We start from the raw sequence: 95,323 nt of genomic DNA on the forward strand, positions 1-95,323 counted from the left end.
AAGGTAGCTTATAGTATTACTGCGGCACTTCCCGGCACAGTCGCATTTTGTATACCAAAAATTAATGATGATCCCCAATATTTGCAACGCCTCCAAGCGTTAATTAAAGAGCAAGAATGGGTGATTAATCAACAAGTTAATCGAGAAGCGGGATCAGTCGTCATTACCTACAAAACAGGGATGATGTCTGATTTTGAAATGCGCTCAAATTTAGCGAGTCTATTGCAGACTGCTGATACAGTTCAAGTAGAAGAGGTAGAGAAGACAATTAATAGGGATCAGGTAAGAGAAACGGACAGAGACTTTTCTCCCTTGCCCCCTGCCCCCTGCCCCGTTTCCTCTTCCGACTCAGCACTCAGCACTCACACTTCGACTAATTCGGCTGCGCTCAGTACAAGTCCGCTCAGTGTACAGCACTCAAAATTAGCCTATACTATCGTTCACGCCATACCTGGACGAATTAGGTTTCATATACCGCAAATATCCCGCGATCGCCATTATGTGCAACGCTTAGAGAACTTGCTCAAAGCAGATCCAGTGGTGACAAGTGAGCGCATCAATAAAGATGCAGCCTCATTGGTGATTACCTATAACACTGGAAAACTGCGAGACTCTCAAGAGCGAATACACAGTGTGGAAGCAGCAGCCAAAACATATTTAATTTGTTTGATTCAATCTGCCAACGAAGCAACGGCAGGTATCGCCGCCAACCCAACCAGCAGAATTTAACAACATCTCGGCAAATTTTTAGCAGTAACTCACTAGTCTTCAGTGATTGGAGAGAGAAATTCGCTCTCAAATATATCTACCAACTTGGTTGGAATGATTGATAAATCTAGATTCCAATCTCAAATCCCAAATTTGGTATGAGAGCCGACCACCTTATAAATCCAGTCTTTCATCATTTTAGCGAGATCAGGAATGACACCATTGACAGCACAACTAGTATCGCCCGCAGTTCAAAAATCTTCGGAAATTGAAGTTAAAGAAGAGGTACCTTTGGGTACGAAAGCTTACGAAACCGTCAGCCCAGTAATTTTAGCCCAACCGATTCACAAGAATCTAGCTAACTTCAATAGACGCACTCATCAGCCAGTCTCCAAGGTTGTCTATAGCGTTGTCCATGCAGTTCCCGGAAGAATGCGGTTGCGTATCCCACAGTTGCGTGATAACAACGCATACATGCAACGTCTACAAACCTTGTTAGAAGTTGATCCCCTGATTACCAGCGTCAGAATTAAACCTGCGGCGGCCTCGTTAGTTGTGACTTATAAAGCAAGTCAAGTCAACGATGCCAAAATGCGATCGCGTTTGAGTTGTCTGATTATGACAGCTAATGATGCCAATGTTGTGCTGTTGGATCAGAAAAAGCCGATAAATCAGAAATCCCAAGAGGATGGTGAAGAAGTTGCTTGGCCTGGTTTGCAACTGTCGATGGTTGCTACAGGACTAGCAGTCTTAGGTGGGCCATTGGGGCTATCTGTACCGCCAGTTATGGTGGCTGGAACCATTGCTCTCGCCACATTGCCCGTATTTCAACGAGCCATCGTTGGACTAGTAATGCAGCGAAAACTAACAATTGATGTCTTGGACTTCTTGGCAATTGTGATTACCACAGTCCAAGGTCAATTTCTGACACCTGCATTGATGCTGAGTTTAATTGAAATTGGTGAAAATATCCGCGATCGCACTGCCCGTTCTTCTAAAATGCAGACATTAGACTTGCTCAACTCTCTAGGGCAATTTGTCTGGGTAGAACGTGATGGTGAAAAGATACAAATCTCCATCAAAGAAGTCAAGAGTGGTGACACGGTAATTGTCTATCCTGGTGAACAAGTCCCGGTAGATGGCAGTATTCTGCGGGGTAAAGCCTTACTAGATGAGCAAAAACTCACTGGTGAATCAGTCCCAGTCTTAAAAACTCAAGGACAACCTGTATTTGCGTCTACATTGGTGCGGGAAGGCAGCATCTATATCTTGGCAGAACGGGTAGGTAACGATACCCGCGCCGGACAAAGCATCAAACTCATGGAAGAAGCCCCCGTCCATGACACGCGGATGGAAAACTGCGCCATCAAAATTGCGGAAAAAGCAGTCCTACCCACCTTATTATTAGGTGCAGGAGTATTTGCAATTACCCGCAACGCCGCCAGAGCCGCCAGTGTCCTCACCCTGGATTTTGCCACGGGGATCAGAGTCTCGGTGCCAACAACAGTTTTGGCAGCTTTGACTTATGCTGCCCGCCACGGTATTCTCATCCGTAGTGGTCGCGCCTTAGAACAACTGGCAGAAGTTGATACCATCGTTTTTGATAAGACTGGTACTTTAACTAAGGGCGAAGTTGCGGTTATTGGTGTTGATAGTTTCAATCCTGAAGTTGCAAGCGATAGAGTTTTAGCTATAGCCGCCGCCGCCGAGCAACGGTTAACACATCCAGTCGCGGAGGCTGTAATTCGCTATGTCGAAGCCCAAAAAGTTGAGATTCCTAGCCGTAGCAAGTGGAATTACAAACTTGGTTTAGGTGTGGAAGCAGAGATTTACGGCGAGGCTGTGTATGTTGGTAGCGAACGCTTCTTGCGGCAACAAGGCGTAAACATGGAAGCCCTCAACAACGTTAACCGCGTTAATTCTGTAATTTATGTTGCTAGTAATGGGCAACTTCTCGGTAGAATAAGATATAGTGATATTCTGCGTCCAGAAACACGAGAAGTAATTAACCATCTGTTGAGCGTCGAAGGTGTAGAAGTTCACATGCTCACCGGCGACAACCAACGCACAGCTAAAGCTGTAGCGGCAGAACTCGGAATTGCCCCAGCCAATACCCACGCAGAAGCATTCCCCGAACAAAAAGCCGCCGTTGTCCGTGAACTGCACGAACAAGGCAAAACAGTTGCCTTTGTGGGAGATGGAATTAACGACTCCCCAGCTTTAGCATTCGCCGATGTTTCTATATCCTTTGCTCACGGTTCCGAAATTGCCCGTGAGACAGCAGACGTAGTGCTGATGGAAAACGACTTACATGGAATTTTAGAAGCGATCGCCCTAGCACGCAACGCCAAAAAACTCATTCGCCAAAATACTAGTATTGTTGCTATTCCTAATATTGCAGCAATGGCGATCGCGGTGCTATTTGGACTAAACCCACTAGGTGCAACGGTAGTTAACAATGGTTCAACAATCGTTGCAGGCGTTAACGGCTTGCGTCCAATTCTTAAAAATTCCCCAAAGAAAGCTCTACCATCAGCAAGATGAGGTAAGACCTTGGGTAGATTAAGCTAGATAGCTTTCTAACAATTTTTCAATTCAACTGGAGATACTAAACTATGCCGAAAATTACTGATTTTGTTGAAGATGCTGGCGCTCCTGGAATTATAGCTGGTATCGGTGCAGTTCTACTTGCACCCGTCCTAATTCCTGTTGTTGCTGGAATTGGTAAACCCATTGCTAAAAGCATCATCAAAGGCGGAATTGTCGCTTACGAAAAAAGCAAAGGCGCATTTGCCGAACTAGGCGAAACCTGGGAAGACATCGTAGCTGAAGCTAAAGCCGAACTCGCAGAAGACAGAGAAACCCCATTATTTGAAGCTGCGGGTACTCCAGTGGACACTGCATCTGATAATGGTGCATAAGCTAGGCTATGTTTTGGAAAGGATGAAGAATCAAGTTGCAGACTCAATACTTCAAACTTTCCTATTCATTAGATATAGCAGTTATCAATCGTGACTAAATCAAAAGATCCCCGACTTCTTATAGAAGTCGGGGATCTGAGCAACATAATTTATCTATCAAATAGGATTCAAAGTATTACTCAGGAGGGTGGATGTGTTTACAAATAATCATGGTAATGTCACTATGATGCCTAAAGTTGTGGAGGCAAATACCTTGAACACGCCATCCCAGCCTATATCTACAAAAATCATCAGCGATACTCCAGGCAGACTACGCTTAAGAATTGCCCCATCTCATCGCCATACTGGGGAAATAAAACGCATTGTCAAGATGTTGAATGCTCAACCCAACATCAGTCAGGTAAATACTAATATCCAAAATGGCAGTATCGTCATTCACCACGATCGCAATGATGAAAGCTGGCAAAATGTCTTAGCTACACTCAAAGATATTGGCATAATTTTCGCTGATGTAACTACCGGAAGTGAAAGCCACTCCGACGCAGCCGCTACAGTTGCTAATGCGGTTTTTGACTTAAACGAAAAAGTCGAAAAATCCACAAATGGCGTAGTTGATTTACGCTTTATCTTTCCTTTGGCACTGGGATGTTTATCGGTGAGACAGTTGCTAGTTAAAGGTTTGCAACTAGAAATTATCCCTTGGTATGTTTTAGCATGGTACGCCTTTGATAGTTTCATCAAACTGCATGGAGTTAAAAAACCAGAACCTATTACTGTGTCTGAAAAACATTAACAATAAATATACTCATATCCCCGACTTCTTCAAAAAAGTCGGGGGTATTGTCAAATCTTTAAATATCCACTACTAACAGATAAATGTATACAAACTATAGTACGCACTTCAAGGAGCGAGAGTGACTGCCTACGCAGACTATCTGAAAACCCGCGCAGGCGGGTTTAGTTTGTATAGCCCCAGACTGAAGTCTGAGGGCTATTTGCTGAACGTAGATGTGGATATTATCTATTCCTGCGTGCTGCTTGCAGAGCATTAATAGCTAAACTCACACCAGCTTTTTCATTGTTATAAAAATGGTTTTGTGGGTTTTGTAAAATTTGCTGAACTGTTTGCAATTCATCTATGGCATTCAAGTCAGATGCAGTGAAAAAATTCGCCCTGGATTTTTCTTGAAGATTTGTAGTTATTCTCACCACTGCTCTAGCGGCTTTGCTACGCACAGTCCAATCTGGATCTTGCAAACCTTGGATTAAATAAGGCAAAGTTGCACTAGTATCTGTACCAATACTACCAATAGTCTCCAAAGCTAAACCTCGCACTGATGGTTCGCCGTGTTTTAAGGCTTTCCCAAGATTTGGAAGAATGGGAGTAACTTCGGTACTGATGTTATTTAAGTTTTCCGCAGTTACAAGGCGAGTTTGGGGATCATTCGTATTGCTGAGATTGGAAATTAAGCGAGATACGATAAAAGCAGATTTAGTATTTAACTTGACTAAAGATGTCGCTGCGCTAAAACGCACCGAAAAGTCGGAATCTTGCAGTGCATCAACTAGATAACTGGAAAACTTAGCAGCTTCAATCACCGTATTTGCGCCATTGGTATCACCAGTATCTTCAGCAACAATGTTACCAATGGCTCTAGCTGCACTACTACGGACAAACCAATTTGGGTCTTGCAGAGTTTTGACTAAGGTTGGTAGAGCATCTTTAACTAATAAACCACCTTTTTGAGACAACACTAAAGCTGCACCACTGCGTACTCGCCAATCAGGGTTTACCAAAGCCAGCTTGAGTTTATCTAATGTTTCACTACTAAACTCTCTGTCGTTAACATTGCCTAAAGTTGTAACATTATTCAGTTGTTCTAATAAATCTTCGTTGCTCAAACCTTGGATTAACTGATCAACACTCTGTCCACTAGGAGTCTGTGCCAAAGTTTGAGAAGTTATACTACTGATAATTAAAGGTGATACAAAAGTCAACACACTTACGGCTACGCGATGTGCTAACAACCAATTAGGAATTCTAGCCCAGAAGTTGAAGTAAATGTGTTTTGCCATAATGATCTACTTCTGTATACACTAATGCCATTTTGTCTGCTCAGTGTTTTATATTACCATTCAAAATCTTGATTGGTAAATGGGTGTAAGGGTTTAGGGGTGTGAGGGTGTATAGGTGTACAGAATCCAATACACCCTCCTCCAGTCCTCAACATTGATGAAAACTCACCTGTAACCTGTAACCTGCTCTAACCTTTTTATCTAAGCCATAAAATAGTGATGACAACTGCTTTGAGTCATACTACCAGTGAAAGCCCCTACTAGCAATTTGGAACCAACTCAGTCGCGTAAGGCAGATCATATCCGTATCTGTTTGGAAGAAGATGTTCAGTGCCGTGAAATAACCAATGGATTGGAAAGTTATCGTTTTAGCCATTGTTGCTTACCAGAAATCGATCGCAACGATATTGATATCAGCACCAATTTTTTAGGCAAGTACCTAGTAGCACCATTACTCATTTCTTCAATGACTGGCGGAACTGAGGAAGCGGGAATCATTAACCGACGTTTAGCGGAAGTCTGTCAGCACTACAAGTTGGCGATGGGTGTCGGCTCCCAACGGGTAGCTGTAGAAAAACCCCAGGTGGTTGATACTTTTGCGATGCGTAAATATGCACCGGATGTTTTGTTGTTTGCTAATGTGGGTGCTGTGCAACTGAACTACAAGTATGGTTTAGATGAATGTCTGCGAATCATCGATATGCTAGAAGCGGATGCGTTGATTCTGCACATCAATCCTCTGCAAGAGTGCATTCAACCTAGAGGAGATGTGAATTTTCGCGGATTATTTGACAAAATCGCTAATTTATGTAGTAAGTTAAATGTACCGGTGATTGCGAAAGAAGTAGGCAATGGGATTTCCGGTGCAATGGCAGAAAAACTGATAGCGGCTGGGGTGAGGGCAATTGATGTTGCTGGCGCAGGGGGTACTTCTTGGGCAAAAGTTGAGGGTGAACGAGCAGAAAATGACTTGCAACGCAGGTTAGGCAGAACATTTGCAGATTGGGGCATACCAACCGCAGAATGTATTACAAGTATACGCGCGATCGCACCGGATATTCCCTTAATTGCCTCTGGTGGCTTGCGTCATGGCTTAGATGTTGCCAAAGCGATCGCATTAGGTGCAGATATCGCAGGTTTAGCGATGCCTTTTCTGCAAGCGGCGGTAATTTCAGAAACAGCAATTTCAGAGTTAGTAGAAGTTTTAATGGCCGAAATTGTCACAGTGCTATTTTGTACTGGGAATATTAACTTACAACAGTTAAAACATTCTGGCAGTTTACAACGCCTAAAATAAAGTCAGGAGTTAAGAGTTAAAGGTAGGATTTAATACGCAGCCCAATTCCCAAAAGAGTTTAGCTGTTGTAGTCAATCACTCACCATCAGTCACATAATTCCTGAACGCTAAAATTCTCCAGAAAACTCTGGAGAGACAATCTAAAATCTAAAATTGATAGACTAATGACTAATTTTGTTAAACAAACTGCTGCCAGTGTTATTGGTAGTTTACTAGGGTTATTTATTTTCTTTGGGATTGGCACTACAGGATTATTTTTACTCCTATTTGCGATCGCCGCTACTCAAGATGTGAGTCCAGTAGTCAAAAATAAGTCTATGTTAGTGTTTGACTTATCTTTGAATATTACTGATCGAGAACCAACTGCGGGTGAAGAGTTACAAAGAACATTATCAGGGACTCCAGAAGACAGAATCACTATCCGCAAAGTTCTAGATGCGATTAACCAAGCAAAACAAGATCCAAAAATTGTTGGTATATATTTAGATGGCAGCAAGGGTTCAGGTGGAAATTTAGGCTTTGCTTCCCTGAAAGAAATTCGCAAAGCCTTAGAAGAATTTCGCGCCGCCGGGAAAAAAGTAGTTGCCTACGGTCAAGATTGGGGTAAAAAAGAATATTATCTCAGTTCTGTGGCTGATACCGTAGTTCTCAATCCCTTGGGTGCAATAGAAATCAATGGTTTGGGTAGCCAACCAATGTTCTTATCTGGAGCATTGCAAAAGTTTGGTATTGGTGTACAAGTTGTGCGAGTTGGCAAATTTAAAGGCGCTGTTGAACCGTTCATTCTTAACAAACTCAGTCCCGAAAACCGCGAACAAACTCAGAAACTACTGGATGATGTGTGGAGTGAGTGGCGAACCACAGTAGGTACAAGTCGCAAAATTAACCCGCAAAAATTGCAAGCGATCGCCGATAATCAAGCCATAGTTGAAGCACCAGCAGCCAAAACCAATGGTTTAGTTGATCAAGTTGCATACCATGATCAAGTAGTTGCCGACTTGAAAAAACTCACCGATAGCGATCAAAATGAGAAAAATTTCCGGCAAGTTGACATTCTAGAATACTCCCAAGTTATTAATAAATCCCTCAAAGCCGAACAATCATCAAAAAATCAAATTGCTGTAGTCTATGCCGAAGGGGAAATTGTCGATGGTAGCGGTGATAATGAACAAGTAGGTGGCGATCGCTTTGCTAAAATCTTCAACAAAATCCGCCAAGATAAAAATATCAAAGCCGTCGTTTTAAGAATTAATAGTCCTGGTGGTAGCGCCACAGCCGCCGAAATCATGCAACGGGAAATCCGCTTAACCCATGAAGTGAAACCTGTAGTAGTATCTATGGGTGATGTCGCAGCTTCTGGTGGTTATTGGATTGCGAGTGACTCTAGCCGAATTTTTGCCGAACCAAATACCATCACTGGCTCCATTGGTGTATTTGGTATCTTATTCAACGGACAAAAACTAGCAAATGACAACGGTATCACCTGGGATGTAGTCAAAACAGCCCGCTACGCTGATGCTCAAACTGTCGCTCGTCCCAAATCACCTCAAGAAATAGCCCTGTATCAGCGCAGCGTCAACCGAATTTACAGTCTATTCCTCGATAAAGTTGCCAAAGGGCGCAAATTACCAGAACAAAAAGTTGCCGAAATTGCCCAAGGAAGGGTTTGGTCTGGGGTAGCCGCTAAACAAATTGGTTTAGTAGACGAAATTGGTGGACTGAATGCGGCGGTGAAATACGCAGCTGAAAAAGCCAACTTAGGTAACAATTGGCAGTTAAAAGAATATCCCAAAGAAAACAGTTTAAACGAAATTGTATTTGGTAAAGCCGTGGAAGAAGCCAGCACAGCTTTAAAAATACCGGGACAACAACAAGTCAAAGCTACCAACCCCCTCACCGCCGAATTCCAAAAACTGCAACAAGAATTAGAGGTATTTCAAAGTATGAATGATCCTAATGGAATTTATGCTCGTTTACCGTTTAATTTAAAAATCGAGTAATTACTATACTGATAAACCCAGTATCTTTGATGTTAAACTGCCATTGGTTGAAGATTCCAATGTCAACTAACATACAAAGTTTTTCATGTCTAGCCACAAGCCTTTCGGGTGAAATATGTGCGTCACTCTCAGCGAAGCCATACAGAAAGTTTCAGCATTCGCCTGGGGGTGACTCATCCTTTTGCAGCGCGGCTTTACAGCTACGCATCTACCCCAACTATACTCTATGAAAAATCTAGCTTTACTATCTACTACAGTCTTGACTGTTTCGGGATTGGTTTTCGGAACCATGCAAGCTGTCTCTGCTGCCACTTTAAATTGGGAATGGAGTTATTTTGGTTCTGGTATAACAGCAAGCGGTAATTTCATTACTAATGACACTCCTGACAATTCTGGTTTTTACGAGATTTTGGAAATCAGTGGCACACGTAATAATGAAAAAATTACTGGTTTGCAACCTGCAAGAACTCCCATACCTGGCAACGAACCTTTTAACGTGGACAATTTAATTAGTTTGAATAGTCAGCAGTTAACAGGTGACGGTTTTGGTTACTCCACATCATCAGGAAACTATGCTAGTCCGTTTTTTGCTAGTTTTTTGTCCACACCGGGTTATTTAGAGGTTTTTTCAGTACCGCCATTTGTGTTGGGGTCTTTGGGGACAGAAGATAGTGAATCAGCCGTGGTTTTTTCAGCCAGAATTATCTCTATTCCTGAACATACATCCATTTTGAGCTTACTTGCTGTCGGCACTCTTGGTTTAGTATCAACACTTAAACGCCAGCAATTACTACAATTGACTCCACAGAAACGCGTAAAGGCTTCGTAATATCGAAATAGAGACGTTGCCATACCACATCTCTTGAAAGATTGATGCTGATGGAAGCTAGTTCTTGCACCTATGAGGTTAGTAGCAAAATGCCTTGGTTTGTCAAAATAGAGTCAGGTAAAGTCGATAAAACTATCTTTGACCAATATATACCTGCCCACAAAGCCTTTGTACAGGATTTAATTGCCAAAGGACATCAAGCTAAAACAGGCTATTGGGCAAAAATGGGAGGCGGGATGTTGCTGTTTAAAGCAGCTTCTCTGGATGAGGCTCAAGCTATTATTGCCCTAGACCCCTTGGTTAAAAACGGTTGTGTTGACTATCAGCTTTACGAGTGGAAAATTGTGGTTGAGTAAGAAACACTGACGAACTTTTAGTGTTATTATTTTGGTGAGGCTCGGATCTATGCAACTAAAACGCCTAAATCTTGTCAGAACGTGAAAGTAGCAGCAATCAAGGATGCTTGTAGTAGGCGTAGTCTCCGGGCTGACCTGTTTTTAGGTCTGTGTCAGCTACCAACTTGACGAAGAAAAAAATGTGGTTGAGTAGGACACACTTACGAACTTTTAGTGTTATTATTTCATTAGACCTGGATCTATGCGACTGCAACGCCTAAACCTTGTCAGAACCGGAAGGTAGCAGCAATATGGGATGCTTGTAGTAGGCGTAGTCTCCGGGTCGCCCTATTTTTAGGAGCGATCAGCAGCAATGCCCGGTTTTGGAGATATTGTACAAAAAGCTTTTTACCTCGGTGTTGGGTTAGCTTCTTACGCAGGTGAGAAAGCTGGAGGAAAAGTAGCCGAATTGCGATCGCAAGTCCAAAAACTGGCAGATGAAATGGTGGCGCGGGGCGAAATGAACACAGAAGAAGCCCGCCGCTTCGTTGAGGATATGATGAAGCAAGCGCAACAACCACAAACACCTTCTGCTGACACTACTGAAAAAACAACTCCTTCTGAACCTCGTCGCATCGAAATCCTAGAGGAAGATGAAGAGCCAACGGTAAAAGAGACCTCAACTGAAAATGTGGATGACTTGCGTAGCCAAGTGCTAAAACTGCAAGAAGAATTAAAAAGACTGCAACGCGATCAATAAACGGCAGTTTTTACCTTCAGCATCAGCAGCAAATAGTACTACAACTCAAAGTATCACCCAGGAAGTTGACAACATACATTGCCTAGAATGTATTTATATACTTCAATTGGGGTGGTTATTAGCATCCTAATTTTACAGCCAGTAAGAGCGTCAATTTTATGGAAGAGTGGCAAAAAGATTTAATGGGAATCGTAGAAACAGTGGCAGAGGAAGTTGAACGCTTCTTTCAAGGAATGAATGATATGGTTGATAGCTTTTTTGACCTCACAGAAGAATTGACAGAGCAAGTACAAAATAACATTGCCGCCGATGTAGAACAATATTTACAAGAAATATCTGCACCCTTCCTAGAAATTTATTGGGAACTAGAAGATGTAGTTGCAGATGCAGATCCGGGGTTTCCCTATTCAGTGGAAGCCACCCCAGAACAAAATCCGGCTTGTGTAGGTTGTAATAACTATCATGGTCAAGTTTATGGTGGTAACTTGTTAGTTTGTGCTATGCACCCCCACGGTTGGGATGATCAAACCTGTCCTGACTGGGAACAAGAGTAGTACAACAAGGCAAAAGGCAAAAGTCAAAAGGTAAAAGGTAAAAGGGGAAAGTAAACAGGAAAAGGTCAAAGAATTTTTGTCTTAATCAGCTTTTCGCCTATTATTGTTGAGGCGACAGATGACCAAGGACAATTGACCCATGACTCAGGACGCATCAGAAGTAAAGTATGGCGAACGCAACATTGCGGAAGGTAGTTTAATTACCTTTCCCAATCCGCGAGCAGGTAGACGATACGATATCAACATTACTTTGCCGGAATTTACCTGTAAATGTCCGTTCTCTGGCTATCCAGACTTTGCCACAATTTATATTACATACATACCAGATGAACGGGTAGTAGAATTAAAAGCCCTCAAGCTTTACATTAACAGTTACCGCGATCGCTACATCTCCCATGAAGAATCTGCCAATCAAATTTTAGATGACATGGTTACAGCTTGTGATCCGCTAGAAATTACTGTTAAAGCCGATTTTGCCCCTAGAGGTAACGTGCATACAGTTATTGAAGTACGCCATCAAAAAGCATCAGCGAATTAATTCGCTGATGCTTAAATAAAAAATTAGCACTTGCTTACCCAATTAGACGAAAATCGAGGTTTGGGGTAGGGTAAAGAGGTATCATTGTTCAAAATCTCTACACCCTTAAACCCATTCTCTAAAGACAACTTTTATCCTTAAGTTCTGAACTATGAACGACGACGGCGACGCAACTTCAGCATTCCCAATGCGCCTAAGCCCAAAATTGGGAGTGTCGCAGAAGGTTCTGGTACAGCCGAGGATTTGAGATTATTTTTACCAAAGTCAACAACAAAAAGTGTGTCGTTGTAATCTTTATCGCCACCATTGCGTAAGTCTTCAAAACTCATTATCAGATAATTGTCAATCTTCCAACCCATTAAGTGTTGTACTCCATCTGGGTTAAGAGTTGGGTCTGCACCATAAATATCGCCATTTTTTGGTGTTTTGCTATATCCATCAGCTTTGAGTAAGAAATTCAGCTGTGTACCAGCTTTAAAACTACCCAAATCTACAAAATCACCGATATCTAAAACACCATCTTTCTCGCCTCGTTCGCACTTATTTTTAGTGCTGTCGCAAGAGATATTTTCAAATATCATACCTTTATCGTATTTTTCGCCCCGAATGGATTCATAGGCTAATTGGTTTTTATAGGTTGCGCCTTCATTCAGGAACCAAACACGTACATTGTGCTTTTGTGCCAAAAATAATTGAGAAAAGTCTACCTTTTGTGCTTTGACTTGATCTGCGGCGATCGCCACACCGTCTTTTTGTACTAAACTTTGAAACTGGGGCAGTATAGATAAGAAATTTTGGTCTTCTGACTTATCTCTGATAGTGGGTCGCTTCATGGTACTCCAGTCACTAGCCTTTTTGGCAGCTTCTTGTGCGTCTACGGAATACTTAGCTGCATTGTCTGCATCTGATTTAGCTTGATTTCTGGCATCTTGAGCATCTTTAACTGACTTGTCAGCATTTGCAGTGACAGTTTGCAATTTTTGACTAGCTTGATTTCTAGCTTGTTCTGCTGTGGTGCGCTTACTTGTCGCATCATTCAACTTACCAGTTGCAATGTTACGTTTATTTGTTGCATCATTCCAATTAGTAGTTGCAGTACTAAACTGAGTCTTTGCATTATTCCAATTAGTAGTTGCAGTATTAAAGGCTGTAGTAGCGTTATTAACAGTTTGTTGTGCTGCACTTTTTTGAGCTTGAGTTTTAGCAGCTGCGAGGGCGGCTTTTGCATCAGTTAAAGCCTTATTAGCGGCATCATAAACCGCTTTTGTGTCAATTACAGCCTTATTAGCGGCATCATAGACCACTTTTGTGTCAATTACAGTCTTATTAGCCGCATCATACGCTGCTTTGGCTGCAATAAAATCTGCATCTGTTTTTTGAAATGTTAGTTCAGCAGAATTTAAAACATTAATTGCATCTTGTTTAGCTTTTGTTGCGGCTTGTGTGGTTTGTGTCAGTGTAGCTTCAGCTTTGCTGAGGACATCTGCACTGTCTTTAGCCTTTTTGGCAGCTATTGGAGCTTCCTTAATGGCTTCTTGAATGGTAGTTGTTGCACCTGCTGAACCCATACCGGAAAGTGTGTAGGTTAAAGTAGCAGCAGCAATCAGTCCAAAGCGGATTCTGTTCATGTTTGCCATAAATATTGATACGCAATTAACTAAGTTTTGATTTCTTTTAATCAAGTAATGAAGTTTCAATCATTAACTTGTTCACCGTTGGAAAAAACTGGTTGTATGGGAGCTACTTTTTTTCGGGTAACTACTTTGTATCCCATTAAGATTTTTAACGTCTATAGTTAAAAGTTGTTTTTGCCAAGTCTTTATAACGAAATACCACTTGAGCAAACAGATATGGTAATTTGTTGCTGATTTCTATCTAGCAACAAATTCTATTTATCTAAAACTGGTAAGAATACAGATAATATGAAGCGATAGTTTTGAGGAAATTATCTGCATCTCAGTAGTAAAAAATCACTATATTATTTAATTTACTTCACAATAAATAAAACTCTATAAATTTAATGACTCCAATACTGAATTTATAAAGTCAGCTTCAAATTCAGGTGTAAATTAGTTTCTTTAATAACGATTTTGACAGAGAGATTGGAGCTAAACGATAGAATAACTTGGCTGATAATACTAATTACAATAGATTTTGATTATATGAATGTCTGAAAAACACAGCATTATCTAGACTTCTCAGTAATTAATATATTTCCATGTGCGATAAAAAAATATAAAAGCTGAATAATTACAGTGAAGATACAGAGAAAATCACTATATTTATTCAGCCTTCATAATTGATGTACGTGTTGATTTTAGTGGAGAGATAATGAAGAAGGTAAGGAGTTTAAATCTACCCTACTGCTGCTGTTGATTGTGAATTCAGTCCATTCAAAATCTCTAGCACTTCTTTTTCAAAAACAACTTGAGCGCGATTAGTTTTACCACCCACATACAAGCGATCGCCTTTTTGTAATGCCCAAATTTGCGAATGGGAGAAGTAACTCATTACCACACCCGCCATCAAAATGGCAAAACCACCATAAACAATGGGGATACCAGGGTCAGATTTGATTTGTAAGCCAGTACTTCCAATCACTTCTATGATTTTGAGTTTCGTACCGTTGACTTCAGCCGCCATCCCAGACCGCACCGTTGTAATTAACTGACCTTTGCCGTCATAAATTAACATCATGCCTTGCAAGTCTTTGGCAATTAAAGATACGCCCTCACTCAAATCGGGTTTGGTAGGTATCCAAGTTCCCCACATCCTTCCCTGTTGCGGAGTGGTATTTAAAGCCGCCATTGGTAATTGAAACACCGGACTGTTATTGAATTGGAATCGGACACCAGAAATTCCCCAATCGGCTTGATAGAAAGTTACACCACGATAACGCAGAGGTTGGTTGACGAAAATTGTCTTACGGTCAACTTCTTTCCCGTCATCATCTAACACAGACATATCAGAATAAAATTGGTCAATACTGCCAGAGGGCGTATATTCAATCCAAAACCGATTTACCCGTACAGACCAATCTTTTAAGTGTTTGGTATTTGCCCAAGGGCCAGCATTGAGGATGTTTTCTACCTGAAAGCGATCGCCACTGGGAATTTTTTCTTGGGCGGTAAATCCAGTCATTGAACCCCAAATACCACCAACGAGAATCGTCACAATCCCAATGTGTACAATAATCGGCCCGATACGTCCAATTATGCCTTTACGGGCGTAGAGAATATTATCTTTGTCTTGAAAAATTTTATAACGACGGTTTTGCAATAAAGGGGCGAGAGAATTTAAAGAAGCAGTATCTAATTCTGCACTTAAAGCTAATTTTTGGAATTGTCGGGGTTCTTCGTAATATTTCCAACGTTGGGCAGCTTTTAGGGCTGGTAATTGCCGCGTGAAAGTACAAGCCGTTAAACTGCTACCAAACAAGATGAGTAACGCGTTAAACCACCAAGTATGATAAACACGATTTAATCCAACTGTTAATATGACTTTCCAAGTTAGGAAGCCAAACAAAGCTGGATGTTCTGGGTAGTTAGTGCGATAGAAACTGGCTGACTGGTCTTGTTCAATTACAGTACCGCTAACGCTGAATAAGGCAATGATTAATAATAAGGCGATCGCTAATCTTAAGTCTGTCAGTACAGGTAAAATCTCCTGACGCACAAATCGCCAAGGTGCTAACCACCAACTTGATGTTGTGGATGTGGACGCTGAATTATCTAAAGTCATGGGTTACAAACTGCCAAAGGGAATGCGAGAAATCAAAGAAAAAACACCAAATCCTACCAATAGCGCCCCGCTAACTGGGTTAATCCAACCAGACCAACGACGCAACTCCAGCAGTTTTTTGATTGCAGCCGTAAAAGTACCTGCCAAAATTAAAGGTGCTACATAGCCTGCTGTATAAGACAGTAACAAAACAGCGCCTAAAATTAAGTCTTTTGTGCTGGCAACCCAAGTGAGTAAACTGGCTAAAACAGGGGTGCTACAAGGAGAAGCCACTAAACCAAAAGTTAAGCCAATCAAATAAGAACGCACACCCGGCGGTAAATCTTGAGAAATCCAATTTGTCTCGCCCAAAGAAGGAAATTGTAAGGGCAATGCTTCGAGCAAGTTCAGCCCCATAATAATGGCGATGATACTGACAATAATGGGTAAACCCACTCCAATTTGTCCGTAAACTTTGCCGACTAAACCAGCTATGATTCCCATTCCAGCCAGGGTAGTTGCCAGTCCTAATGCAAACCAAGTAGACTGGGCTGCTGCTTGTAGACGACTTTTCGCCTCATAGCCGCCGATATAGCCAATAGTAATCGGTAGCATCGACAACATGCAGGGAGTTAAACTGGTGAGTAAGCCAGCCAGAAAAATAATGCCTACACTCAACAAACTTAAGTGTGTGAGTTGGTTAGCAACTACATTGTTGGCAAATTGTTCGAGTTGATAAATTTGAGTTTGTAAAGTCTCCAGCATAAGAAATTTTTAATGTGGAAATGCTTGATATGCTTGAATTCTAGCTTATTTCCCTAGACGAGAGAGTAAGCAAATAACTGCGGTTCAGAAAATATAGTAGGAGGCAGGAGGTAAAAGTATTACTATGAAACTACAAATCAATACTTCATCATTTCCTGATTTTCCCGAAAAGTTGTAGAGACGTTGTATACAACGTCTCTGCTTAGGTTGGAAGTAGGAATACTATCTTTATTTTCTTTTGTGCCTTTGGGAAAAGAAATATATTTATATAGCAATCCTATTTGAATTGTGAAAAATATCGAACCGCCAAGTCGCCAAGAGCGCCAAGATAAGCGCCCAGAAATTTCACAATGATTTAGGACTGCTATAGCAGTAGCCAAGTTGCTTAGGACATAGTTTTTCACCCTGTCACCTATTACCTGTCCCCTGCTATACTTTGGTGAATTTTTTAACCAACAGCCAGGATTTTCAACTCATTTCTGACCAATTCAGGAATCAGAGAAGGACGGTCAGCAACAGGAACTTCTGCTTCTTTTAAAGCTGTTAATTTACTTTGGGCTGTACCAAAATTAGGGTCACGGCCAATCACTGCGGCTAAAGTGCCAGTTTGTTGCCAATTTTTCACAGGGGATACTTGTCTACCTGCAATGTAGGCAATGACTGGTTTATCAATTGCTTCTGTAATATATCGGGCGGCGGCTTCTTCACTACCACCACCAGGTTGACCCACTAGGACGATCGCTTCTGTATTTTCATCTTCATCGAGAATTTGCAGCCATTGTAAAAAGGATGAACCCACGATCGCATCACTGCCAATACTGACACTAATTGATTGTCCTAAACCAGCTTTGGTTAATTCCCTAGCAACTTCATAAGTTAAAGTACTGCTGCGGCTGACAATTCCCACAGGGCCGGGTGTATAAAATTCACTTGGTTGTGTGCCTAAAAGAATTTTTCCAGGGACAATGATTCCGGGACTGTTCGGCCCGACAATCAAAGTTTCACAAGCTTCGGCTTTGCGGAGTAATTGCACCATATCTAATGGTGGCATTCCCGCCGAGATAATAATAATTTGACGAATGTTAGAGGCGATCGCTTCTAAAGCTGCATCTAATACTTGATAAGGATGAACACAGATAATTGTGGTGTCAATTGTGCCGAACTGTGCCACAACTTCTTCAACTAAATCAAAGACTGGCAAATTATATTGTTTTTGTCCGCCAAAACCAGGATTTACGCCAGCAACTAAATTTGTACCATAAGCTTGCATCTGCACAATATTAGTTTCTGAGATAAATTCACTAAAACCTTGAATGATAACTTTACTATCTGAAGTTAAGTTCATAAGAAGTATGAAGTATGAAAGATAAATTGCCGCAATATACAAATTAAATACTTAACAGAATGATCTCCCTTGCCCCCTTGTCTCCCTTGTCCCCCTTATCTCTTCACTTAACCTTGACACGTTGATAGGTGGCCGGTTTAGCCAGACGAACAGCTTGGGCTACGGCTTCATCTAAATCTTCGACTAATACAAGTTCGCTTTGATTTTCAACGCTGGCTAATAAATCTTGCGCTACATTCAACTCCGAACCAGCTAACCGGACAACCAAGTAGGGAATATGGGACTCCCGACGATTGTGATGATGATGATCTTGAATAAATTTGGCAATGACTTGGGCTGCGGCTTCGGCTTGGGGGATACTACCAAGCAGGTTAATCAGAATTACTTGAATACTTTTGTCAGCTGTGAGGAGATTCAAACCTTTATTTAAGCGATCGCCAAAACTTGTTGGTGAAGTGTCGGTTAACAAACCATGTCGCAAATTCAGAGGATGACTAGGTTTACCGCCAAGACTAGCGACTAAATCAAAGGTAGCCATAATCGAACCCGCGCCATTTCCCAAAATGCCGATTTTACCTACGGTATCGCCACCATTTAACTCTTTTAATTTGCTGTGATTTTTATGATTGCTGTGGCGGTGACTAATTTTTGCAGCTAATTCCGCCAGTTCTGGATGACGACCAATAGCCCGTTCATTAATGCTGACTTTACCATTGAGTGCCATCACTTCATTAGCAGCATTAACAGCTAGGGGATTAATTTCTACTAAGTCTAAATCTTTTTGGATAAATAACTCATACATCTTTTCCACAACGTTGCTGACTGATTGCATCAGCGCACCTTGCAGTCCCATTTTTAAAGCTAGTCGCCGCGCATAAAAGGGCGAAAATTCTTGTTCTACTACGACATACTGTAATTTTTCGCCGGCTGATTCCCAATCAATATTTGCTTCTTTACAACCTAAAAGTACAGGTCGGCAAACAGCCGTGTCTAAAACTACTGCTAAATAAAATTCTTGCTTGCTATCATATTTAGTCTCTGCCAATAAGACCTCTGGTAACTCGCCCCAGATTGGCAAATTAAAAATAGTTTGGGCGGCGGCGATCGCATCAATGGTTGTCTCCACAATTCTCACCCCACCAGCATGAATCCTTTCGCCTGCATATACTTGGGATTTAAGGACAACTGGATAACGAATTTTTAACCGTTTGAGGTCAGTGGGATGATCTATTCTTTGAGAAGGCAAGACAGGAATACCTATGCTCCCAAACCATTCTTTAACTTGATACTCTAATAAATCCATTTTTATGCACCTTGTTTTGCCACTACCAACAGTATTTTTATGGTGCTGTTGTTTCTTTTTTACAGCACTATAATTACAGAATCAAGTCTAGTTCATCTTTATACATTAATTTTTTATGGTTCAATTCTATCGAATTCAGCAAATGCCGCAAATGATTTTCTAACATTAACCTATATATAGAAATCCGGTTCTATTTCTGAATCTACTTGCGTAGACAGGGAGTAGAGAATAGGAAAGAAGGTATACTTCAGTGTAAGAATTTCTTTCATAAATCAGATATAAGTCCTAATATAGCAATCCTAAATTATTTATAAATATTTCTCCCTTCTTCTCCTTGTCTCCTTGGTTCACATATTAAATTAAGACTACTAGATAACTAAATTGCTTTACTGTCATCAATCTTCTCGGTGAAATTGACAGCATATAACAAAATTAGCTGTTGTGTCAAAAATTTTGGCTGAGTAGGTTTCCCAGAATAGAAATATTTTTGTAACGAATGCAACATTTAGACTTGACTCAGTAACTGACTGTAATCGTAGTGCGATCGCTGTTGTCATTTTTCATACTTGAGACTGTTAACAAATCAGTTAAGATTGTGATAAACACAAGCAATATATTGTTTAATTTTGAGGTAAGTCTACAGAAGACCGAAGTCAGGAGTGTTCTCATTTGCATAACTCGTAGTTTGAGACTATGAAAATATTTGTCTCGTAAAATCCTGATTTATTCATCATTCTGAATGCTGACTTCCGAGTCCTAAATTATTTTTCAAATTCAATAGCAAAACTTCAGAGGAATTTGGGAATAATTAGAAAGAGATATCTATAGAGATAAATTATTAAATTAAGATTTGGTGAATTCAAAATATTAACATATCCAAACCAATCACTAATTAATTATGATCATTAAATTATGCCTATTGGACTTTTACAGTCCTCATAGTTAGTAAATTCGCGCAGGAAAAAATTAAAAATTCTAAAAATACGAATAATTACTGATATTAGATTTGGTCATAACAGTCAAAATTTATGTTAGAAAGTTGGTCTATTTTATTTTTGGCTATGGTTGGTTAAATTGTGCATCTGGATTCAAAGAACCCAAGCAATTCATTTACTTCCTTCAACGATAAAAAAACAATTATAGATAATCAGCAAGAACGCTCTATGACAGTGGCAGTCCAGCAGGAAGATTTACAGCTGTTAGCCAGAACTTTGCAAGAACAACTTCTGGCACAAGTTCCATCGGGTAAAGTCTTCCAAATTAGGTGTGCAGTCAACAAAGATGAGTTAATGATTCTGATTCAACATCCAGTTGGTCTTACGGTTGACACCGAACAAGTTTTTGCGGTTATTGAGGATGCACTTCAATCCTTACCAACCTATAAAGAGCAACGGGTACAGTGTTTTATCAGAGTCACCAGTGAAAAGCTTCCCTATGCCAAGCGTGTAATAACTATCAAGCAAAGAGAAGAAAACTTAGGAATTTGGGAAAGTGGGGATGTTAACAGCTTTGGAGATTCGGCTGGATTTCCCGCCAGTGGTTCATTTTCAGAGGCGGTAAATACTGATTCAGCATTTATCGCCGAAACTTTAGAAGATTCAGAACTCGAAACACCTTATGATCCTCTAGCGGATGCACCAGATTTAACTTCTAATCGCCGTAAACCTTTGTTAGTTTTCTCACCACTATTTTTAGGTGTAGGTTTGGTGGTGATTGTGGGTTTAGGAATTGGTGGTTATTTATTAAGTCAGCCTTGTGTGATGTCTGAGTGCAAGGAGTTAGAAGCGGCGATGCAACTCAAAACAGAATCTCGCCAGCTGATGAATCGTGCTAAGTCCGAAAATGAATTAACCAGGGTTAAACAACAACTGGAGACGACCGGCGAGGCGTTGAATGTAATTCCGCAGTGGTCTCCCCGTCATCAACAAGCCCAGGAACTCAAAACTACCTTGGCTACACAGTCTGACAAAATTAATCAGGTGGTTACAGCTTTGCAAGCTGGTGCGACGGCTGAACAAAAAACCCAAACCCCCACCAATAGTTTAGAAGAATTACAAGCCAGACAACATTTATGGCGACAAGCGATCGTTCCTTTAGAAGCAGTTAACCCCAATAGCGAACTTTATAATTTCATCCAGCCAAAATTGCTGAAGTATCGGATTAATTTACAAACTGTTAATAAGCAGTTAGTTGCTCAAGAACAATGGTTGAAGAAATTAACCGCCGCTAAGGGGGTAGCTAGTGTAGCGATGAAGTGGCAAACTTCTGCTAAATCTTTAAAAGACTGGCAAAAGGTACAGTCTACTTGGCAAGTTGCTGTTAACGCTTTGAATGTCATTCCACCAACTAGTCCGGCTTATCCCCAAGCACAAAAGCTGCTAATAGAATATAAACCACAGTTAGCGCGATCGCGCGATCGCGCCACCTTAGAACAACTAGCAGCGAAAAGCTACCTCCAAGCACTGAACATTGCCAAACAAGCCCAAGCCTACGAAAAACTCAATCAATGGCAAGCTGCGGCTGCATACTGGGAACAAGCTTTACAAACGGCTAAAAATATTGCTCAAGATAGCTTGTACTACAACCAAGCCCAAAGTCTCATAGCACCTTATTCTGAAGGACTCAAACAAGCCCAAACCAAAGTCCAACAACTCAATGCTTGGCAAGAAGCCCGCGTTGAATTAGCTCAAACTTGTACCAGGGAAATTCGGATTTGTAACTTTACCTTAAATTACACCGGAATTATTGTCAGACTCACCCCTGAATATGAACAAGCTGTTCAAGGCGAATTGTCACCAGCTAATTCAGAAAATCCCAACCCCACAACTGAAAATAGTCATTGGCAAGCTTTACAAGAAGCACTCACAGTCATTAGTGAAAATTCTAATTTACCAATTGTCGTCTACAATTCTCAAGGACAAGAAATTTATGTCCGAACATCAGGTGGTTAATTAATTTATTTTTGACAATTTTTTAAGTAAGAAAATCCTTCAAGGAAAGCGATTTTGTAAAGTCTGTTAATCTTTTACATACAGGCTTTATAGTAGCCACTGCTGCCTAACTTCCTTGCTCGGTCGTGGCTATCTCAATAGATTTGTATAAGATTCAAATTAATGACCTTTAAACAAATAAATGAATCAAAGATGATAAATGTTGATTTATCAAAATCTTTCCAAACAGGTCAAAGGCTCAATACACGATTTGGCGTTTTTATTCTTAATCCTTATAAAATTGGGGAATTAAACTTAACTTCAGGAAAATTAGTAGCTTGTGATCCCCTAGTTTTTCCTGGTACAGATCCCTTGAGTCCCAATTTTCAACCTGGTTCTTACCCAGTTTTTTTGAGCATTGCACGCAACCTCAATAACGAAGAACCAATGGTTGCTTATGCTATGGTTCAGATTAGCGAAGTAAGTCCAGTACGGTGGGAATTAGCTACTAGAGTTGGCGAAAAATTAAGTGATTTAAAAGAAGGAGAGGGATTTTTTGGCTATGGAGTTGATTCTGGAATAGGGTGCTTTATGGATGCGGATACTGCACAAATTATTATTAATAATACTTGGGAAACAGAAATTTATGAAGACACTTTAGCTTGCAAACTAGATAATTTACTCGAAGAAGAAAATAGACTTGGCGTAATGTTGGCTAATATGTGTGTCAATGAGTCCAATGGAGCAAATGTTATTGCATTTGCAACAGCTTTGGGTGATGGTTTTTATTATAATTACTTTGGATACGATACTAATAATAATGTTGTTAACGTTATTACAGTGAGTTTATCTGGAGATATCCAGTAAGAAGCAAGTATTCTTACTTTCTGATAATTTAGCCCGAAAGTCTAAAATATAGAGTTTTCAGCAGGCGTGATCGCACTTCCAAGCTACGACCGCATAATAGAGATGCACAATGCTGGCTCTCACAACCATTGATTTATCTGAGTGTTACCAGTGTTAGTAAAAAATTCATGGCGGAATTTGTTTACTTTTAGTGTATTGTAATTATCGCTGGACTGGGAGCGATCACACTCATCATATCAATTCCTTCTGAGAATCTCGACAAAGCTGTATATCTTGGTAGCATTGACTCAAGTACCCGTCAGCAATAGAGCGAGAACGATGTACGTCGCCATCACACAACCACTGACTTTTACAGAGTTTCTTGCCTGGGATGATGGTTCAGGCAGAGAATTTGAGCTATGGGATGGAATTCCTGTGCCGTTATCTGAACCAAATGCTAATCATGAAGATTTGATTCAACGACTATGCGCCTATTTAGAAAATCATTGCCAAGAAAATAACCTCCCTTACGTATCTCGACAATCTAAACAGGTGCGGCTGAAGACAGCATCAGGAGAAAAGGAAAAAAGCCGCAAAGCTGATATTGTCATTTTTGCAAAGGAAGAATGGCAACGGATGAAAACTAGTTCTAGTTCTGCGGCTGCATATATTCCACCACCAGGAATCATTGAAGTTGTTAGTAACAATTGGAAGGACGACTATCTCACAAAACTGGCTGAATATGAAGACTTGGGTGTTTTGGAGTACATAATTATAGACTATGCTGCTTTTGGTGGGATTCGGTTTATTGGTTCGCCTAAGCAACCGACGATCACAATATATCAACTAGAAGATGGAGAGTATTTACCCCCAAAGATATTTCGAGGACAGCAACAAATTGATTCGCTATTGTTTCCGCACATTCCGCTAACGGCTGAACAGATTTTTGCTATGAGTCGCTGATTAAAATTAGCATTTATAACAGCAATGGTTCCATTTCATGCTGATACCATTTTTGATCCACCCGTTCTGCTATTAAAGGTCGAACAATAAATTTAGGTGGAAAACCATCTTTAACATCAACTCGCACGCAAGAATAAGGTAAGCGTGTTTGCGAACCATAACCATAGCGACCCACATACAGCAGTGAGTCAGCGACTTTGCGAGTGGGGCTACCAGGAAGTCCGCTAAAAGTCTCTAACAATTCGGTTCCTTCAACGCGCTGGCGGCGGGGACGGCGACCACTACCACCGGAGATAATACAAGGAATATGAGAATCGGCATATCCGGTATCGGCTGTGCGAAGATATTCTAAACAGTGAGCGTGACCGTTAAAGATTAAATCAACTATGGGACGGTTTTGTACTAATGAACCAAGATTTTCTTTGACTTGGTCTAATACCCAACGCAAACGGTGACGCACCGCTAAAGTTTGGGCTTGACTCCACTTGGTGGCTTCGGTGACGTAGGGAGGATGGTGAAAAAAGAGAATCCTACCACGAACTTCTGAGGTATGCCAAGATTCAATGAGTCTGTCACGCAACCATTCTAGTTGTTCAAAATCAATTGTTGCTGACTGCTGAGATGATAGTTGTTTTTCGATGTCAATTTTGATTTCGTTAATTTGGTCTAATTTAGCACTGAGGTCGTCGAGTTGTTCCGCATCGGCTGGGTCATCAGGATTGAGGCGATCGCTCATTGCCAAAATTTGTTCTTCTTCTCTATCGATTTCCTGGCGGCGTTTTTGCAATTCCTGACGATAAATTTCACCTGCTTGAGTTGTTGGTAAAGGCGATGGCATATTAAATGTATTAGAATCCAGCGCGAAAAAATCTATACCACCATACCGAAAACTGTAATAACGATTAGGTACACGGGTAAACTCTCCGGGTATGTAACGCAAACAACGACCAGTTTCAGTTTTGCCTGTATAATACTGGTCTAAATGGTGATTTAATTCTTCGGGAGCAGTAAAACTCGCTAAATAATCCAGAAAAGCGCGTGCATAGGCATCTCCTTGATTAGAACCATGCCAACCAATTTCAAAATCTTTGTAGCGCAGCATTCGCCGTAGTCTGAGTGTGCTACCTGTTAACCAGCGATACACAAAAGGTACATCATAATAATCATGGTTGCCGAGAACTGGTAAAAACGGTAGGTTAAAAATCATGCGATCATAAGCAATATTCTTGGGGTTCTCGCCACCTACCAAAAACTCCCGGTAAGGTTCTATAAAGTTAGCTGGGTAATATTCATGGGAACCCACCACATAAATTACATCGCCGGTATGCAGCACAAAACGGCAATCATCTTGATGAGCCAACATTAATTCTGTTACTTCGCGTTGCGGGTGGTGTCCGTAATGAGATTTTGTCCCGCTATCCCCAATCACCAAAAATGAAAAGTCGGGAGTATCATCTTTGCGATCGTCAATTATCATGCTGGTTTGATCGATGCCGCGTTGGATAATACTGCTATGTCGCCACCTTACCCGCTCCTTCATTTTTTGGATTTTTACCGGAATTGCTGGCTCAGAAATCAATCTCATATTTTCATCATACTTTCCTACCGCATCCCAATTGTAGCGATTTGTTTTAGTAATTCATCGTTGCGAGGTATTCAGAATAATTCAAGATTATGAATAAAAATGAAATACAAATTCTTCTGTAACTATTAATTAAAGGGTGTTGAGATAAATGAGGTACAAGTGTCAAACCAAAAATCATGTAGAGACGTTACATGTAACTTCTCTACAGCATCTCGTGAATATGCAACCAACTGTAAGAATTTTATGCAATAAATAAACAACTTTCATCTGGAGAATTGATGATGCTGCTTGATAGCGTTTTTATCCCTACCTTTAATTGGAAAAAGTAGAATTTTTACTTGGGTTTTAGCTACTTGGTTGGTGAGTTACTGGCAAAGTCAAGCCGGGGTTAAATGCCATCTAGTGACTGATTTTTTTGCCACTTATTCTCATTAGACTGAATATTTTGATGCTGTTGTGTTCTCCTATAAGTCTCTCTAGCAATTCATCTCCAGAATCTCTACCAAAATTGTCAGCATTCTAAGTTCAGAATTCTCAGCTTGCGTTAGTTATCTTTAATTGCCGTGAATGTAAATAAATTCAACTATTAACTTAACAAAAATTTAGGATTAGGACTTTACATATTTGTTACTAATCTTGAGCAGAAAAATATGTACAAGCAAGTTGCAACTAGATTATAGTAGTTTTACGTAAAAACCAATGATAACAATCGGCTAAATAATATTAACCTTTCACCAATATAGTGATTACTGATGAAATCGTAACAGGAGATACTTACTTACCTAATTGTGACAGCCTAGAAGTTTCACAGATAACCCTGGAAATTGTCAACAATAATAGATGAAATTTTGCATAAATATGCGAAATGCAACTGATCTGTGTTGTATGAACATACCGTAAAGCCCAAGAGAAGGGATTGACTATGAAACCGTTTTTCCTGATAAGATGCGTCTGTGTTACCTTAATGCTTGGCTCTCTGTTACCTGTTAGCTTAGATAAAGTAGTAGCCGCGCCTGATAACATTGCTCAAGCTCAGTCAAACTATAACCAATATATGCAGTTGGGTTACAGTGCTACTCGTCAGCGCAATTACTCAGCCGCTTTAAATTATTTTAAACAAGCACTCCAGGAAAGACCAGGCGATCGCTACGCTACCACAGCGATGAATAATATCCAAATTTATGTAGCTCGCGATCGCCGCAATGGTAACAGCAAGCGACAAACTTATGTTACCTACATTCCCCGAAACTTAGGCAAACCAGCACGGCAAATTCAGGGAGGAACTCGCGGTGTCCCACGTTTGAGCGAAAGCGGTGAGGTTTGTATACCAGGGAAAAAACGCTTAATGGCACTCACACCAACCTTGGATGTGATGCAAAGAACTACATCTGCTTATCCGACGTTTTTCTTTTATGTACCGCAAACATCTGCACCAGTTATGGAACTGGTATTGTCAGATGAAGAAGATAATGTTGTGTATCAACAAACCTTGCCAACACCGGGCAAAGCTGGTATTGTCAGCCTGAGTTTACCAGAAAAACCCGATGTGCCGAGTTTAAAAGCTGGTAAAACTTATCACTGGGACTTTTCGGTGGTTTGCGATCGCAGCGATCGGCAGCAAGATTATGTAGTTTCTGGCTCAATTGAACGTATTAACCCTGATGCTGCCCTGATATCAGAAATCAGGCAAGTCAAACCAGAAGAACAAGCGGCAATTTATGCCCTGTCTGGTTTTTGGGAAGATTCTTTAGCAATTCTGAGTGAATTGCGTAAATCTAGCCCTGATGACCAGACAATTAAAAATGATTGGGAAGATTTGTTACGCTCTGGAGGTTTAGAAGAAATTGCTCAAGAACCTCTAGTACCTTGCTGCACAATCAATTAGTCAGCTTAACTGATCACCCCTAGCAACAAACTTTACGGTGGTGAAACAATGATTAAGGAAAACTTTTAATTTCTGACACACAAAACCCTATAACATCATACGTACGTATATTAGGAGTTGTCATAGTAAATAAACTTTACCAAGCACCACTGTCATCAATTTGTATAATTACTACACTGTAAATCAACTTACCAGCAATCAAATATCAATTTGCTTGGGCAGCTAACTTCTTGTGTTCAAATCTGAACATCCAAGATAGGAATAGCTGATAGTTTTTCTATGAACTTGTACTTCGTAGGCTAGGGAATTTTATCCACCATTACTGAGTAGAAATCTAACTTTATAGCAACTGCAAACTAATGATTAGTCAAGTCTCAGAAAAAAAGATGCACATTGTCAGGTGGCTGCTGGCGATCGGCTGGCTGACATTAATCTTTTCTTTATTTTATGATCCCCTTTCAGTTTGGTTAACTGACCCCAGTAATACTGCCAGTCCCTTTCATCTCCATCCGGAGAAATATCTCGATCCTGATGATTGCGTCGCAGTCCAAGGTGTCTGCTTACCAGAACAACCCTATCCTATGGGAGCGCGGATCTTCTGGGCGATGGTACTGCCCATCGGGATCATGATTTTGGTGTTATTTGGGCATGAACTCTGGCGGCGGATTTGTCCTTTATATTTCTTCTCCCAAATTCCTCGCGCCTTGGGGATTCAACGCAAGCGCAAAGTTGTCAATCCCGAAACAGGTAACGTTCGTTATGAACTAGCTGGGGTAGAAAAGGAATCTTGGTTAGGGCGGAACTACCTCTACCTGCAAATGTTCCTCTTTTACCTGGGCTTGAACATCCGTATTTTATTTGTGAATAGCGATCGCACCGCAATGGCTTTGTTTTTGCTATTCACCATCACCTCTTCCATTGGAGTGGGTTATTTATTCAAGGGCAGAAGTTGGTGTCAATACTTCTGCCCAATGGCTCCCGTGCAGATGTTTTATACAGGCCCCAGAGGCTTATTAGGTACTGATGCTCACCTCAAGCCGCCCCAAAGTATCACTCAATCCATGTGTCGGTCGGTAGATACCAGTGGTAACGAAAAAAGTGCCTGTGTTAGCTGTCAATCTCCTTGTATAGATATTGACTCCGAACGCTCTTATTGGGAAGGCATTACCAGACCAGACCAAAAATTAGTGTTCTACACCTATTTTGGCTTGATGTTTGGCTTCTACTTCTACTACTTCTTGTATGCAGGCAACTGGGACTACTACTACTCAGGAGCTTGGACACATGAAGAAGGACAATTAAGCACCCTATTCAACCCTGGTTTTTACATCTTTGGTCACACTATTCCCATCCCCAAAATTATTGCCGCCCCGATTACCATTGGGATCTGTGCTGCACTGAGCTACTTGATTTGTCAAACATTAGAAAATGTTTATCGCGCCTTCCTGAAACGCCAAGGTAGAAACGTTAGCGAAGAAGATATATTACACGTCTGCTTTGTATTGTGTACATTTATCTCCTTCAACGTCTTCTTTTCCTTTGGTGGTCGTCCCAACATCAGCTTGTTTCCCCAATGGGGGATTTTGGTACTGAACGCCTTTATAGTCCTCGTAAGCAGCTTGTGGTTACACAGAAGTTTAGCCCGGAGCAGAGATAATTATTCTCGTGAAAGCTTGGCTAGTAGCTTGCGTCGTCAGTTGAACAAACTCGCCGTAGACTGGAGCAAATTCCTGGAAGGGCGATCGCTCCAAGACCTCCTACCCAACGAAGTCTATGTTCTAGCCAAAGTCCTGCCTGGTTTTAGCCGAGCCGACAGACTGCGTGTCTATAAAGGCGTATTGCAAGAATCTCTCCAAGAAGGTAACGTCCAATCTGCCGACAGCTTAGAAGTTCTCAAAGATGTCCGTAAAGAATTGAACGTCAGCGATGAAGAGCATTACTCCGTCCTCGCTGAACTTGGTGTTGAAGATCCATCACTTCTTGATCCTCAAAAACAACTCAGCCGGGAAAACCAACTGCGGATTGATAGTTATCGCCGCGCCCTCGAAATAGTCATCCAAGAACTCGTAGAAACAGGCACACCCTTAGCAGATGCCTTTGAGCGCAAACAAAAGCAAATTATGAGCTTGCGCCAAGAATATGCCATCTCATCTGCTGAACAAGAACAAGTCTTGGCAGAAATGTTTAACCAAGATGGCGCACTGCTGCGGACAGCAGAACAGCTACTCTCCCAACTACAAGACCTAGCTGTTCGTTATCAAGCCCTGCAAAACTTAGTTTCTAACCCCCATGCACCTGTTTACCTCTTGCTGCGACAAGCAGTCCAAGAAAAACAAAAACTGATTGTTACCCAGTTACTCAGCATCCTAGAAATATTAGGAGATACCCCCGAAGCCCTAGATATTGCTCGTTCCATTGGTGTACTAGCAGCTAACATCCTCGGAGAAATTCTGCGATCCAATGAAGAGCAGTCTAGATGGATGTCTCGTTTGAGCATGAGAGTCATCGCTTCCTTACGCCAAGCCAAAGACCTAGTAACTCAATCAGTTTCCGTAGCGACAGACTTTAATAATGGCATCGCCGATACCCAAATCGACGTTCCGGGGAACAATAGTGCCAGTAGGAATGCCACTCCCACCACCGCCACTTGGAGTTCCATCGTCGCGCCTACCCAAATTCCCGAACCTGCTTTACGTTCTGATGTGATTATTGATGTCTTAATGCAACTTTTACAAGACATCGATCCCTTAGTCCAAGCAGCCAGTTTGTATGCACTACATCAAATTGACCCCAGTCTTGGTTTCCAACAAGCCCGTCAGCTGTTAGATACAAAGTCCATCAAAGACAATTTGGTCATTGAAACAGCCGAACGCATTCTGGGTCAAGGACAGCCCCACGGCAAAACCACCGTTCCTACCATGATTGCTCAAGTCAAAATCATGGGACGTGTAGAACGACGAGTATTTCAACAGCCTACAGTGCGCGTCGGAAGAGAAGTTGGCAACGACATCATCATTTCCGATAACCGTGTTTCTCGCCAACACGCCATCTTCTATGTAGATGAAAAAGGCGTGAGTGTGAAAGACTTGGGTAGTAGCAACGGTCTACGGATTGGCAAGACGCAAATCTTTGACCAGCAAACACAACTCCAACAAGGTGATGTTGTCCGCTTTAGCAGTGGTGACGATATCGTGATTCTGGTGCAGTGGGAAATGCAAGCCCAACAAGGAGATACCATCGCGGATGCTTTAGGAACCTTAGAAAAACTGTTGTGGCTGTATAAGAGTAGTTTCTTCTCTGGTTTAAAAGCCAACGTCTTAATTGATTTGGCGAAAAATAGCCATGTGCGCGTATATCGCCCCGAAGAAGAAATTTGCCGGATGGGTACACCTGCCCATGACTTGATTGTTTTAATTGATGGTGAGGCGAGAGTCAGCCAAAGTATGGGCAATCAAGATATGTCAGGGATGATTTCACCTGGGCAAACGATTGGTGAATTGGAAGTATTAAACCACACCAATTATGCTTCAACCATCGTCGCATCTGGTACTAGAACCAAGACACTCAGAATCAATGCCGAGAATTTTGAGGCAGTGCTGGCACAAGACACATTACTAGCCAGAAATATCTTGGAGCTTTTGAGTAATCGTCTGCAAGCAAGTATGGGACAAGCTTGTTCAATAACGCAACTCTAAGAGTTTAACTGGGATGGTAGTACCGTCCCAGTTAAAAATATCAGCATGAGTTTTGTAGCACGCCTCATTACCTCGATTGAGTTTAGGTAATGATTACAACTAAAAGCAGAATTCGGCAGAAATTCCTGCGTATAAACACAGAAAAATTGACGTATTAGGTAATTAATATGCTTAAACTCAGAATCATTGATCCTCAGAAACCCAACGAACTCAAAGAACTAGACCTCAACCTAGATACCATGCTCAATCATGAGTGTCTAATTGGCCGCTATCCCAACTGTAATGTAGTGCTGGATAGTGCCGAAGTTAGTCGGATGCACGGTAAAATTTCTTTAAAAAATGGTAATTATTATTACACTGATTTAGCCAGTCGGGCTGGTTCACGGTTAAATGCTGACCAGATCCAAATCAATCAAGATTATCCTCTGAAATCTGGAGATATGATGCAGATTGGTCGGTTCTTTTTGATGGTAATCAGCTTAGTTGCCAGCAATGAACCGACCATGATTGATTTGAATATTAACGTTAATACTAACGTTGTCACCACAAGCAATGGTCAGGCAATACAACAAGAAATAGCGATCGCACCTGTTGCACCCACACCAACCCCAGAACCCCTACCAACTCCTGCGCTTCCCACCAAAGACCCGCAAGAGTATATGCCCTTAGCAACGGTAGATCCCAGCCAAATTGAGCGGTGGATGAAAGGCGATTTAACCGTCCAATGTATCCAAGTTATCGATGAAACCCACGATGTTAAAACCTTCCGCTTCGTGGCTGACCCACCAACGCTCTTTACCTATAAACCAGGTCAGTTTATCACCCTCGACCTAGAAATTAACGGCGAACAGGTATTACGTTCCTATTCCATCTCATCTACACCTTCTCGTCCCCACACCCTAGAAATTACTGTTAAGCGTGTGCCTGCACCAGCAGATGCGGGGCCAGATGTCCCCCGTGGTTTAGTTTCCAACTGGTTGCACGACAACGTCAAAGCAGGTAGCGTCCTGAAAGTAAATGGCCCAACAGGTAAATTTACTTGTTTTGCCAACCCTTCACCCAAACTGTTGCTAATTTCTGCTGGTAGTGGCATCACACCTATGATGTCTATGTCGCGCTGGGTATATGACACCGCCTCAGATGTGGATATCGTCTTTTTCCATTGCGCTCGTAGTCCCAGAGATATCATTTACCGCCAGGAACTCGACTGGTTAGCAGCCAACCATCCCAAGTTTAATCTCGCAATTAGCATTACCCGTCGTGAACCTGGTCAAAGTTGGATGAGTTTCACCGGCAGACTAGATGCAGCAATGTTAAAACTGATTGCGCCAGACTATAAAGAACGCACAGTTTATGTATGTGGGCCGAATCCATTTATGGAATCGGTCAATGACTTACTCGAAAGCATCGACTTCCCGATGCAAAACTACTACGAAGAAAGCTTTGGCCCGCCTCGGAAAAAAGTCAAAAAAGCCCCAGCACCTGCTCCAGCAAAAGTAGAAGTTGCTGCGGCTTCCGCAGGCAAAGGGCTACGCGAAATGCTTGGGAAAATCTCTACCGAAGCAGCACCCGTCCAAGATGTCGGAGCGCGTGTGGCCACAACCCCAGTCGCAGCAGCATCAGTTCCCGTTTCTCCCGCCCCAGCCTCTTCTAGTCAAACCCTTATAGTTTTCTCTAAATCGGGTAAAGAAGTCGCTTGTGATGGCGAAGAAACAATCCTCGATATGGCAGACCAAGAAGGCGTAAAAATCCGTAGTAGTTGCCGTTCTGGGGTTTGTGGGACTTGCAAAAAACGGAAGTTAGAAGGCGATGTCAAAATGGAAGGCTATGATCCTGAAGCTTTAGAAGAAAGTGAAATTAAAGAAGGCTATGTTTTAACTTGTGTAGCTTATCCAGTTGGTAAGGTAGTGATTGATGCTTAGTTAGCCAATCTAGGAACTTTAAAAATCGTCAGAGAGTTGGGACTGCTGGATATCAAATAAATTTTGGTCTTGGCCAGAGTTTTCTGGTTGGATGATTTCAAAGTTTTGATTGGTAGGAATTAACCCTAGCTGCATCCGCAAAGCCTCATCATATTTGGCTTGTTCCCAATTCCTGGCTAATTTAACTTGCTCTGGATTCAAGTTTTGAGCATCTCTGAGATCAGCATTTTGCAAATCAGCCCCCTGAAAATTGGCTTGGCCAAGATTAGTCGGGCTGAGGTCAGCACCTTGAAAATTAGCATATTTGAGATTAGCACCTTGGAGATTGGCATAACTTAAATCAGCTTCTTGCAGATTGGCATAACTTAAATCAGCACCTTGCAAATTGGCACTCCAGAGGTAGGCTAATTGAAAATTGGCATGACTTAAGTAAGCATTCTGAAAATTTGTATAGCTGAGGTTAGTACTTTGTCCTTGAAGATTGGCATTTCTTAAATTTGCTCCCTCAAGGTTGGCATATCTTAAATCTGCTTGTTGCAGATTGGCATTGCGTAAATCAATTTCTTGCAAACAAGCATTTTTTAGGTTACTACCTTCAAGATTCGCATCTCGTAAATCTGCACCTTTTAAATTAATGCCAGCTAAATAAGCTTTCTCCGCAGTCAGTCCAGCCAAGCTAATACCATCATTTTTCAAGTCTTGTAAGGCTTGAATCCTACCCCCACTCGCTCGTTGTCCATAAGCTGAGTTAATTACGCGCCATGCTTCGTAATGTTCTTGCTTTTTTCGAGAAGGAGTTTCTCGGAAATAAAGAATGACCGCCGCTAAAATACTCAAGTCTTGGAGAGTACTAATAAACTTAGAACTCATCAATAATTCCACAATACTTTTAAATGGAGGCTTATCTTCAACAAACCGAATTACTACTATTGACAACACAAATATCGCAGCAAAAATAATCCACTCTTGAAAGTCTTGTATCCATTTACGTAAGCGTTCACGCATTTTTACTTCCTCTTGTGGTCAAGATATTGAATAACAAAACCAGTGTTAATTGAGTTTTGAGAATCTGAATTATGAAATTTATCTCTTACATCGTTATTGCTTGTCTAGTACTACTAACAGCTTGTGCTTCTCCTTCCAATGGTGCTGGGCCACAGCTAAAAGCTCAAGCCCAAATTAGTGGCCCTGGGATTACAGGGACGCTGAAAGCCGTGCAAAATAGTGAACTTCAGTCTGTTTGGGTGGCTGTAGAAATTAAAGGTGATCCCAAAATCTTGACTCCGGGATTACATGGTGTTCATATTCATGAAATAGGTGCTTGTGAAACAGGTACCGAAAAGCCTTTTAGTTCTGCTGGTGGACACTTCGACCCTGGCCCCTTTGGTTCATCCAAGCCGGTGGAAAAAAACCATCCTTATCATTTAGGTGATTTACCCAATATTAAAATTAATCCCTTGGGTCAAGGTCGTTTAGAAGCATTTATTAGCAGTGTGAGTCTTACCGATAGTCCCATCAGCTTGTTTGATGGTGATGGTAGTGCTGTGATTATCCATAAACTACAGGATCAAAAGAAGGCTGGTGGTACAGCCGATGAAGCTGGTGGTGGTCGTTTAGCTTGTGGTGCGATCGCCAAGGCAAGTTAGTATAAATCTCCAGTAGGAGAGTCATCTGGAATTTCCCCTACTGGAGATTTAATGATTTTTGTTCCAGTTCTGATACATAGTATCGAAAGTTTCAGTTATCAACCTACAATTACTTTTAAATGTGTATGGTTACACTCACGCCAAAGTTGTGTACTTTAACGTAGTTGACCTACCATAAAGATCCAACTTTCGTAAGACTATGTTTGCAGGGGCGAAAAAACTATTCACACAGCCAGTCATAGTTACTAGCGTGCTAGTTACACTAGTTTTGCTGGGGGTTCAAAGGCTGAGACTTCTAGAATACTTTGAATTAAAAGTCTTTGACCAAATGATGCAAAGGCGTGCAGATTTACCCCCTGACCCCCGCCTGTTGATTGTTGAATTTACAGAAGAGGATATCCAACAACTCAAGCATGGCACCCCCACAGATGAAGAACTAAATAGGCTGTTAGGTAAATTAGAAAGTAACCAAGCCAGTGTTATTGCTTTAGACTTCTTTCGAGATGTACCTATAGATCCTGGCCATACCCAACTAATTAACCGTCTGCAAACAAGCAATAAAATTATTCCGATTTGCAGCACAACAACACCCCCGCCACCAGGACTAGATGCCAATAATGTTGGATTTGCCGATTTGCCAGAAGACCCTGATGCAGTTATTCGCCGCGCCTTACTATTTGTTAATCCTGAACCAAAAGCGCCTTGCCAAAGCCAACAGTCTCTAGCAGTATTAGCCGCACTCAAATATCTAGACGACACAGCCAAAATCCAACCAGAAATTACCCAAACAGGTGAGGGATTACAATTAAAGCTGGGAAAAACCCTGTTTCATCGTTTACCAGCAGACGCAGGCGGTTATTTAGCCGCAGATAATGGCGGTTTTCAAATTTTGCTCAACTACCGTGCCTTTCATAATATTGCCCGGAAAGTTAGTTTTATAGAAGTACTCAACAATCAAGTTAATCCTGATTGGGTTAAGGGCAAAATCGTTTTAATTGGAGCCACAGCACCCAGTAAGCAGGATATTCGTAATACTCCTTATGCCACTGGTAGACAAGACAATACTGGCAAGATGCCTGGAATTGTGATTCATGCTCATATTGTCAGTGAAATTCTCAGTGCAGTTCTTGACCAAAGACGAATATTTTGGTACTTCCCGGAATGGGGAGAAGTAATTTGGCTGTGGGGTTGGACTGTCATCGGTGCATTGATTGGATGGAAAATTAAACATCCAATACTTCTGGGATTATCTGGTGGCGGTGCTTTGGTTTGCTTGGTAGGTGGCGGCTTTATCATCTTTACTCAAGCTGGATGGGTACCAATAGCACAGCCTGTCTTGGGATTAATCGCAGCTGCTGGCAGTGTAGTTGTTTACACTGCATACTATGAAAAAATACAGCGAGATAAAATTGCCCATCAGATTCAAGAACAAGAAAAAACAATAGACCTCTTAAAATCTTTATTACGAGAAGGTAGTAATACTGCTAACGAAGCTAATCAACCTGTTGATAGTCAGCCCCAAAGGGATCAGTTGCTGAACCACCGTTACAAAGTGACAAATGTATTAGGTTCAGGGGGTTTTGGTTATACTTACTTAGCAGATGATACTAAGCGCCCTGGTTCGCCAAAATGTGTTGTCAAGCATTTACAACCTGCTCAGAAAGACCCCAGATTTTTAGAAGTTGCTAGACGTTTATTTAAGGCAGAGGCAGAAATCTTAGAGATTTTGGGACAGCACAAGCGCATTCCGCAACTATTGGCTTATTTTGAAGAAAATCAACAATTTTATCTAGTACAGGAATATGTCAAAGGACATTGTTTACAAGATGAATTGGTTGTTGGTAAGCGTCTTGAGGAAGCTGAGGTAATTAAAATTTTAAGGGATGTTTTGAAGGTACTAGTATTTGTCCATGATCACAATGTCATCCATCGAGATATTAAACCGAGCAATTTGATGCGACGGGAAACAGACGACAGAATAGTGTTGATTGACTTTGGTGCAGTTAAACAAATTCAGCCACAGCAAGAAGAGGAAAGTTTAACAGTAGCTGTGGGTACTCTGGGTTATGCAGCGCCTGAACAACTCATGGGTCAGCCCAGGTTAAACAGTGATATTCATGCCTTGGGTATGATTGGAATTCAAGCTTTAACTGGAAAAGTTGCTAAAGAAATTGAACGTGACCCGCAGACAACTGTACTAACTTGGCGAGATAAGGCACAAGTTTCTGATGGGTTGGCGGTGATATTAGAAAAGATGACTTCTTTTGATTATCTCAGAAGATATCAAACTGCTAAAGAAGTTCTTGCGGATTTGGATAAGCTCTAGAGCCGGATGAGATGATATAGCAGAAGGCAGAAGGAAAAATCTTACTATCCCTTGCATTCAAACTTTTAAGCTGTCCTAACATATCTGACTACCGTGATATCGTGTCCGGTAAAAGACTTATTATCAAGACCGCAGGAGGAGGAAGAGTTTTGTCTTTCTGCACAGATATGCTGAGTCATAACTGATTTGCCAGACATGATGTGATAGGTGACAGAGCCAAAAGTTAGCTGATGTCGGAAACTCTGTTGCTATTGCGAGGGAAAGAGTTTTGGGAATTTGTAGAAATTTTTACTATGAATCTTGCTGCGCCTGCATTATTGTATTAGCAATTTACCAGCTCAAATTTCTAGAAATTTCACATTCTGCTGGAGTTGGAAGTTAGAAACTATAAAGTAATTTCATATTTGGTTGTATAACTTGTCTTGTGCTTCATATAAACGAAAACTACTTTATCTAATATTTGCGATTTAGCAAAAAATCTTTCTATCCTACTGACTCTTCTACTTAATATTGACTTTATGAATAGGCTCTTAGTGAGAGAACCAAATTTTTTCTTAATTATGTAAATAGCGATCGCCACAGGTATCTGCTGTATTATATATACCTTAATAATGTAAAATTTAGTCAGATATATTACTGTACTACCTAAAGTATGATTGTATGCAAACAGATGATATCTGCTGCAAAATAGATACTTTTATCGATCATGATTGCTACTATACCCGGTAAGTACTAACACAGAAGTCAAGAACAAATAACTTTGGGAGAATTAGAAGCAATCAAAAGTTCCTAATTCCCAACCCTGGATAAGATATCAAATTCATCTGGCTGACGATGTTTATAGCAAAGTCAATCAATTCTTATTTAGTTAATGACTTGCATCAATCAAAGTTTGGCTGTACACCCTCCTTAAGTCAAATCGAGCTAATTTTATGAAGCACAGACTCCTCACGGCTACAGCACTAATGACAATAACATGGTTCACGCCTTTAGGTAACATTAAACCTGCAATGGCTGAACAAGGTTATACCAGCAGCCTAAATCAACTATCTGAACTGAGTTCCAGCCCTAATCAAAATCGCATTGGACAGCAATTATCTGTGATGCTGGTAATTGCTGGTGGTGGAGTATTTGGTTGGCTGGCACTGAAAAATAAAAAGTCCGTTTTCAGTAAATTGCATTTTCAGAAAATAAATTCTGTCTCCACAGAAAACTCTATTTCCCAAGACAGAACAGAAATACAAAATACTACAGAAACTACAGATATTGCTACATATATTAAACAAGCTTATAGTTATTTCAAACAAGGGGATAGCCAAAGAGCAATTGAAGAATTTAATCAGGCGATTGGTGTAAATCCCCAGAATGCTTATTTGTATGGTGAAAGGGCAAATTTCCGGCGTAAGAATCTGGGAGACAAACAAGGCGCGATTGATGACTATAGTAAAGCCATTGGGATTCATCCGCAAAACGCTTTGTTCTATCTTTGGCGTAGTCAGGCTTACAATGACCTAGGGGAGCAGAAAAAAGCTATGGAAGACTATAATATGGCGCTGCGCCTCGCTCCTGAAAATACGATGTATCACTCTTTTCAGAATGCTGCCAACTTCCGTGAATAATTAGATTGATAATTGCTGAATAAAAGTGCGATCGCTTGATAAGTAAAATCTTATTATTTATTAATCTTCTAAAATTGTTACCACTAAGACAGATAGTGCAAATACTGATGTTTTGTGGCTTTAAATTTTAAATAACTGTAGTATAAATTACTGGCTGCTTTACGGGTGAAAGGTTACAGGTGATTGGAGAGAAAGGACAAGCTTTTTGAAGAGCTTCTAGAAATTAAATTATTTCATTTGGAGAGCGAAGACCCTGTAATGTTTTGTTTCTTCCCTTTGCTCCCCTATATTTTTCGACTATGCCATAGCTCATTTTGGCTGCTAACCTACAGCGCAGCATGATTCCCCAGTTTATATCATGTCCGGTAAAAGACTTATCATACAAATCGCAGGGGGCAGGGAGCAGGGGGAGAAAGAGTTTTGTCTTGCTGCACAGATGTGTTTAATCATAACTGATTTGTCGGATATGATATTATTCAGTTTTTTTAAATACTTAAAAAACTTTGGTTGCAAAAATTTTATCCTGTAATTTTAGCCAAATTACCCCAATTTTTCAAGGTAAGTAATCTATTGGCGCATCAAGAAAATTAATAAAATAGAAAGATTACCTACGCAAATATACTGGTAAAATTAGTAGGCAAATTCATCTGGAATAATTTTTAGGTGTTAATTAGTCAGCAAAAAACAGTGAAAAACTTAAATATTTCTCAACGATAGATATTGATATGGCGCAATTGTGGAGATGACTGCTACTAGCTGGACATAACAAAGGCAAAGTCATAAAACCGATGCTCCCACAAAAATATACAACATATCCTATCTACATCTACCTACCATGTCTGCTGAATATTTTTTGAGTCTGAAAGATTATAGGCGATCGCTCAATCGACTGATCTTCCTAGCTTTGTTTCTTGGCAATTTATCTCCCAGTCTTGTGCAAGCACAGACGGGAAATACTCATTTAGTAGCTCAAGCCAGACCAGATTTACCACCACCAGAAAATTTACCAAGACCACAACTACCGCAACCAACTCCACCTGAAACTCCCACCTTACCATCGCCAGAAGATTTATTTCGCACTCCCAACGAAACCACTCCACCACCAGAAACAATCCCCAGTGGGATACAAGATACAATTCGCGTTGACCGTTTTGAAGTAATTGGTAGTACTGTATTTAGCAGTGCAGAACTGGCAAAAGCCACACAGGAATTTACTGGTAAACCCATCACCTTTGCAGAATTGCTCAGAGCCAGTGATGCTATTACCAAACTCTATACAGAAAAAGGTTACATTTCTTCAGGAGCATTTATCCCAGCTGATCAAACCTTCAAGACTAGAGGCGGTATCGTCAAAATTCAAGTGATTGAAGGTAGTGTAGAAAGTATAGAAGTTAGAGGACTCAAACGACTCAACCCGGATTATGTGCGGAGTCGCATCGCTGTAGCGACAGGTAAACCCTTAAACGTCAACAAATTACTTCAAGCACTGCAACTATTACAACTAAACCCTTTAATTAAAAATATTTCGGCGGAGTTGGCAGCTGGTTCTCGTCCTGGGACTAGTGTAATTGATATTAGGGTATCTGAAAATAAAACATTCAGCGCCCAGGTGAATTTAAATAACAATCGAGTTCCAAGTATTGGCAGTTTTCAAAGACAAATTCAATTTAACCAAGCCAATTTATTGGGATTAGGTGATGGACTTTCTGTTGCTTATGCCAACACCGATGGCAGTAATGATGTTGATGTTAGCTACACATTACCAGTTAATCCCTACAATGGGACTGTGCAGTTTCAATATAACTACACTTCTAGCAATGTTGTGGAAAAACCTTTTGATATTTTAGATATTGAAGGTAGATCCCAAGACTTTGCCATTACCTTTCGCCAACCACTGTTGCAAACCCCTACCACAGAATTTGCCTTGGGAATTACAGCCAATCGCCGCAACAGTGATATTGGCTATTTAGAAGCTTTGGCTGGAGAACGTGTTCCCTTTCCTTCGCCGGGATCTGTGGATGGCCAAACTCGGCTTTCGGTGCTGCGATTTTTTCAAGATTGGACACAACGCAATAGTAGAGAAGTATTTGCAGCGCGATCGCAATTTAGTTTTGGAATCGATGCCTTTGATGTTACCAACAGTGGCGCACCACCAGATAGTAGATTTTTCTCTTGGCGGGGACAAGCCCAATGGGTACGCCTGTTAGCACCGGAAACCTTACTTGTGTTACGAGCTGATGCTCAATTAGCCGACAGAGCATTAGTACCCCTAGAACAGTTTGGTTTGGGTGGTCAAGCAACAGTGCGGGGCTATCGCCAAGATTTACTTTTGACAGATAATGCTGTTTTTGTGTCGGCTGAGTTACGTTATCCGATTCTCCGCGCCCCGCAATTAGGAGGTGTACTACAGCTAACGCCATTTATTGATTATGGTACTGCTTACAACAGTTCCAATCGTGCTGATCCTGATCCTAATAGCCTTGCTTCTGTTGGGTTGGGATTACTATGGCAAAGCGATCGCATTAATGCCCGATTTGATTGGGGTATCCCTTTAATTGATGCCAATTCTCAGAATAATACTTTGCAGGAAAATGGTTTGTATTTTTCTTTAGTTTATACTCAACCTTTTTAATAAGTCTGAAGTTGTAATCATAAAAAGACTTTGGAAATCAAAAAATAAACCACTTTTACCTACTCACACAGAATTAATTACATACATTCTTTTCTTGTTCCCTATATCTACAAATGAATCTAATTTTGTGCAACTACTGATCAAATCTTTTTTGTCTGGTTAAATTAAGAATCTAAAAATTATGTCTGCACTAATTTTTTTAGCGACAATATCACAAATTACTCAGCCAGTTGCCTTGATTCCCAACTCTTACCAAGTGGCGATGCAAAATGTCACTGCACCTATCACAGAAAATCTGCTATCAGCAAATCCGCAACAAACTTTAGAACAGGGAATACAACTTTACCGAACGGAAAAGTTTACCGAAGCTGCTAAATTGCTTCAGCAAGCGGCGGGAGGCTTTCAAGCACAAGCAGATCATCTCAATCAAGTCTTAGCATTAAATTATCTGGCATTGGCAGAACAGCAAATTGGAGAATTACCCCAAGCGCAAAAAGCGATCGCGGATAGTTTGGCATTATTAAAAATAGCGGCGCAAAGAAATTCCTACGACTATTTATCAATCCTAGCACAAGCTTGGAACACTCAAGGACAAATACAATTAGCATCAGGACATTCCCAAGAAGCATTAACAAGTTGGGAACAAGCAACGGCTATTTATACTAAATTGGGTGATGATGCGGGGAAAATTGGTAGCCAACTGAATCAAACTCAAGCATTACAAGCATTAGGACTATATCGTCGCGCAAGAATTACCTTAATTCAGGTAAATGAATTACTCGAAAAACAACCAACTTCTCCCCTAAAAGTGGCGGGACTGTTGAATTTAGGTAATACATTGCGGTTGATGGGTGATTTAACTCAAAAAAATACTCAGGGAAAAGCAATCGAACAACTTGGTTCTTTGCAAGTATTAGAGAAAAGTTTGTCTCTAGCCACACAAGTATATCCACAATTAATTCCTGAAATTCAGTTGAGTTTAGGAAACACTGCTCAAGCTTTGAGTGTAGGGCAGAATCCTGAAGAAAAAAGCCAAAAACTTGCCGATGCTTTAGATTATTACACTAAAGCTGCTCTAGCTAAATCACCATTAACTCGGTTACAGGCAAAACTGAATCAAATGCGCTTATTAATGGATCAGCAAAAATGGCAGCAAGTCCAAGGCTTATTACCAGAAATTCAGCAACAACTCGATGCTGTACCAGCAAACCGAAAAACTATATATGCGCGGATTCACTTTGCTCAGAGTTTGACTTGTTTCAAACAACTAACTGAACCTGTAATGGCGGGAATTAATGCTAATTGTCCTAAAAATGAAATATTCGCTGATGGGAGTTTCAGTAATGTCAAAAACCTCGAAACTGTGCAATTAACTGGGGCAAATGTGGAATGGAAAGCGATCGCCCAAATGATTGCCAGTGCAGTTGACCAAGCTAAAATCCTCAAAGATAGGCGTGCAGAAGCTTATGCTTTAGGCACATTAGGTAATTTATACGAACAAACTCACCAGTGGCAAGAAGCCCAACAATTGACTCAGCAGGCTTTAAAATTGGCTGAAGGAATTGGTGCTGCTGATATTGCTTATCGTTGGCATTGGCAATTGGGTAGAATTCTCAAGGCGCAAGATAATCCGCGACGTAATGAACAAGGGGCGATCGCAGCTTACACCAAAGCGGTGAATATTCTCAAATTATTGCGGAGTGATTTAGTAGCGATTAACCGCGAAGTCCAATTCTCCTTTCAAGAAGGAGTCGAACCGGTTTATCGGGAACTTGTGAGTTTATTGCTGCAAAATTCGCCCTATCAAGAAGATTCCGCAGCTAATCAACAAAATCTCAAAACTGCCAGGGATGTGATTGAATCACTGCAATTAGCTGAATTAGATAACTTTTTTCGCACAGCTTGTTTAGATGCTAAACCTGTGCAGATTGACGAAATTGATCCTAAAGCCGCAGTCATTTATCCGATTATTTTACGCGATCGCTTAGAGGTGATTGTTTCTTTACCTAACAAAGCCCAAAACCAAAAACAAAACTTATTATTACGCTCCAAACCTATTCCAGTTTCCCAAACAGAAGTAGAAAAGACTATTCAAGAACTACGAGCCAAATTAGTCACACGTTCAACGCGAGAATTTTTGCCAATTTCCCAAAAAGTTTATAACTGGTTAATTAAAGATATCGAACCTCAATTACAAGCACACAAAGTAGAAAACCTAGTGTTTGTTTTAGATGGCGCATTGCGGAGTGTACCAATGGCCGCACTTCATGATGGGAAAGAATATCTGATTCAGAAAGGTTATAATATTGCACTCACACCAGGGTTGCACCTACTACCAACTCGTTCCTCAAGTAGAGATAAACCACGCACCATTGCAGCCGGAATCACAGAAGCCATCGGAAACTTTGAAGGATTACCCAGTGTTGAACAAGAAATTAACTCTATTAAACAACAAGTACCAGCGCGAGTCTTGCTAGATAGTCAATTTACTAAAATTGCCTTAGAAAAAATAATCAAATCCTTTAATGCACCAGTGGTTCATCTTGCAACTCACGGTCAATTTGCTTCTAACGCCGAAGATACCTTTATTTTGACTTGGAAAGATTCGCAAATTAAAGACCTAACCTTAGTCGGCGATCGCGTTAATGTTAACGAATTAAGTTCATTATTGCAAACCAGAGAGACTAGCCAAAGAAATGCGATCGAGCTATTAGTTTTGAGTGCTTGTCAAACTGCTACTGGCGATAAACGAGCTGGCTTAGGAATTGCTGGATTTGCATTACGTTCTGGGGCGAGGAGTACATTAGCAACATTATGGAGTGTTGATGATCAAGGCACTGCCATGATTATGGGAGAGTTTTATAAACAGTTTGCTAATACCAAAGAGACTAAAGCAGAAGCTTTAAGACGCGCTCAACTTCTACTTTTAGCAGACCCTAATTATAGGCATCCTTTTTATTGGTCTCCTTATGTTCTAGTAGGTAATTGGTTATAAATCAATACAGTTAAGCTAATATTTTCATCTGTAGAGACGTTGTATACAATATCTCTAATTTTTCCTTAATTTTAATTATGAGGATTTTCCTATTTCCTTTGAATTCTGACTCCTGAATTATTCTCTTTGGCTGGGCTACATCTGTCTTGAGTAGGGTTAAACCAGAAATAGGTGTTTGATAAGGTGACTAATGGCAACATAAATCACAAGTAAATTCGTTATGACCTATACTCAAACTAGTGACCCCACCATTCGTAAATATGTTGAATCTTGGCGGAAATTAGATGTAGATGAACAACTAGGTTTGTTCTGGTTTATCTATAAAGAAATGGGTAATTCTGTTACTCCGGCGGCTCCTGCTGCTAGTACTGTTTCTCCAGAAATTGCCGAAGGTTTATTTAATCAAGTGAAAGAATTAAGTCACGAAGAACAACTACAAGTTCAGCGAGACTTAATTAATAAAGCAGATACTCAAATTGGCAGAGAATATGGTTCTTTAGGAGATACTACCAAATTACTATTTTGGTATCGTCTCTCTCAAGGGATGGATAGTAATGTAATTATTCCTGTACCTGCTGGTTATCGTCTTTCTTCAGAAGCAGAAAATTTGTTGCAGCAAGTTAAAGAATTAGCTTTTGAACAGCAAATTAATCTTTTCCGCGACTATGTTTCTCCAATGGGTGCTGAACCTAAAGCTGGCGCTGAAATTTAATTGTTAAGATATTGAGCTACAGTGAGTAAGGCTGTAGCTTAATATTCAATAATCATTTTGTGACTAAGCTTATTTGATTTATCAACATTTCTTTCTTGTCTACGTGTCTTTATTGTCCCCTTGTCTTTTTTATCCACACCTCAAATAAGACTGCTATAGCAATTTTTAGTCATAGATAAACACAGAGTAAATATAATTTTACTCTGTGTTTTTGTTGGTTGCTCATTAGGATAGTTGCACCCTAAATTCGTAACGCCCTTGGCTTTATATTTATAAATATAAATGGTATTTCCCTCAGTTACATCTATCTGACGAGTGGTTGAAAAATTTTGAATTATGCACATCAGTTTATCCATAATTGCAATTACAACAAAAAAGTAAAACCCTAGGGCTGGGAATCCCTAGGGCTGATAACCTGACCACCTTTACTTTATTTATAATTGATGCAAAATTAAAGTGAATGTTTACAATAGACTTAAATATTTGGCTTATGTCTGGCAAAATTTTATAAAAAATATTATTGATATGATATTATTACTCAATAAAAATGATGATATACGTATTTTGTAGATAATAAAGCTAATAATATTAGCCAAAATTATATTCTTTCTGCTTTAATGACCGTTAAGAATGAAAATTTAAAGATAAAACTTCTGAATATATGTCTAGATATATAGCTTAAAAAGCTTGATTTTTAATGATAAATCAGGAAAAATAAAAGCATCATGATACATGATTGTAGCCAATTACAGTGACAGAAAGCCTAACCAAAGTCCGCAAGTGCGGACTTTTTATTTTTTATTTAGTATGTTTAGTAACGCACCAAAAACTTTGCGGTAGATGCCGTACTCTCGCCGATAAAACATCCTACTTAATTACTTTAATTAACCGCAGATGGACATAGATAAATCTGTACATCAGCAGGTTAAGAAAGGCTTGAGCAATTCTAAATGATTGACAAACATCTCACTCCCTTGTCTACCGTGTCTCCCTTGTCTCTTTTGTCAGTATGATAAAAAGCTATTAGCGATTTGCAAGTAATTTTTATGACAAATTTTCTCCAGCCGCCAAGATTGCGTATTGGTGAGGAAGATAGTGAAGAAGAAAGACGCGCCACTTGGCTGGAACTGTTTTATGATTTGGTATTTGTGGTTGCAGTGTCGCAGGTAGCACATAATCTTAAGGAAGATATTTCGCTGTCGGGGTTCCTGGGATTTGTGGTTTTGTTTATCCCGATTTGGTGGTCATGGATTGGGACGACGTTTTATGCTAACCGCTTTGATAGCGATGATGTGATTCATCGGTTGTTGGTTGGGGTACAAATGTTAACGGCGGCGGGGATGGCTGTGAATATTCATCATGGCTTGGGAGAAAGTTCGCCGGGTTTTGCTTTAGCTTATGCACTTGGTCGGGCTGTGTTGGTGGCGGAGTATGTGCGGGCGGGGATACATATTCCGTCGGCGCGTCCGTTAACAACTCGCTACGCCATTGGTTTTGCGATCGCATCTTTGATTTGGTTAAGTTCGGCTTTTGTTCCTGTTCCTTGGCGATTTGCACTTTGGGGCGTGGGAATTGCGATTGATTTTGGTACACCAATAACCGCACGCAAACATCAAGTTGGCTTGCTACCTCACGCTTCTCATTTACCAGAACGTTTTGGATTGTTCACAATTATTGTGTTGGGAGAAGCGATTATTGCGGTGGTGGAAGGTGTCTCACAACAAAAATGGCAGGTGTTGACGGTAATTTCTGCCATTTTTGGGCTGATGATTGCTTTTAGTTGGTGGTGGGTTTATTTTGACAATTTAGGTGGGACACCCATTGAAACTGCACGCACTCAAGGAAAAGTTGGGACTGTTAACATTTGGCTTTACACCCATTTACCATTAGTAATTGGGATTGCGGCTACTGGTGTTGGTGTCGAAAAAATCTTGGTAAGTCCACCAACTTTAGCGTTACCAGATGCCCAAAGATGGTTGATTTGTGGTGCAGTAGCATTATGCTCGTTAGCTGTGGGTATTCTGCACCGCTATGGCGTGATTCGATATTGTAAGATTCGTTCGTTGTATCGCTTGGTTGGTGCAGTTGTGCTACTAGCGATCGCATTTTTTGGCAAAGGTTTATTACCAATCTTCGTCATCGCCTTAGTAGCTGTAGTTTCTGCTGTCCAAGTTATTCAAGATATTTCTCAAAGTCGTCCAAATACTCGCTTGGCTGATCCTGAAATTTAAGTTTCTGAATACATATCTTGCACCAGGCGACTGGAAGTCGCGGCTACACAGGCCAAATCCGCCTACGCGGGTTAAGAACCTTGATTGTCTATTAGTCCGCGCAGGCGGACTTTGTTTGTATAGCCGCGATTTCTAATCGCTAGGGCTAGGTGCAAGCTATATATATATGGGCTTCTTAATTAATTTCAAACTTAACACTTCACATTTGTTTCTTAATCTGCGATCGCCCAACGCACATAAGGACGAAACGCGGCTACAGTTTTGTAAGTAATTAGCTGTCCTGGTGCGTTGATTTTTCGCAAATCTACACGGAAATATGCCTTTTTATTTTTAAACTGCACATTATAAAAAGGATATTCCTGTCCTTGAGTTTGACCAACACAATTAGCATAATTACTGCGTAAAGGCGAAACAAACTCAACAAACAGCTTATTATTAGATGCGACTAATTGAGTTGTATCGGCAAAATCTCTAGTCTCTGCAATTACAGTATGTTCTGCACCACCTTCATAAGGTAATATTAACCACCACAAACCAACTGTCTGCGGGCAAGTTCCGCTAGTACGTTGCACTTTTAATTGTACATTGGGTTCAGATAGTGGACTCTGTGAAGGTTGTGCTTGCGCTGTAGAGGCGATCGCTCCTACTGTAACTAAAGGGCATAAAATACCAGCTAAAATTGTCAACTTTGCCAACTTATTCATAACTCAAAATGTTCATTATACTAACTATTCTTCATAAATTGACTCGGTAAATGTCGCAAAAGTGCCTAATTAATTTTATTTATCGCTAACGTGTTTTCAGTTACAGTTACATCCTCAAAAACAACGTCACAATATGGTTAATTACGAATTACAAATTACGCAATCATACTACCTGCTGTCTCATGAAACCTCGAATCATTGTTTGTGGCTTAGGGCGTACAGGATATAAAATTTTTCGTCTGCTGAGACAGCAGGGCGCATTAGTTGTTGGTATTCATCACAAACCAATTGCCGGCGAATGTTCACAAGATATTATTATTGGTAATTTACACGCGGCGACAACTTTGACGGCGGCGGGAATTCAGCAAGCACATACTTTGGTAATTACAGCGTCGGAAGACACCTTAAATTTATCAATTATGATGCAAGCGCGAGTGTTAAATCCGCGCATTCGTATTATTAACCGCTTTTATAATACAAACTTAGGTGAAAGGTTAGATCAAACTCTGCCAGAACATTTAAGTATGAGTGTTGTAGGATTAGCCGCACCATTATTTACCTTTGCAGCTTTAGGAAATCAAGCCATAGGGCAAATCAAATTATTTGACCAAACTTGGCCTGTTCAAGAAGAATACATTGATGAAAATCATCCTTGGTTGGGGCGGAATTTAAGTGATTTGTGGGAAGAACCCACAAGAATATTAATTTATTATCTACCCGTACAGGGGGAAATGAATTTAATTGATGGGGTGCTATCTGGACAAGAATTACAAGTAGGCGATCGCATAATTGTCGCAACTCAACCGCGCATTCGTTCTACCCGCAGATCGTTAATTAAAAAAGTCTTGAAAGTTTGTACCAGTTTGCGTCAGTTTCAGCAACATGGTCAATCGGTAGTCGTGGGTGCGCTAGTCTTAATAGCAATTATAGCGATCGCCACACTCACATATATGTCTACAGAACTAAGTTTATCTGTAGTCGATGCTCTGTATTTTTCTGTGGGGATGATTACTGGCGCAGGCGGTAATGATAAAGTTGTCGAAAATGCCCCCAACAGCATTAAATTATTCACGATTGTGATTATGCTGATTGGTGCAGTGGTGATTGGTATTTGGTATGCGATGTTAACCGACTTTGTGTTAGGTAGCCGCTTTAAACAATTTTGGGACGCAGCTAGAATTCCCCAACGCCATCATTATATTATTTGTGGTTTAAATGGCATTGGCAGCAAAATTGTCCAGCAACTTCATACAAGTGGCTATGAAGTCATTGTGATTGAAACTGACTCAAATAATAAATACGTTAACTCGGTGCGACGTTTAGGAATTCCAGTCATTCAAGGTGATGCTAGTTTCCGCACGATTTTGCAAACCAGTAACGTAACTACGGCGGCGGCGGTATTAGCTGTCACTAACAACGATGCAACTAACCTAGAAATTGCCCTCAAAACCAAAGGTTTAGCCCCAAAAATACCCGTAATTGTTCATTATGCTGACCCTGACTTTGCTAGGATGGCACAACAAGTATTTGATTTTGAAGCCGTCCTCAGTCCCGCAGAACTAGCCGCGCCAGCCTTCGCCGCCGCCGCTTTAGGGGGACGCATCCTCGGTAATGGTATTACCGCCGATAAACTATGGGTAGCCTTTGCCACATTAATTACAGCATCACATCCCTTTTGCGGTCAATTGGTAAAAGAAATCGCCATATCTGCTGACTTTGTACCGTTATATGTCGAAAGCAACAGCCAACGTGTTCAAGGTTGGGAACTACTTACAACACAATTAGACGAGGGAGATATTCTATATTTAACAATGCCAGCAAATCGTTTATATCAACTGTGGCGGGAAGATAAAATATCACAGAAGAGTTAGTAGAAGAAAGGGTGTATGGGGTGTGAGGATGTGAGGGTGTAAAAGTTAAAGAATTGCGATCGCTCACATTGCAATTGTGACGGTTGAAAGATGAAATGCGATCGCTCTCATTTTGATTGTGATGGTTGAAAGATGAAATGCGATCGCTCTCATTTTGATTGTGATGGTTGAAAGATGAAATGCGATCGCTCTCATTTTGATTGTGATGGTTAAAAGATGAAATGCGATCGCTCTCGTTGTGATTGTGGCTGTGAAAATATAAATTGTAGTTGCATTTGATATGCTACTGAAGAAAGAACAAATTCAAAATTACTTGTGATTGTAGATAAAATACCAGACGAAGCAATAGTTATTCGGGGTGGACGTAATCGACCAGAAGATATTGAGCGTGGTTTTGGGACTCATCCTATTGGAGTAACTGGAATATCTGTAGAGAGTGCGATAGGATTATCGATAGAACAGTTGGCTGCAACAATACCTCACGGACAAATTGGAGTAACATCAGTAGGCGCAGTTAGAGCTTTAGGAGGAGATGTAATTCGTACTTCTGGTAGAAGTCCCTCTCATGCAACATTAACAGGCTTAACTCCACAGCAAATTAGCAGCTTGCTTACTCCTACAATTGCTAATCCAGCTAAAGCAAACTAGAAATTTTCTCACCATTTAAACGCTATGGATAAACCAAGAGTCTTTGCCGATTTTCATAATGCTGATTCTCAAGGTCGCTTGCGACTTAATTGTACTGGTACTATTGAAGATTTAGCTCGTCAAAAAATTTGGTTGCAAGATAATTTAAATTTGGTGTTGTATAGCGAAGATTTAGAAGTTGATGGGATTGTTCAATATTCTCATGAAGAAAATGTTTGGGTTGCGGTAATTGATTGGGATAATATCAGAGAGCAAGATAATATTTCAATCCCAGATATTAATTTTATATAGCAATAGTTTACTGTTCAGCAAATTGCAACAAAAAACCGGGATGAACCCGGTATAGTTTTATATTAGGATCTGCGGGTTAATAGTGTCCCAAGCAGCCGGGTTTCGACACTTCGACAAGCTCAGTGCATCGCTTCGCTCAACCCTCAAAGATCGAGAGTTGAGCGGAGTCGAAACTCGGTTTACTGGTACTTTATTTTCATGCAATTCCCTTACGTTTGCAATCGCAGTGTTATAGACACGGTAGCTGTGAGCGTTTGAGGGATACGCCAAGAGATGAGCGATCGCCTGATAATATCAATTACAGTCTGTTCCTTAAAAGTAGAAGCCTGCTCATCTAACAACACCTGTCTGACTCGTCCTTTATTTATCTGCAACTCAAACACTAAATCGCCGCTAAAACCTATAGGTAATTGGATAGATTCTAAATACTGAGTCAGAAGCGCAACCATCTGTTCATTCAATCCTGTCACACTCACCACCTTTAAATGCACGACAGGAGCAATTTCAGGATCAAAGGTTTCTGCTTCTAACAATAACCGTAAATCCTCCAAATCTTCATTCAAATCACTGTCAGCTTCCGGTGGCGGGGGTGGTTCCATAAAAAAGTCATACAACTCACCGAATGATAATTCATTGAATTCTTCAAGACGAAAGGATGAGAATTCAGTTTCCGCTTCCTCACTTAGTTCCCTGAATAAAGGTAGTTCAGAAAAACCACTTTCCGCTTCTGGTGCGCTTGGAGATGCTAGGCTTCGCTTACGTTGCAAAAACTCAGGTGCAGGAGATAGCATATTTGCCATCATGGGAGGAGGCGCAACACCACTAACAGCACTCCCGAAAATACCTTGATAGCTGATACCTTCAGCCATTTCTACAGGTACTTGCACCGCAACTGAACCCTGACGCGAATCAACTCGCACATCATCACTCACCGCGACAAAAGCTGTATATTGCGACAACAGTTGATAAGTCAAAGCCGTATCCGTCACTGCTTCCACACCCAACTTAGTTTCACCACTCACCATAAGATTCATTAATTCCTTAATGCGGGAACGTCCCCAAAGTTGAGCAATGGCGGAGTTTCCTGCTTCCTCAAAGTCCAAGTTAATTGTATTTTGATAGCGTGTACCACCCGCAACAATTCCCGTAATGTGCAGTTTTCCCCCACGCGCATCAGGCTTTTTACCAAATAAAACTAACGGCTGTTCCGCAAACAAATCTGGTGGCGTAGCAGGATAGATAATTGGAGCATCACCATCGCCTTCCCATTGCAAATTAATGTTAGCCAAAACTGGATTATTAATTTGACGGTAGAATTTATCGACTACCTCATCCGTTGGTTCATCGTGGCGAATAATGTGAGATATACCCCTTCCTAATTCTGCAATGCGGTTGAGTAGAAACCGATTTATCGAACTACCAGCACCAAAACTATAGAGGCGGTTTCCTGGTTGCAGATGTTGTTTCACCTCTGCAAGAATTTGGTTTTCATTGCCGATATAACCATCCGTCAACAATACAATACTCCGTAAGCGTCCGGGATCTGTAATAGGGAAATTCAACACAGCACGAATTCCGCGTAACATCTCCGTCCCGCCATTAGCCGTCAATCGATTAATATAATTGATGGCTCTAGTGCGATTTTGAGAATTATTAGCCAGGGGAACAGGTGATAATTGCCGAGTCGTATCAGAGAAATCAATAATACTAAAAGTGTCATCAGGGTTAAGTCCATTAATAAAGTGGCGCATCAACTCCTGACATTGCATCAATGGCGCACCCATTTGTGAACCAGAAGTATCAATGAGAAACACCACATCTTTAGAAACAACCTGATCCTGACGGTATTGGAGTGCAGGAATTAAATATAGTGCAAAATGTCCACCCCGTTCATCAGCTTGGCTGAGTACAGTAGCTTGAGTAGATTCGCCAGCTACTTGATAGCGTAAAATCAAATCTTTATTCGGAATAGTATCCCCACCCGCCAACTTCACTAACACCCGCTTTTCTGCATAACTTATCTGAATTTGGTGAGAAGGAGATTGCACATTTTGAATCTCAACTCCTGCATCAATTTCTACCGTGACATTAATATCGTGAGGGGAACGAGTACCTGATGGTAAGATAGGTGCATTCAACCGTGAACCATCGGGAACTAAATCCGTATCTTGATTTTGCGTCATTGGTGCAGTCGCCGAACCTACACCACCTGCATTTCCCTCAATTGGTATCCCTGGAATGTAACGCGGAGCAACCACCATCGGGAAAGCAAACTCATAATTACCCGCAGTAAATTTCAAGCTTTCAGAGTAGCGAATAATCACATCAATTTGCTCACCTGGTTGAATATTGGCAAGGGATTGAGTAAAAATATTGTCCCGTTCTTGTTCCAACAATCCGGCGGTGCGTCCTTGCTGCTTCGCTTGCTCGTAGATTTGCTGTGCTTCTTGGCGTTTTTTAATACTACCTTTAATAGTCTTGTCACCAATCCGAATCAGCATATCATCAACAGCCGCCTCGTCCGGTAAAGGGAAAATATAGACAGCTTCGAGTGTAGTTGTGAAGGGATTTTCAAAACTTTGGGTAACTTCCACCCGTGAAATATTCCCCGCAATTTTGGCTTCTACCTCAGTGTGCTTCAGGGGGAAAGCAATTTGCTGTTGTTCAGGAGTTTGAACATATAAGCCACCAACTTGGCGTTCTAGAGTTTGAGTCATATAAGTTACCTCACGCTTTGATGTTATGTCTCTAGCGTAGGCGTGTTTACTTGGCAGATATGCTCAGTTTTGTGTTCAGTCGATGCTCAGTGATTGGTTCAGTATGAAGTAAAAATTCTCTTATCTTAGAAATCAGCTAAATTTGTTAATTTAGCTGTTCATATGGACATAATTTTAGATGATATTAAGAATCTTAGCTAACAGATCAAAAATAAAACCGATTAATTATATGTTCGCCAATATTTTACGTAGATTTTCGGATAACCTTGACACTTTGCGGGACTTTGTGGATCTTGTAAATCCAATCCTAGACAAAGCCAGAGAAGAAGCAATAACAGCTAATCCTAACGCATTAATACCCTTAGTGCTTGGTATGAATGCAATTGCACCAGAGAAGTTCTGTCTTGACACATCTTTTGTAGAGCATTTACAGTCTCAATTTGATGGAAAATTAGATATTCAGGTAGAAGAAGAAGGTAATAAATCAGCAAAATTAAGTTTTAATAATTCTGGTGGAGATGCTTTTCATAGCACTATGGCAAAACTTTCTAAAAGATCTGCTCAGAAAGGCTTACTATACCAAAATGCTTTAATTTCTTTGGTCAGTGCCGTTGAATGGTTTTTATCTCAACTTCTTCATAAATATTTTGAGTTATATCCAGATGCTGCTGGAATTCGTGAGCGTAGTTTGACACTTAGCGAATTGCAATTAATAGGAACTATTGACGAGGCTAAAAATTATTTAATTGGCATACGCATTGAGGAAATTTTGAGAGGTAGTTTTAGCGATTGGATTACTTTTATGAAAGGTAATTTGAAACTATCAATGGGTTATCTAGAAGATGATGAGAAATATCTTATTGAAATTTGTCAACGTAGAAATCTTTTTGTACATAATGGTGGTATAGTCAATAAAATTTACTTAAATAAAAGTGGATTTACAAATATAGGAATTGGAGAACAAATAAATGTTTCACAAGAATATCTAGACGAAGCAATAGCTAGATTTGAAAGATTCTTCTTTTTAGTTTCTCTAGAATTATGGAAAAAACTTGCTCCTGATGATAAAGAAAGGGCGAATATTGTTAGCGATATCACCTACAAAAATCTATGTAATGAGAGATGGAAAATTGCTGAAAGTTTAAGTTTTTTTCTCATGAATGATAAACAACTTCCAGAAATGAATCGTCTCATTTCTCAAATCAACTATTGGCAATCACTTAAGTGGCAAGATAGATTTACTGAAGTAAGGAAAGACGTTGAGAGAATAGACTTTTCAGCAAAAAATGAAATATTTTCACTTGCTCAGTCTGTTTTATTGGATGATGAGCAGCGATTTTTTCAGTTATTACCTATCCTCTTAAAAGCAGAAAAGCTCAGTGAAAAAGATTTACATGAGTGGCCTCTATTTCGGAAAATAAGAAACACAGATACGTTTAAAACTATTTATAATCCAAAGTTAGTATCTGAATAACCAAGCCATTAATCACAACCTACCCATCTCCTGTAAATTTTTGATGTCTTGTTCAAAATCATCCACACCATAGTGAACCGGAATTTGACGACTGGCAAGCAAATGCTGAAATGCAATGCGGTTCATCCCTGCCAAACGACTGGCTTGAGCAAGGGTAAGTTTATCTTTCTGAAACAGCATTACTGCAATTTCTTGTTTCAGTTCAGCATCAGTCATGCGAGTTGCAGCTAAAATTTCATCAGGAATAACGATGCTCATGGCTGGATTTATCTCTACATAACTATTTTATTGATTTATATGACTAGCAAACACTGTTAGCACTTCAGATTTTTGTATTTTTATTAGAATGAATTTATCAACTTTAGTCAAACTCACTATATGACTTTGCAAGAACTCAAAGAACAGATTGATAAATTATCAACAAGCGATCGCCTCACTCTCCTCTCTCTAATTATTGAATCACTCCAGCGTGAACACAGCGATAATTTAGAACCAAAGCAATTTGATATTTCTGATATTCATCTTCAAAAATACTTAGATATAGACAGAGTAAATGTAATTAATCAAATGCGTGGATTTCTCAAAACAGATCAACCTGCTCTCACAGATAGTGAAGTGAAAACCATGTTACAACAGCGTCTAGTAGAAAAATATCAAGACGATCTGCTCAGTTAACCGATATATGTCAAACTCGCTCAAAGCATCAACAACTGGACTGGTAATTGTAGACAAGGCGCGAAAACGTCTTGGCTGGACGAAAACTAGTACGGCGCGTTGGTGGCAAGATGCTCACACTTCTAGAGCTACTTTACGGCGATTTTGGCAGGGCGATCGCATTCAACAAGAAATTTTCATCGCTATCTGTCAGGCTGTTGGCATTAATGATTGGGAAAGTATTGCAGACATCCCTCATGCAGACTTCGAGGAACTCTCTACACAATACCTCGACTGGGATGAAGCACCTGATGTTGACAGCTTTTATGGACGCAATCAAGAATTAACTCAGTTAGAAGAATGGATTGTAGGCGATCGCTGTAAACTAATTATCATCACAGGGATTGCTGGCATTGGTAAAACTGCTCTGGCTCTAGCTTTAGCTGATTTGCTTCAGTTAAAATTTGATGGTTTAATCTGGAAAACCCTTCATTCTGCACCATCCCTAGTTTCCCTGTTAGATGAACTTCTCCACACCTTTCAGCAAACTCCGGTTGATGATATTTCTAAAGATACAGCAAAACTCATTTACCATCTGCAACAGCATCGGTGTTTGTTGATTTTGGATGGGTTGGATGAATTAGAGAAACACTATCATCAGTTTATTCAGCAATTAAGCCGCGCTCATCACCAAAGTTGCATTATCCTCACCAGTCGAGAACAAACAAATATTATTGAATCGAATACAAAAACGGTTCGCAGTCTCACGTTACAAGGATTACCAAAAGCTGATGCTGTGGAACTATTACAAGCCAGAGGATTTACAGGTAAGGAAATCGGATTATCACCTTTAATTCAACTTTATCGCGGCAATCCTTTGGCACTCAAACTAGTTACGCCATTAATTCAGTCGGTGTTTGGTGGGAATATTGCGGCTTTTCTAAGTCAAAATACGATAGTGATTGGCGATCGCTTGCGTGGTATCCTCAAGCAACAGTTTGAGCAACTGTGTGATTTAGAACAAAATATTCTCTATTGGTTAGCAATTTGGCAACAACCAATCTCTTTTACCCGCTTGCAAACTCATTTACTCATTTCTCTCGACCCAGCTACAATTTTAGATGCTATTGTCAGCTTGGAGCGGCGATCGCTTTTAGAAAAATGGATTTGTAGTGATGCACCAGCTTTTACCTTGCAACCACTGGTGATGAAAATTGTCACCGATGAATTAGTAGAACGTGGGACTCAAGAGATAATTCTGGTGATGCAGAGTCAAGATATCGCTGATTTTAAAGTTCTGCGAACCCATTGGTTATTGCGTCCTGGTAGTGATGATATTGTCGGCGATCGCATTTTACATCAACTACAAGAAAAACTCTGGCAGATTTATGGGGCAAATCTCGTACAGAATCTCCAACAAATTCTATTACTTTTAAATGATAAATCACCTTTAGCAATTGGTTATATTGCTTGCAATATCACAACAATTATTAACCGATTAGGATAATGACCAAATACTAGAAGTATTTAAAACAAATCCTGCTAAAACTGGATCTGCGCTTACTGTCGCAGGATTTTCTAAACATTCTTGTGGTTTATCAGGATAATAAATATATACTTGGCGATGCTGAAGGTCAATTAACCAACCTAATTTTATCTCTGCTTCCTGCATATATTCTGCCATTTTTTCTTGAATTAATTGCAGGTTTTGGTTAAGGAATCTAATTTCAACTACAAAATCAGGACAAGTAGGAAGAAACCATTCTTTTGGTGCTGACGAAAGTGTATTCCACCGTTCTAGTTTCATCCAAGCAGCATAAGGTAATCTATTTGCACCTGTTGATAACTTAAATCTTGTATTTGCATCAAAGCTTACACCTGCATTATGTTGTTGCGACCAATGACGCAATTGCTCAAAGATACTTCCACTAAGATTCCTTATCTTCTCATCAATAGCCGACATAATGGATAGGTGTCCAAATCTATCTTTTTCAATGCGTAAATGAGAATTTACTTGACAGAAATCAAATAATTGTTCGTTTGTCATTGGCATCGATGACGGAATTTGTAGAATTAAAGGTGATGGCAGCATCATATTTTAAAAGCTGGCTTAATTTTCCATTTTCATCTAAATACAAAAGAACGCAAAGATAAACTGTTCTTTGCGTCTTGTACACAAACTGAATTAAAAATTTATCTCCTGAGTGCTGAGGGAGAATCACTACTCAGTACTCAGCACTTATTACTTGTTAGGTTGAGGAGTTAACCGCAGATAGGGTTTGACTACTTCGTAACCTTTGGGGAATTTTTCTTTTAAGACTTCGGGGTCTTTAAGGGAGGGGACGATAACAACCTTATCGCCATCTTTCCAGTCTGCTGGGGTGGCTACGCTGTAGTTATCGGTGAGTTGCAAGGAATCAATTACCCGCAACAGTTCATCAAAGTTACGTCCGGTGCTGGGGGGGTAGGTAAAGGTCAGACGCAATTTTTTGCTGGGATCAATTACAAATACGGAACGCACTGTTACTGCTGCGTTAGCGTTGGGATGAATCATATCGTAAAGGTCAGAAACTTTACGATCTGCGTCTGCCAAAATGGGGTAATTAAGGGTGGTGCTTTGAGTTTCTTCGATGTCGCCTACCCAGCCTTTGTGAGATTCTACATCATCAACACTGAGAGCGATCGCTTTGACGTTGCGCTTGTCAAATTCTGGCTTGAGTTTCGCAACTGTACCTAATTCAGTTGTACAAACAGGTGTGAAGTCAGCAGGGTGAGAAAACAGCACCACCCAGCTATCACCAGCCCATTCGTAAAAATCTATGTCGCCATGTGTAGAAGCTTGTGTAAAGTTTGGTACTGTATCACCAAGACGGAGAGCCATAAGAGATTCCCTGTAGATAAAGAGGCAGATGTAGTCTATTTTGCCATCATCCCATAAAACATCGGTTTCCCTATCGACTTTTAGCTATTTGTTACAAAATTTTAATTTTTTAGCACAGAGGCAGGGAGAGATGCAGTGTAACTAGATGAGGCTTGATTATTATACAGATATAATGTTTATTTTTTACACTGAATCGATTTAACTGAAAATTAACTTTCTGCTCGCACAATAGAAGCAGAATTTATCACTTGATTGCAGAGATTACTAGATTACTCATGATTCTGGGAGAAGTGCATGGTTTTTCAAAGGTCGCGGTTTGCCACTCATCTTGTAGTAATCTCTGCTTTAGTGTTCCTGACGGGGTGTAACACTAACTCAACTGGCGATAATAATTTTTCCGGGTTAACAGTCAAGTTACTAGTTGGTAGTGCTTTGGGCGACTTTTGCAACCAAGCGACAAAAAACTTTAATGCTACCCAACCAAAGTTAGATAACGGTACAGCTTTTCAAGTGAAATGCGAATCTTTGGGTAGTGGTGATGTCGTAACTGAGGTAGTGGCTTTAGCCAATCAATTGCAAAAGGGGACAGTACAAGCCGACGCACCAGATTTTCCCCCAATTATTTCTCTGGATGGGGATATATATCACAGTCAGTTAATTTACCGGATGAACCAGCTGTTTCCGGGGAAAAATTACATCCCAGAAATCACAGAGTCGCCACTGGTTGCAAACACGCCAATGGTGTTTATGGCGCAAGCTGATGTAGCAAGTGGTTTGCGGAAAGTTGCAGATCCTTATAAAGCTTTGGTGACGGCTAAAACTCACCGCGATATCGACCCAACTTCGCCACCTTTAACAGTTCATTATGTACATTCTGCCCCGACTCGTTCAAATTCTGGACTGCAAACACTGGTAGCCCAATACGCCAGTGTATCGGGTAAGCGTCCTGAAGAAATCACAGTGGCGGATGTGCAGCAGTTTCAACCCCAAATTCAGCAAATTCAAAGCAAAATTACTCGTTATGGGGTTTCGACTAATTCTCTCGCCCAAACGATGGTAAAGAATGGGCCATTTTGGGCTTCTATTGGTTCAGTGTATGAATCGAGTGTAATTGTAGCCAATTCTGGTTTAGCAACGGGACAGCAGCGTTATCAGGCAGTTTATCCCAAAGCCACGTTTACTTCTAATATGCGGGCAATTGTACCGAATGCACCTTGGGTAAGCACGGATGAAAAGGCAGCTGCGGAGAAGTTTATCACTTATTGGCGATCGCCAGAAACACAAAAAATTGCCACCGATTTGGGTTTACGTCCCGGAACCCCAGGAGTCGCTTTAGGTGCTAAGTTCAGTCCCGAATTTGGTGTAGAAGCCCAAGCCAAATATGATTCCTTGCGTCCACCAAAGCCGGAAGTTGTCGATGCAATGTTGAAATCATGGCAAGAATTGGCGAAAAAACCTTCTTTAGTGGTGGTGGTTGTCGATTCTTCTGGTTCCATGTCGGGGGATAAATTACCAGCCGTCCAAAATACTTTACAAAACTATATTAAGAACTTGGGGCCGAAAGAACAAATTGCCTTGATTGATTTTGATTCGGTAATTCGTCCGCCTGTATTAGTCGATGGTACACCCCAAGGACGCGATCGCGGTTGGCAATTTATCAATGGACTGCAAGCTGATGGTGGCACAAAATTATACGACGCAGCCTTAGAAGCGAGAAATTGGCTACAACAAAATTTGCGGAAAGATGCAATTAACGCTGTGTTGATATTAACTGATGGTGAAGATGCCGGTTCAAAAATTAAGCTGGATGGGTTAGAACAAGAATTGAAAAAAAGTGGTTTTGCAACTGATCAAAGAATTGGCTTTTTTACAATTGGCTATGGTAAGGAAGGAGAATTTAAACCTGATGTTTTAAAAGAAATTGCTGAGTTAAATGGAGGGTATTATTCTCAAGGTAATCCTGAGACGATTTCGCAAGTAATGTCAAACTTACAGGTGGAATTTTAAACTAATTTATGAAAATTGTTAATCCTCTTTATTATCCATTGGCAGTGTTAGCTGGGGGTATGTCTCTATTTTTTGGCGTGCGTTTATTACAATTGCCCAGCTTAGTTATGTTACCAGTTGCTTCGGGTATTACTCTCATCAGTGCAAGTTTTATTAAATCTCGTGAACCCCAAACTTTTGAATTAGCAAATCCCGAATTAGAAAGAGAAATAAATGCAGTCAAACTATCTGCTTTAGAATTAGTAAATCAATCCTCTAGCTTATGTTTGGCAGCCAAAAAACTACTCAATGATTCATTTCAAATTGAACTTTTAACAGCATTGCAAATAAATGGCGATCGCATTTCCACCTTACCTAATAAAATCGACACATTAGCCGGGAACTTATTCAGCAATAATTCTATACTTTCAGTCAGTGCTTTACAGCAGCAATTAGCAGAAGTCCAAAAAAAGTTAAGTGCGAGTTCTGGTGTCGCCAAAGAACATCTCAATCAATTAGCTGCCAGCCTGAAACGCAATCTTAAATTAGCCCAAGATGGTGAAGATACGCGGTTAGCCAGAATTATTAATATTTCCACATTAATTCAAGATTGTACAGGCATATTGCAACAATTACAAACTAAATTGCAAAACTCAGACTTAAGTGATGCTCAAAACATTCAGGAGATGCAATCACTCAGCAATGAACTGACTAGCTTAGTAGAAAATATCGATTTATTAGTGCAGAAATAACTAAAATTATGCCACCAGGATTAAAAATTCATAAAACAAAATCGCAATCTGTAAAAGTTATTACTTCGGTGGCAATTATAATTGCTGCTTTAGGTTTAACTTATGTTCCTCTTCCTGGCTTAAAAAAAACTGTCATTATTGTTAGTGGTACAGAACTACAAGAACCACTGCAAATACTAGAAACCAAATTTGAGCAAGAAAACCCCAATATAAAGTTAGAACTCAAATTTCAGGGTTCGCAAGATATGGTGAACAATTATGTTGACCAGAAAAATGATTTTAAACCGACCATCTTAATTCCTGCCAATGGAGAAATTTTACCAGAATTAAGCGATCGCCTCCGCACCACCACCCAAACTGAACCCTTTTATGACACTCCCCAACCACTGGCTAAAACTTTATTAGTGGGTATCGCTTGGCCAGAACGGGGTAAAGTCCTTTTTCCCAATGGACGCTTTCAATGGTCAAAACTAGAACAAGCAATGCAAGCTGGTAACTGGGGAAAAATTGGCGGTTCAAGCAATTGGGGTAGTTTTGATTTTGTGACTACAGACCCCACGCGGTCTAATAGTGGTCAGTTGACTTTGAACCTGTGGACACAATCAAAATTAGGCGGTGCTATTAATGCAGATAGTTTTAATAATTCATCTATACAAACGCTATTTAGTTTAATTAAAAAATCAGTTTATCAACCGCCGCGTTCTACAGATATTCTTTTGCAAGAATTTATTGTAAGAGGTGCTAATGATGCTGATGTCGCTACTGTCTATGAAAGTGTAGCTTTATATCGTTGGCAACAATCAGCCGCCAGTAAAGGCAGACCCTACCAAGTTTATTATTTAGACCCATCCATTGAAACTACCGCCACTGCCGCTATTGTCCGACGAGACGTAGAAGCAGCAACAGCAAAAGCCGCCAAACAATTTTTAGACTTTCTCACCCAACCAGAACAACAAGCAGTATTTGTGCGGTATGGTTTTCGTCCGGTCAATAATAATATTGATTTAAAAACTGTACCTAATAGTCCGTGGAGTCAAAATATTCCTGGTGCAGAAATTAAGCCGAGTGTGAAAATTCTTCCACCACCAGATAGTAAAACAATTACAGAAATTCAACGCCAATGGGAAAGGACGAATTAAAAAATGAAATTAGTTAAGGGATTGATATTATTTTTCGTAATATTCGTTTTACCTGTAGGGATTTCCATCTGTTTCTCAGAAAGTGAGTTTATCTTCTATCCTTTAATTGATACTCAATTACCTCCAGGTTTTACAATGCAGAAGTTTTACAGTATTAAACCAGGAATGACCAAAGCTGAAGTATCGAAAATTTTACCAGTACCGAAGTATTTATCAGAGGATGACAGTTCTTGGCATTATGGCCAAGATGGTGCAGCACCCTTTGGTGATTTTGCGTGGTTTGAGTTTACAATACACTTTGATACAGAAGGGAAAGTACTGAAAACAGAACGGCAAAAATATAATGACTAAGTTTTCCCAATCAATTGCTGAACAGTTGGAATCATTTGGCGATCGCATCCCGACTAAATTTTCTCAAGTATACTTAGTAAAAGTTCTTAGATTTTGAGAGCCTATTTACCTTAAAATAACTGACTATAGAGGAATACGGGTAAGGCTGTCACTAATCAATTAACGATGAATCCATACTTACCAAGGTCACTGCCACTGACAATTTTAGTTATTGATGACCATCAGTTAATTTTAAGCGCAACTTTTAACATCCTACAACAACAATACCCAGATGCTGAGATTGTGAAGGCAAACACAGCAGAAGAAGGACTTGCCCAACTTGCTAATTCTGAGTTTGACTTGATCGTCATGGATTTGTCCATCCCAGAAAAATCAGGAATGATTGCACAGATAGATACAGGTATCAACTTAATTAAAGACTTACTCAAGCAGTATCCACAACAAAGTTTCTTAGTACAAAGTAGCTATGCCAGAGCTTTAATTAGGATAAAACATGAGATTGATGAGCATCAAGGTGGCTTTGCGATCGCAGATAAAGGTTTATCTGAATCTGAAATGCTAATCCGTGCCAATCTATCACTACAAGGTGTAACTCATACCAAAGATATTAACGCATCATTGGAACTAAAACCGGAATGGTTAGAAGTTTTAAAATTAGCCTTTGAACAAGGATTAACCGATAAACAGATTTCTTTACAAATGTACAGATCAGAACGTGCTGTACGTACATACTGGACAAAAATTCAAGACTTACTTGGTGTTTATCCAGAAGAAGGTAAAAACATGCGAATTCAAACCGAAATTCGCGCTCGTCAAGCAGGATTAATTGATTAGTTAATAGTCAATAATTATTTATGGAGTTGATCAGCAAACAACAAATTAAACAAATAATTGCCATTTGGCAACCAGCAGCAATTCCTGGGATTGCTGTTTTAATCATCATTATAATTGCTCGTTTAACTGGATTATTACAAAGTCTAGAATTAATCACTCTGGATATATTTTTACGTCTTAGACCAGATGAAACAACCGACAAACAAGTGGTAATTATTGGAGTTACAGAACAAGATATAGATAGCATCAAGAGCTATCCAATTCCAGATCAAGAACTTGCCTTATTAATCCAAAAAATTCAATCTTATAAACCTACAGTTCTTGGAATTGATATTGTTAGAGATATGCCTGTGGAACCAGGTCATCAGGAAATTATTAAAGTATTTCAGACATATAAAAACTTGGTTGCGATTGAAAAATTATTACCTCCTGAAGAAATTTCACCGCCACCAAAACTACCAACAAAACAAATAGGATTTTCTGATGTCATAGCAGATCAAGATGGCAAATATCGCCGACATTTACTTTGGACAGTAAATCCTAAAAACATCGATGAAGATAAATATTCTTTAGCTTTGCAATTAGCAAAAATTTATTTATCTACTCAAGGCATAAATATAGAAACAGGTAAACAAGACCCTGATACTATACGCTTTGGCAATACAGAAATGCCACGAATTTCATATAATTCTGGAGGTTATGTAAACGTCAATGATAGCGGGATAAAAATACTAGTCAATTTTCGTAGTGGTCAACAACCATTCAAATTTCTTTCTTTAGCTGATATTAAAAACAATAATTTTCAGCCTCAATGGTTAGAGAATAAAGTAGTTATCATTGGGATTACTGCTTCTAGTGTTACTGATTTTTTTAATACTTCAGCCACAAACCACTCAAAAATTGACGGACACATTTATGGAGTAGAACTGCACGCTCATGTGACTTCTCAAATAATTAATGCCGTTCTCAACGGTAGACCAATGTTAAAGTCTTGGTCTGAAGCAGGGGAATATTTATGGATAATATTCTGGGGAATAATCCTAGTAATGATTGTGAGGGTAACGCCAAACATTTGGCAAAATTTAACATTTGTTGTTGTTGCTAGTTGTTGTTTAATTGGCATAGCTTACCTATTAATCTTATTTGGGTGGTGGATTCCTGTAGTACCCAGTTTAATAATTAATGCTTTCGGATTAACTGCATTTACTTTTTATAAATATGAACAAGAACAAAAATCTAAAATTAATGAACGACAACAAGCAATTGAACATACATTTACTCTTATTCACAATGGCCCTTTGCAAAGTTTAGCTAACATATTAGTTCAAGTACGTACAGGAAATTTAGGTAACGAACAGTTAGTACTATACCTAGAAAAGTTGAATCAAGAAATCCGGGCTATAGGTGAATATGTAAGAATAGAGGCTTTAATTTATAATGAAAGCTTGCGTCTAGGCAGTGGCTTAAAGCTAGATTTAAAAAGACCTATTCATGAACTTTTTTATGAAGTATATACAAGTACTCTTGAGAGAAGAGATTTAGAATACTTTGATAAAATAAATGTTAAAGTTCGTACCTTTGAACCAATAGAAGAACAATACTTAACTTTAGAGAATAAGCAGGATCTTTGTCTATTTCTAGAAGAAGCTCTATGCAACATTGGTAAACACGCTCAAAGTGCCAAACGTATTGAAGCAATTGGCAAGAGAGAAGAAAATTTATATACTCTAATGATTAAAGATAATGGTTGTGGACTTACTTCATCATTGGAAAATAAAGGAACAAAACAACTCAAAAATATTGCTCATAACTTAGGTGGAAACTTTAAGAGAGAATCATTATTTCCCAAAGGGACAGTATGTGAAATTACATGGAAGTTGTCAAAAAAAATAAGCAAAAAATAAAGCTAATATTTGATACTAGGATATTACTTATGATCTCAGCGAGGTACATTCACTTGAGTTTATATATAAGTCGTCTAACTATTGCTAGTCTGAGCTTTTTGCTATGTTTTATGCCAGTTGCAATTGCAGGTTTTACACCAACTAATCGTAAGCCTGCAAGTGACTATAGCAGAAGTGCAGGTAAGCGAGGATGTCCAAATGAATCAACCCAAGATATACCTTTGACATTACTAGCACCTCAAAGCACTGTTGGGTATACTACTTCATTACGTCCTACCTTTGTAGGTTTTATATCTAGTCCTCAAAAAGTAGAGTTTAGAATTTTTGAATTTAGTTTAGACAACACAGTAACTCAAATTGGTGATGCAATTATTAAAGATATACAACCAGGAGTTTTTCAAATATCCCTTCCAGAACAATATCCAAATTTAATTGTAGGTAAAAAATATCTTTGGCAGTTAGCTATTAGTTGTTCTGGAGTCCAAAAAGTTGAGGCTGCTGAATTTATGATTGTTGAAATATCTTCTAAAATCAAAACAGAATTATCTACTATCAGTGATGCTTTTAAAAAATCCAATATTTATGCTGAAGAAGGTTTGTGGTATGAAGCATTAACTGAAGCTTTAAAGTTAGCAAATTATAAAAAACTCGGTAATTTAGGTTCAAATTTAATCCAAGATTTGGCTAAATATGAATCGCCAAGAGCTAGAGATAAAGAAGAGTTATTCAAGAAAAGGATAAAATATTTACAAACAATAGCAATCCAAGAGCAGTTATGAATTAATTATTAACTTAGTCGGCTGTTTGAATTAGCAGAGTATTCATATATTAAATACCCATAGATTACAACCAATTTCCAATCATAATAAACGCTGACCAATAATATGGATGATCATATCTGTCATCAATTTCTGTTATTTTCTTGGCGTTAATCAATTCTATTTGTGCTGCTTGTAAAGCTTGTGCTTTACTCATTCTAGGATGACGTAATTTATTGTAAAACTCGGCAATTAGATAGGCTGTAGATTCATCGTCTACAGACCATAGTGAAGCTAATGCACTTTTTGTACCTGCTTGCAGTGCTACACCTGCTAAACCTAATGTTGCACGGTCGTTACCTGTTGCAGTTTCACAGGCTGTTAATGTTAAAAGCTCGACAAAATTAGAAACATTACCAGATTTTCGCAACATCATTTCTAGTTTGTCAATCGTGATTTTTTGATTATTACCAGCGACTAAAAATGTATCTTCTGGTAGAATACCAAACTGTGCATGAGTCAATATATGAATAATCGGATAAACTTGGTTTTGAATTTCCTGTTGGACATTTTCTGGTAAAAACTGTTCATTTTCTAATTTTTTGCTTTTAGGGAATGTTGTCTTAATAGCCTCAAATTCCACAGAAGAATAGGCTAGTTTATCAAAGTTTATACCGTCAATTTCGCTTTCTTGAGTTAAAGCTAAAACTAAAGCGCGATCGCTTGAAAAATTGCTCTTTTTCAAATTAGTCAATTGTAAACTAGAAGTTGTAGCAATAGCATATTTTTCAATTAAATATTTACTTGCTTTTTGGTCATACAGTGCCGCCATTGGTATATCACGCAAAAAACCATCTTGGACGAACACTAATGTTGTAATCTTCTGAGTTACTAAATCTTTCTCCAAGGGTCTAATGATTAAATCATAAAGATTTTCTGCATCAGATGTATCATAGTTAATTGTTTGCTGTTGTAATAATCCATTGCGAAAATTAGCGATTTCTGCTTGAAAAACTTCTCGATTTTTATCTATCCAATATAAATGTTCTTCTTGATTAGGCAAACTTAGTAAAATACCTGTTTTCTCTTTCAGAATAATGGAACTAATTACGGCTGTATCCTTTTCTAATACTTGATTTGTATTATTTTGATTAAAAGCTTGCAAAATACAATCATTGCCAAAGTAATTTTGGATTTCTGCTAAACGTAAAGAATTGATAGTAGCCAAAGCCCTACTTAATTGCTGTTTACGTGTTTTATTATCTTTCGTGCTAGATATAGCCAAATCTAGCTGAACTTGCGCTAGTTCTCGATAAACAGGTTCAACAATATCCCGAAAATCAAATTGAAAGTCACGATTAGTAATTAAGATATTGTTGCGTAATTCTTCTAAAGTATTGTAGGCTCTTTGATAAGCAAGTAGAGCTTCATTAATTTTTCCTTGTTTCAGTAAAATTCTGCCTGCTTGCCATTCCCATAAATACAGGCTATCTTTTGCTTGCAAATTTTGCTCAGCTAACCAAATTGCTTTATTCGTTAATTCTAAGGCTAATGAATTGTCTTTTTGACTCTGACACTCATAAAAATGTCCCAACACTCCTAAAGCATAAGATTCAGCACGTTGATTTTGCAGAGTTTTGGCAACTTTAATAGCTTGGTTAAAAAGTTGTTTTACTTCTATTTCTGGTAGTCTTCGCTGTTCAAAGCACTGAGTTAAAGGTGAAGTTAATTCAACATCAACAGTAGGTAGATTAGCCAAATCAATCGCTGCATATACTTTATCTATAGAATCAGGTAATTTCTTAAGAATTTCGATAGAGTTGTAGATGTTTGTTTCAACTTGATTAGGATTAAATAAATTTGTATCTATAGAACGGTAAGCAAGCTGAATTAAATTTAAATGACTCCGCAATTCACCGAGGTAATTATTTTGTTGGTTTGCTAACTCAATACTAGATTGAACATATTTCTTTGCTAATTGATAATCATTAATGGCTTGTGTTTGAAACAAATCAGCTTTAAAAAACCTTTGTTGTTCAGCAGATTTAGCCTGTAGATTACGAAGTTGAGCGCGGCTGGCATGAGCATTCCCTAAACTATTGAATATGGCAAAATTGTAGGTTTGATTTTGACTATTTTTAGCAGCTTCTAGATATTTAATTGCTAGATCATAATTACCTTGTAGACGATAAGCTTCTCCCAAACTCCCTAAAGCTGCAATTTCTCCTAACTTATCATTTTGTTCTAACGCAATTTGTAAAGCACTACCTGGCTGACACGTTAATTTTTTGGGCAGTTTTGTATCAGATGTTCCACATAAGAAACTTATAGCTTTTTGTGTTTGTCCAATATAAGTGTAAACTTGTGCTATTTCGGTTAATACTCGCCCAACTTTTTGCCAATCATTTTGAATGCGATAATCAGCAAGTACTTTTTCCCAATAATTAAGGGTTGTTGTGGTATCGCCTAATTGTTGATAAGCTCTAGCTAAATTTTCATTGACGATCGCCACATTCTGCAAGTCATTATTTTTTTGATATATTTCCACCGCAGACTGCCAAGGTTGAATCGCAGCTTGAAAATCTCCTTTTTGATAACTGGCAATACCTTGGTTGACAAGTTGAACTGCTTCGGGCGTTTGAGCGTTGACTAAATTACTCAAGCCTATACAGAGTATCAAGCTGCCTACAAATAAGATTTTTAGCCAGTGATGAAAAATGGATTTTAGACCCTGATTAAACATATAACCTAGATTAGTTAATCACTATAAAATAACATAATTAAGTTTTATATAAAATCCAATGCACCTCTTAGCAATACAGTTTTATGTAATTATGAATGCAACTTTCTACCTTTTATCTTGTAAATACAAATTTTATGCTTTCATCATGACAGTTATGGAGTTATGCACTCGGCTCAAAAACATAGATTTGCAGTCAACAAATTTCTTTTTACTTTTAATACTAGCTCTGTCACTGTCTACTTTAAACACCATCAAATCAGATCCCCGACTTCTTTAAGAAATCAGGGATCTTTTTATTTAGAGTACTACTTGGAAAAATGATTGCATCAGATCATGTCTTTGCACAATCCAAAATGGTATGACTCATTGAAAATATGGAGGCTAGACAAGATGACTATCCTCCAGAATTCATGATTTATTGTTTATAAATCCTTAAGCGTTAACGAAGATATCTGCATTGGTTAAGGCTAATCCGGTGTTGAGTGTCGCAATTTGAACTTTGGCGATCGCACCTGAGCCATCTTGGTCAAAGAATAACCCGCCTGTTGTATTGTTGTAAATAAATCGCTGACTAGCGGTAGTTGCTGCTGTACCAATGATAAATTGACTAGCCGCGATCGCTGCACCCGCAACTAACCCACCACCAAAGCCAGCCGCAGATACGGCGATAGTATCATCAACTACGTTAAAATCAGTGATTCTATCAATGCCTTCTGTCGGAGAGTTAAAAGTAAAGCGATCGCGCCCTGCACCGCCCGTCAGTGTATCATTGCCAGTACCGCCAATGAGGTTATCATTGCCATTACCGCCCAAAAGAGTATCAACACCTGCACCACCGTTAATAGTATCGTTGCCATCTCCACCATTCAGGGTGTTATTGCCACTATTACCAGTAATTGTATTGTTGTAAAAATTGCCCGTACCATTAATGGCAGATGAGCCTGTGAGCGTTAAATTATCTACACCATTGCCTAGAGTGTAGCTAATAGATGACTGCACTGTATCTATGCCTTGGTTGGCATTTTCAGAAACGAAATCGCCTGTACTATCAACAATATAAATATCGTTACCAGCACCACCAATCAGCGTATCATTGCCAGTACCACCATTGAGCGTGTCATTACCAGCACCGCCAGTCAGGATATCATTACCAGCATCACCATTCAGGATATTGTTGCCATTGTTGCCGGAAATGGTGTTGTTAAGACTGTTACCTGTACCATTGATTGCAGATGTGCCTGTGAGACTTAAATTCTCGACATTCGCACCCAGGGTATAACTCACAGATGATTGAACTTTGTCAGTCCCTTCATTAGCGTTTTCAATGACGACATCCCCAGTAGCATTAACTATATATGTGTCATTACCTCTGCCACCCCTGAGAGTATCGTTACCTGCGCCACCATCGAGAATATCGTTACCTCTGCCACCAGACAAAATATTAGCAGCACTATTGCCAATAATTGTATCGTTGCCATCGCCAGTAAAGGCATTTTCGATGGTAGTTCCTGTACTAATAGTTAGGTTAGTTTCACTGAGGATACTTGTAGCACCTGGATTTAGATTCAGGTAAGAGTCGTAAGTAATCGCCGCCGCATTAATCGTATCTGTACCAGCAGTATCAGTTAGTGTGGTTGTCCCATAAAAACCATACTCATCAGTGTAAAAATAAGTGTCATTAGCTGTATCTGCATCCCCATATAAACGCAAATTCCAACTATTGAGAATGCCGATATCTGTAGGGCCTAAATCTCGGATTCTCAGTGTCCACTCACCAGCACTGCTTTCTCCCCAATGTTGGCTACTAGAAAGTCGAAATACAATATTATCTCCATCGTCCTCCTGATTACCAGGTCGGTAAACCAAAGTACTAGCAATACCACTCGGAGAAATCAAATCCACAATCAAATCACCCCGATAAGGATGAGTCAGATTCAAGTCTACTTCCACCCAATCAATTTCTAAACCTGCGGCAACATTTAAGGTATGGGTAATTCCATCCTCATTGTTATCTGGAATCGTCAAACCTAAATTACCAGAACTGTAGGAGAGAGACTGTTCGTTGCTAAATACACTCTGCTTTTGCCAAGTTTCTGCTAAACGTACAGCAGCACGAGCATCTACCAAGCCAAATCCATAGTCGTGGCTGACACGTAAACCGCCACCATTGAAGTTGTTTGCGCCGTTAATTTGCCAAATGTAATTTCCACCTTGGTTATAAAAATCGTTTTGACGCGCAGAATAGGCGAGGATTTCTTGGATATCTCGATAACCTAAATTGCGATTTGCTTCTAGTATTAAAGCAACTACCCCAGAAACCTGCGGTGCAGATGCGGAAGTGCCGTTAAAACTATAGTTGTAGTCTCCAGAACTATAGCCAGCCGATCCTTGACGATCTGTCGTGACAATACTGCCAGGTATACCACTACCGAAAGCCGAAACCAGAATAGATGCACCAGGAGTACTATAGGAACTGGCAAAGCCATTATGATCTAGTGCCGCTACACTAATAACTTGGCGGGAGTTTTGAAAGTTATGATAGTTAGTATTGTCTCCTTCTTGACGATAATTTCCGGCGGAAAATACGATCGCTGTTCCTAATCCATTACGTCCATCTGTGACAGCATTAGCGATCGCTTGTGCTGCTTGTGGAAAGGTAAAAAAATTATCGACAAAAGCACTTTGACTTCCATAGCCCCAGCTATTGTTGACAACATCAAAACTCGCAGCACGCCACAAAGCATCAACCGCAGTACTGATCGAACCTGGAATCGCTCTAATACCAGTGATTGTTGCATTGAACGCAACACCTACAGTACCAACTCCATTCGCTTCAGCACCAATAATACCTGCTACTGATGTTCCATGATTTTCATCAACGAGAGTTGGGAAAGGATCTGCATCTTGGTTAATGGTGTCATAATCTCTTGTTGTGTCGTAATTATTATTCAAATCGTAGTGTGTGTAATCAAATCCATCATCGATTACACCCACTACAACGCCGCGTCCTGTGTAGTCATCCCAAACATCAACCACATTGAGATCGATACCAGGAGTCCCACCAGATTGACCAGTGTTATATAGATACCATTGCTGGGGGAATAAAGGATCGTAAGGAATCGTAGTCATAAGTTTATTTCTGAAATTTCTAATCAAATAAGATGGTGATTTTTTGACAATTAAAATTTTTGTCAACTCACAGATTAAAAAAAACTCTAGAAATTCGTCCTGTAGGTTTTATGCAACTTTCTGTGCTGAATTATGTATAAAGAAGTGCATAAAACTGCATTGCATTTGATGTCAATATATGCAGTATTGCAATTTGCGTTCTCAAGCCTCAGACTAAAAAAATACCCAACTTCTTAACAAAGTTAGGTATCTGAGCTTTGAGTAAAAGTATTAAATTAAATTTTGATGATTAACAATCCTCAGTGGCGTAAATATTTGCATTTAGGATTTGTGGGTTTTTTGGGAGTGGTGGGAGTAACCATCTTTAGCCCTGAAACTGATGCTCAAAGCAAAATTGTGCCAGATAATACATTAGAGGCTGAGTCTTCGCAAATTATACCGAACTTTAACGGCTTGCCAATTGAGGTAGTGACTGGTGGTGCGACTCGTGGAATTAATCTATTTCACAGTTTCCAAGAATTTAATGTGAGTGCTGGAAGAGGCGCTTATTTTTTCGTTCCTAGTGCAACTATCCAAAATGTTCTAGCACGGGTAACAGGTAATCATCCTTCTGAGATTTTAGGTACACTTGGTACATTTGGGCGATCGCAGCCTAATTTATACTTAATCAATCCCAATGGCATTATTTTTGGGAGAAATGCTACTTTAAATGTTGGTGGTTCATTTGTAGCGACTACTGCTAATGCAATTCAATTTCCTGGTGGTGCTGAGTTTTCTATGAGTTCACCAGTTACACCAGGTAATAGTTTACTTAGTGTTCATCCAACAGCTTTTTTATTTAATCAAATTGCTAATCAAGGCGCAAACTCCATTGAAAATCGTGGCAGTTTACTAGTTCCTAATCATAAAAGTTTAATATTACTGGGTGGTCGAGTTGCACCAACATCTGAATCAACTGGACAAATTTTCATGGATGGTGGAAGGGTTGGGGGATTTAATGTTAGTAGGATTGAAATTGGTGGTTTAAATGCCCCTGGAAGTGTAGGAATTAAAGTTGATGGTGATAAGTTAAGCTTAAACTTTCCCCAAGGGATAGCCAGACCAGATATTAAATTCGTTAATAATTCTGCTGCGGCTACTTTGGATATAGGCGGTGATGTTGTAGTTAATGCCCATAATTTTAGCTTAATAAATAACAGTAATTTACTGACATCTGTTAGCAGACCGGGAAATGTCGCAGCTAAATCTGGTGATATTTCGATTAATGCTACTGGTAATGTCACCCTTGCTGAAAATAGTCAGTTGACAAATGGGGCTTCAGAAAGTGGAAATACCGGAAATATCAATATATTTGCCAATGGCAATATCAGCCTTACAGACACAAGTGATATCGGGAATATTGCGTTAAAAACAGGCGATACGGGAAATATCAATATTATAGGGCGATCGCTCAACATCAATAATGGTAGTTCAATTCAAGCGATCGCCACAGAAGGCAACTCAGGTGCAATTAATATTATAGCTGGTGAGACAGTTTCCCTTGCCGGGAGAGATATTGGTTTTATTACTGGAACGTTGATTCCGAGCGCAATTATCAGTAATGTGAGTTCAATAGATGCTTCAACAGGAAATTCTGTCATCAAACCAACCAGTGGAACCAGTAGTGGCGTTAATATCAAAGCCCAAAATCTTGCACTTGCGGATGGTGCGATTATTTCGGCTGCCAACCGCACAGCAGGTGATTCAGGCAATATTAAACTTCAAGTTCATGATTCAGTGCTGTTAAATGGAGCATTTATCACATCCAGTAATTTAGAACAAGCAAACGCAGGTGATATATTTATTACTAGCGATCGCCTAAGTCTCATCAATAATTCTCGCATCGAATCCAACACATTTGGCATCGGCAATGGCGGCAATATCAATATTAATTCCCGCGACATTCAGATAAATAACTCTGCTATTGAAGCCACTGTAGTGTCTTTTCCGGGAATTATCTCTGATGCTGGTAATGCGGGAAATATCAACATCAAAACCGAACGCATTTTACTCACAAATCTTGGCTTAATTTCCACTAGTTCTGACCAACCAGAACCAGGAGAAAAATTTGGTGTTGGCGGTGATATTAATATTACAGCAACTGATTTAATTGAAATAGATGCCCAAGAAAATCAAACAGGCTTCATAACTGGGATTACTTCCAGGACTTTTAGTAATAGTCGTGGTGGTGACATTACATTAAACACCAAAAATTTAATTGTCAGAAATGGCGGTTTTATCGCCGTAGATGCTGGTAATAATTTGGGAGGAGATGCTGGTAATATTTTTATTATTAGTCAGGATGAAGTCTTAGTTAAAAATAATAGTGCGATTAGAGCAAATGCTAGACAATCAAACGGTGGCACCATTAATATTACTGCCAAAAAAATCAACCTGCAAAATAATGGTGATATCCGCACTGAACTGTCTAGCGGTAACGGTAGAGGCGGTAATATTTTCCTCACCGCAGATACAATCATTGCATTAGCAGACAGCGACATTCTCGCCTTTGCACCAGAGGGACAAGGTGGCGATATCACCTTTAATACTCGTGCTGTATTTAGTGATTCTCTATTTGATCCTCAACAAAAATCTACTAATAGAGCGAGTATCCAGTCGTTAAATAATAATAGACGCTCTGATATCAATGCTTCTGGGGCGATTTCTGGTAATATTATCGGTGTACCTGATGTGAGCTTTATCCAAAACGGACTCACGGAACTACAAAATAATTTTATTGACACTAATGCGTTAATTGCTAATAGTTGTATTGCTCGAAGTTCCAAAACAGAAGGTAGTTTTATAATTACAGGTACTACTGGTTTACCAACTCGTCCTGGTGAAGCTGTGGCTTCTAGCTATCCTACAGGTGATGTGCAGAATGTCAGTAGTAGTCAAGCAGATAATTCTTGGCAAAAAGGCGACCCAATTGTAGAACCTGAAGGTGTTTATCGACTAGCGAATGGTAATTTAGTAATGAGTCGTGAGTGCAGTAAATTTTAGTTTTACATAGTTTTTTGAGATTAGCGACTTATTTATACCAATTCTGCATGAAGATGCACTGAATTAAAGAACGAACCACAAAGGGCGCATAGACGCGATAGCGGCTTCCCGAAGGGTAGAACACAAAGAAAGAAGAGATATGAAGATTAAATGCAGACTCACATAGAATTGGTATTAATCAATTGGTAATCTTATATTTCATAAAATTCAATAAAATGTAAATATAACGAACAATAATATTTTCATGATTCAACAATTGACACCATAAATTTATAGGAAAATAATATGATACCTAGCAAAAGTGAAAAAATGGGCAAAGTAACTACTAAAATCACTGTTACTAACCAAATTGACCAGACTCTTGCAGAAAGAGGTTTTATTCCCGTAGAACAAATACGCTCAATTACTTTACATGATGTTTTAGTCGATACAGGTGCAACAAGGTTATGCTTACCTAAAAATATGATTCTTGACTTAGGATTACCACTACAAGGGGAAGTAGACGTAAAAATAGCTACAGGAGTACACAAGGCTCGGATTTTTAAAATGGTCAATCTTGCAGTTGAGGGAAGAGAAGGGACATTTACTTGTATTGAATTACCAGAAGGATCTGATCCTTTATTGGGATTAATCCCGTTAGAAGATTTAGGATTAGAACCCGATTTGCAAAATCAGAAATTGCGAGTTTTACCAGTGGAAGGAAAAGATACTTATTTAATGGTTTTATAGCCAGCAGTAAGAATAGGACTTACGCAAAACACCTCTCAAACTCTCATTTCTCTGTGAACTCTGCGCCTCTGTGGTTTGATTTTCCGTAGCCTGTGCGTAAGTCCTGAAGAATATTTTCAATATATATAGCAGTCCTAGTTGCAATGAGTAAAAAATTTACTTATTACTCACTACTCATTACTCCTGGTAACTTAAAACGGTTGATATCTTAATGAGAAATAAAAACCATTATCTTGTAGAGTATTTCCGCCACCATTGTTATCTGTGAGTGGAATACCATAATCCAACCGCAGATTTAAATCTCGATTAGGTTGCCAAAGTAATCCTAACCCAAAACTCGAAATTGTCTGTGGTTGTGGATTACTACCACGATTATTCCAGACTGTACCGATATCAAAAAAAGGCGCTATTTGTAAAACATTAGAGTTGTTAGTTAAAGGAAGACGAACTTCCGCAGAAGCTGTAAAACCATTGTCAGCCACAAGTCTATTTTGGCTGTAACCACGCACTGTATCAAATCCACCAATACTAAATTTTTCTAAGGAGAGTAAAGAATCTCCTGTGAGTTGAGCATTAACTCTAGTTAAAAGTATTGTTCGTGGCGATAGTAATTGCACCCACTGAAATTGTCCTAGCCAAGCAAAGAAGCGTCCATCTGTACCTGTGTCGTTAACTGTAGCATCAAATGTACCAATCCCTAAACTGAATTGAGAACGAGCCGCAAAAACTTTTGTAGCATCGCGTTTTACCCAATCTTGAGCAAAGCGAATAACGGTAACTTTTGACTCACCGTTTTCTGCACCAGGAGAAAAGGAAAATGGAATATTATCAAATAAAAATGTTTGAGAACGACGTAAATCTAAACCTAAGCTAAAAGCTAATTCTGTGTTGGGTTGGCGATATAAAGGACGACGATAATTAAACGAATAAGTTTGCGAGTCACTTCTAATTTTCAATTCGCGGAAATCATCTGTGACAATTCGGCTATCGGCATTGTTGAAGCGGAAACTGAGAGTATCATTATTACCGTTGAGTGGAATTGTATAGCTAATATCGTATAAGTTAAGCCCTTCAGTAATGCCATATTCAGCAGTTAAGCGATCGCCAAACCCCAACAAGTTATCATAGTTAACAAAAGTGCCGATTTGCGTCGAACCAACACTAGGGGTTTGATTGTTGGCTGTGAAAATTACGGCGTGAAAGGCTGGTGCTTCAGTAATCTTAACTCGTAAAATATTTCGTCCAGGACTGCTACCTGCGGTTAACTCGGCGTTGACTCGTTGAATTAAAGGGTCAAGTTGTAATAATTGCAGTGCTGCTTCTAAATGCTTGCGGTTTAATGGTGTGGAAGTAGTGTTTTTCAGGCGCGATCGCACGTATACTGGTCTCAAACGCCTCAAACCAGTAATTTCAATTTTTTCTAATTCGCCTTCTACCACTTGAATTTTTACCACACCATCAGTCAGATTTTGATTGTTTGGCAAAAATGCACCACTGGTAATGTAACCATTTTGGATATAAAGCTCGGTAATATCAGAACGTAATTTCAGCAAATTAGCAAAAGTTACCTGACGATTTTGGAATGGCTGAATTAACTTCGCAATTTCATTTTTTAAAACCGTAGCTCCCACAACTTCGATATTGTTGACTAAAAAACTGTCACTATCGGGAAAAGTTGTATCTGACGGTGTTGGGATACCAGGAGACGGGAGAATAGGCGCAGTAGGATGAGTTGGAGTCGATGGAGTAGGTAAAGGTAAGGGTTTGGGAATTGTTTGCTCAATTGTTTCTGGTAAAGTGGGAGGAAAATTAACTCCTGGTGGTGCTGGAGATTGAGCCGAAGTAGATTTTGGCAGGATAATTAAACTCAAGAGTAGCGGTATGCTGTAGCACTGAAATCGAAATTGTGGTTGTGAATTGTTCCAGACTAACGCAATACTTTCTACCATTTGGAAATCGAAAATGGACACTTAACGTATTTTTACGGAATTTTGGCTGAAATTATCACAGCTTGCTCAGAATTTGTTCATAAGCTTGAATCATTTGGCGTGCGATCGCATCCCAGCTAAAATTTTCTAAGGCATATTTTTGAGCATTGTCTCCCCGGCGTTGGCGTTCTTGGGGATTTTGCAAAGCTTGTTGCAATAACTCCAACAACGAAGATACTTCTGTTTGACCCACCCATCCCGACTGACTATCACTTACTTGCTGCCAAATATGCACCTGGTCAGAAATCACTACAGGTATCCCCGCAACCATAGCTTCAGCCACCGCAATACCGAAGTTTTCGTAATAAGAAGGTAAAACAAATAAATCAGCCGCTTGCAATAACCCAGCTTTCAATTCACCACTCACAAAGCCTGTCATGGTAGTATGCGATCGCAATGGTGAATTTTCGATTTGAAATTTGATTTTGTCTTCATAGTCTGGGTCTTGAGGGTTCGTCCCAGCTAAGACAAAATGAAACTTGCAATCATCCGCCAACAGTTTTTCTAACACCGGAATCAACAAATTCAAGCCTTTCTTCGGGTCAATACGCGACATAAACAACACCAAAGGCAAATCTTCCGATATACCTAACTGACCACGTACTGCACTTGCTGAAATGCTTTGCGGCGGTTTTACACCCAAAGGAATTACTAAATCTTTTGTCTTAACTCCAAATCTTGCTGATATTTTTGCTTCTTGTTCACTAGTAAAATGAATTGCGGCTGCACCTGCTAAATTTTGGCGTTCAATCAACTCGACATACAGCTTTTTTAATTGTTTTTTCTTTTGTAAATCAGCCGGGTCAAGAGTACCTAAAGGACGCAAAACATAAGGTAATTTTTTTTCACGGCATACTGTCGCGGCTGCACTACTAATCGGCGAAAATAAAGCATGAATATGCGCTAAATCAAATTCCTTAGCATGAGTTTTTAGCCAATTGAGTAAATCCAGCGAAAATTTATAACGACGAAATGGCGCACAGCGAAAGTAAATTATTTCATAACCATCTTGTTGAATTGGACGATTTAAGGGTACATCTAAAGGTTGTTGACCAGTATCACCATTACTATCAGTTGTCAGAATAGTAACTTTTACACCTTCTTTTGCTAAAGCCGGCGCTAACCCTAACACCATTTGGCTAGGGCCACCATAAATTAAAGAAATAGACGGGACAATTTGTAGTATACGCATTTTAATTTAATCTTATTCAGAGGCTCAGATACCCGACTTCTTGAAGAAGTCGGGTATCTAAAAATTACAACAGCAATTTTTAATTAGCAGACATTGAAGGTTGTTTATCAACAACTAACATTTGGGATTGTTGATCCAACTTAGTATAAGTCTGTCCATCATTCCAGATAGACTGAATCACGCTAGATAACGCATTCATAAAACCCAAAACATAGAACATTCCACGGGACAAAATCGCCACAAAAGAACCACTCTTATTACAAGGCGGATGTCCTAAAACCTGACAATCAAATAAACTAGCAGCTAGTTGTAGAAATTCACTAAAATTCAGATTCTTCAACGCCATCAAGAAATTATTGTGATAGAAAGTGAATTGATATTTTAGCGATCGCGTACTAATATCATGACACCCACCAGTTTCTTCACCCAAATGAATTAAATGTGCTTCTGGGTCGTACCAAATCTTATATCCTGTCTGTCTAATTCGCAAACAAAAATCCGATTCTTCCCGTACCGCACTCCCGCGAAACCTTTCATCAAATCTCAGTCCATACTTACTAAAAATTTCGCGGCGGAATGACATATTACAACCCCTAGCTGTTAGCACCTGTTGGGGTTTAACTGTATGTACTAAATCCAGATAATGCCAAGCAAGACCAGGATTCATAGCTTGGGGAGGCAGGTATTCAATCTGTAATTTTCCCCCAGATTCGCTTAACTTCATTCTGTCAAAAACTCGCCCAGCTACAGCCCCAATTTCGGTATTTTGCAAATAATTTTTTGCATGAGCCATTAAAAAACCAGGCGTTAGTTTTACATCATCATCAATAAATAAAATTATTTCCCCAGATGACCGACGCACACCATAATTTCGCGCCCCAGGTAAACTTGCCCAATTCAATCGAAACCATTGAATTTTACCTAATGCAGCCACTTCTTCTAGATAAGCTTGTACTTCTGGTTGATGTTTTGGCGATTGATCTACTACTAATACCTCAAAATGGGGATAGTCTTGATTAAGAACATCTATAATACTATCTTTTAGTGCTTCCTCTCGTCCGTAAGTTGGGATAATTACAGAAATTAAAGGCAAATCATTCATGTGATTTTATTCTCAAATAAATTGGTGATTTTGCTAGTAGATTACCCGTGATGATATTTGTTGATTTTTAGATAATTTGACTCAATTAAAACTTGATTTGTAGACGTTTTTTCTTGTTGGTGTTTTCAGGATCAGCATCTTCTTTTTCTTGTTTATCCAGTGTGGGTAATTTAAATAGTATTCCCGCCACAAACCAGTAATACACAGCTACCGGATCAACATCTAAAGGATAGTAGTAGGTGTTATAACTAATAAACAATATAAACACCCACATCGATGCTCCGTAACTGCGGAAATTACGGTTTTTTAAGGAACGATAAGTTTTAAACCCTGTAAATGTTAGGACATTAACTAAAGCGAAAAAACCCAACACACCAAAAATCCCAACTTCATATAAAACCTTGGGATAGTATGTCTCCACTAACTTAGTTTCACCCAAAGCACGCGCCGAGTTAGTCGCTCGACCTAAACCGCTACCTATGGGGGTATCTACGTTTTTCCAGTTCTCCTCAAATTGCTGAATGATAAAATCTTGGGGTGGAGAAGCATTCCAACGGACTAAAAAACTATCCAGTCGTTCTTGCACTACTACTGGGTTAGTCACAACTGCAATTCCCAAAATTACCGCTAGTCCTACCCCAATAGGAATAAACCTTTTTAAGTTAGCAATTTGACCAGTCAGCAATAGCAGCATGACAAAGCAAGTCGGTACTAAAGCTAAAGCAATTCTTTGTCCCGAAATTACTGCATTAACAAAGATTAAAGCTAAAGAACCTAAACTTGTTAACCGCCACAAAATTGACGGGTCGGAAAAGCCTGTGGCAAAGGCAAAAAAGGTACTAGAAATTAAAAACCATGCCCATTGCCAAGGCGCAACAAATGTTCCAGGTAGGCGAATAATTCCTTGGCTGGGACTATAAACTAAGGCTCCACCAAAATAACATCGGGCATCAAGTGTAGCTTTAAATAAAGCCGCACCATCTAAATTTCTTGTACCTTCACAAACGCCAACGACTAATAGGATGTATTGCAGCAGACCCAGCGCACAGCAAATGATGATCAGAACAATTTGTAAGCGGGTTATCTTCAGAAAATCTTTTTTATCACGAATGAGATAATAAGCGCAGGTAATTAAAGGCACATAACCTAAAAATACTTTTAAACCTAAAATTCCTAAGCCGATGGGTATTTCTTTAACAGGTGTTTTGAATAAACCTACAGGTGGGGGGTTAAGTTGCTGTCCACCATTAATAAATACCAGAGTTAGTAAACTGGAAGCTAAGACAAAATACAAAGGAATTTGAATAGCCTTGGGGATAATGAATGGCAGTTTTTGTTGGCGGCAAACTTGCCAAAGTGCGATCGCGGCTGGGATGTAAAATGAATCTTTAGCCAATTGCAGAACCGGACTATTACCAATGTAATAGGTAATGGTTCCGCCAAAGGGGACGTATACGAGAAAGCCAATTAAAGCCTGACGGGGATATTTATAAGAAAAAGACATAACAATTACCCCCAAAACAGCGGGTAATGCGGCCTTAATGCCAGCGGCTAAAAACAACAAAAAACCTAAAAATAACCCAATAGATAAGGATTTAGTCAGCAAATCCATAAATTCTTTGCGGGCTTTTGTCGCTTGACGCTTTTGGGCTAACCTTTCTTGGAGGCTAAGAGTCGGTGCGTCCTTTTTCAGCTGCTTTTTTGAATTTTTTGATTTCTGGGCTTTTGATTTTACTTTTGCCATAGCAGCGCCTTAGCCTGTTAGCCTTTGTATAAAAAGTGCCGATTACTGATTCGGGAATATAAGTTTTCCAGTGCTTTTTTTTGGTTGATGATGGCTAATTACTGAATCCCGAAAGCTAAAACCCGATAATAACATAGATAAAGCTGGTGTCTAATGAGACGCAAGAACTTGCTGATACTAAGTTGTAGTAAGTCCTAAAGTCGTATTTCCTCAAAATCAATTATCCAATGTGTTGACTCAGCAAGACCTCTATCTCCCTTGTCTCCCTTGGCTTCTTTGTCCCTGAATGATGAGATATTTTTTTAGAGTCCCCAAGATTATTCTTGGCGCACACCTCCAACCACAGGTGTAACTTGGTTAGTCGAAAATGGATCTGTACCACCAGTCCAATTAAAGTCACTAATGCGAATACTGAAGCCGCCTAATTCTAAGACAGGATTGTAGCGTAGGGTAATACCATAGGTGCGGCGGCTATATTCCAAAACATAGTCTGTACTGGTTTCTCTGCCTGTATCCAAGTTAATTGAGGTTTGAAAACCAATCCGAATGGGGCCATAAATTTGTTGCACAATTCCCGCGCTCAAGACTTGGTTATCAACAAATCTGTCAAACAAAAAAGGTGATAATCCGCTAGTTAAACCTCTGGAGTAACTGATATTAAAGCCTGTGTAATCAAAAAAAGGACGGGAAAAATGGCCAATTTGTCCTTGTAAGCCCACTGAACCAATGAGATTTGTTTGGTCATCTCCACTGGTGTAATAAGTACTAGTACCTCTGATACTAGCTACCGCTTGTATATAAGGAACTACAGGTCTAGGTGTATAACGCAATCCGGCGGTAGCTGTGGGGGCTAATGGTTTTCCTTGCCAGAGAAATACACCAGTGCTGAGAGCGGCGCTGGCTTGTAGACGACCTAAAGAAACGCGATCAATTGTTTGGCCAATGTTGGTGCCAAATAGGTCTTGACGATCGCTATTGGCAGTAATATATTGTGCGCTTGCTTGATAGTCGAGATTAATACCACTTTTCCCTAGGGGAATAATCGGTGAGGTAACAACAGCACCCAAATTACTTTGAACAGTTTGAAAGCCAAGAGAACCGTTATACAAGCGATCGCGATAACTATATTCCACATTTAAAATATGGGGATTGCGATCGCCTAATTCTCTTCGCAGTCGCAAACTCGCCCGCAAATTTGAGTCTAGTTGGCTCACATCAAAACTAGTTAATTCACCAGAACCGCGCAGTGTGGTTTTTGGGTCTAAAACGGAATTCAGTTTACTTCTCACACCAAACAAAGATGCCGGATTTTCTACCCCTGACTGAATAGCTTCCTGCACAAAAAACTGTGGTGTAATTGTCCAACGTGTTGTTTCGGTATTAACTGGTGTAAAACTTCGTTCCAAATATAAACCACCACGGTCATCGCCATCATAGCCAGGTGAAACAATTGCCGGAGTTACTTCTTGTTCTCGGCGGTCAATGGTTTGGCTATCTACAGGGATGGGTAAACTCAGACCTTGATCAAATACCAAACGCTGACGCTCTGTTTTAATGCGGTCAATTAATGGGGCTTGGCGTGTCAGTGTAACTTTATTTGCCCGTAACTCTAGTTCGGGAGGTGAAAATGGGTCATTGGTAATTCGCACATCCCTAGCTTGCCAACCCCGTGGATAAAAATCGATGTGTCTGGCTTCAAATCGCAGTCGCTTAACTTGTCCACCTTGTTGTGGTGTTGGCAAATTACTAGCACCACGACCACCGACAACCACATTCACTTCGCCGGGACTTCGGACATTAGTGAGGGGTTGATTGGCACGAATGCGATCGCTTGGTGGTCTGAGTTGTAAACCACCGGGGGTATTCTCAGCAGGTAAAAAGCCCAAATCTGTAGAGGATGTGGGGATATATATTTCGCCTCTGCCATTTTCTAATTCCCCACTGTCTTGCAAAAAGTTATAAGTAAAACGTTGACCACGTAATACTTGATCACCTCTGGTCAAGGCAACATTTCCTTCCCCAACCGCAATTAAATTGGCTAAATTCACTTGCAGGCGATCGGCATCTACTACAGCCCCGTCAAACCGCACTACGACATTACCTTCCGCCGTCACAATTCGCCGTTGCTCATCATACTCCTGCCGATCTGAAATTACTTCCACAATTCTTTCTCTGACTACTGGTGTGGTTGTCTGTGATGGCTGTTGGGGCGTGGGAGAAGTTGTGCTTGGGGGAGTTGGTTGGCTGGGCGATTTAAATTCTATATTGGTCGGGGTATTCGATTGGCTAGTGAGGTTGCGAGATTTAAACTCAATAATATTTTGGACTGGCTGAGTATTAGGTATATAATCGCTAAATTTTCCCGAAAGATTAATAGTTTTTGGTTGCTGTGGCTGTGCTGTTGTTGTGTGTTGTGATGCTGGTGGAGTAACTTGTTCAGCAACGACTTTTGCTGCTGGGGGAAATTGCTGAACAGGTGACTGTGAGGTGATTTTTTCAGCAACGACTTTTGCGGGTGCGGGGAATTTTGCTTCCGCTACGGTCTGGGAGACTGGTTCAGTGACAAATTTTGCGGGTGCGGGGAATTGCTGAACAGATGCACTAGTTTGTGATGGATTTTCACCAATTAGATTCACTGACTGAACGCCATAACCAATGCTGAGAGGTTGTCCTAAACTTGTAGCACTTCTGGCGGGAGAAAATTGCGACAGTGCTGGGGGTAAAGTTTCTGGTGTATGGGGAGTGGGTAGAGTTTTTGTCTTGACTAAATTATCTGAAGTTGATGCGATCGGTACTAATTGAGGCGGTAGATTTTTAGTATCAGCAATTTTGACAGTTTGCGGTTTTTCAGCAGTGTTTTGGGTATCACTAGCTGGTTCTACAAAAGCATGAGTTTGGGTCTTGTCAATTGATGACAGCGAATTTGTAGATTTGATCGGTTCAATAACAGGAGGCGGCGCAGGCGGCAGAACTGGATGAAGCATATCTGGGCAAAATTAACCTAACAAATAGCCGACGAGTAGCCGGAAAGATGAGAACACCTGTGTCTTCCGACTTTTGCTTTCTGCCTACGTGCAGCAAGCTGCTAAAAAGAGGAAATCGCACTGTCTAGGACACTGCTAGAAAACGCCTTCCTACTAGGTAGCAACTTTGCGATCGCCTAATAAATAGTATATTTTAATACTATTACTTTAGTAATAACCCAGTTACTGTGAAGGGAAACTCCGTGTTAGCCAATGGCTGCGGATTTTCCCTGTGTAGCAACTGCTAATCGGTATTTAAACGTAAAGCTTTCCTGTAGGATAGCGAGCAATTGTCCGTGACTTTGGGTGTTTTCCACCTTCCGGCAGTCGCGGATAATTTGTCTTGTACTTACTCTAAATCCCGACGGCCGGGGTTACGAGCAGGATCATTTGACAAGAATCCGAAGACAAAGATAGTCACAAAGAAGGCAACAACAATATAAACAGCGATTTTTAAAGTCAGCATAGAAATATCTCCAAAGGGGGTCGGAAAAAGCTTCTCTCGGTATCTGCTATGCAGAAAAGATAGCTCCTTTATCTTACCCAAATCTTGTCTCGTTTTGAGCGCAATCTATTGAGGGAGAGGGCTATGTTATGACTACCCAATAGAGTATGGCACAAGTTTCGCTATTATCTCATGCTGTGGGTTGTTTTATAGCAGAAGGCAGGAGGCAGGAGGCAGAAGGCAGGAGGTAAAAGTTTTATTATTCCTGGTATTCAGGCTTTCATCATCTCCTAATATGTCTGACTACCGCTCTATGTAGCAGGTGATAGGTGACAGGTTCCAGAGTTAAATAAAAGTCTGTTGTTGTCGTTTACATTTACTAATGTCCTAAGCAACCTAGATACATACTGCTATGAGTAGATGCCAATAAGATGTAGTTGTTGACTGGCTAATGTTGTGACGTTAATTAATGCCAGAGGTTTCCTGAAATTTTAGGGTGTAGGGGTGTGAGGGTGTGGGGTGTAGGTGTTCAGCACTCTTACACCCCTAGAGTGTGTTTTCAAACTCTGTGATCCCCCCAACCCCCCTTTTTAAGGTGAGCTAAGAAACTCTTAAAGTCCACGGCAGATGCTTCAAGTCGGGAAACCCGCCCAACGCACTGTCTCCCCTTTTTAAGGGGGATTTAGGGGGATCTAAAAAGTTAGGAGGCAAAATTAATAGTTTGAAAACACGCCCTACACCCCTATACCCTTACACCCGCCTCAACCAAAAACCGAATTTATCTGATTTGATCAGTTCACTTTCAAACCAGCCCTAGCTTGAATATATTCTGCTAGTTCGATTTTCACGGGTACAGCATTCCAAATTTCTTGGCAATATTCTTTAATGGCTCGGTCAGAAGAGAATTTACCCATCCTAGCTGCATTGAGAATTGACATTTTTGTCCAGTGTTCTTGGTCACGGTAAGCATGATTTACCTGATCTTGACAGTCAATGTAAGACTGGTAATCGGCAAACAGCAGATAAGGATCGTGGTACAACAGTGAGTCTACTAATGGCCGGAACAGATTAGTATCACCATGCGAGAAGAATCCTGAACTGATTAGGTCAATTACTTCTTTAAGTTGGTGATTGTTATGGTAATAATCCCAAGGGTTATAGCCTCTGGATTTTAATTCATATACTTGTTCGGTTGTCAATCCAAACAAAAAGAAGTTTTCTGCGCCTACTTCTTCCCGGATTTCGATGTTAGCGCCATCAAGTGTGCCGATAGTTAGTGCGCCATTCATGGCAAATTTCATATTGCCAGTCCCGGAAGCTTCTTTGCCAGCCGTAGAGATTTGTTCGGAAAGGTCAGCGGCTGGGTAAACTCGTTGACCAAACCTAACATTGTAATCAGGTAAGAATACTACTTTTAGGCGATCGCGCATATCGGGATCATTATTAATCACATCCCCAACGGAGTTGATGAGTTTAATGATTAATTTCGCCATGAAATACCCAGGAGCAGCTTTTCCACCAAAAATAAAGGTGCGGGGTGTAATTTCCAGATTGGGATTGTCTTTGAGGCGTTTATAAAGGGTGATGATGTGCAGCACATTCAGGTGTTGGCGCTTGTACTCATGCAGCCGCTTCACTTGCACATCAAACAGAGATGCAGGATTGACTTCAATCCCGTGGTTTTCCTTAATATAATTTGCCAAATAAGTCTTAATATCTTGCTTGGTTTGTCGCCATTCATGACGAAACTCAGCATCTTCCACAAAAGCTTCGAGTTGCTTTAAATCTTCTAAATGGCTAATCCAATCTGTGCCAATTTTACGAGTAATCAAGTTAGCCAGGAGGGGATTACTGACGACTATCCAACGGCGGGGTGTGACACCATTGGTTTTGTTGGTGAATTTCTCTGGCCAAAATTCGTAAAAGTCACGCAAAACATCTTGTTTGAGTAACTCTGTATGTAAGGCGGCGACACCGTTAATTGCATGGGAACCAACACTGGCTAAATGTGCCATGCGGACATATTTTTCCCCACTTTCATCAATCAATGATAACCGCGCTAGGCGATCGCCATCATCGGGATATTTAGCACGCACTTGACCGAGAAAACGTTGGTTAATTTCATAGATAATTTGCAGATGTCTTGGCAGTAAGTGACTGAATAATTTTAAAGGCCACTTTTCTAAAGCCTCTGGTAACAAGGTGTGATTGGTGTAGCCAAAAGTATTTTGGGTAATTTGCCAAGCTTGATCCCACTCTAGTTCATACTCATCTACCAATAGCCGCATCAATTCTGCCACACCAATTGATGGGTGAGTGTCATTGAGTTGCACAGCAAACGACTGATGAAAAGTCTCTATGGTTTCGCCTTTTTGCAAGTGCAGCCGAATCATATCTTGCAGAGAACAAGACACAAAGAAATATTGTTGTTCTAGGCGCAGTTCCTTACCTTGCACCAAATCATCGTTAGGATAGAGAACTTTGGTAATATTCTCGGAAACTACCTTTTTGTTGACAGCACCGTAATAGTTACCATCATTAAATGCCTTAAATTCAAAAGATTCCGGCGCTTCGGCTTTCCACAACCGTAAGGTATTCGCCGTGTTGACGCGATAACCTAATATGGGCGTATCGTAGGGAACACCTTTGACCACTTTATCGGGAATCCAACGCACCCGATAACGGCATTTTTCATCGTAATAGCCTTCGGTGCGACCACCAAACTTGACTTCGATGGTTTCTTCTAAACGGGGAATTTCCCAGGGGTTGCCTAAATGCAGCCATTTATCTGTGATTTCGACTTGCCAACCATCCCGAATTTCTTGGTCAAAGATACCAAATTCGTAGCGAATTCCATAACCAATGGCGGGAATTTCGAGAGTTGACAAAGAGTCCATATAACAAGCAGCCAGACGACCTAGACCACCATTTCCTAGTCCTGGTTCTTCTTCAATTTCGCGCAGTTGCACAAAATCTAGCCCGGTTTCTTCCACGGTTTGGCGGACTAAATCATAAATGCCCAAGTTGATTAAGTTATTGCTTAAGTGCGGCCCCAAGAGAAACTCTGCTGAGAGATAACTGACAACTTTGACACCTTTTTTTGTATAGGCTTCCGTAGTTTTGAACCAGCGTTGCAACATGCGATCGCGCACGGTGTAAGCCAAAGCCATATAATAATCATTGGGCGTGGCTGTACCAGGATATTTACCTTGGATGTAAAAAAGATTATCAGCTAGGGCGCGTTTGATAGTTTCTTTACTTAATCCAGTGCGATCGTCTTCAAATTCACACTGAAATATTGGAGCTTGCTCAAATGTCGTCATAATTATTTCCTATCAAGAATAGAGAGTAGACAAGAGCGAAATCACCACTTCTCACACCTAAGTCATCACAGTTGGTTTCATACTTTTAGTTGCTTCAGCCACAGTAATGAAACAAGCAAGTACTTATTAGGTATCAAGGTGATGTGCGATGTGATTTTTCTCTAGCTGACTCAATAAACTCTGAGGATTGCACCTTAAGTACCTGTACCGAAAAGTTTTACTACTATGGGAGAACATCGATAAAGCCAATGCGAACACCCTGTTTATGACTAAAACTTTCATTAACAGGGTTGGTATAACTTAAGTCATGATTATTCTATGACTTGGTTTCTTGAAAGGAAAAAAAGACACAATTTTCTTTAGATACGGTGGTAACAGGAGGCAGGGGAGCAGGGAGCGGGGAGCAAAGGGGGATAATATTAATATTTCTTCAATTCCCTCTGCATCCTTGCTTCTGGCCTTATTTCTGCCCCCTTCCCCTGCACCCTTGCGCTTAACAGCTTACCCCTGTTTCGGATAATTGCTGATTCATCCGATTTTTGACGACTTTTGCAGGTACGCCCACAGCCACGGAGAATGGCGGAATATCTTTAGTAACGACTGCACCTGCACCAATAACGCTACCTTGACCAATAGTTACGCCATCTAATACTGTGACTCCATGTCCCAACCAACAATCATCTTCAATTACAATTCCTTTGCGTGTAATGCCTTGGTCTTTAATTGGCTCTAAGGGATTTGTAAAGTTGTGATTGTTAGCATATATGCCGGAGTGGGCTGCAATCATACAGTGTTTGCCAATGGTAATATCTCCTGGCCCGGCAATACATACATGCGGGCCAATAAAAGTTTCTTCATCAATATAAATAGATGTGTTGTCTAAACAACCAATATCAACATTGCGTTCAATAGCTACACCATGACTTATATGAATTTTATTATTGGAATGTCCTTGAGCATCAATTCTCACTCCTTTAAAGATATGCGCTTTTTGACCAATAGCGATGCAATTTGTCCCTAAAAATTCCACACCGTTTTGAATATAAACTGAACTGTCTAACTGAGCAAAGATAGTGCGATACAACCAATTGCGGAGTTTTGTACCGAGAGCGATGGTTGGGATATCAGCTAATAATGTTGTGAGTATTACTTCCTTGAAACGTTGAATTTTAGCGGCGTGGCTTTGGTTACTCATGGCTATATTTTTCTGGGAGAGTGTTCTGTGAATGAAGTGAAATATAAATTGTGGATAGCGCAATTTATCTGAAATTAAGCAAAAACTGAATTAGTGAGTCTTGAGCTACATCTTGTCAAAACATCGGAAAATAAATTGCAGGATAAAAATGTATTTGATGAAGGCTAATCTCGTTTTATCGATAGGCGATCGCTTGAGACTTTCTATCTCTTCATCAAGTACTTTTAGCAACAAAATATTGCATTTAGTATCAAGATTAATCTCAGAGGGTGTTTGAAAATTCCTATGCTTGGTAGCAAAACATTTTAGATCCCCCTAAATCCCCTTAAAAAGGGGGGGTTTGATTCATTTCCTCCCTTGAAAAGGGGGGTTAGGGGGGATCAACAAGTGCTTAAAATCACAGCCAATTACTTTTCAAACAACCTCTCAGTCAGATACTAATGCTGCTGCTAATTTTTCCAGCAAATTACAGATGGCAATATCAACTATTTAACTATTTGATAGTTGAAATAAATTGATAGTTTTAACATCAAGTTGCTCTATGCAGTTTTTTTAAATATGTTCAATGACCTAATTAAACAATGACAAATTCTTGCAATAACAATATATATGTGATTGTTGAAGCTCAAAATCTTCTGCGGACTGTTTACCAATCACAAGATAATTGCTGCTAGTTGTCTGGTTATTTTTAAGTCAATTAAAAATAAATTTTTAATTAAGGTGGAGTATCACCAACTTCAGCCATCACATTAAAGTTTACCATCGGTGCAAACAAGTATGCGCTTCCCCGACTGCAATGACGACTTTCTTGCAATAAATTTCTAGAGTATGCCGCTACGCTCATTCTGCACACGGATGATTTACAACTTAACCAAGTCACGATTTCATTTAGATGGGTGGCTTTTCATAACAGTTGCCTCCCAGAATAACACATTTTATTTTTGATGGATCACTCCCAAGTCGGAAGTTTTTAACAATATAATTGATTTCCTAAAGTTGGTAGTTTAAACAACATTTATTTCATCCCCACCAACAAGATTACAAATCTTAGATTCGTAATTTAAAATACATTAAAATAATCTAAAAAAACTTTGAATCAAGCAGACAAATTTGGGTATCTCTCTTCCTTGTCTACCCTGTCTCCCTTGTCTTTGTTGGTCACATATAAAAAGAGACTGCTATAGATTTATACTCAGCAATCAGCACTTATTTCAAGACAGTTCCGATTAGCCGAATTATTTCTTGCTTTTCCTTCATACAGAAACTTTCGGCACGAAACCGGATAGACATATAACCATAATTGCCAAATTTGTAAATCACCCAATCAGGTGAACCATCTGGACGATGTGTTTAGGATATCTCCTATTATAAATTGTGAAGTCTAGAGAAAATCAACGCTCTGAGAAGGAATCCTCACAAGAAAACCAAATTTACAGACTAAGCTCCTTTAAATTAACTCTTACACTTGGTTGAAATTATGGTTGAAATTAAACAAATCGTCCAGCAAGCTTTTAGAACTGGTTATTTGAGTATCGCCGATCGCAACCAGATACAAACTCTACTGCGACGAGATTATGACTCAGAAGACTTGGACGCTTTTATCATTTTGCAACGAGCGATCTCCTCTGGTGAAGTGATGCAGGAATCAAAACCTCGTCCCAAAACTTCTGCCACACACCACAAGGATAGCGCATCTAATATCAAACTTGCTTATAAGATGGCAGCAGAGTTGGCTTATGCGGCGGCGCAACGTCTCACTATGCCAAAAAAACCGCAAGATCAGCCTTCTTTGGGCAGTTGAATATGACGAATAGACATTACCCTCTCTGTTCTAGGTGGGAATGGAGAGTTTTGATGTCAATAGCGCCTCAATTATTAAATTTTCCTTATTAATTCAGACAATCCAGCAGAACATCAAAAAGGAACAATCCGCTTGGGGCAAGGTTCTGCACTGACTTTCGGCTCAGTTTTTAATACTTAACAAAGTCATCTGTACTTTACAAACACAGTATAAAGAATTGGCAGCATTAGATAAACAAGGTAAACAATAACCATAGCTGAACTTGGAGAGTTGCTAACCTATGCAGCCAATTCGCACATTCAATGTTTCCCCGTCACTACCGCCGCGCCTGGAACCACTGCGGCGGTTAGCATATAATTTGCATTGGGACTGGAATGTTGAAACTAAAGATTTATTTCGCCGTTTAGATAGAGACTTATGGGAATCTAGCCATCACAACCCAGTGTTGATGCTGGGTACTATCTCCCAAGCACGGCTGTTGGAGGTAGTAGAGGATGATGGGTTTTTAGCACAAATGGATCGTGCGGCTCGTCAGTTAGATGATTATCTCCAAGAAGGAACTTGGTATCAGAAACAACGCGCTCAAAAGCCAAAGGAATGTTATGCCTATTTTTCGGCAGAGTTTGGCTTGGTTGACTGTTTACCTGTTTATTCTGGTGGCTTGGGGGTTCTGGCTGGTGATCATTTAAAATCTGCCAGCGACTTAGGGCTACCATTGGTAGGTGTCGGCTTGCTTTATCAACAAGGGTATTTTGCTCAATACCTCAACGCTGATGGCTGGCAACAAGAACGCTACCCCATCAATGATTTTTATAATATGCCCTTGCATTTAGAACGCAATCCCGACGGTTCTGAGTTGCAAATTGCGGTTGATTATCCGGGACGCAAGGTATACGCCAGAGTTTGGCGGGTACAGGTGGGGATGGTGCCTTTGTACATGTTAGACACCAACATCGAACCCAATAATCAATATGATCACGACATTACAGATCAACTGTATGGCGGTGATATTGATATGCGTATCCACCAAGAAATCATGTTGGGGATCGGTGGTGTACGGATGCTGAAAGCTTTGGGTTATGATGTCACTGCCTACCACATGAATGAAGGCCATGCGGCTTTCTCGGCATTAGAGCGCATCCGCATCTTAATTCAAGAAGAAGGTTTGAGCTATGCCCAAGCCAAACAGGTAGTAATGTCTAGCAACATCTTTACCACACACACGCCTGTACCTGCGGGAATTGATTTATTCCCTCCCGATAAAATTCTGTATTATCTGGGCTACTATGCAGATATCTTTGGTTTGCCCAAAGAACAGTTTTTAGGCTTAGGCAGAGAAAATACAGGGGATTTATCCGGGCCTTTCAGTATGGCGGTGCTGGCGTTGAAAATGGCGACATTTTCTAATGGGGTGGCGCAGTTGCATGGTGTGGTGTCGCGGCAGATGTTCCAAGGTTTGTGGAAAAAAGTCCCCGTCGAGGAAGTGCCAATTACCGCCATTACCAACGGTGTTCACGCTCGCAGTTGTGTGGCAAAATCAACCCAAGAGTTGTACGATCGCTACTTAGGGCCAAACTGGTCATCAGTACCACCAGATAACCAACTGTGGGAACGGATGGAAGCAATTCCCGATGAAGAGTTGTGGCGCAATCACGAACGCTGCCGTTTGGATATGGTACTGTATGTGCGGGATCATCTGGTCAAACATTTGCGCGATCGCGGCGCTTCCCCTTCCGAAATTGCCCAAGCCCAAGAAGTATTAGATCCCTACGTTTTAACAATTGGTTTTGCCCGTCGGTTTGCAACTTATAAACGCGCTACCCTGTGGATGCGTGATTTAGAACGCATTCAACGCATTTTACTTGGTGATAAAAACCGCAAAGTTCAATTTGTAATTGCTGGTAAAGCCCACCCCAAAGATATCCCAGGTAAAGAACTAATTCGTGAAATCAATCATTTTATCCGCGAACATCATTTAGAAAAACAAGTTGTTTTTGTCCCTAACTACGATATTCATATATCTCGGTTAATGGTGGCTGGTTGCGATATCTGGTTGAATACACCACGTCGTCCCAGGGAAGCTTCGGGAACTAGCGGAATGAAAGCCGCAATGAATGGCTTACCTAATTTAAGTGTTTTAGATGGTTGGTGGGATGAAGCTGATTATGTCCGCACCGGTTGGGCGATAGGACATGGGGAAAATTACGACGATCCCAATTATCAAGATGAGGTAGAAGCTAACGCCCTCTACGATTTGTTAGAGAAAGAAGTTGTGCCTCTATTTTATGACCACCGCGACGAAGATGGTTTACCCCGGCGTTGGGTAGCCAAAATGAAAGATGCGATTCGCTTGAACTGTCCTTTCTTTAATACAGCGCGGATGGTACGGGATTATGCTCAACAAGCTTATTTCCACGCCAGCGATCGCTATCATACTTTGGTGACTGATAATTATGCCCCAGCCAAAGAACTAGCCGCTTGGAAAGCTAAACTCAGCGACCACTGGTTTAACATCAAAATTAAAGATATTGATGTATCTGTAGGTTCTGATATTAAAGTTGAGCAAAAGGTGGCTGTGAAAGCCAAAGTTGATTTAGCTACTTTGAGTAATGATGATATCCAAGTAGAGTTATATCAAGGTGCGATCGATGCCAACGGTGAAATCGTGAATGCGGTTCCGGTTGTCATGGATTACCAAGGTCAAGATGACCAAGGCTTGAGTCTCTACACTGCCGATATTGTTTATACCACCTCTGGTTTTCAAGGCTTATCCTTGCGCGTATTACCCAAACACCCACACCTTTCTAATGCTTATGAACCAAGATTGATTGCTTGGGCGGAGTAAAAGTGAAAAGTAAAAAGGTAAAAGTCTTTTTTTTACTTTTGCCTTTTTACTTTTGCCTTTTATTTGGGATAACAATGTAACCTGTGGTGCGATCGCCTAATACTAAGTTACGTTGTTCTCCCCAATACCACCAGTGTGCAGCCACATAAGCACAGATTAAACTATCTAGTTTATCTTCAATAGCTTTGAGGGTTGCACCTGTGGAAGGTAAAAGGAAAAAGTCAAAAGGAAAAAGATGAGATTGTGGTGCTTTAAGACTAGGTTCGAGAATAGGTAAAACTTCGAGAATATATTGATAAAGTTTGATTAATTCTAAGCGACGCTCGCTGATGCGTCCTTTTTTATATTTAAGAATGCGTTCTAAATTAAATAAATGCACAATCGCAGGGTGCGGAAAAACTTCTATTTGATATCTACCAGGTGTTTTGGCTGCTATCGTTGGTGCATGGGCAAAACCACGGGATTCTAATTCTAAGCCAAAGTTAATTGTCCGCTCGGCAAACGGTAAATTTTGATTGGCGGGATAGCAGCCGGCGTGATATTTGCCAAAGTATTTATGAGTCAGTTTATCGGGGAGACGGCTACCTGTAGGGTTAGGAATCAAAGTCGGTGCATCAACCGCAATGATGGCTGGTGCTTCTGGTTGTACCCAGGTATCTATCCAAGTTAAAATGTCAGCGATCGCATCTTGGCGATCTAAATCTAGTAATTGTAATTGTCCATCGATTAATTCTAAACAGCACAAGCCACTTGGTTGTGATTTCCAACCTAAATCAATCCCAATAAATTTCATGGCTCTCCCAGACTAGATATGTTAAATTAACAACAGAAATACCAATTTAGTAAAACCCTTCTTCTAAAATTATTAAAGTTAGTTAAGCCATAAGCCCTGCGTTTAATGAGCTTAATCTTCTGATTAA

The 95,323-nt window shown here is 40.1% G+C and carries 68 protein-coding genes and 2 other RNA genes (1 of these 70 running past the window's edge); 43 read left to right on the forward strand and 27 right to left on the reverse strand.

Translation table 11 applies throughout. The features are described from left to right. The 4 genes from H6G75_RS13260 to H6G75_RS13275 all read left to right on the forward strand — a co-directional run. On the forward strand, positions 1–729 hold the 3' portion of the coding sequence (locus tag H6G75_RS13260) for an HMA2 domain-containing protein (protein ID WP_190980523.1). It extends 99 nt beyond the left edge of the window; 729 of the gene's 828 nt are visible here — the last part of the coding sequence; its start codon lies beyond the left edge, outside the window; the stop codon is at positions 727–729. Positions 730–921: 192 nt separating this feature from the next. Beyond that, the gene (locus tag H6G75_RS13265; RefSeq protein ID WP_190980524.1) at positions 922–3,252 is read left to right on the forward strand and encodes a heavy metal translocating P-type ATPase; all 2,331 of its coding nucleotides are present in this window, start codon (positions 922–924) and stop codon (positions 3,250–3,252) included. A gap of 71 nt (positions 3,253–3,323) precedes the next feature. After that, positions 3,324–3,629, forward strand: coding sequence for a DUF5132 domain-containing protein (locus tag H6G75_RS13270; RefSeq protein ID WP_190980525.1), 306 nt, complete (start codon positions 3,324–3,326; stop codon positions 3,627–3,629). 193 nt (positions 3,630–3,822) lie between these two features. After that, positions 3,823–4,422, forward strand: a complete 600-nt coding sequence (locus tag H6G75_RS13275) for an HMA2 domain-containing protein (protein WP_190980526.1) — start codon at positions 3,823–3,825, stop codon at positions 4,420–4,422. 224 nt (positions 4,423–4,646) lie between these two features. Here H6G75_RS13275 and H6G75_RS13280 read toward each other — a convergent pair whose 3' ends face one another. After that, entirely contained in the window at positions 4,647–5,705 is a 1,059-nt protein-coding gene (locus H6G75_RS13280) for a HEAT repeat domain-containing protein (RefSeq protein ID WP_190980527.1), read from the reverse strand. Positions 5,706–5,952: 247 nt separating this feature from the next. On the opposite strand from H6G75_RS13280, the gene fni reads away from it, so the two are divergent. The 9 genes from fni to queF all read left to right on the forward strand — a co-directional run bounded on the left by fni (position 5,953) and on the right by queF (position 12,018). Next, positions 5,953–7,002 (forward strand): type 2 isopentenyl-diphosphate Delta-isomerase, encoded by a 1,050-nt coding sequence (gene fni / locus H6G75_RS13285; RefSeq protein ID WP_190980528.1) that lies wholly within the window; start codon positions 5,953–5,955, stop codon positions 7,000–7,002. A 164-nt stretch (positions 7,003–7,166) separates the two neighbouring features. Continuing rightward, positions 7,167–9,002 (forward strand): signal peptide peptidase SppA, encoded by a 1,836-nt coding sequence (gene sppA / locus H6G75_RS13290; RefSeq protein WP_190980529.1) that lies wholly within the window; start codon positions 7,167–7,169, stop codon positions 9,000–9,002. Between the two features lie 226 nt (positions 9,003–9,228). Then, entirely contained in the window at positions 9,229–9,831 is a 603-nt protein-coding gene (locus H6G75_RS13295; protein ID WP_190980530.1) for a PEP-CTERM sorting domain-containing protein, read from the forward strand. 89 nt (positions 9,832–9,920) lie between these two features. Next, on the forward strand, positions 9,921–10,187 hold the full coding sequence (locus tag H6G75_RS13300) for a YciI family protein (protein WP_190980531.1): 267 nt from the start codon (positions 9,921–9,923) through the stop codon (positions 10,185–10,187). Between the two features lie 38 nt (positions 10,188–10,225). Further along, positions 10,226–10,322: signal recognition particle sRNA small type (ffs, locus tag H6G75_RS13305), an RNA gene on the forward strand. Between the two features lie 95 nt (positions 10,323–10,417). Next, an RNA gene (gene ffs / locus H6G75_RS13310) (signal recognition particle sRNA small type) lies at positions 10,418–10,514 on the forward strand. A gap of 25 nt (positions 10,515–10,539) precedes the next feature. Further along, on the forward strand, positions 10,540–10,926 hold the full coding sequence (locus H6G75_RS13315; protein WP_190980532.1) for a phasin family protein: 387 nt from the start codon (positions 10,540–10,542) through the stop codon (positions 10,924–10,926). A gap of 158 nt (positions 10,927–11,084) precedes the next feature. After that, positions 11,085–11,480 carry a hypothetical protein gene (locus tag H6G75_RS13320; protein WP_190980533.1) on the forward strand — a complete coding sequence of 132 codons (396 nt, stop codon included), beginning with the start codon at positions 11,085–11,087 and terminating at the stop codon, positions 11,478–11,480. A 139-nt stretch (positions 11,481–11,619) separates the two neighbouring features. After that, positions 11,620–12,018: a preQ(1) synthase gene (queF, locus tag H6G75_RS13325; protein WP_190980534.1), complete on the forward strand. Its 399-nt coding sequence runs from the start codon at positions 11,620–11,622 to the stop codon at positions 12,016–12,018. A 149-nt stretch (positions 12,019–12,167) separates the two neighbouring features. On the opposite strand, the gene H6G75_RS13330 is transcribed toward queF, so the two are convergent. The 5 genes from H6G75_RS13330 to H6G75_RS13350 all read right to left on the reverse strand — a co-directional run bounded on the left by H6G75_RS13330 (position 12,168) and on the right by H6G75_RS13350 (position 19,151). Next, on the reverse strand, positions 12,168–13,646 hold the full coding sequence (locus tag H6G75_RS13330) for a DUF4114 domain-containing protein (protein ID WP_242051526.1): 1,479 nt from the start codon (positions 13,644–13,646) through the stop codon (positions 12,168–12,170). A gap of 727 nt (positions 13,647–14,373) precedes the next feature. Next, positions 14,374–15,759 (reverse strand): cytochrome c biogenesis protein, encoded by a 1,386-nt coding sequence (locus H6G75_RS13335; protein ID WP_190980536.1) that lies wholly within the window; start codon positions 15,757–15,759, stop codon positions 14,374–14,376. 3 nt (positions 15,760–15,762) lie between these two features. Further along, positions 15,763–16,503 carry a cytochrome c biogenesis protein CcdA gene (locus H6G75_RS13340; protein ID WP_190980537.1) on the reverse strand — a complete coding sequence of 247 codons (741 nt, stop codon included), beginning with the start codon at positions 16,501–16,503 and terminating at the stop codon, positions 15,763–15,765. A gap of 448 nt (positions 16,504–16,951) precedes the next feature. Continuing rightward, complete coding sequence (locus tag H6G75_RS13345; RefSeq protein ID WP_190980538.1) at positions 16,952–17,848, reverse strand: CoA-binding protein; 897 nt, start codon at positions 17,846–17,848, stop codon at positions 16,952–16,954. Positions 17,849–17,951: 103 nt separating this feature from the next. Next, positions 17,952–19,151, reverse strand: a complete 1,200-nt coding sequence (locus tag H6G75_RS13350) for a succinate--CoA ligase subunit beta (protein ID WP_190980539.1) — start codon at positions 19,149–19,151, stop codon at positions 17,952–17,954. Positions 19,152–20,314: 1,163 nt separating this feature from the next. Here H6G75_RS13350 and H6G75_RS13355 point away from each other — a divergent pair. The 3 genes from H6G75_RS13355 (at position 20,315) to H6G75_RS13365 (ending at position 23,890) form a co-directional block, all read left to right on the forward strand. Then, entirely contained in the window at positions 20,315–22,102 is a 1,788-nt protein-coding gene (locus tag H6G75_RS13355; RefSeq protein WP_190980540.1) for a hypothetical protein, read from the forward strand. A gap of 162 nt (positions 22,103–22,264) precedes the next feature. Then, complete coding sequence (locus H6G75_RS13360) at positions 22,265–22,948, forward strand: DUF4241 domain-containing protein (protein WP_199337864.1); 684 nt, start codon at positions 22,265–22,267, stop codon at positions 22,946–22,948. Between the two features lie 282 nt (positions 22,949–23,230). Beyond that, a complete protein-coding gene (locus H6G75_RS13365) occupies positions 23,231–23,890 on the forward strand; it encodes a Uma2 family endonuclease (protein ID WP_242051527.1) in 660 nt (219 codons plus the stop codon). A gap of 13 nt (positions 23,891–23,903) precedes the next feature. On the opposite strand, the gene H6G75_RS13370 is transcribed toward H6G75_RS13365, so the two are convergent. Then, positions 23,904–25,475 (reverse strand): metallophosphoesterase, encoded by a 1,572-nt coding sequence (locus H6G75_RS13370; RefSeq protein WP_190980542.1) that lies wholly within the window; start codon positions 25,473–25,475, stop codon positions 23,904–23,906. 964 nt (positions 25,476–26,439) lie between these two features. On the opposite strand from H6G75_RS13370, the gene H6G75_RS13375 reads away from it, so the two are divergent. The 3 genes from H6G75_RS13375 to H6G75_RS13385 all read left to right on the forward strand — a co-directional run bounded on the left by H6G75_RS13375 (position 26,440) and on the right by H6G75_RS13385 (position 32,977). Continuing rightward, the gene (locus H6G75_RS13375; RefSeq protein ID WP_190980543.1) at positions 26,440–27,360 is read left to right on the forward strand and encodes a DUF928 domain-containing protein; all 921 of its coding nucleotides are present in this window, start codon (positions 26,440–26,442) and stop codon (positions 27,358–27,360) included. 359 nt (positions 27,361–27,719) lie between these two features. Continuing rightward, positions 27,720–31,055 (forward strand): FHA domain-containing protein, encoded by a 3,336-nt coding sequence (locus H6G75_RS13380; protein ID WP_206757372.1) that lies wholly within the window; start codon positions 27,720–27,722, stop codon positions 31,053–31,055. A gap of 167 nt (positions 31,056–31,222) precedes the next feature. Further along, the gene (locus tag H6G75_RS13385) at positions 31,223–32,977 is read left to right on the forward strand and encodes an FAD-binding oxidoreductase (protein WP_190980545.1); all 1,755 of its coding nucleotides are present in this window, start codon (positions 31,223–31,225) and stop codon (positions 32,975–32,977) included. A gap of 18 nt (positions 32,978–32,995) precedes the next feature. Here the strand turns inward: H6G75_RS13385 and H6G75_RS13390 are convergent, their stop codons facing one another. Then, positions 32,996–33,982 carry a pentapeptide repeat-containing protein gene (locus H6G75_RS13390; RefSeq protein ID WP_190980546.1) on the reverse strand — a complete coding sequence of 329 codons (987 nt, stop codon included), beginning with the start codon at positions 33,980–33,982 and terminating at the stop codon, positions 32,996–32,998. Positions 33,983–34,053: 71 nt separating this feature from the next. Between H6G75_RS13390 and H6G75_RS13395 the strand changes: the two genes are divergently transcribed. The 7 genes from H6G75_RS13395 (at position 34,054) to H6G75_RS13425 (ending at position 47,138) form a co-directional block, all read left to right on the forward strand. Beyond that, positions 34,054–34,623 (forward strand): superoxide dismutase family protein, encoded by a 570-nt coding sequence (locus H6G75_RS13395; protein ID WP_190980547.1) that lies wholly within the window; start codon positions 34,054–34,056, stop codon positions 34,621–34,623. A 199-nt stretch (positions 34,624–34,822) separates the two neighbouring features. Beyond that, positions 34,823–36,949, forward strand: coding sequence for a CHASE2 domain-containing protein (locus H6G75_RS13400; protein ID WP_190980548.1), 2,127 nt, complete (start codon positions 34,823–34,825; stop codon positions 36,947–36,949). A 932-nt stretch (positions 36,950–37,881) separates the two neighbouring features. Continuing rightward, the gene (locus H6G75_RS13405; protein WP_190980549.1) at positions 37,882–38,568 is read left to right on the forward strand and encodes a tetratricopeptide repeat protein; all 687 of its coding nucleotides are present in this window, start codon (positions 37,882–37,884) and stop codon (positions 38,566–38,568) included. 835 nt (positions 38,569–39,403) lie between these two features. After that, positions 39,404–41,200 (forward strand): ShlB/FhaC/HecB family hemolysin secretion/activation protein, encoded by a 1,797-nt coding sequence (locus H6G75_RS13410; RefSeq protein WP_190980550.1) that lies wholly within the window; start codon positions 39,404–39,406, stop codon positions 41,198–41,200. Between the two features lie 181 nt (positions 41,201–41,381). Further along, a complete protein-coding gene (locus H6G75_RS13415; RefSeq protein WP_190980551.1) occupies positions 41,382–44,195 on the forward strand; it encodes a CHAT domain-containing protein in 2,814 nt (937 codons plus the stop codon). 220 nt (positions 44,196–44,415) lie between these two features. Continuing rightward, on the forward strand, positions 44,416–44,907 hold the full coding sequence (locus tag H6G75_RS13420) for an orange carotenoid protein N-terminal domain-containing protein (RefSeq protein ID WP_190980552.1): 492 nt from the start codon (positions 44,416–44,418) through the stop codon (positions 44,905–44,907). Between the two features lie 1,046 nt (positions 44,908–45,953). Next, entirely contained in the window at positions 45,954–47,138 is a 1,185-nt protein-coding gene (locus tag H6G75_RS13425) for a low temperature requirement protein A (RefSeq protein ID WP_190980553.1), read from the forward strand. 212 nt (positions 47,139–47,350) lie between these two features. On the opposite strand, the gene H6G75_RS13430 is transcribed toward H6G75_RS13425, so the two are convergent. Then, positions 47,351–47,842 carry a hypothetical protein gene (locus H6G75_RS13430; RefSeq protein ID WP_190980554.1) on the reverse strand — a complete coding sequence of 164 codons (492 nt, stop codon included), beginning with the start codon at positions 47,840–47,842 and terminating at the stop codon, positions 47,351–47,353. A 182-nt stretch (positions 47,843–48,024) separates the two neighbouring features. Here H6G75_RS13430 and H6G75_RS13435 point away from each other — a divergent pair, with 182 nt between their 5' ends. Further along, on the forward strand, positions 48,025–49,713 hold the full coding sequence (locus H6G75_RS13435) for an NAD-binding protein (RefSeq protein WP_190980555.1): 1,689 nt from the start codon (positions 48,025–48,027) through the stop codon (positions 49,711–49,713). Between the two features lie 63 nt (positions 49,714–49,776). Here the strand turns inward: H6G75_RS13435 and H6G75_RS33515 are convergent, their stop codons facing one another. Then, positions 49,777–49,908: a hypothetical protein gene (locus tag H6G75_RS33515; protein WP_277884090.1), complete on the reverse strand. Its 132-nt coding sequence runs from the start codon at positions 49,906–49,908 to the stop codon at positions 49,777–49,779. A gap of 120 nt (positions 49,909–50,028) precedes the next feature. On the opposite strand from H6G75_RS33515, the gene H6G75_RS13440 reads away from it, so the two are divergent. Together H6G75_RS13440 and H6G75_RS13445 are read left to right on the forward strand one after the other, a co-directional pair. Next, entirely contained in the window at positions 50,029–50,361 is a 333-nt protein-coding gene (locus H6G75_RS13440; RefSeq protein ID WP_190980556.1) for a flavoredoxin, read from the forward strand. 24 nt (positions 50,362–50,385) lie between these two features. Further along, complete coding sequence (locus H6G75_RS13445; protein ID WP_190980557.1) at positions 50,386–50,652, forward strand: hypothetical protein; 267 nt, start codon at positions 50,386–50,388, stop codon at positions 50,650–50,652. 209 nt (positions 50,653–50,861) lie between these two features. Here the strand turns inward: H6G75_RS13445 and H6G75_RS13450 are convergent, their stop codons facing one another. Further along, positions 50,862–53,369: a VIT domain-containing protein gene (locus H6G75_RS13450; protein WP_190980558.1), complete on the reverse strand. Its 2,508-nt coding sequence runs from the start codon at positions 53,367–53,369 to the stop codon at positions 50,862–50,864. Between the two features lie 229 nt (positions 53,370–53,598). Here H6G75_RS13450 and H6G75_RS13455 point away from each other — a divergent pair, with 229 nt between their 5' ends. Further along, positions 53,599–54,843: a hypothetical protein gene (locus tag H6G75_RS13455; protein ID WP_190980559.1), complete on the forward strand. Its 1,245-nt coding sequence runs from the start codon at positions 53,599–53,601 to the stop codon at positions 54,841–54,843. A 12-nt stretch (positions 54,844–54,855) separates the two neighbouring features. On the opposite strand, the gene H6G75_RS13460 is transcribed toward H6G75_RS13455, so the two are convergent. Further along, positions 54,856–55,101: a UPF0175 family protein gene (locus H6G75_RS13460; protein ID WP_190980560.1), complete on the reverse strand. Its 246-nt coding sequence runs from the start codon at positions 55,099–55,101 to the stop codon at positions 54,856–54,858. 120 nt (positions 55,102–55,221) lie between these two features. On the opposite strand from H6G75_RS13460, the gene H6G75_RS13465 reads away from it, so the two are divergent. Together H6G75_RS13465 and H6G75_RS13470 are read left to right on the forward strand one after the other, a co-directional pair. Next, positions 55,222–55,518 carry a hypothetical protein gene (locus tag H6G75_RS13465; RefSeq protein ID WP_190980561.1) on the forward strand — a complete coding sequence of 99 codons (297 nt, stop codon included), beginning with the start codon at positions 55,222–55,224 and terminating at the stop codon, positions 55,516–55,518. A gap of 7 nt (positions 55,519–55,525) precedes the next feature. Next, positions 55,526–57,004 carry an NB-ARC domain-containing protein gene (locus H6G75_RS13470; protein ID WP_190980562.1) on the forward strand — a complete coding sequence of 493 codons (1,479 nt, stop codon included), beginning with the start codon at positions 55,526–55,528 and terminating at the stop codon, positions 57,002–57,004. Here H6G75_RS13470 and H6G75_RS13475 read toward each other — a convergent pair. Both H6G75_RS13475 and H6G75_RS13480 read right to left on the reverse strand, forming a co-directional pair. Further along, positions 56,996–57,589, reverse strand: a complete 594-nt coding sequence (locus H6G75_RS13475) for a Uma2 family endonuclease (protein WP_190980585.1) — start codon at positions 57,587–57,589, stop codon at positions 56,996–56,998. The genes H6G75_RS13470 and H6G75_RS13475 overlap by 9 nt on opposite strands. A gap of 150 nt (positions 57,590–57,739) precedes the next feature. Then, positions 57,740–58,378: a peroxiredoxin gene (locus H6G75_RS13480; RefSeq protein ID WP_190593664.1), complete on the reverse strand. Its 639-nt coding sequence runs from the start codon at positions 58,376–58,378 to the stop codon at positions 57,740–57,742. Positions 58,379–58,672: 294 nt separating this feature from the next. Here H6G75_RS13480 and H6G75_RS13485 point away from each other — a divergent pair, with 294 nt between their 5' ends. From H6G75_RS13485 to H6G75_RS13515, 7 genes are all read left to right on the forward strand, one after another. Continuing rightward, complete coding sequence (locus H6G75_RS13485; protein WP_190980563.1) at positions 58,673–60,385, forward strand: VWA domain-containing protein; 1,713 nt, start codon at positions 58,673–58,675, stop codon at positions 60,383–60,385. Positions 60,386–60,393: 8 nt separating this feature from the next. Beyond that, the gene (locus H6G75_RS13490) at positions 60,394–61,116 is read left to right on the forward strand and encodes a hypothetical protein (protein WP_190980564.1); all 723 of its coding nucleotides are present in this window, start codon (positions 60,394–60,396) and stop codon (positions 61,114–61,116) included. Between the two features lie 8 nt (positions 61,117–61,124). After that, on the forward strand, positions 61,125–62,255 hold the full coding sequence (locus H6G75_RS13495) for a substrate-binding domain-containing protein (protein WP_190980565.1): 1,131 nt from the start codon (positions 61,125–61,127) through the stop codon (positions 62,253–62,255). Between the two features lie 3 nt (positions 62,256–62,258). Further along, positions 62,259–62,606 carry a hypothetical protein gene (locus H6G75_RS13500; protein WP_242051528.1) on the forward strand — a complete coding sequence of 116 codons (348 nt, stop codon included), beginning with the start codon at positions 62,259–62,261 and terminating at the stop codon, positions 62,604–62,606. Positions 62,607–62,771: 165 nt separating this feature from the next. Continuing rightward, positions 62,772–63,440 (forward strand): response regulator transcription factor, encoded by a 669-nt coding sequence (locus tag H6G75_RS13505; RefSeq protein WP_190980566.1) that lies wholly within the window; start codon positions 62,772–62,774, stop codon positions 63,438–63,440. 20 nt (positions 63,441–63,460) lie between these two features. Next, complete coding sequence (locus tag H6G75_RS13510) at positions 63,461–65,344, forward strand: CHASE2 domain-containing protein (protein WP_190980567.1); 1,884 nt, start codon at positions 63,461–63,463, stop codon at positions 65,342–65,344. Between the two features lie 110 nt (positions 65,345–65,454). After that, the gene (locus H6G75_RS13515) at positions 65,455–66,123 is read left to right on the forward strand and encodes a DUF928 domain-containing protein (protein ID WP_242051529.1); all 669 of its coding nucleotides are present in this window, start codon (positions 65,455–65,457) and stop codon (positions 66,121–66,123) included. A gap of 64 nt (positions 66,124–66,187) precedes the next feature. On the opposite strand, the gene H6G75_RS13520 is transcribed toward H6G75_RS13515, so the two are convergent. Beyond that, on the reverse strand, positions 66,188–68,845 hold the full coding sequence (locus H6G75_RS13520) for a CHAT domain-containing protein (protein WP_190980568.1): 2,658 nt from the start codon (positions 68,843–68,845) through the stop codon (positions 66,188–66,190). 432 nt (positions 68,846–69,277) lie between these two features. Further along, positions 69,278–71,974, reverse strand: coding sequence for a S8 family serine peptidase (locus tag H6G75_RS33520; RefSeq protein WP_190980569.1), 2,697 nt, complete (start codon positions 71,972–71,974; stop codon positions 69,278–69,280). 285 nt (positions 71,975–72,259) lie between these two features. On the opposite strand from H6G75_RS33520, the gene H6G75_RS13530 reads away from it, so the two are divergent. Beyond that, positions 72,260–75,016: a filamentous hemagglutinin N-terminal domain-containing protein gene (locus H6G75_RS13530; RefSeq protein ID WP_190980570.1), complete on the forward strand. Its 2,757-nt coding sequence runs from the start codon at positions 72,260–72,262 to the stop codon at positions 75,014–75,016. A 285-nt stretch (positions 75,017–75,301) separates the two neighbouring features. Further along, positions 75,302–75,745, forward strand: a complete 444-nt coding sequence (locus H6G75_RS13535) for a retroviral-like aspartic protease family protein (protein WP_199337865.1) — start codon at positions 75,302–75,304, stop codon at positions 75,743–75,745. A gap of 191 nt (positions 75,746–75,936) precedes the next feature. On the opposite strand, the gene H6G75_RS13540 is transcribed toward H6G75_RS13535, so the two are convergent. The 9 genes from H6G75_RS13540 to H6G75_RS33525 all read right to left on the reverse strand — a co-directional run bounded on the left by H6G75_RS13540 (position 75,937) and on the right by H6G75_RS33525 (position 90,601). Beyond that, the gene (locus H6G75_RS13540) at positions 75,937–77,694 is read right to left on the reverse strand and encodes a ShlB/FhaC/HecB family hemolysin secretion/activation protein (protein WP_190980571.1); all 1,758 of its coding nucleotides are present in this window, start codon (positions 77,692–77,694) and stop codon (positions 75,937–75,939) included. A 55-nt stretch (positions 77,695–77,749) separates the two neighbouring features. After that, on the reverse strand, positions 77,750–78,925 hold the full coding sequence (gene hpsP / locus H6G75_RS13545; protein ID WP_190980572.1) for a hormogonium polysaccharide biosynthesis glycosyltransferase HpsP: 1,176 nt from the start codon (positions 78,923–78,925) through the stop codon (positions 77,750–77,752). A gap of 79 nt (positions 78,926–79,004) precedes the next feature. Further along, positions 79,005–80,027 carry a hormogonium polysaccharide biosynthesis glycosyltransferase HpsN gene (gene hpsN / locus H6G75_RS13550; RefSeq protein ID WP_190980573.1) on the reverse strand — a complete coding sequence of 341 codons (1,023 nt, stop codon included), beginning with the start codon at positions 80,025–80,027 and terminating at the stop codon, positions 79,005–79,007. An 85-nt stretch (positions 80,028–80,112) separates the two neighbouring features. Beyond that, on the reverse strand, positions 80,113–81,771 hold the full coding sequence (hpsL, locus tag H6G75_RS13555) for a hormogonium polysaccharide biosynthesis protein HpsL (RefSeq protein ID WP_190980574.1): 1,659 nt from the start codon (positions 81,769–81,771) through the stop codon (positions 80,113–80,115). Positions 81,772–82,088: 317 nt separating this feature from the next. Then, positions 82,089–84,755: a DUF3769 domain-containing protein gene (locus H6G75_RS13560; RefSeq protein ID WP_190980575.1), complete on the reverse strand. Its 2,667-nt coding sequence runs from the start codon at positions 84,753–84,755 to the stop codon at positions 82,089–82,091. Positions 84,756–85,143: 388 nt separating this feature from the next. Next, positions 85,144–85,260, reverse strand: a complete 117-nt coding sequence (locus H6G75_RS13565; protein ID WP_015114068.1) for a photosystem II reaction center protein I — start codon at positions 85,258–85,260, stop codon at positions 85,144–85,146. Positions 85,261–86,030: 770 nt separating this feature from the next. Further along, entirely contained in the window at positions 86,031–88,562 is a 2,532-nt protein-coding gene (locus H6G75_RS13570) for a glycogen/starch/alpha-glucan phosphorylase (RefSeq protein ID WP_190980576.1), read from the reverse strand. Between the two features lie 493 nt (positions 88,563–89,055). After that, positions 89,056–89,757: a DapH/DapD/GlmU-related protein gene (locus tag H6G75_RS13575; protein WP_190980577.1), complete on the reverse strand. Its 702-nt coding sequence runs from the start codon at positions 89,755–89,757 to the stop codon at positions 89,056–89,058. A 715-nt stretch (positions 89,758–90,472) separates the two neighbouring features. Then, positions 90,473–90,601: a hypothetical protein gene (locus tag H6G75_RS33525; RefSeq protein ID WP_277884091.1), complete on the reverse strand. Its 129-nt coding sequence runs from the start codon at positions 90,599–90,601 to the stop codon at positions 90,473–90,475. Positions 90,602–91,234: 633 nt separating this feature from the next. On the opposite strand from H6G75_RS33525, the gene H6G75_RS13580 reads away from it, so the two are divergent. Together H6G75_RS13580 and glgP are read left to right on the forward strand one after the other, a co-directional pair. Further along, a complete protein-coding gene (locus H6G75_RS13580; protein ID WP_190980578.1) occupies positions 91,235–91,558 on the forward strand; it encodes a hypothetical protein in 324 nt (107 codons plus the stop codon). A 280-nt stretch (positions 91,559–91,838) separates the two neighbouring features. Continuing rightward, the gene (glgP, locus tag H6G75_RS13585) at positions 91,839–94,403 is read left to right on the forward strand and encodes an alpha-glucan family phosphorylase (RefSeq protein WP_190980579.1); all 2,565 of its coding nucleotides are present in this window, start codon (positions 91,839–91,841) and stop codon (positions 94,401–94,403) included. Positions 94,404–94,449: 46 nt separating this feature from the next. Here glgP and H6G75_RS13590 read toward each other — a convergent pair whose 3' ends face one another. Together H6G75_RS13590 and H6G75_RS13595 are read right to left on the reverse strand one after the other, a co-directional pair. Then, positions 94,450–95,196 carry a DUF429 domain-containing protein gene (locus tag H6G75_RS13590; RefSeq protein WP_190980580.1) on the reverse strand — a complete coding sequence of 249 codons (747 nt, stop codon included), beginning with the start codon at positions 95,194–95,196 and terminating at the stop codon, positions 94,450–94,452. A gap of 26 nt (positions 95,197–95,222) precedes the next feature. Continuing rightward, on the reverse strand, positions 95,223–95,312 hold the full coding sequence (locus H6G75_RS13595) for a hypothetical protein (RefSeq protein ID WP_397331879.1): 90 nt from the start codon (positions 95,310–95,312) through the stop codon (positions 95,223–95,225). Positions 95,313–95,323 lie beyond the last annotated feature (11 nt).

Origin of the sequence: Nostoc sp. FACHB-280 (genome assembly GCF_014697615.1) — a bacterium.
Lineage (GTDB): Bacteria > Cyanobacteriota > Cyanobacteriia > Cyanobacteriales > Nostocaceae > Nostoc_B.

Excerpts from the sequence above, each read along its gene's own strand:
- H6G75_RS13340 (WP_190980537.1), bottom strand. The coding sequence starts at position 16,503 with ATGCTGGAGACTTTACAAACTCAAATTTATCAACTCGAACAATTTGCC.
- H6G75_RS13295 (WP_190980530.1), top strand. The coding sequence starts at position 9,229 with ATGAAAAATCTAGCTTTACTATCTACTACAGTCTTGACTGTTTCGGGA.
- H6G75_RS13510 (WP_190980567.1), top strand. The coding sequence starts at position 63,461 with ATGGAGTTGATCAGCAAACAACAAATTAAACAAATAATTGCCATTTGG.
- H6G75_RS33525 (WP_277884091.1), bottom strand. The coding sequence starts at position 90,601 with ATGAGCGTAGCGGCATACTCTAGAAATTTATTGCAAGAAAGTCGTCAT.
- H6G75_RS13500 (WP_242051528.1), top strand. The coding sequence starts at position 62,259 with ATGAAATTAGTTAAGGGATTGATATTATTTTTCGTAATATTCGTTTTA.
- H6G75_RS13540 (WP_190980571.1), bottom strand. The coding sequence starts at position 77,694 with ATGGTAGAAAGTATTGCGTTAGTCTGGAACAATTCACAACCACAATTT.
- H6G75_RS13315 (WP_190980532.1), top strand. The coding sequence starts at position 10,540 with ATGCCCGGTTTTGGAGATATTGTACAAAAAGCTTTTTACCTCGGTGTT.
- hpsP (WP_190980572.1), bottom strand. The coding sequence starts at position 78,925 with ATGCGTATACTACAAATTGTCCCGTCTATTTCTTTAATTTATGGTGGC.
- H6G75_RS13410 (WP_190980550.1), top strand. The coding sequence starts at position 39,404 with ATGTCTGCTGAATATTTTTTGAGTCTGAAAGATTATAGGCGATCGCTC.
- H6G75_RS13455 (WP_190980559.1), top strand. The coding sequence starts at position 53,599 with ATGTTCGCCAATATTTTACGTAGATTTTCGGATAACCTTGACACTTTG.
- H6G75_RS13530 (WP_190980570.1), top strand. The coding sequence starts at position 72,260 with ATGATTAACAATCCTCAGTGGCGTAAATATTTGCATTTAGGATTTGTG.
- H6G75_RS13485 (WP_190980563.1), top strand. The coding sequence starts at position 58,673 with ATGGTTTTTCAAAGGTCGCGGTTTGCCACTCATCTTGTAGTAATCTCT.
- H6G75_RS13515 (WP_242051529.1), top strand. The coding sequence starts at position 65,455 with ATGCCAGTTGCAATTGCAGGTTTTACACCAACTAATCGTAAGCCTGCA.
- H6G75_RS13465 (WP_190980561.1), top strand. The coding sequence starts at position 55,222 with ATGACTTTGCAAGAACTCAAAGAACAGATTGATAAATTATCAACAAGC.
- H6G75_RS13505 (WP_190980566.1), top strand. The coding sequence starts at position 62,772 with ATGAATCCATACTTACCAAGGTCACTGCCACTGACAATTTTAGTTATT.
- glgP (WP_190980579.1), top strand. The coding sequence starts at position 91,839 with ATGCAGCCAATTCGCACATTCAATGTTTCCCCGTCACTACCGCCGCGC.
- H6G75_RS13535 (WP_199337865.1), top strand. The coding sequence starts at position 75,302 with ATGATACCTAGCAAAAGTGAAAAAATGGGCAAAGTAACTACTAAAATC.
- H6G75_RS13435 (WP_190980555.1), top strand. The coding sequence starts at position 48,025 with ATGAAACCTCGAATCATTGTTTGTGGCTTAGGGCGTACAGGATATAAA.
- H6G75_RS13450 (WP_190980558.1), bottom strand. The coding sequence starts at position 53,369 with ATGACTCAAACTCTAGAACGCCAAGTTGGTGGCTTATATGTTCAAACT.
- H6G75_RS13355 (WP_190980540.1), top strand. The coding sequence starts at position 20,315 with ATGACAGTGGCAGTCCAGCAGGAAGATTTACAGCTGTTAGCCAGAACT.
- H6G75_RS13460 (WP_190980560.1), bottom strand. The coding sequence starts at position 55,101 with ATGAGCATCGTTATTCCTGATGAAATTTTAGCTGCAACTCGCATGACT.
- H6G75_RS13520 (WP_190980568.1), bottom strand. The coding sequence starts at position 68,845 with ATGTTTAATCAGGGTCTAAAATCCATTTTTCATCACTGGCTAAAAATC.
- H6G75_RS13395 (WP_190980547.1), top strand. The coding sequence starts at position 34,054 with ATGAAATTTATCTCTTACATCGTTATTGCTTGTCTAGTACTACTAACA.
- H6G75_RS13270 (WP_190980525.1), top strand. The coding sequence starts at position 3,324 with ATGCCGAAAATTACTGATTTTGTTGAAGATGCTGGCGCTCCTGGAATT.
- H6G75_RS13390 (WP_190980546.1), bottom strand. The coding sequence starts at position 33,982 with ATGCGTGAACGCTTACGTAAATGGATACAAGACTTTCAAGAGTGGATT.
- H6G75_RS13415 (WP_190980551.1), top strand. The coding sequence starts at position 41,382 with ATGTCTGCACTAATTTTTTTAGCGACAATATCACAAATTACTCAGCCA.
- H6G75_RS13430 (WP_190980554.1), bottom strand. The coding sequence starts at position 47,842 with ATGAATAAGTTGGCAAAGTTGACAATTTTAGCTGGTATTTTATGCCCT.
- H6G75_RS13385 (WP_190980545.1), top strand. The coding sequence starts at position 31,223 with ATGCTTAAACTCAGAATCATTGATCCTCAGAAACCCAACGAACTCAAA.
- H6G75_RS13405 (WP_190980549.1), top strand. The coding sequence starts at position 37,882 with ATGAAGCACAGACTCCTCACGGCTACAGCACTAATGACAATAACATGG.
- H6G75_RS13570 (WP_190980576.1), bottom strand. The coding sequence starts at position 88,562 with ATGACGACATTTGAGCAAGCTCCAATATTTCAGTGTGAATTTGAAGAC.
- H6G75_RS13495 (WP_190980565.1), top strand. The coding sequence starts at position 61,125 with ATGCCACCAGGATTAAAAATTCATAAAACAAAATCGCAATCTGTAAAA.
- H6G75_RS13475 (WP_190980585.1), bottom strand. The coding sequence starts at position 57,589 with ATGCTGCCATCACCTTTAATTCTACAAATTCCGTCATCGATGCCAATG.
- H6G75_RS13560 (WP_190980575.1), bottom strand. The coding sequence starts at position 84,755 with ATGCTTCATCCAGTTCTGCCGCCTGCGCCGCCTCCTGTTATTGAACCG.
- H6G75_RS13445 (WP_190980557.1), top strand. The coding sequence starts at position 50,386 with ATGGATAAACCAAGAGTCTTTGCCGATTTTCATAATGCTGATTCTCAA.
- H6G75_RS13565 (WP_015114068.1), bottom strand. The coding sequence starts at position 85,260 with ATGCTGACTTTAAAAATCGCTGTTTATATTGTTGTTGCCTTCTTTGTG.
- hpsL (WP_190980574.1), bottom strand. The coding sequence starts at position 81,771 with ATGGCAAAAGTAAAATCAAAAGCCCAGAAATCAAAAAATTCAAAAAAG.
- H6G75_RS13300 (WP_190980531.1), top strand. The coding sequence starts at position 9,921 with ATGCCTTGGTTTGTCAAAATAGAGTCAGGTAAAGTCGATAAAACTATC.
- H6G75_RS13320 (WP_190980533.1), top strand. The coding sequence starts at position 11,085 with ATGGAAGAGTGGCAAAAAGATTTAATGGGAATCGTAGAAACAGTGGCA.
- H6G75_RS13345 (WP_190980538.1), bottom strand. The coding sequence starts at position 17,848 with ATGAACTTAACTTCAGATAGTAAAGTTATCATTCAAGGTTTTAGTGAA.
- H6G75_RS13480 (WP_190593664.1), bottom strand. The coding sequence starts at position 58,378 with ATGGCTCTCCGTCTTGGTGATACAGTACCAAACTTTACACAAGCTTCT.
- H6G75_RS33520 (WP_190980569.1), bottom strand. The coding sequence starts at position 71,974 with ATGACTACGATTCCTTACGATCCTTTATTCCCCCAGCAATGGTATCTA.
- H6G75_RS13470 (WP_190980562.1), top strand. The coding sequence starts at position 55,526 with ATGTCAAACTCGCTCAAAGCATCAACAACTGGACTGGTAATTGTAGAC.
- H6G75_RS13490 (WP_190980564.1), top strand. The coding sequence starts at position 60,394 with ATGAAAATTGTTAATCCTCTTTATTATCCATTGGCAGTGTTAGCTGGG.
- H6G75_RS13590 (WP_190980580.1), bottom strand. The coding sequence starts at position 95,196 with ATGAAATTTATTGGGATTGATTTAGGTTGGAAATCACAACCAAGTGGC.
- sppA (WP_190980529.1), top strand. The coding sequence starts at position 7,167 with ATGACTAATTTTGTTAAACAAACTGCTGCCAGTGTTATTGGTAGTTTA.
- queF (WP_190980534.1), top strand. The coding sequence starts at position 11,620 with ATGACTCAGGACGCATCAGAAGTAAAGTATGGCGAACGCAACATTGCG.
- H6G75_RS13420 (WP_190980552.1), top strand. The coding sequence starts at position 44,416 with ATGACCTATACTCAAACTAGTGACCCCACCATTCGTAAATATGTTGAA.
- H6G75_RS13265 (WP_190980524.1), top strand. The coding sequence starts at position 922 with ATGACACCATTGACAGCACAACTAGTATCGCCCGCAGTTCAAAAATCT.
- H6G75_RS13380 (WP_206757372.1), top strand. The coding sequence starts at position 27,720 with ATGATTAGTCAAGTCTCAGAAAAAAAGATGCACATTGTCAGGTGGCTG.
- H6G75_RS13425 (WP_190980553.1), top strand. The coding sequence starts at position 45,954 with ATGACAAATTTTCTCCAGCCGCCAAGATTGCGTATTGGTGAGGAAGAT.
- H6G75_RS13575 (WP_190980577.1), bottom strand. The coding sequence starts at position 89,757 with ATGAGTAACCAAAGCCACGCCGCTAAAATTCAACGTTTCAAGGAAGTA.
- H6G75_RS13280 (WP_190980527.1), bottom strand. The coding sequence starts at position 5,705 with ATGGCAAAACACATTTACTTCAACTTCTGGGCTAGAATTCCTAATTGG.
- H6G75_RS13580 (WP_190980578.1), top strand. The coding sequence starts at position 91,235 with ATGGTTGAAATTAAACAAATCGTCCAGCAAGCTTTTAGAACTGGTTAT.
- H6G75_RS13335 (WP_190980536.1), bottom strand. The coding sequence starts at position 15,759 with ATGACTTTAGATAATTCAGCGTCCACATCCACAACATCAAGTTGGTGG.
- H6G75_RS13350 (WP_190980539.1), bottom strand. The coding sequence starts at position 19,151 with ATGGATTTATTAGAGTATCAAGTTAAAGAATGGTTTGGGAGCATAGGT.
- H6G75_RS13375 (WP_190980543.1), top strand. The coding sequence starts at position 26,440 with ATGCTTGGCTCTCTGTTACCTGTTAGCTTAGATAAAGTAGTAGCCGCG.
- H6G75_RS13370 (WP_190980542.1), bottom strand. The coding sequence starts at position 25,475 with ATGAGATTGATTTCTGAGCCAGCAATTCCGGTAAAAATCCAAAAAATG.
- H6G75_RS33515 (WP_277884090.1), bottom strand. The coding sequence starts at position 49,908 with ATGAGAGCGATCGCATTTCATCTTTCAACCATCACAATCAAAATGAGA.
- H6G75_RS13400 (WP_190980548.1), top strand. The coding sequence starts at position 34,823 with ATGTTTGCAGGGGCGAAAAAACTATTCACACAGCCAGTCATAGTTACT.
- H6G75_RS13330 (WP_242051526.1), bottom strand. The coding sequence starts at position 13,646 with ATGAACAGAATCCGCTTTGGACTGATTGCTGCTGCTACTTTAACCTAC.
- hpsN (WP_190980573.1), bottom strand. The coding sequence starts at position 80,027 with ATGAATGATTTGCCTTTAATTTCTGTAATTATCCCAACTTACGGACGA.
- H6G75_RS13360 (WP_199337864.1), top strand. The coding sequence starts at position 22,265 with ATGACCTTTAAACAAATAAATGAATCAAAGATGATAAATGTTGATTTA.